Origin of the sequence: Paenibacillus woosongensis, from assembly GCF_009725165.1 — a bacterium.
In the GTDB taxonomy this organism is placed as follows: domain Bacteria; phylum Bacillota; class Bacilli; order Paenibacillales; family Paenibacillaceae; genus Fontibacillus; species Fontibacillus woosongensis.
Genome location: NZ_WNZW01000001.1, coordinates 863,476 through 978,818, shown reverse-complemented (window position 1 = coordinate 978,818; position 115,343 = coordinate 863,476). Strand labels below are relative to the sequence as shown.

Below are 115,343 nucleotides of genomic sequence, written 5' to 3'. Positions count from 1 at the left end.
GCAAAGTATCCAATGATGCAGACGGGCGAAATCTGTTTAAAGCTGAAGCGGTCTCTTATCTCGAGAGCCTGCAGGATATGGGTGCGATCCAAAACTTTGATTCTCAAAAAGATATTGAAGTGCTGCCGGGCAAGGATTCAGATTCCATTGGAATCAATCTTTGGATTCAAGCCGTGGATAGCGTCGAAAAAATTTATATTAGTGTAACTGTACGTTAAGGAGGAGTTCAACAATGGGAGTTTTTAATGTTAAAGATGCCATTAGCGGCAAGACTGCAAGAGCTTTTGTAACCATCAACGGAAGAGTGGAGGAATTACTCTACGGCAAGACTGGGGAGGCCACCGCCGAGAAAAACAAAGTGGATGTGCCTGTGCTCGGTAAAACGAATACGCCACAGCGTGCTGCTGGATGGAAAGGCACCGGCACGCTGACGGTCTATTATGTAACGTCCATGTTTAGAGAACTGATGATCAACTATATTAAAACAGGTGAGGATTTTTGGTTTGATCTGATGATGGTCAACGAGCAGCCGGGGAGCGCTGCGGGTAAACAAACCATCATTCTCAAAAACTGCAATGTCGATAGTCTGATCCTCTCCAAATTTGATGCCACCAGCGACGATATGCTGGAGGAGGAAATTCCGTTCACATTTGAGGATGTGGATATGCCGGATATGTTTAATACTATTCAATAAAAGAGAAAGAGGGAATAGATATGAGTTTGCAAGATTTTTTGAACGCTAACCCCATTGATGGTTTGACGGAAGAAGTGATCGTGTCCAAGCGGTTTAAGGATGCAGAGGGAAACCTGTTAAAGTTCAAGATCAAGGCCATGACCGGTCCTGATTTTGAGGAGCTTCGCAAACGTTCAACCACCATCCTTAAAAAGGGGAAGGTAGAGTTTAATGCGCAGGAGTTTAACACTACATCTGTCATCAATAATACGCTAGTACCTGACTTTAAAGATGCGGAGTCCATCAGCAAACTTGGTTGCACCACTCCTGAGCAATACGTAAATAAAGTGCTGTTGCCCGGTGAGATTGCCACGCTTGCCGAACACATCCAACGCCTGAGCGGTTTTGATGTTGGGATGGAGGATCTGGTGGAAGAGGCAAAAAACTAATCCGGGAGGGCGACAGTGAGGCAAATTATGCTTACTATGCCCTCCACAAATTTCATAAATGGCCCAGTGAGTTTTTAGCCCTTTCTAGAGAAGAGAGGGCTTTTGTTATGGCTTGCATTGACGAAAGGGTGGCAGCGGAAGATAAAGCGGCGAAAAAGATGAAGAGATAGTTATTTGCTTCGAAAGAAGGTGAAGTACAAAGTGGCAACAGTGCAAGCGGCTCTGAATTTGATTACCAATCATCAGAAGATGATTCAAATGACACAGGTAATCAACAACAATTATATTCAAATAAATAACACATTAAATCAGGTAAATATAAATATTGAAAAAGCCGACAAGGGCGTAAAGCAAACCGAGTCCTCAGCTAAAAAGCTCATTGGTGTTATATCCAAGGGGGTTAAACTTGCCCAACAACTAGGGGGTGTGATAGGTGAGGCCATGGCGGTGTCCGATGACATGGCTGCTACCAACGCCCGTTTAGCTTTTGTTAATGATGGTTTGCGCACCCAGGCTGGGTTACAACAACAGGTTTTAGATATAGCTAATAGAACAAGGATGAGTTATAGCGCAACTGCCGGGTTAGTCACCCAACTTGGAGTAGGCACGCAAGGTTTATTCAAGAACAACGATGATTTGCTTGATTTCACGGATAAATTTAACAAATCCCTGGTGATTAGCGGAGTTTCAGCAGCAGATGCTGAAAGTGCGATGCAACGTATGTCCCAAGCGTTGGGAGATGGGGTTGTGCAAGGCGATGAACTCCGCCAACTTTTAGATACCGCTCCGGGCATGATGCAGATACTATCAGCTGGGTTGGGAGTTTCCGGCGGACAATTGATGCAAATAGCAGCTAACGATGGACTTACAGCCGATCAATTCGTTATGGCGTTCCAGAATCAATCAGGACAGATTGACAAGATGTTTGAGGACATGCCGGTGACTTTTGGTGGTGCGATGACCGTGCTCGACAATATCATTAAGGGCTGGGTCGGGAGCTTAGGGGAAGCAGGGGGCCCTTTAAGCAGAATTACCGAACTGGTAGTTCTGTTAACCACTTACCTGCAGGCCGATGCCGTGACAAATTTTCTGGACGGATTAGCCATGGGCATATCTACGGTGGTATCGTGGATGATTGAGCTAGTCGAGTATGCAGCGCAAGTATATAGCTTCTTCTCTGAAAATTGGTCCATTCTCGGCCCAATTGTATGGGGATTGGCGGCAGCGATCGGGGGGTTAACCTTAGCGCTAAACTGGAGCACGATAGCTACATATGCAGCAGCGATAGCTACAAGGATTGCAGCCATAGCCCAGGCGCTATGGAATGCGATCATGAACGCTAATCCCATCGTTTTAATCATAACTTTGATTGCATCCTTAATTTTGGCGCTTTATAAACTGTGGACAACCAACGACGATTTTGTAGCTGGTGTTATGCGAGTGTGGAACTCTATTCTTAGTTTCTTTGATCAGTTTCCAGCGTATTTCTGGCAGTTGGTTGAATGGATGATGGTACCCTTTAAGGTTTGGTCGCAAACGCTCGGGAAATTGTTTGACCATGTAATCAATAACATCATCAATGGTATAAATGTCGTATTAAGCCTGATAGACAGGGTTACTGGGTCAACGTTTGCGTTGCAAGGGAAATTTAGCATGGAGGATATAGCTGGAAAGATTGCTGATTTCGCTGGCACTGAAAAAGACGAAGCCTATGCGAGAGCTGCGAAAAAGGCACAGGAACGAGAACAAAAGGTGTTGGATATGCTGGCGGACAGGGCTGCGAATAGAGCAAAACAACAAACTGATGTAGAAGCGAAGGGGGGACCCGGTGGATCGGACGGTTCCTTATTCGGTCAAACTGGTGTGCCTGCATCAACCATTGACAGTATTGACAAGGTAGATCAGGTGGGCAGTGTTGGAAGGGTTGAAGACACTGTGGACATCAGTAGTGAGGACCTCAAAACGATGCGTGAGCTGGCAGAAATGAAGTCCATCCAAAACTTTGTAACGCTAACACCAACGGTATCCGTCAGCACCGGCGATATTCATAACGGTACAGATTTGGATACGATCATATCGCAAATTGCAGTTACATTGGAGGAAGAAATAGCATCGAGTGCGTCAAGAATATACGCCTAAATTACAGTGGAGAAAGGGGGGATATCTGTGGATAAATACACTCTCACCCTATCATTCAACAATCGAGCAGAGGCGATTGAATTCCCGGTTCTTCCCGGTAAAATTGAAGTACAATCCAGCGGGGATAGTAAGACATACGAAATATCCCAGTTAGGCGAAATTAACATCATCAAGAATATGAAGCTGAAGGAAATAGCATTTGAAAGCTTCTTCCCGGCAAGTTGGTTCCCCGGGGTCAATGTAGAACGCAGAGCGATGTTCAAGCCGGCTTATTACATTGATAAAATTGAAGATTGGCGAAGTAAAAAACGCCCGGTTCGATTGGTGCTCACCGGTTCGAATTTGAATATCAATATGGCTGTAAGCATTGACAAGTTGAGTTGGAGCGAAGAGGCCGGCACTGTTGGGGACATACACTATCAAATCGCGTTTAAAGAATATCGTTTCTACGCCGCAAAGAAGGTCAAATTTGTACAGGATGCAACAGGCAAAGAGACGGCAATATCTGATAACCAGTCAGCGTCGCGCGCAGATACACGGGTACAGCCTGAGACTTATACCCTTGTCGCGGGGGACAACCTTTGGAAAGTGGCTAAACAATTTCTGGGTGATGGCAGTAAATATATGCAAATACAAACGCTGAATGGGATCAAAGACAGTGAATTAAAACGGCTGCCCATTGGTAAAGTCATTAAGCTGCCAAAGGAGGGGTAACATGCTGGAAGTAATAACCGACGATAAACAAGGCGGTGTATATGATATATCGGAGCTTGTCACGGATGCAACCTGGAAAACATCCAGGATCGGCAAGCCGGGAAGCCTAGATTTTACGATGATGCAAGATCGTAACTATATGATTCAAAACGGGGATATCGTCGCTGTGAAGTATGAGGATAAGCCCCTTTTTTATGGCTATGTATTTGGGGTCGGACGAAGCCAAGAAGAAACGCTCAAGATCAAGGCGTATGATCAGATTCGATACTTAACCGCTACAGATACCTACGTATTTAAAAACAAGACGGCAGCAGCGATTATCAAGCAAATTGCCAATGACTTTGAGTTGAAGTGGGGCCATATCACAGATACTAAATATGCAATTCCCAATTTGATCGAGGATGGTCAGAAGCTGATTGATATCATCGACAAAGCTTTGGCACTCACAACGGTCAACACGGGAAGCATATACGTGTTTTACGACGACTACGGTAATCTGGCGTTGCAAAATGTAAAGGATATGAAGCTGGATATAGCGATCGGGGACGAGAGTTTGATGACCGGGTTCAGCTTTGAAAAGAGCATTGACAGCGAAACGTATAACCAGTTCAAATTGGTGCGTGACAACAAGGACACCAAGAAGCGGGATGTGCATATCGCCCAGGATAGCGCCAATATGGCCAAATGGGGGAGACTACAGTATTACGAAAAAGTAGACGAGAACATGAATGATGCTCAAATTCGTCAGCTTCTCGACCAGCTGGTCAAACTTAAAAACCGCGAAACCAAAAGCTTAAAGGTGGATGCCCTTGGGAATCCGTCCGTTCGTGCTGGCTGTTATATCCATATAGAGATCGGGGAATTGGCGATCAACCAGCTTTACTTGGTTGAGGAGTGTTCTCACCGTTTCAGCGGCGAAGAATACACATTGCAAATTGAATTGAAGGTGATCGAATGAGTCTGGCCAATGCGATAAAGCAAATCACCATGAATCTGAACGAAGCAGAGCATCCTGTAGCGGTCATGTTTGGCACAGTGACCAAAGAACAACCCCTAGAAATCCTCGTCGATCAGCGTTTATTGCTGGATGAGGATTTTTTTGTTCTGACCGAACAATTGACTAGGTATGAAGTGGATCTGAAACACAGCCATCATATCAACGGTAGTCCAACCCAGGATGCGTTAACAGAAAAGATTGTTATTCGTGAGGGCCTGAAGGCGGGTGACGGTGTTTTACTGTTAAGAATGCAGGGGGGACAACAATATGTGGTGTTGGATAAGGTGGTGGGATCATGATACCGTTGGGCGGCAATTTAATGACGGCTGAGGTGGCCCTGGAAACGAGCCGGACATATGGCATAGATTTTCATAAAGGCCGGTGCACGGGCATGATTGACGGTTTGGATGCGGTCAGGCAAGCCGTGTATAAAATACTCCAAACCGACCGGTTCACACACCTTATCTATGATGCGAATTTCGGCAGCGAGTTATCAGGATTGCAGGGGCAAAGTCAGGGGTATGTGCGATCGGAAATAAATCGTCTTATAAAGGAAGCATTATTAGCGGACAACCGTATATCTGGGGTGGAAAACATGCAAATCACAATCACCGGAAATGAAGCGGTAGCCACGTTTACGGTAGTTTCTATCTTCGGGGATTTTAAGAGCGAGGTGACAATGAATGTATGAACAACAAACCTATGAACATATTTTGCAAAGAATGCTAGATAAGGTATCCCATAATGTCGATAAACGCCAGGGATCCATCATTTACGACGCTCTGGCTCCTGCTGCAGCGGAGCTGGCCCAGATGTATATGGAGCTGGACATAAACAACAACCTTGCATACGCCGATACGGCCACAGCAGAATATTTGGAACGGCGTACAGCCGAGTTCGGGATTCACCGTGAACCAGCAACGAAAGCAAGGCGGAAAGCTTTGTTCTATGGCTCCAATAACGTTCCTATCGATGTGCCTGCAGGTTCCAGGTTCTCGATCAACGATCTTGATTATGTTGCAGTCAGCAGGATCGCCACAGGCGAGTGGGTTGTAGAATGTGAGACGCCAGGGGTGGTCGGCAATCAGGAATATGGGGGAATGCTTCCCATTAATTATGTTACAGGCCTGGTTCGTGCTGAACTGACGGATGTACTCATTCCGGGAGAGGATGCAGAAAGTGATGAAGCCTTGCGGAAGCGGTACATGAATGCGATTAACGAGCAGCCTTTTGGCGGCAACATCGCGGATTACAAGAAAAAGATTAACGAAATTTCCGGTGTAGGCGGTGTTAAAGTATTTCCGGCATGGAATGGCGGGGGGACGGTGAAGGCAACAATTCTCGCAGCCGATTTCAGCCAGCCGTCTCAAACACTGATCGACGAGGTTCAAACGAGGATTGATCCAGAACAAAATCAAGGCCAGGGCCTGGGACTGGCGCCGATAGGTCACGAGGTAACAATCACGGGGGCCGAGGCGTGCGTAATGGATGTCGCAGTGTCATTGACACTAGCTCCTGAAGCAGTTTTGGGACAAGTACAAAGTGATGTTGAAGATGCGATAAGTGCTTATCTGTTATTCCTTCGGCAATCGTGGACCAATGACCCATCCCTGATCGTTCGCGTCGCGCACATCGAATCTCGCATTTTGACTGTGCAGGGTGTGGTTGATGTCACCCATACGATGCTGAATGGAGCGGCAGCGAATGTCGTACTGACCGATGAACAGATCCCAATCATGGGGACGGTGACGTTGAGTGAATAGGATCATGCAGTACCTCCCGGTCTTATACCATGATGTCGTGGATTTTGTGGAATTGACAGAGACGGAGTCGCAGGAATGGATCAGTGTCGAGAAGGCCATTAACCAATTGCTGGATGACCAGTTCGTAGTTAGTGCTTCGATGCAGGCGATTAAACGACGGGAAAAGATTCTAGGCATACAGGCCGACCCTGCCACAGAAACGCTAGAGTTCAGAAGAAAGCGGCTGATCAATCGGTATTCTACGAAACCGCCGTTTACAGTCCGGTATTTGCAGCGTCAGCTCGATTTTTTGGTGGGGGCCGGACTAACAATTGTCAGTGTCGATCCACAAGCCTTTATGTTAACCGTCACAACCAATCTTGATGATGCAGCCGTATTTAAAGAGGTTGAACATACGGTTAAAGTGTTAAAGCCAGCGAATATGATCTACCAGCAGCAGACCAGTTTAGGAGATGTCATCGGCTTGGAAGAGAGGATAACTGGCAAGGAAATCGATTGGAACTATAAACTAGGCGAGTGGAAGCTGGGAGGAAAACCATTTGCCGACTTCGGCCCGGAGGTGGTGATTAAGTGATGGTAAGCTCTTTTTTGAATGATGTGGCTCGATTTGTTGATGCGAATATTTCGAAGGTCGTGTTGAATGATACGGTCGAGATTACGAGCTTTAATGTAAAGGAAGTAACCGGTTCAACCGTGGGAATGCAGTATATCGTCCCGGCAACCGATGTGTCGCTAGTTACGAAAATTGAGCTTAAGGATGCGAATAACAACATTAAAACAACCAATAACGTTTATGTACCGATCACGACAGATACTCTTCTGCTGCATACGGTACAAGTTAAGGAGGTATAAGAATGGCGAAGACAGACTGGAGTTTGAACGACACGGTTCAGCCGCAGGATATGAATGCGATCGGGGAAGAGATCAATCAACTACGTCAAGATGTAGATCATATCGAAATCCCTCCGGCATCAGTAACGGAGGCGGGGATTGTGAAGCTGTCCAGTGCTACGAACAGCACTAGCGAGACTTTGGCAGCAACACCTAGAGCTGTAAAGTCGGCCTATGATGCGGCCACAGCAGCGCAAACTACGGCGAATGCGGCGAATACAGCTGCCGCAACTGCGCAATCGAGGGCTGATTCGGCTTTTCAGCTTGGCAATGAGCGGAAAGCGGAAGTGGTTGCCGCGCTTGTTGCCAAAGGGATTTCGGCATCCACGAGCGAGAGTTGGGATACGCTCATTACAAAACTCAACTCTATCGTAAAGGCGACCGGGAATGCAGTTGCAGCGGACGTATTGAGTGGCAAGACGTTTAGTAATGTTAGTGCTAATAATCTGACCGGGAGCATGCCTAATTGGGGCGCGGGTGGTACTGTAACGCCCGGGACGACGAATCAGACAAAAGCGGCGGGTTATTATAGTAGTCCAATTACGATTCTAGGTGAACCGAATTTGAAGTCGGAGTATATAAAAAACGGGATAAGTATGTTTGGGGTTGCTGGTTCATACACCATGCCGAATGCGGTGGTTGATTTAAACTATCCTATGCCAGAGTTGTACTACTATATGAGAGATATAACAGTACCGAGAATAGATGATAGGCTAATCTTAACTATTCCAGCGGGGGTTACTAAATTATCATTTTTGGCCAGTAGTCCATATCTTGGTTCAGATGAATTGATAAGCTCTACTTATGTTTATAGTGCGACCTCGAATAGCACCAAGGGTGCTGGAGATTTTTCACTCAGTTTAAAAGATCGTAATAATAACTACTGTACAATCTATAGGGTTAGCGACAACCGAGGGGCTTATATAACGCACTATATATATGCATTCGTTGTGGATTTAAAGAGAACATTAACTAGCTCTGTTGTTGCAAATGTGGAGCGGGAATTCCCCAGGTCACAAGCTATAAGTAGAATATCCATACCGGAAGGCTTCGACAACACTGGAGAGATGTCGCTCGTGTTCAAGAGTGATCTAAGATACAACCTTGGTGACGCTACCATAGGTATTACAAGAAGAGCTGCATTACGTGGAACTTTATTATACGCGTAAAATTCGAAGGGGGTTGAAGATGATTAGAATCTTTCAATCCAAAGACCGCGTTGAAGCAGTCGAATTTAAAGATTTGTCGTCAATCCATACGATCATATTACTAACAGGTATGGGGGTATCAGTTAATTTCTCGCCCGAAGGTGTGCTGAGGTCATTAACCTTAAAAGATGGGGCTCATGAGCTCGTGGCCATCCCGGGACAGTTTGTGTATAAGAATGATAAAGGGACTATCGGTATTTGCAACTATGAACACCTGGCTGAGAGGTATGAGGAAGTTATGGAAACTGAAATAGCAGAATAACTATAAGGAACGCCGTAAGGCGTACTATTTATGACGAAATTACCGGGATATGTTATCGCACTCAATTATAGTAGCGGAGCAATACACATCTTAACCAAGGAAAAGCCTGCGTCTACGGTTAATAGGGGAAAAATATAGAGCATGAGTAGTCGGCTATTGCTATAAGGGAAGAGGCCGTTTCAGGAAGCTTCCCTTTTTGTATGTTAAGTTATTCCAAAACCTAGGTTGATTTTTGAGTACATCTTGCATGTTGGTTCGTATATAGTATTAATCCGGTCGATTATTTCTGATCGATTCGGTTTACAATATAGGTAACACTGCATGTATTTTATCAAAAATAAGAGGTGTTTCTTTAATGTGGCATTTGAAATCGCAGGAAGAAGTGCTCAAGGAGCTGCAGGTCGATCCGGCTGTCGGGCTTTCTCATGAAGAAGTACGCGCGAGGCTGGAGCAGCACGGGCCGAACAGATTAAAGGGCAAGCCGAAAAAAAGCATGGTCGCTCTATTTTTGGCCCAGTTAAAGGATATGCTCATTTATGTGCTCTTGGGCGCAGCGATAGTTACGCTCATCGTAGGCGAATATGTGGATGCCATCATTATTCTTGCTGTCGTTCTGCTGAATGCGCTGATCGGTGTATTCCAGGAGCAAAAGGCGGAGAAAGCCATTGAAGCCCTGCAGCAAATGACCACGCCTAAATCACTCGTTCGCCGTCAAGGTGAGGTGAGGGAGATTAACTCGGAGGACATCGTACCCGGGGATATTGTCATACTGGATGCAGGTCGATACATACCGGCTGATCTTCGGCTGCTGGAAAGCGCCAATTTGCAGATTGAGGAATCCGCGTTGACCGGGGAGTCTGTCCCTTCCGACAAAGACGCCGAAGCACGTCTGGACGATCCCAAAATCACGGTTGGCGATATGTCCAATATGGCATTCATGTCCACCCTTGTAACCTATGGAAGGGGAGAAGGGATTGCCGTAGCGACCGGAATGAATACGGAAATGGGGAAAATCGCCACCATTCTCGATGAGGATACGCAAGGATTGACCCCGCTGCAGAAAAAATTAGAGGAGCTCGGCAAAACGCTGGGCTATATCGCCATCGGCATCTGCGTCTTGATTTTCGTGATCGGGCTGATTCAGAAACGCGATCTGTTCGAGCTATTCTTAACCGCGATCAGTCTAGCCGTAGCGGCGATCCCGGAAGGGCTTCCGGCCATCGTTGCGATCGTTCTCGCGCTGGGCGTGACCCGAATGTCGCGGATTCATGCGATCGTGAAGAAGCTGCCCGCCGTGGAGACACTGGGCTCCGTCAGTATCATTTGCTCGGATAAGACAGGTACCTTGACCCAGAATAAAATGACGGTTGTAAAATACTATACCGCTACGCCGCTGGGTGATGAACCTCCGGTGGAGCTGATTAAGACCTTCGTGCTCTGCTCCGACGCGACCCATGAGAACGGGGAAAGTACGGGCGACCCGACGGAAGTGGCCCTTGTCATTTATGGCGAGCAGAACAATATTATGAAAAAATCGCTGGAAGCGGAGTACAAGCGGGTCTCCGAGAAGCCATTCGACTCCGACCGCAAGCTCATGTCTACGCTAAACAAGACGAGACAGGGTTATCGTGTCCATACGAAAGGGGCCATCGACCAGCTGCTGAAGATCTCTACCTCGGCCGTTGTGGGCGGGGAGGTTGTTCCGCTGACCGAGGAGCTGAAGCAGCAATACTTGCAGGCGGCCGAAGGGATGTCGGACGATGCTTTGAGGGTTCTCGGTGCAGCCTATAGGGATACCGAGGAAATGCTGGAGCCTGAGCAGATGGAGCAGGATTTGACGATTCTGGGCTTTGTCGGCATGATCGATCCGCCAAGAGTCGAAGTGAAGGATTCCATTCACGAAGCGAAAATGGCGGGCATCACGCCGGTCATGATTACCGGCGACCATCGCAACACCGCCGTGGCGATCGCCAAAGAGCTCGGCATTGCCAGCTCGATCGAGCAGAGTATGACGGGTGCGGAAATCGATGAGCTCTCCGACGAGGCTTTTGCCCAGAAGATCAAGAATATCCGGGTATTTGCCCGTGTCTCGCCAGAGCACAAAGTTAAAATTGTCAAAGCATTTCAAGCGCAAGGCAATATCGTCTCAATGACCGGCGACGGGGTAAACGATGCGCCTTCTCTGAAGAACGCCGACATCGGCGTGGCGATGGGCATTACAGGAACCGACGTCTCCAAGGGCGCCAGCGACATGATATTGACCGACGACAATTTCACGACCATCGTGCACGCGATCCGGGAAGGGCGCAATATTTATGCGAACATCCGCAAGACGGTCACGTTTCTTCTGTCCTGTAATTTCGGCGAAGTTGTAGCGATTCTGGCCTCGATTCTGTTCTTCTGGCCATTGCCGCTCCTGGCGACCCAGATTCTCTGGATCAACCTGGTGACAGATACTTTGCCGGCGATCGCGCTTGGCGTCGATCCGGGCGAGAAGGATGTGATGAAGCGGAAGCCGCGGGATCCGAAGGAGAGCTTCTTTGCCGGCGGAGCGGCTTTCCGGGCGATTCTCGGCGGTCTTCTGATCGGTTCTCTAACTTTGGTCGCCTTCTACTTGGGGCTGCGAGAACATGGCTTCAGCATGACCTCGGCGAATATTTCCGATGAAGCGATGACGTATGCACGGACGATGGCTTTCGTTGTATTGGCCGCATCGCAGCTGTTCTACTCCTTTACGAAGCGGAGCGACACGAAGTCCATTTTCCAGGTCGGGCTGTTCTCCAACAAGCTTCTGGTCGGCGCGGTTATTGCCGGGCTGGCTCTGCAGTTTGCTTCGATCAGCATTCCGTTCCTGGCTGCGGCCTTCAAAGTGCATAACCTGTCCCTCGCCGATTGGGGCGTGGTCATTGGGCTGGCCTTGATTCCGCTCCTTATAAACGAGTTGATTAAGGTGTTCATGCGCCTCAGAACAGCAAAATAAATACATGGAGAAGTGGCTGTCCGACAAGTCCCTAAAATAAAAGTTAGACGGAAAACATCGCGTTTTCCGTCTAACTTTTTTACATATCTGCTATTGCCTTGGTGAGTTAGTTGGTTGTCGGCGGCTGGTTACCAGCTTGTATGCTGTATGGCTTGGATGGCTGGCTGGGCAGCTGAATATGTGTGCAAGCCTAAACGGACACAGGGGACGCTATTTGTGAATTAACGGGGAATCTTGAGAACCAACGGACCTATGTTCCGCTATAGCTTCTCAAAGCCTGTTTGTGACGGTCAATTTGGTCGAATAACGGAACCAGTGTCCGTAAGCATAGCGAAAGAGGGCCTATTTGCACGATTAGCGGATCTCCTGTCCGTTAGCGGGTTGACCAGTCCCGCGAGTTCAGCCAATTCCACCATTAGTCCAACAGTTCCATCGTTTCCAGGCAATCTCATCACTCCAATCAGTCCGATCACCCCCAATAATCTCATTACTTACATTAGTCCCATAATTCCTATTATTCTCATAATCCACATCGCCCCTATTGTTCCCATCAATCTCATCAATCCGATCCATCCCAACATTCCCACCCGTCCTCATCATTCCGCTCGATCCCAGCAATTCCCTCTCATGCTACACCGTAATCCAGAGGTCATATTCCGCAGCTTCTCGGCCATGGCGGACAGCTATCCGGCCGCAGCATCGGACCTCGCTCATGGCGCTGAGCTGGATGCTTTGTACTGATTTGCTCCGTACCGCCGGCGATTTCACTGGTCGAGACGGCGATATGACTCATCGCTGTCTCGATTTACGCGAGAAGATTCATTTGTGCGGAGATTCCCGAATCACCTTGACCGGTTTAATTCAAAGTGAATGGACGCTGAAAGCTTACTGAAAGAATTACATGTTTTGAAAATCAGCAAATAGCATTGCGAACTTCGGGTTTCCTGTGCTACTATAACGTTGTCACCGAAAACGTTACCGAAAAGGATTCCGATCCCATTTTCGGAAACGTTTCCGAAAACGCTATCATGTTTATTCCAAAGCGTTTTCATGACGAATGATACTCATTAAGGAAGAGGGGTCTAGACGATGAACAAGCTGAAGAAAATGCTGGGGATTATGCTTGTATTCACTCTGGTAACTGTACTGGCTGCAGCGTGCGGCAAGGGTGATAATTCGGCCGCCGGGGAGAATGGCGCCAAAGGCGAAGGAGCTTCTGGCGGAGCCAAGGAAATTTATTTCCTGAACTTCAAGCCGGAGATTGCGGAAGTATACGAGAAGATCGCGAAGGATTATGAAGCGGAAACAGGGGTTAAGGTCAAAGTTGTTACGGCAGCAAGCGGTACTTATGAAACAAAATTGAAATCGGAAATTTCCAAGAAGGATGCTCCGACGATTTTCCAAATCAACGGACCTGTTGGCTATCAAGCATGGAAGGATTACACACTGGACTTGAAAGATTCGAAGCTTTATAGCTACTTGTCCGATCCAAGCCTCGCGGTGACAAGTGAAGGCGGCGTATACGGCATCCCTTACGTCGTGGAAGGCTACGGCATTATTTATAATGATGCGATCATGCAGAAATACTTTGCACTGCCGGATAAAGCGGTCTCTATTTCGTCCGCGTCCGAAATCAACAACTTTAGTACTTTGAAAGCGGTTGTCGAGGACATGACGGCGAAGAAGGATCAGCTTGGCATCAAAGGCGTATTCGCATCTACTTCGCTTGGCGCTGGTGAGCAATGGAGATGGCAGACGCACTTGGCCAACCTGCCGCTGTACTATGAATTCAATGATAATACGGAGTTCGACAACACTGTGTTGGCCGGTCTGGCAGCGAATGAAGTACAGTTCAAATATGCGGACAACTTCAAGAATATCTTTGACCTGTATACGAACAATTCCGTGACGAAGGGGGCGCTGCTGGGAGGTAAGTCCGTAGCTGACTCTATGGCTGAATTTGCACTGGGACAAGCGGCGATGGTTCAGAACGGGAACTGGGCTTGGGGCCAAATCAACGAAGTAGGCGGCAACGTGGTTAAAGCGGAGGATATCAAATTCCTGCCGATCTACACCGGAGTTAGCGGCGAAGAGAAGCAAGGTCTGGCCATCGGTACAGAGAACTACCTTGCGATCAACAGCAAAGTGTCGCCTGAGAAGCAGCAGGCTTCGATCGATTTCCTGGAATGGCTGTTCACTAGTGATAAGGGAAAAGCTTATGTAACGCAGGAGCTGGGCTTTATCGCACCGTTCAATACGTTTAATGAAAACGAGAAGCCGGCTGACCCGCTGGCCAAAGAAGTGATGTCCTGGATGGAGAAGGATGTGACCTCTGTTCCTTGGACGTTCGCGGCGTTCCCGAGCGAGGAGTTCAAGAATCAGTTCGGAGATGCTTTGCTGCAATACGTTCAAGGCAACCAATCCTGGGATGAAGTTGTGAAGGTGTTCACGGAGAGCTGGGCAGCAGAAAAGGCAAAATAACGTCGGGTGTATGCGATGCCACTGGGTTACAAATAGAAGCCCAGTGGCATCAATCCCATTTCCATCCGATGATCGATAAGTGAACAGGCATTCCGTTATCATCATCATGTTGAATACTGAGATAGGAGAAGAAAACATGCAAAAGTCGATGAAAAAATATTTTGCCCTTTTTGCATTGCCTACGATCATCGCCTTTTCGGTAGCTTTTGTTCTGCCGTTCATATTAGGTGTATACCTCTCCTTCACGGAATTTACGACCGTGAACGATGCAAAGTGGGTAGGATTAAGCAATTACGTCAAAGCGTTCTCGAACCAGGACTTTTTGAATGCATTATGGTTTACGTTGAAATTTACTGTAGTTTCGGTACTGACGATCAATGTGTTCGCCTTCATTCTTGCTATGCTGCTCACCCGCGGAAAGAAAGGGACGAACCTGTTCCGCACGGTGTTCTTCATGCCGAATCTGATCGGCGGGATCGTGCTCGGTTACATCTGGCAGCTGATCATTAACGGCGTGCTGTATAATTTTGACCTTACCCTGACGTTTGACCCGAAATACGGCTTCTGGGGACTCGTCGTGCTGATGAACTGGCAGCTGATCGGTTATATGATGATTATTTACGTCGCGGGTATACAGAACGTGCCTAAAGATGTCATTGAGGTGGCGAAGATCGACGGCGCCTCCCGGTTTCAGGTACTGCGCAATGTGACGCTGCCGCTCGTTATGCCATCGATTACAATTTGTCTGTTCCTGACCTTGTCGAACTCTTTCAAGCTGTTTGACCAGAACCTGGCTCTCACAGCTGGCGCGCCGGCGAAGCAGACGGCGATGCTGGCATTGGATATTTACAACACCTTCTATGGTAAGACGGGTTGGGAAGGCGTAGGCCAGGCCAAAGCGGTCGTATTCTTCGTCCTGGTGGCCTTGATTGCGCTCGTTCAACTGCTGATTACTAGAAGGAAGGAGGTTGAGAGCTGATGCAAAAGACAAACAAAGGAGCAGATACGCTCATCTTTCTGATTTTGTTCCTATTGGCGGTTGCCTTCATTTCTCCGATCCTGATCGTATTAATGAACTCATTTAAAGGAAAGTTCTTTATTAGCGATACCCCGTTTTTGCTGCCCAATAGGGAGACGTTTTCCGGGCTCAGCAACTATACGAGCGGGATCGCCAAGACGGATTTCATATCGGCGTTTGGCATGTCGCTGTTCATCACCGTATTTTCCGTAGCCGTTATTGTCCTATTTACGTCCATGACCGCTTGGTATATTACGAGAGTCAAGACGAAATTCAATCAATTACTGTATTACATTTTTGTATTCTCCATGATCGTGCCGTTCCAGATGGTGATGTTTACAATGACGAAGACGGCCAACGTTCTGAACCTCGACAATCCGGTCGGCATCATTCTCATTTATCTCGGCTTTGGCTCGGGATTGTCCGTCTTCCTGTTCAGCGGGTTCGTGAAGTCGATCCCGATCGAAATCGAAGAAGCGGTTATGATTGACGGCTGCAACCCCGCACAGTCCTTCTTCAAGGTTGTGCTGCCGATCCTTAAGCCGATTGCGATCACGGTCGCCATTCTGAACGTCATGTGGGTATGGAACGACTACCTGCTCCCCGATCTCGTTATCGGAAGCGAGTACAAGACGATCCCGATTGCGATCCAGTACCTGAAAGGCGGATACGGCTCTATCGATATGGGCGCTATGATGGCCATGCTGGTGCTGGCGATCGTGCCGATCGTCATATTCTATCTGCTCTGTCAGAAGTATATTATAGAAGGCGTTGTTGCAGGGGCGGTCAAAGGCTGACGGCTGCTGTATTTTGGACGGAATCCGCCTTGTTTTCTGGAACTTTAACTGCTATTCTAATGAAATGTATCCAGTGTAGCGGTTTAGATTACGATGTAAGGGAAGAACAAATATGGCTTCTATTACAATTAAAGATATTGCCAAGATGTGCGGCGTCGGGGTAACTACGGTTTCCAGAGCGATCAACAACCACCCCGATATCAGTGAAGAGACCAAGGCGATGATCATGCAGGTCATCAAAGACAATCATTACGTGCCGAACAACAGCGCGAGAAATTTGAAGCGTTCGGTGTCCAAGACGATCGCGGTGCTGATCAAGGGGATCACCAACCCGTTCTTCAACCCGATGATTCAGGTGTTCGAGCGGGAAATTCAGCGGAAGAAATATTCCTTCATCCTGCAGCGCGTCGATGAGAAGCAGGATGAAATTGAAGTGGCGATCGAGCTGGAGAAGGAGAAGCGGCTGAAGGGTATCGTGTTCCTCGGCGGGTATTTCTCGCATTCCAAAGAGAAGCTGGATCAGTTAACCGTGCCGTTCGTGCTCAGTACGATCGGGATGACGGAAGAATTCGATCCTAACGATTACTCCTCCGTTTCGGTCGACGACGTCAAGGAGAGCTATAAAATCGTCGATTATTTATGCAATGAAGGACATCGCAAAATCGCGATCATTACCGCGCCAATGGATGACGTAAGTATTGGCAAGCTGAGATACGAAGGATACAAGAAAGCCTTGAAGCAGCACGGCATCGAATACAATGAGCGGCTGGTGCGCCCTATGCGGGAGGATATCGACAGCTACTCCATGGAGAACGGTTATGAGGTCACCAAGGAGCTGCTTCAGTCCGGTGAAGAGTTCACGGCGATTTACGCCGTATCCGACAGCCTCGCGATCGGGGCATGCAAAGCGATATTTGAAGCGGGCCTAAGCGTGCCTGAGGACTATTCTGTTGTAGGCTTTGACGGGCTGGATATTTCCTTCTATTATAATCCGTCGATCACGACCATCAAGCAGCCGACAGAGGAAATAGCGCAGGAGACGATTAAGATCTTATTTGATTTAATAGATAAAAAAATAACTCACGCCCATAAAACCTTCCCCGGCGAGCTGGTCATCCGGAATTCGACGAAACGTCTCAACTAGCGAAGCGGCTTGCTGCGCTAGCGGGCAGGCCTGTACAATCCGTGGAATGTTAAGAGCCCTGTCTCCCTTGCCAAGGGAGAACAGGGCTCTATGTATGAGGGCGAACGGTACATCGTCATCAGCTATTGGCCCGGAACAGCCTTTTATCGAAGAATAAAATCACGACGAATAGGGCGATGGCGAGCAGCAGGACACAGGCTGGCAGGATGAAGGCAAGCAATGTCGCCGTATTTTGCATTTTGTAGTAGACGAGCATGCCGAAGGGCATCAATCCGCCGCCGATGATGCTGCACCATACGTGCAGCTTGGCCGTTCTGACCATGCTGATCTCTTTGAAGATATAGTAGAACATGCCGTAGGCAAACAAGGTCAGCCAGCCGACGACGAGAATATGGGCATGAGCGGGAGTCAGCGTGTAATCATATCGCCCAGCCATATCCGCACCGATCAAAGCGCCGATAAGAGAATAAATTGCCGCAATGCGGATTAACCATTTGCTGTATTTTACCATAACACACTCCCCAAACTTGAATATAAGAACCCCCTCAGTATAAAACGGGAATATGAACTCTATATGAACAAATTGTGTCGATGCAATTAGGAGGAGTTATTCGTCAAGGGAGCCGAAGCATGCTACAATAGCGGGGAATGGAAAGGAGTGAGATAGCAATGGCATTGGAAGTTGATGTACAGGCCACCCCGAATCCGAACGCCGTGAAGATCAGTGCGAACGAGACGCTGTTCGAAGGCACGCGCAGCATATCCTTGAAGAGCGGTGAGGCGACGGATCATCCGCTGGCCAGCGCACTTCTGGGCATCGAAGGCGTGGATAATATTTTTGGATTGAGAGATTTCGTAACGATTACGAAGAAGCCGGAGGCGGACTGGGATCCGATTCTGGAACAAGCGGAAGAAGCGTTCAAGAAGATTTACGGATAACAAAATGTTGGTTTGCGATAAGTCTGCGGTAAGCGATTATACGGATTTATTTTAGGCAAAAATGCGATGACGCTGTAAAAGAAAAAGGCGGTTCCTCAGGGGACCGCCTTTTTGTCTGGCTGTGTGTCACAAATCCGGCTCCTTTGCCGTCCCATGGGAAACAACACAAAGGAGATGGGAAGATGAACGAATTAACATGCCTGGTCGTAGGCGGGGGTTACGCAGGAATAAATGCGATTCACTCTATCCAGCAAGCATCTCAAAAAGCTGGTGAGACAAGGAAGATACGAATTGTTCTGATCGATAAGGAGCCCTATCATTTGCGGAAGGTGCTGCTCTTTAAGCCTGCTGCCCATCAGGAGGAGATCACGATTCCTTTTGCGCGCATGTTTTCGGATATCCAGGTTATTAGGGGAAGTGTCGGAAGGATCGAGCATGACCAGAAGCAAGTTCGCTATCGGGATGGCGAAGGCAAGGAGCATACGCTTGCGTACGATATTGCCGTAGTTACGGTTGGCAGCATCGTAAGGCGGCCTAAACCTGAACAGGGGGGGATCGCTCTAACAGAGCTGGAGGCGGCTGCGGCAATACGTCAGCAATGGCAGGAGAATATGCGCCAGGCTGCAGAGGCGACCGATCCCGTGGAGAAGCAGCGGCTGCTGACGACGGTGGTGGCCGGGGCTGGCATTAGCGGAATCGAAACATCGGCCGAGCTGGCCTGGTTCATGCGCCAGGAAGCCGGGGCCCTGCATATCGATCCCGAGATGATCAAGGTGTATTTGATCAATGCGCAGGCGAGGCTGTTCCCGGAGGGACCTCTCAAAGTGGGGCGCAGGCTGGAACACAAGCTTTATGATTATGGCGTAACCGTGATGCATGAAGTCAAGGCGCTTCAGGAAAAGGGAGGAATGGTGTCTCTATCTAGCGGTGAGGTTATCCCGGCGGGGTTATGCGTGTGGACGCTAGGCTTGCTGCCGAATCCAGCACTAGGGGAGATGGGGCTGCCGCTTACGGCTGACGGGCAGGTTATCGTAGATGCAAGCTACCGGGTGCAAGGCATGCCGGGGATGTACAGCATTGGGGACTGCGCGAGAATCGTCGATCCGGCAACCGGCCGCGCTGACACCATGACATGCAAAGAAGGAGGCGCACAGGCGTCCAGATTGGGAGCGATTGTGCTGGCGGACTTGAACGGCCGCCCGGCTCCACAGCATAAGGGTTATATGGACGCGTACTGCTTCGGCTTGGGAGGGGAGCGGGGGATGGTCTGGACGCGGCAATGGGGGCTGGATATGATAATTACAGGCAGGCTGGGTTGGAGGATTCGCCAATATACTTGGGATATCGCAAGCCTGTTGAAGCAACCCCAGCGGAAACCGTGAAAGGACGATGCCAATGCATGAGCTTTATGAAAAATACAGAAGACTGCTGTTTACTCTCGCCTACCAGTTGACCGGTTCGGCAGCGGATGCGGAGGATGCGGTGCAGGAAGTATTCTTGAAGGTCTATGCCATGAATACCGACCATATCGAGGAGCCCAAAGCTTATTTATGCAAAATGGTGACGAATCGCTGCCTGGATTTACTGCGGTCGTCCCGGAAACGGCGCGAGCGGTATGTTGGACCCTGGCTGCCCGAGCCTGTGCCAACGCCGGAAGAGGATGCGCTGCAAACGCTGATGCGCAATGAGCTCCTGTCGTACGCTATGCTCGTTCTACTGGAGCGGTTGTCTGCAGCAGAACGGGCTGTCTTCGTGCTTCGAGAGGCGCTCGGCTTCGATTATTTTGAAATCGCCGGACTGCTGGACAAGAGCGAAGTGAATTGCCGGAAGCTCATGAGCAGGGCCCGGGGGAAAATGGGGGCTGACGCTGCCGGAATCACGGACAGTAGGGAAGCGGCAGGCCAGCGCTGGGTTCAGGCCTTCTTGCAGGCGCTGGAGCAGGGGAATATGGATGTATTGTTAGCGATGCTTACCGAAGATGTCGTCGTACTCTCCGATGGAGGAGGCAAAGTAGCGGCAGCAGTCCGCCCGATCACATCGCGGGATCATGTCAGCCGTTTCCTGCTTGGTTTAATGCAGCAACTAGCCCAGCAAGGTGATGTTCGTCTTGAGCTGGCTTCGATAAACGGAGATACCGGCGTCATTGTTCGCTCGTCAGGCAGCATAGATACGATTGTACTGCTGCAAGTTGAGGAAGGGGCAGCCCGGCGCATCTATTTTATTAGAAATCCGGATAAGTTAACGCATATATAGCATAACGGGTTGACTTTAAATTTTACTATATGGTATATAAAAGAAAGAATTAGCACTCTGCGAACTTGAGTGCTAACAAGGTGAAGGATCTAAGTAGCTAGAAGCAAAGGAACGAAAGGAGATTATTGTTCATGGCAAAGAAGCAGTTTCAGGCGGAATCCAAAAGATTGCTGGAAATGATGATTAACTCCATTTATACACAAAGAGAAATTTTTCTAAGAGAGCTCATCTCCAACGCCAGCGATGCGATCGATAAAATATACTACAAGGCGCTGACCGACGACAATCTCGTGTTCAACCGCGAGGATTACTTCATTAAAATTACGCCGGACAAAGAGAATCGCACGCTGACGATTTCCGATACCGGGATCGGCATGACTGAGGAAGAGCTGGAGAACAACCTCGGGATTATTGCGAAGAGCGGCTCTTTGGCGTTCAAGAAAGAGAATGAAGCGAAAGACGGCCACAATATCATTGGCCAATTCGGGGTTGGCTTCTACTCGGCATTTATGGTAGCTGACGTGGTGACCGTGATCAGCAAGCCGTTTGGCAGCGACCAAGCCTTCAAATGGGAGTCCGAAGGGGCGGACGGCTACACGATCGTTCCGTTCGACAAGGCGACGCCAGGCACCGATATTATTCTTAAAATCAAAGAGAACACGGAAGAGGATCAATATGATGAGTTCCTGGAAGAGTACCGTCTAAGAGCGATCATCAAGAAGTACTCCGACTTCATCCGTTATCCGATTAAGATGGACGTTAGCGGACAACGTCCTAAAGAAGGCACTGAGAACGAGTTCGAGGAATACAAGGAAGAGCAAACGATCAACAGCATGGTGCCGATTTGGCGGAAAAATAAAAACGAGCTGACCGCAGAGGACTACGAGAACTTCTACCACGAGAAGCGCTACGGCTTCGACAAACCGCTGAAACATATCCATATTAGCGCGGACGGCGCAGTCGTGTACAATGCGATCCTGTTCATTCCGGAGAACACTCCGTTTGATTACTACACGAAGGAGTACGAGAAAGGACTGGAGCTGTATTCCAACGGCGTGCTGATCATGGACAAATGCGGCGACCTCTTGCCGGATTACTTCGGCTTTGTCAAAGGGATGGTCGATTCCGAGGATCTGTCGCTCAACATTTCCAGGGAACTGCTGCAGCATGACCGTCAACTCACGCTGATCGCCCGCAACATCAAGAACAAGATTAAGGGGCAGCTCCAAAGCATGCTGAAGGATGAAAGAGAGCAGTACGAGAAGTTCTACAATTCCTTCGGCCGCCAATTGAAATTTGGCGTGTACAACGACTATGGCATGCACAAAGAGGATCTCCAGGATCTGCTTATGTTCTACTCCTCCAAAGAGAAGAAGCTGGTTACGCTGGATGAATACGTCTCAAGAATGCCTGAGGATCAGAAATATATTTATTATGCTTCCGGCGAATCGATCGAACGGATCGAGAAGCTGCCGCAGACGGAGGTTGTCGCCGATAAAGGCTATGAAATCCTGTACCTCACCGACGATATCGACGAGTTCGCACTCAAGACGATTCTGAACTACAAGGAGAAGGAATTCAAATCGGTATCGAGCGGCGATCTCGGCATCGAGCCGGACGAGAAGGATCAGGATACAGACGAGAGCAGCAACAAAGAGCTGTTTGAGGCGATGCAGGGCATTCTGGGCGGCAAAGTGAAGAGTGTTAAAGCCTCGAAGCGGCTGAAATCCCACCCGGTCTGCTTGTCGGCCGAGGGAGACCTATCGATCGAGATGGAGAAAATATTGAAGGCGATGCCGAGCGGCCAGGACGTTCAGGCCGATAAAGTGCTGGAAATCAACGTGAACCACGAGGTGTTCCAATCGCTTAAGGCGGCGCATGAGAACGATAAGGAGAAGCTGAGCCTGTATACCAACCTGCTGTACAACCAGGCGCTGCTGATCGAAGGCCTGCCTGTGCAGGATCCGGTGGAATTTACGAATGACATCTGCAAAATCATGGTGTAATCCCTGATTTTACAATTGGATCAGCTTTAAGTTAAAATGACGGAAGGAGCTTTTGTTCTAAGCTCCTTTCGTCATTTTTGTTGCCATGTTCAAGGATGCATGAGCTTATACAGGAAAGAGGTTGCTATCAGATGATTCATTACATTCGGTTGCGTTAATGAGAGGTACAGAAGGATAATCCCGGGTTTTTAAGAATGAAGATGCCTGGGCTTATTTAGCTGTGCCTTTTTTCATTAACTCAATACGAATGAATGAGGTGCGATAGCATGTTAATATTTCATACCATACCTGCCGGAACAGTCATTTGTCCGGTGTGCTCGGTTACGCTAGAGTTGCAGGACAATAGTCTGATTTGCAAAAGCCGTCATTGCTTTGATATCGCAAAGCAGGGGTACGTCAATTTCCTGCTGCAAGCTCCGAAGGAGAAATACGACAAGCGATTGTTTCAATCGCGTGCTCGAGTTAGCCAGGCTGGGGTGTTTCGGGGGCTGACCGACCGCCTGGGCGAGATTGTCCAGAACGAGCTGGAGCGGCGGCAGGCGAGGCAGCAGGTAGAGCTGGTACAACAAAAAATGGTGCGGCGCAGCCTGGGTCAGAGTCCAGGAGAAAGGCAACGTACCACCGCTGCGATATTGGATGCAGGCTGCGGAGAAGGCTCCCATCTATCAGCGTTGGTGCGCCAGCTGGCGGGAACGACAGAGGGCAGGCTTGTCGCCGCAGGGATAGATATTTCAAAAGCTGGCATCCAAATGGCAGCTAAGGCCAATCCCGGAATGCTGTGGGGAGTTGCCGATCTTGCGAAATGTCCTTTTGCCAACGACTCCTTCGATATTATCCTGAACATCTTGTCCCCGGCGAATTACTCCGAGTTTCACCGTATGCTTGCGGATGATGGCTTGGTAATGAAGGTGATCCCGGGCACGGAGTATTTACAGGAAATACGGCGGGCGCTGCACAGCGAGACGGGGCGGCGGACGTATTCCAATGACAGGACGATTGAGCTGTTTCGCCGTCATTTTGAGCTTGTGGACATGCAGCAGGTAAAATACGAGCTTCTAATAGAGCAGAAGGATCTGGCGGATTTGCTGCAGATGACTCCGCTGGCCTGGCAGGCCGGTGAGGAGCAGCTTCGCCTGATGCAGGCGAAGGATAAGCAGCCCGTCATAACCTTCGATTTTGTCATTTTGATAGGCAAGAAGATATATAATAGATGATCCAACAAGTGGGATGCAGGCAAGGAAGAAAAATGCTTCTGTAGAAATTGAAAGATGTCTGGTAGAAAGCTGCTTCGGAAGCATAGCATGTGATCGCCTTAAAGCTGCTTCGAGAGTTTAGGCATCCGGTCGCCTTTGTGATCGGATTCCTACCTTTTACGAACCTATATAATCCAAGAAAACGGGGGGCAACAGGATCGGGGAAGATTTTGCGGAACTTGCCTCCATCATTGTAGCAGCAGCACTTGTCCCGCATCCATTTCAATAGTTGTTTACATTTTTAAATGGATTTATAGCAGTTAGTTTCTGCGCTAAGGAAGCGAAAGCAGATTTAAATGTATTTCATGTCATTAAAAGAAGGAAGAAGGCTATTTTGGGCATGATTCTTGATTTTAGATGCATAAAATCCATCTACCCCTCTGAAACATTTGTTTAGAGCATAATTAGATACATGATTTCCATTCAGTTTACGATACAGCTTAGTGGACACGCAGCTTATATAAAATGAACTAATAAGTGGGATTGCAATGTTTCAACTTATAATAGTGATAATATAAACGGATCGATTTGAGATGAAAGGGAACCACAACCTTGGCAACAATGCAGGGCTGTGGTTCTTTTGCCAATATGGATTCTATGCCACTATAGGGATAGGAGAGATAAAGATGTATCAGGATTTCAAATTAGTGGAGGGCCGGCCGGCCTACGTTCAAGTAAAGGATTACTTGAAGCGCATGATCATGAAAAGTGTTCTCCAGCCGCATCAGAAGCTTCCTTCAACCCGGGAGCTCAGCGAACTGATGAGCGTGAGCCGCAATACGATTATTTCGGCTTACCTCGGACTGGAGGAAGAAGGCCTGGTCTACACCGTGAAGGGGAAAGGGAGCTACATTGCCCAGAACACGGCTAGCGCGGCAGCACCTTCATGGCGGCTGGACTGGCCGGAGCGCATGAATGAACAAGCTCGGATGGCCGAGGCAATGGATCTGATGAAGCACGGCATACGCGCGGAGCGGGGCACGATTTCTTTTACGAGCATTGCCCCGAACGAGAAGCTGTTTGATCTCGGCAACGTCAAGCGGGCGTTCCTTGACCGGATGGCGGTGGAAGGAGAAGTTCTCCTCAACTACGGTTATGCCAAAGGCTATAAACCGCTGATTGATCTGCTGAAGCAATATATGGAGCAAAAAGGCGTGGACCTTGCCGGGAAGGACTTGCTCATTACAAATGGCTTCACGGAGGGCCTGGATTTGGTGCTTTCATCTTTGACGAAGCGCAGCGGCGCCGTTATATGTGAAAATCCGACCCATCATACAGCGATTAAAAATTTGCGGCTGCATGGGTACGAAATCACTGGCATCGGCATGGAAAGGGACGGCATCGATTTGGAGCAGCTGGAGCAGACCCTGCGGCAGCAATCCTTCGATTGCGCTTATTTGGTGCCTTCCTACCATAATCCGACGGGAATTGTTATGTCCCCCGAGAAACGGCTTGAGCTCATGAAGCTGCTGACCCGCTATCAGGTCCCCGTTATCGAGGACGGGTTCAATGAGGAACTTCGCTACTCTGGCTCCCATGTGTCTCCGCTGATCGCAGCGGTTGGCCAGGGCAATGGGGTGATTTATCTGGGCAGCTTCTCCAAGGTGCTGTTTCCCGGTCTCCGGGTAGGCTGGGTTCTAGCGGATCAGGAACTGATCTACTATCTGGAAAGCCTGAAGCGGGCACGCAGCATCCATACATCAACACTGGATCAATCGATACTGTATCAATATCTGCTCAATGGCAATCTGGATAAATATTTGCGCAAAGCCAGGACGGAATACAAACGAAAATACGAATGGACGAAGCAGTGCTGCGAAGCGTATTTGCCATATAACCAGCTGACGGGAGACGGAGGACTGCATCTGTTCGTATCTTTCGGCGAAGGTGCGGATACGAGACAATTGCTGGAGATTTGCAAGCAGCGGGGCGTCATATTTACGCCGGGGGATATTTTCCATACGGATGGCACTGGGCGGCATACGATGCGGCTGGGCTTCTCCCGCGTAAGTGACGAGGATATCGAAGAGGGAATAAGGATCATTGGTGAAGCGGCCAGGGAGGTGTTCGCTCAGACGTGATCCCGCCTCAATCCTGTAGGTTATGATTGATTCCCGCAGCGGGAAGTAAATGAATGGGACGGGAGTGGGCTGAAATGAGAAATGACTGGATTAACCCGGTGGTACAGGAGATACCTCCATCTGGAATCAGGGCGTTTGTGGGTGCGGCGGATGAGCATGTCATATCCCTCGCCGTAGGCGAGCCGGATTTTGTAACGCCAAGACCTGTGGTCGAGGCTTGCATCGCAGCGCTGAATCGGGGGACGACGGGATACACCCCGAATGCTGGGCTTATGGAGCTTCGGGAGGAAATCGCCGGCTATCTGCAGGCAAGATTCGGTTTAAGCTACAGCCCGGCGCATGAAATGTTCGTGACCGTAGGCAGCAGTGAGGCGGTCGATCTGGCGCTTCGTACCATCCTGATGCCGGGGGATGAGGTGATCGTACCGACGCCAAGCTACATCGCATATACGCCAATCGCCCAGCTGCATGGAGGCAAGGTTGTAGAGGTGCAGACCTCGGCAGAGGAAGAGTTCAAGCTGCGTGCCCGGGATCTCCGGCGACATCTCACACCCCGTTCCAAGGTGTTAATATTGAATTATCCCAACAATCCGACTGGGGCCGTCATGACGAGAGAAGATTTGGTGCCGATCGCCGAGCTGGCCGTCGCCCATGATCTCATCGTCATCTCGGATGAAATTTATGCAGAGCTAAGCTATGGGCGGAGCCATGTCAGCATCGCCTCGCTGCCTGGCATGAAGGAACGCACGCTCGTGATCAGCGGTTTCTCGAAAGCCTTCGCCATGACAGGCTGGCGGGTCGGTTATGTATGCGGCCCTGACGAACTAATCGCAGCCATGCTGAAAATTCATCAATACACGGCGATGTGCGCGCCAGTGATGGGACAGGTGGCAGCGATCGCATCCTTGCGCAGCGGTATGCAGGAGATGGAGGGAATGATCCGCTCCTACAATCAGCGCAGGCAGTGGTTCGTCTCGGCACTGCGGGATATTGGCCTTCCATGTCACGCGCCGGCGGGAGCCTTCTATGTGTTCCCGTCAATCGCCGGCACCGGCCTGAGCTCGCAGGAGTTCGCGCAGCGCCTGCTGCAGGAGGCGGGAGTAGCCGCCGTGCCCGGCCAGGTGTTCGGGGCGGGCGGAGAAGGCTATATCCGCTGCTCCTATGCCACGGGCATGTCCCAGCTGCAGGAGGCCGTGGAGCGGATAGAGCGCTTCGTGAGGCTGCCGCTGCGGCAATCGTCGTAGAAGCTTGATATAGCTTAAATCTAGCGCTCGCCTTCCGGCGGGCGTTGTTTGTGCTGGTCATTTTTTTGCTGCTGGTTTGTTATGTTCTGTATGTAGATCCAGTTGAAAGGTGAATCAACGGAATAAACAGGAAACGGATATGACATTTATCATGTTCAAGTACTGACGGATATATCTGTCTCATCTAGGCCGTATTTTTTATAATTAGAATACATCAAAGATTTCGGCGTTCCAGTCGTTAGATTAATAAATGGCGCGTCAGGCCCGGGGAGGAAAATGAAAGATGAACAAATCCAACCGTCTGTCAGATTTGAAGAAAAACGTAGCTCCTTACGAGGAGATTGACATGAAATCAAGTGTCCGCCAACTGATTAATACATTGCTGCCCCTAGCACTTCTATGGTATGGCGCTTATTTAAGCCTTTCGGTATCCTATTGGCTGACCTTGCCGATCACCATCATTGCTGGCGGTTTTCTAGTCCGAACCTTCATAATATTTCATGACTGCTGCCACCAGTCCTTTTTCAAGAGCCGGCTGGCTAATGAAATACTAGGGACGATTACGGGTGTTCTCACGCTGTGTCCTTATCAGCAATGGAAAAATACCCACTCGATCCACCACGCAACGAGCAGCAATCTCGATAAGCGCGGAGTTGGAGATATGTGGCTCCTTACGATCGATGAGTACATGGCTGCCTCGGCCTGGACGAAATTCGTCTATCGGATGTATCGCAATCCGTTTATGATGCTTGTTATCGGACCGATCTATATATTCCTTGTGGCTTATCGGTTTAACCGTAAAGATGCGCGGAGAAAAGAAAGAATTAGCACTTACGTGACCAATGTGTCGCTAGTCGGCTTGTATGCGTTATTAATATGGGCGATCGGCTGGCAGGCCTTCGTGCTGGTACAGCTGCCGATCTTCTTCATATCAGGTATGCTGGGCATTTGGTTATTCTATGTTCAGCATCAGTTCGAGCATTCTTACTTTGAGCATGATGAAGAATGGGAATATGTGAACGCAGCGGTAGAAGGAAGCTCCTATTACAAGCTGCCGAAAATTTTGCAATGGATTACTGGCAACATCGGGTTCCATCATGTTCATCATTTGAGCCCGAAAGTGCCGAACTACAATCTGGAAAAGGCCCATGAGGCTACGCCGCCCTTGCAGAAAGCCACGACGATCACGATCCGAACGAGTCTTCAATCGCTGCGTTTCCGTCTGTGGGACGAACGGAGCAAGACGTTTGTTTCTTTTAAGGAGCTTAGGGAGGTTCGGCGCAAACCTACTGCTACTGCTGGTCACAAACCTAGTCCGTTACCAAGCGTTCAAGCGAAATAAAGAAGAACAAGCCCTTATTTTGGATAGTAATGGGCTTGTTCTTTGTTTATACTAACTGCATAATGGGGTATTGAAAAAAATGAATTATCTTAACAAAGGGTGGTGGGGAAAATGCAGAAATGGTATCAGATTTTTCAAAGAAATACCGGGTTGAGTCCATACATCTGGGTTGTTTTCTACATTTTGCCCTTTTACTTCATATTCCGATCCTCTGCGCCTTATCAGATTGTGTTGGGAAGCTTGCTGATCATCGCTTTTTTTGTTTGTTATGTACTGTCATTTGTGTCCAGGGGCTGGAAGGTATATTTCTGGACCAGCTTGCAGATCGCTAATTCAATTACGATGACGATGTTATTCGGCTATGTGTATTTCTCTTTGTTTCTGGCCTTCTTCATAGGAAATATCAAAAATAAGGTAGGCTTTATTACGTTGTATACAATTCACCTGGTTACAACGGTGGTGACGATAAATTGGGGATTTCTTACGAAAACCTCGTGGTTCATTACGCAGCTCCCATTCGTTCTTGTCAGCTTGATCGGCGTTATTCTGCTGCCCGTTACGACGTATAACCGCAATAAGAGCGATCGATTGCAAGGACAGTTGGAGGATGCCAACAAGCGGATTTCGGAGCTGGTGAAGCTGGAGGAGCGTCAGCGGATTGCTCGGGATTTGCACGATACGCTTGGCCAGAAGCTGTCTTTAATCGGTCTGAAAAGCGATCTTGCAGGCCGGCTGATTGCTGAGAATCCATCCCGGGCACAGGCCGAGATTGCTGATGTGCGCCAGACAGCTAGAGTAGCGTTGAAGGAAGTTCGAGAGTTGGTTACTCAGATGAGAGGAACGAGATTACAGGATGAGATATTCCGGATCAGGCAAATATTGAAGGCTGCTCAAATTGAATTCTCGCTGGAAGGGGATCCTGAGCAGCTGGACATTTCGTTGATGAATGAGAATGTGCTCAGCATGTGTCTTAAGGAAGCCGTAACGAACATCGTGAAGCATAGCAGCGCTACGGCCTGCTCTATTGTAATTAGACCGTCTCGCGGTGAATTAATCGTTACAATACAGGATAATGGCGTAGGCATAGCCGTCAACTCGTACTATTTCAAGGGAAATGGTCTGCGAGGGATGAAGGAACGCCTCGAATTTGTTAACGGGAGCATGGAAATTGCTTCAAATGGTGGGACGGTGCTGACGATAAAAGTTCCTAGTTCACTAAAACAACCCGTAGAGGAGGCATCGATATGATCCGAATTGTCATTGCCGAAGATCAGCGCATGCTGCTCGGAGCTCTTGCTTCAATCCTTGATTTGGAGGAAGATATGACGGTAGTCGGCAGGGCCAGCAATGGGGAAGATGCAGTCCGGCTAGTTCATCAGCATAAGCCGGACATTTGTATTATGGATATTGAAATGCCCGTGAAGAATGGTCTGGACGCGGCGGAAGAGCTGAAAGGCTCTGGCTGTAAAGTAATGATTCTGACGACCTTCGCTCGTTCGGGCTATTTTGAGCGGGCGATTAAAGCCGGGGCAAGCGGGTATTTGCTGAAAGACAGTCCCAGCGAGGAATTGGCAACTTCTATTCGCAGTATTATGGCGGGGCGCAGAATCTATGCATCAGAGCTTGTCGATGAGGCCTACGGGGAAGTGAACCCGTTAACCGAGCGGGAGAAAGAAGTACTGGGGCTTGTCGCTGACGGGAAAAATACCAAGGAAATTGCTAGCGAGCTGTTCATTACTACAGGGACGGTTCGCAACTATATTTCCGTCATCCTGGATAAGCTGGGAGTAAGCAATCGAATCGAGGCCATTACCCGTTTTAAAGAGAAGGGATGGTTTAAGTAGGATTCGGGGTACCCCCAATCGTAAGTCATCATAGAGAAGGAGATGTGTCAGCAAATGTCATTCGAAATTGAACGTAAATTTCTGCTTCAGGAGATACCCCAATCTTTAATCGAAGAAGGGCAGCTGCAACTGCAATCAGAGCATCGAATCGAGCAGACCTACCTGGCGCTTGCTGGCGATCAGGAACTGCGCGTGCGTAAAATCAAGGACTTGGCTACAGGCGAGGTTACATATACGCATACCTTTAAGAAGGGGCATGGTCTGCTTCGGGAGGAAGTAGAGTACGAAATTTCGGAAGGGATCTACGAACAGATTACAGGGATACACCAGGCAGTGCCCTTAACAAAGAACCGGGTAACGGCGAATTGGAATGGGCGAATCATTGAGGTCGACCTGTATGATCAAATTGATTTGATGGTGCTTGAGGTGGAATTTGCTTCTGAAGAGGAAGCGATCGGATTTACGCCGCCGGACTGGTTCGGTCCGGACATTAGCACGAATAAGGAATATAGCAATAAGAAAGTATGGAAGGAACTGCAGGAGCGCTCGAGTTGAACTTGTAGATTCGATGCCATCTTACTGTTTTTCACCCCGCGCGCGTTCTCAGCGCACGGGGTTCTCTGCATGGCGACGGTCGGTGACTGGATTGGGCTGGGGGAGGTTTTTTTTTTTTTGCGTCTCCGGGTTAGGTATGTTCCGGTAACAGCGAATGGGTAATAGATGGATTTTTGGTATTTAAAATATACATGTAGTCGTAAAGCACATAATTAACTGGATTTCGTGTCTTTAATAGCGAAGAAAGAAAGCGAATCTGATGAATCCAGCGTTTATAGATACTCGCTATCCACCTATTTTCTCGTTATTGTCTGATCAGAATAGAATAAATGCACGAAATCCAATTAACTTGGATAGTCAGAGTACCGAGCATTGAATCAAGCTATAGACAGCGCTGAAGGAGCATTGGCTCCCAATGACCGAGTAATAACTCCTGCAAAAAGTAATATTCGCTCGCTGGTTGAGTAAAGTTTCTCGCTGTTCGTGCCGTGATCATCCGTTTATGTTGATGATTCCTGCCCAGGATCAAGCCATTCATAAGCTTGTACATCATTAAACTGAGCTTCCGCCTCTTCCTCGGCCAAAGATTGAATTTCCTCGGCGCCGATGGTAAGGACTTCATACCCCTCTTCCGCATGTTTGCGAAGTGCCCGCTGCTTGATAAACTTTGGGCTGGCCTCGCCCATCTCTTCGTCATAGACGAGCAGAATGCCATCCGTTTTACGCAGAAGCAGCTCGTCCCTCGCTATGAACTGCCATTTGCCCTGGTAAGACTCTTTGCTTACCGCGGCATAGTGATCGATGCTTCGCAGCAGATGCTCGTAATATATTTTTTTATCATCGCTCCACTTTTCCTCTGGGTTACTAAATGCCGTAATAATGGAGCATTTCAGCTGCGGGTATTGCGATTTGAGCGAGACGGCGGCTTCGCAAGCCCAAAGATCGACGCCGTATTGTCCGGGAGTGATGACCCATTCCAACCCTTCCTCCAGAAGAGGGATCAGCTTGTTCCGGATCGCCTGCTGGATATAGGGGATTCCTTTATGCTTATTATTGAATATGCCAAGCTCATGAGCCCGATAACCGGTCACGAATAAGTTCTTCAATGTAGGACTCCTTCGTTCTAATTAAATTTTTTGATTATTTATAATCATAGAATAGCTTTCATGAGATAGCTACCTGACTGGAAGAAGTTTTACTATTGGTGCAATTTGATTATTATGTTTAGGGTACTTATCAAGAGCTGGAAATGTATACGGGAGAAGAAGGGGAGGCAGAGATTAAGCAATACATAACGAATGAAGGTATCTATATTTTAACGGATGATATTTGGGTTAGGATTCCTAGGGTGTGCAGGAAGGTTTGATTTCGAGAATGGAAGAATGGTTAGAAGCGCGGCTGGTAATTCGGAACATCCCCATGCGACGATCCCTCAATATATCTCGTAGCGCCTGAAGCGGCTCCACGCAAATAGACCTTTCTGGCTCTCAGAAAGGTCTAAGTTCTTATATTCTGATTGTTATTAACCGTGGATGGCAAGGATCGTAAAGGTCGTATAGAACAGTGTATAGAATGTACCTAATGCGACAATCCAGGCAAATATGTTGCTTTCGTTTTTATACTCTGTTTTTGGCTTTTGCATACGGATCAGCTCCTTGTGAATGCTGAATTCATAATTTGTGAACAATTTGTGTCACCCTTATTACATATTATTAAACATTTTGTGTCTAATTTCAAACACTTTTTTGATTAATCTTGACAAAAATTATTTGTATGCGAAATAACCACAGTCAATATAGCGTATTGGACTGTGGTTATTAGTTGCTGTTGCTTTATTTTGAAGTTATATAAGAAGGGCAGCCATGTCTTCTCCTAAGGCGCAAAGCCTTCCTCGCGCAAATATTCTTCTGCTTCCTCCCGGGTCTCGAAAACCATTTCAATGGTGGAGCCGGCGTAAACGTACCATAAGTCGTCCTCGGGCTTGAGCAGCAGGCTGGTTCCTTCCGGGTCATGCCAAAGCTCTTCGCTGGAGTTCTCGCCTGAAATTGCCGCTTGTATACCTAACCCGCTTGTATCACCACTTATTGCAGCGGCTCCTATGCCCGGTACTGGGGAGCCGGAATAACTTGTACTCAGCCCGGACAGTGAATCGATCGATTGCTGCACCAGTTGGCGAAGCTCGGGTTCCGTGAAGTCGCGAATGTTGACGAAACCTTTATCATTAACATCGGGCCGATCGAGCCGCCCGGCATAAATAAAGCCGTTGCCGTTCGGATGGAGGTGATAGCCGACCGTTTTTTTGTCATAGATGCTGCCTTCATAGTGGAAGTTGACGCGACCCAGCGATACGTCCCGGCGCTCAAGCTGGGGAAAAGATTCAAGAATGTGGATTTTCTGTTGGAACGTAAGCATGTACTGCCTCCCTAAAATTACATAAATTTCATTGTGCCGTGATTATATCATAATCCATGTGGCAAGTTATATGCGGAGCATGGTTGTATTGCAGAAAAAAGAACCGCCAAAAGACGGTTCTTCTAACACTGCCAAGAAATCAGTTAATATTTTACACACACAGGTCTGCTGTTCTGGTATTTGTTTATGCATCCGGGGACATGGGCTGCCCCTCGTCCTGCTTCTTCTTATAAAGCAATCTTGAGGTAGCTATTCCCGCAAGCCCCAAGGCGATAAATAATGCAGCCCTTACGCCGATCGATACCCATGGCAAATCAATAATAACGACTTTCAGCAAAATGACAAACAAGAAAATGACGCCTGCCAGTCTGACGCGGGAGCGGTTCGTGGTCAGCCCGAAAATAATCAGGCCGGCCGAATAGAGAATCCATGCGCCGGACAAGCTCAAATGCTGGACATCGCTGCTGAAAGATTTGCTTAATACATAGGCAATCTGGGTGAGGAAAATGAGACAAAGGGCTGCCTCAACCCAGTTGAAGACGTTCCAAAGAGAATGGATCCATTTAGGCTCCTGTTCATTTCTCACCATAAAATACGGAATCGGCATACTGATTACGAGCAAAAACCAGGCCAGCGTCTCGCTGGAGAAAAAGGCAGGCATAAAGCTGAATAAAATAAGCAATGCGCTAAACAAGTACAAGGTTAAGCCGACGATTTGCTGCAGCAGGCTTCTCAGCTTAATGCCAAGCGCTAAGGAGAGCATGCCCAAGACAAGCAGCACGCTGGCCTTGTAGTTGTTGCCTACACTGTCGACGATGAATACGACCCAGCCGTACGTAGCAATGGAAGCAAATAGCTGCGACATTTCTTTGTGCTTTAAGGACAGCACGGTGGTCACGCTGTACAGGATGGACAATAAAGCCATCAGAATGCTGAACGTGTACCCTTCCTCTCCAGAGTACAGTCCGATGATCCAAAGGGAGAGCAGGAAAAAGCCAATCGGCAGCAAAATCATTTGATCCAGCTTGTGCCGGTAGCGGCGGGCCACTGTAATTCCATATAATACGAAATGCTGTAATAATACGGCGATTAAAAAGAGATATTTGCTTTTATCATAAAGGCCTTGCACATACAAGATTAAGAGCGGTACATGCAGGACGGAAATGGCTACGATATAAGCGGCCCGGAAATTGAAACGGATTGATACGAGCATCATGGCGATAGAAAAAATCGCTTCGTATAACACGAACATCCACGGGTTAGCCGGAGACTTAACCAGAAACGGTATGAGGTATCCGGACAGCAAGGCAATGATGACCAGCGTTTGCGATCGATGATGAACCGCTATGAACACGCCAAAGGCGATGGACATGATGTACAGGACAAAGGCAATGCCGAGCGGGATCAAGTTATAGAGCATATGTGCGGCAAAAAGAGTGAGCACCAGCACGGCGTTCGCTCCGCCTAAAAGGACCTGCCCCAATGCCTCGCGCTGCTGGCGGACCTGCCTGTCTCCAAACCAGTACATGGCTGCGGCGAGGACGGCTCCTAGCAGGCAGCGCATCGGCTCATTTAAATATCCGGCGTTGACAGCGGCCATGAACAGCCATAGTACGCCGAGCAATAACACGACGATGAAAACCCGCGGCAGCCATACCCGTGAAATCGCGTATTCCCAATCCTGCGAGGAGCGGGATGTATTCGCAGGAGGCTTCACATATGGAGGCTGCTGGAATTCTGGCGGTTGGCCTGGATATGGCGCTCCCGCAGGAGGCGCCTGGTTCAGAAACTGTGCTTGTTGCTGCTGCTGGCTGTACTGTTGAGCATCAGGGGATGCCTCCTGACTCAAAGAGTGCCTCTGCTGATCGTAATGTTGCGGCTCCTGTTGATGGTACATTTGCTGATGATCGTGTTGTAAGTTCCGCTGTTGCCCCGCTGGTTGTTGCTCCTGATGCTGCTCGTGATGGTGTGGATACTGATGTTGATGTTGTTGCGAGCGATGTGGATCCCACCCTGGATAGTCAGTCTGCTGCTGGTTATGCCGCATGCCAACCAATGTGTCTTGATTTTTGACATGTTCTTGCTGGTAGTACTGTTGTTGGGACTGCTGCTCTAGTTGCGGGTCCGATTGCTGACGTTGGTCGTTTAGATACTGTTGCTGCTGCTGTTGCTGTTGATGCTGTTGTTGTTGTTGTTGTTGGTAATGCAAAAGCTCCTGCTGTGGATGCAGCTGTTGTTCGGAGCGTAAATGCTCCTGCTGCGTGTGCAGTTGTTGCTGCTGTGGGCCTTGCGGGTTCCATGGCGGCGGTCCGGACTGCTGACCCTGCCGCTGTGCCTGAGGGGATGAATCAAGGGCGGGATTCTGGCCTGCTTCCTTTTCTAGTACCGGGTTCAAAGGTTTTGATGCAAGTCCTTCGCCTAGTTTCAGCTCAGACAGTTGTTCGCTTATCCTTCTTAATTCTTCCTCCAGTTCTCTGATCTTTTTGTCTTTATCCAAGTTCGTATCACCTCTGCTTGTTTAAATGTTGAACACTCCGATTACGATACCTGATCAACCATTGACATTAACGGATGGCTGGCGATCCTTCAAGTCCATATTTTGGAAGTGAATACTTTATGTTTATAGAACCGATATCCTCGCAGGAATCTATCTAGGAGACAAGTAATTACAGGAACATTGTACGTACTTGCTCCTCATTCATTTATATCGTTTAACTTAATAATAATTGGATTTATAGCAGTTAGTTTCTGCGGCAAGAAGGGGATAACCGATTTACATGGATTTCATGTCATTAGAAGAAGGGAAATTGCCAACAATGGGCTGAATTCCTCATTTTAGGCGTAAAAATCCATCTAATTCTCAGAAATAGTTGTTTTACGCCTAATTAGGCGCATCATTTCCATTTAATGCACTGCATCTGGTGGTTATGCATCTCAATGCCGATTGCAAACCTAACATCCAAATTATGAATTTTACTGAGAATCCCTCTCCTAGATGCCATTTGTGTGGTAGTATATGTAGTTGAGCCCGAAATAGGAGAATTATCCGGTGGTATAATGATGGTATGAGGCAAAAGGAAATACAAAGGAAACAAGGAATTGAAAGAGGAGAACTGAACTTGGAAGATTATAATGAAATGCTTGAACAAATGAATATCCAGCATGCGATTATCGGGGAAGTGACGACAAGCCTGCCTGACATTCTTCAAGATTTGACGAAGGTCCGTTTGTCATCGCTTGCTTCGGCCTGCAATTTGCCTGGACGTTCCAAGATGAAAAAGCAAGAATTAATAGAAGCGCTAACAGCACACATGACTGATGCGGAGCATCTGCAATCCGCCCTGCTGATAGTCGGCGGCCTGGAATGGCAATTGTTCGAATCGCTTCTTCGTCAACCTGTTCTGCAGAACAATCTCATTCTAATTGAGCACTACTGGTATTTAATGAACCGTGGGCTAGTATTTACTTATTTCAGCGAGGGACAGCTTTATGTCGTTATGCCGGACGAGATTAGACAAGCCTATGCCAAGCTGGATCACGCGAAATTCCATCAACAACGGGCGAGTGTACAGCTCGTTCATGAGTATATATTAGCTATGACACACTTATACGGTGTGATTGAGCCGGACAAGGTCATTGAAATATACAATGCGCAGAACAGCGAACAGCTCGATCAGAAACGGTTCAAGGAGCTGCTTGGGGAGTTAACGAGCAGAGAACAGAATTATACGATGGAGGACGGCTTCATCGTCGACGGATATTTGTCTCTAGAGGATTCGCAAGGAGAGCTTAAAGAACTGCTAGCGGAAGTACAGGGCAAGCCTTATTTCATTCCGAAACGCGAAGAGCTGCTGAAATACGCCGATGAGGATTACTTCGAGATGACGCCGCAGCTGACGAAGCTGAGAGCATACGTCATGAAGGAAATTTCCCGGGATGCGGAAATGATCGACTATCTTATCGACGATATACAGTTAGCCTGCACGATGCAAGCGACTTCGGGAGAGCTGATCCATGAATTCGAGAGAAGAGGCTTGAAATTCCAAAGCATGGAGCAGGCGGATACGGTCATCGCTCTAATGAACGATGTGTACAACCATACAAGACTGTGGATCCACAGAGGTCATACACCTTCTGAGATGAACCGGATTTCCGGAAATGTGGAACTGAGAGCGGCACATCGCCAGCTAAGTCCATTGAACAAAAGCCAGGTGTCCGTCACAAAAATCGGCCGCAACGAACCATGTCCGTGCGGCAGCGGCTTCAAGTACAAAAAATGCTGCGGCAAATAAATGAAATGCCAAAAATTTGACAACACTTGTAAAGACAGATACAGTAATAGTGAAAATGAATAGGAAGTCCACTAGGGGAGCCGGCACCGGCTGAGACAAGATTGAAATCTTGGACCCTTTGAACCTGATCTAGTTCGTACTAGCGTAGGAAAGTGGAGTCGGAATCCGATGCCTGACACTTACTGCAGCTTGCTGCCCGTGTAAAGGTGGCGTTGAATGAGGCCGCTCCATTGATGGAGCGGCCTTTTTGGTATTTGTGCATGTGCGGCGTCTCCCTAATGGCTTCCTGATCATGTTCGCATTATATCCGGAGGTGGGGAACCATGAGTTTTACGCAGGAGCTTCGACAGAAGGCGGACGGTATCTTTCAGGCTATTTTTGAACACCCTTTTGTGAGAGGAATCGCTAACGGCGACTTGCGGAAGGAGCAGCTCATTCACTACGTCAAGCAGGATCATGAATATTTAACGGCGTATATGCGGATTTACGGCATTGCCATATCCAAATGCTCGAGCCGCGACGAGATCGAAATGTTTAATCAGCAAATCTCTTTTATTCTGAACAGTGAAGTTCATCCGCATAATAATTTCTGTGCGGTTGCCGGAGTCAGCTATGATGAAATGCAGGGTTATGCGCTCGCTCCGGGGGCACATCATTATATCCGGCACATGCTGAACGTAGCCCATGAAGGAAGCCTGGCTGAAATTATGGCGGTGCTGCTGCCGTGTCCGTGGACTTACCTGGAGATCGGCGAGAAGCTGATGAGAGAAGTGCAGCCGACCGAGGCCCATCCATTCTATGAGTGGATCCATTTCTATGCGACGCGGACGAATACGACCGCTAAGTTCTCCGAGCGTCTAGACAAGTGGGCGGAAATTACGACCGAACTTGAACGCAAAAAAATGACCGAGCACTATCTATTGAGCTGCCAGCTCGAGTATATGTTCTGGGATATGGCCTATAGCGTTCAGGATTGGCCGGTGTCGATGAATACGGCGGAATACGCATTATAAGTGAGGCGGATCATAATGAATGCACTGGAAAACGGTATAACAGCACTTCTTACAAAGGTTCAGAGAACCAAACCGCTTATTCATAATATGACCAACGTAGTAGTAACCAATTTTACAGCAAACGGGCTATATGCTCTTGGTGCATCTCCCGTTATGGCGTATGCGCCGGAAGAGGTGGCCGATATGGCGAAAATCGCCGGGGCGCTCGTGCTCAACATTGGCACGTTGACGAAGGAGCAGGTGGAGGCGATGATCATCGCCGGAAAATCGGCTAACGAGCATGACGTACCGGTGCTGCTTGACCCGGTTGGGGCCGGGGCAACGGCGTTCCGCACGGAATCGGCACTGCGGATTCTCCGCGAGGTAAAGGTCTCCCTCGTGCGGGGAAATGCGGCGGAGATCGCCAACCTTATTGGCGAGTCGCGCGAAATCAAAGGCGTTGACGCCGGAGATGGCGCCGACAATGAGAACGCCGGACTTGGGCTGCGGGCTTCACGGCAGCTGAATGCGATCGTAGCGATTACAGGCAAGGAGGATGTTATATCAGACGGGAGCCTGTGCCGGGTCGTTAGCGGCGGGGATGTGCTGCTGACCCAGGTGACGGGAGCAGGCTGTCTGCTGACATCGGTGCTGGGCGCTTTTGCCGCGGTGGAGAAGGATCTGCTGCTGGCGGGTACGGCAGGGCTGGCCTTTTACGGCGCGGCTGCCTCCCGGGCGGCTGAGCGCACATCTGAAATCGGCCCGGGCAGTTTCCAAGTCGCTTTTCTCGATGAGTTAGCCAAACTGCACCCTCACTCCCTCAAGGGACATGCTGCGGTTCGTGAATTTCAGGCCTCTGCCATAGGGGAGGCATTGATATGAGCATAGCCAGAGCACTTACGATCGCCGGTTCTGATAGCGGAGGCGGTGCGGGCATACAGGCCGATCTTAAGACATTCCAGGAGCTGGATGTTTTCGGCATGTCGGCCATTACGGCCATCACGGTGCAGAATACGCTGGGCGTTCAGGGCGTGTATCCGCTGCCGCCGCAAGCTGCTGCAGAGCAAATTGATGCCGTAAGCACCGATCTTGGCGTCGATGCCTTGAAGACGGGGATGCTGTTCAGCGCCGAGATCATTGAAGCGGTGGCTGGACGCATCAAGGAGCATGGCTGGCGTAATGTCGTCGTTGATCCGGTGATGATCGCCAAGGGCGGAGCAGATTTGCTGCTGCCGGAAGCCGTGCGAGCCTTGAAGGAGCAGCTGCTGCCGCTGGCGCTGATCGTCACGCCGAATATACCGGAAGCCGAGGCATTGTCCGGTATGACTATCCGCTCGATGGCGGATCGCCGTGAGGCAGCCAAGCGCATCTGCGCTTATGGCCCGGCAGTTGCTGTGATCAAGGGCGGACACGACGAAGGCGGCGAGCAGGTGGTGGACCTGATCTATGACGGCGCGTCTTGCACGGAGTTGAAGGGCCGGCGGATTCATACCGTTCATACGCACGGAACGGGCTGTACTTATTCCGCGGCGATAACAGCCGGACTGGCGAAGGGGTTGCCGGTGCTGGAGGCGGTGCAGATGGCCCGTGATTATATCCAGGCCGCGATCGAGGACAGCCTGGAGCTGGGGCAGGGGCATGGGCCGACGAATCACTGGGCATTTCGCCGCAGAACGGAGCAGGAGCGATGAGTGGCAGCAGCATCTCTCCTGAACAAATGCGCCGGTACTTGCGGATGTACCTGGTCATCGGCAGCCAGAACTGCCGGGAGGAGCCGCTGCGCGTTGTGGAGGAAGCGTTGAGCGGGGGCGCGACGATGATCCAGTTCCGCGAGAAGGGCCCGGGCGCGCTGACCGGGGAGGCCAGGCTTGCGCTCGCTCTCGAGCTGCAAGCGGCCTGTCGCCGCGCCGGGGTGCCATTCATCGTCAATGATGACGTGGAGCTAGCCGCCCGGATCGGGGCGGACGGCATCCACGTTGGTCAGGACGATGAATCCGCGGGAGCCGTTCGTGCACGGATCGGCAACCGCATCCTCGGCGTGTCCGCGCACACGGTGAAAGAAGCGCGGACAGCGCTTGTTCATGGCGCCGACTATATCGGCGTCGGCCCGGTCTACCCGACGATCTCCAAGGATGACGCACGCCCGGTGCAAGGGACGGGAATGATCCAGGACATGCGGGCGCAAGGGATCCAATTGCCGATCGTCGGTATTGGGGGCATTACCGCAGAGCGTGCCGCCGAGGTGATGCGTGCAGGCGCGGACGGCGTTGCTGTCATCTCCGCGGTTACGCAGGCGGCGAATGTGCGCGAAGCTGTCGGAGATCTGCTGGAGCAGGTCACTCGGGCAGCTGGACGATAACAGAACGGTGCGAATCCTAAAGCATCAAAGCAGGCCGCAGATTCATCATTGGGAATCTGCGGCCTTTTTGCCGTATGAAAAAGAAATTCAGTTATTTGGTCTCAGAAACAAAAATTGGAATTTTACGTCTAATTAAATACGAGTCATATTTTTCCGCTAATGCACATATAATGTATAAACAAATGCCCCTTTTTTCGGTACAAACTATGCCGCACTTTATAGGCTCTATAAAGACTAGAGAGATTGCGAGCAAGATGATAGGAAAGGAAGCGCCCGCCTGGAGCGATGCTTAAGGGGGATTGCTTCCCGAGCAGCAGCTTTATGAGTCTACTCCTGTTTCCGTTGCCAGTATTCCTCATTTCGTTTTCGTGTCCGCATGATCTGCAGCTTTGGCAGCATCGGCATGAGCTTCAAGGCTCTTGACCTGCTGGCTTAAGAGGTGGATCGTATCGTCCATTTTGTCCAGCTTTTCGCCCATCGTTTGCAGTAAGTATTTGATCAGGATAAAGCTCAGAGTAACGGGAAAACCGACGTTCGTGACCAGGGTAACCATATCAGCAACCTGCATCATCGCTCCCTCCTTTCTTCTAAATATCCTTTCACTATATAGAGAAAATAATCAGGGAGAATTACAACCAAGAATATAGAAATAAATGTTATAATTTCAATAAATAAGGCGATTTCTCAGTTGTTAATTTTCTAAGAATTTTTCCCTATAGGTAGAAGATGATTTTGAAAGGGGGAGGTAGCTTTGGAAGAACAACAAACCGTGTACGAGCAATATCGCAGAGAAGTGTATCGGATCGCCTGGCGGATTCAGTATCGAGCAAAGGTCGTGCGGAAGCGGGAGTGTTCATTTGGCGGAATGGAACCGGCCACAACCAGTTTCACCTCATCTTCTGATAACAAAATCGTCGTAAGACAGTTGATTAATGCCCTCCCGTCTGACACGGGCCGATCGATTATTTTCAAGATCTATATCCAAGACAAAACCGAGCAGGAGGTTGCCCGTGAGTTGAACATGAGTCAGCAAGGGGTGAACAAATGGAAGCGAAAGATGATCAAAGAATTGTCCCGGATGGTGAGTTCCTGAATCTGTTGAATAAAGCAAGGCAGAATGATAAGGAATCCACCTTGAAGCTCATCGAGCTCTATAAAGGGGATATTCTGCGGGTAAGTAAGTATATTCACACGTCGGAGGAAGATGCCGTTTCGGATATTATACTAGAGTTTTTGGAATTGATTAAGGAGCGGAAGGAGTAGGCAAATCCCTGTGCTTTCAGGGGTTTGCCTCTTTTTTTTATTTGCACTGGAGTTATATTTCGTAAAAAATGTTGCAGCAGCGGTTGTAATCGCCGGGCCGGATATTCCCTTATTATTGGGAACATTTCCGCTTAGAGGCGCTGCAAACCGGGTCCCGCAGCCTCCTTCCGCCACTGAGAGGGCGTCACGCCTTTGTATTGCTTGAACAGCTTGGTGAAATAATTCGGGTTGCCGCAGCCGATCTGTCCGGCGATTTCTGTAATGGTGAGATCGCTGCCGCTGAGCAGTCTCATGGCTTTGTTGATGCGAATAAAGTTGACGTATTCAATTAGCGTGGAGCCGGTCGTTTTTTTAAATATTTTACAAAAATGATACGGGTTGAGATTCATCATTGCCGCTGCCTTGGATACGGTGATCGGTTCGGCATAATGATCATCGATATGGAGCAGCAGCTGTTTGAAGCGATCCGTGTTACGAGTATGAGCCAGACTCGCCCGCCCTTGCTGATCGCCAGGCATGAAGCGGCGGGAGAGCAGGGTGAACAGCATATACAGCTGACTTTTGACCATGAGCTCGTATCCAGGCTGTTTGCTTTTGAATTCGCGGATGATCTCTTCCAGAACATGCTTGAAGCGCTGATTCTCCTCGTCTTGATGACTAAGCTTGATAGGAAACAGCAGACCTCCGTCCAGATAGGGCGCAATATAGAGCGCGTGCTTCGGGTCGGGGGTTTTGCCATGCCGGAGCAGTGCCGCGTTAAACACGATGGCATAGTATTCCAGTGGCCCTTCGTCAGCTGCGTAACCTGCATGCAGAGCTCCAGAGGGGACAAGGATGATATCACCAGGCAGTGCTTCATAGGGATTGCTGTCGATCAAGAAAAGGGCCTTTCCCTCAACCACCAGCAGAATCTCGAAATGGTCATGCCAATGCAAATAGAACGAAGGGGTGCCCTTCTGCTGCTGTTCCTGGCGAAGGCGAAATATATTAAAGGGATAGGATGGATCGTTAAAATACGTATGCTCCCGCAATTCCTGGGGATGCGTCATGTCAGGCACAGCTCCTCTAGCGCAATATAGAACCAAAAAAGCACAAGATTGTATAGAGATATATTCAGGGAAGCGCTATACAATGGGCTTATGCTTCACAATATACTCAATATAGGAGTGGTTGGCAAATGCAAAACGGCAATCATTTGTTACGTATAGGCACGCTGGTTGGCGGACAGGATGCGGTACGGGTCATTCCGCAAATTCTGCCGCATGGCTTCGAGTCATTCAGCCTCACCTTCTGGCAAACAACGGGCGGCATCAATTTGGCGGAGCTTGCCAAGCAGGTGCGGGGGATGATAGATGAGCACGGAGTAGTCATTTCCAGCATCGGGGTGTTCGGCAACCCGCTGACAGGAGAAGGGGATAATGCGGATACGCTGGCCAGCTGGGAGCGGGCGATCGATCATGCACACCTGTTCGGGGCGGATATCGTCAGCGGCTTTACCGGCCGTCTGACGGACCGTCCGATCGATGAGTCGCTGCCTCGTTTCAAGGAAGTATTCGGGGAGCTGGCGAAGCGCGCAGCGGACCGGGGCGTGCGGATCGCATTCGAGAACTGCGATATGGGCGGCACCTGGTGGAAGGGAGATTGGAACATCGCTCATAACCCGCAGGCCTGGGAGATGATGTTCAACGAGGTTCCGGCCGATAATCTCGGCCTTGAATGGGAGCCCTGCCATCAGATGGTCAGTCTGATCGATCCGATTCCGCAGCTGCGGAAGTGGGTGGACAAAGTATTCCATGTGCACGGCAAAGACGCGACGATCGCTTGGGATATCGTCAAGGAATACGGTATTCACGGACCGAAGGAATTTGTCTGGCACCGGACGCCGGGATTCGGCGACACGAACTGGACGGACATTATTACGATTTTACGTCAAGCCGGATATAAGGGCACGATCGATATTGAGGGCTGGCATGATCCGGTCTATCAGGGCGAGCTGGAAATGACCGGCCAGGTGCATGCGCTGAATTACTTGAAGCAGTGCCGCGGCGGAGCTTTTGTGCCAAACCCGGTTTAGGGGAGAGCTGATTGATCATCCAAGTTGGATTTAGCGACTGGATGTCTGGCAAAGGCTTGAAATGGATTTCGAAGCATACAAGTTGAATCATAGGTGGTGTGAACAATGAGCAAGCAGCATCGGATCGTGGTCGCCGGGTGCGGCGGAATGTCGAACGTGTGGATCAAGGAACTGCTGAAGCGGGACGATGCCCTCGTTGTCGGGCTGGTCGATGTACAGATTGGCCAGGCGGAGAAAATCCGGGACGCTTATGGGCTGGCGTGCGGCGTTTATAGCGGACTGATCGAGGCGATTGCCGATACAGGCGCGGATTTGGTCATCGACGTGACGATCCCGGACAGTCACTTCGAAATCAGCACGACAGCCATGAAGCAGGGCTGCCACGTCTTTGGCGAGAAGCCGATGGCCGCCACGATGGAGCAGGCCAGGAAAATTATAGAAATAGCGGATGCTACGGGCAGGTCGTTATCGGTCATGCAGAATCGCCGGTACGACGCCAATATCCGCGCGCTGCGCGAGCTGATATCCTCCGGCGCGATTGGCAGGTCCGGCATGATCAATGCGGACTTCTTCCTAGGGCCGCATTTCGGCGGGTTCCGCGATGTGATGGAGAGTCCGCTGATTCTGGACATGGCGATCCATACGTTTGACCAAGCCCGGTTCATTATCGGCGCCGACCCGGTATCGGTATACTGCCATGAGTTTAACCCTCCGGGCTCCTGGTACACGGGCAATGCCTCGGCCGTCTGCATTTATGAAATGTCGGACGGCTCGGTGTTCAGCTACCGGGGCTCGTGGTGCGCGGAAGGTGCTCCGACGTCCTGGGAGGCCGATTGGCGGATCATCGGCGAGAAAGGGACGGCGATTTGGGACGGAGTCCAGGCGCCTTATGCGGAGGTCGTGAGCGCCGGCGAACATGCGGAGAAGAAGTTCATGCGCGATACGGTGCGCGTAGAAGCGCCGCTGCGCTGGAACGGCAAGCCGGGGCATGAGGGCTGCCTGGACGAAATGTTCCTGGCCCTAGAGGAAGGCCGTCCGGCCGAGACCGACTGCCGCGATAACATCCACAGCATGGCCATGGTGCTCGGCGCGATCGAAAGCGCGAAGAGCGGACGGAAGGTTATGCTGGGGTAACTCGGTAAGCGGTTAGATGAAAAGGGTGGAAGGAGGGGGAGCGGTATGCTCCCCCTTTATTTTTTGTACAAGAATAAAGAAAAAACCGCCGAAAGCGGCGGCTCTGTTAATCGATGGGAATATCGACAACCACATTATATTCCTTCATGTAATGCATCCCTTTGATGCACAGGTACTCCGGCTTGGCCTGCGAATCGAACAGCAGGGTGCGTTCCTTCAGGATCGTTCCATCCTCCAGCTTGGTTGCGATCTGGCCGACGGTCGTACGTAAAGAAATGGTCTCGCCCTGCGTTTCAATCGAGACGCCGTCAAGCAGGACATCTTCCTCGGTCGCTACCGTGATTTCCACGCCTTGGGACGTGACGGATACTTTTTTCACCCATAGCTCCTTTCCTTCCAATGTGAAGGGCTCTTCGCCTGCCGACGAGAGGGGCAGCCTTTGATCTAACTGCTGGTAACCGGCGAATTCTTTCATAACGAGCTCCAGGGATTTTAAGGGCTTGGGCAGCGGATTGTAGCGCAGGTCAAACTTTCTGCCTCCGATAGAAGATCCATGCCCGCTTCCGGTCATCTCTACAGGCACTCCGTTGGCAATCAGCTCGATCCCGTCTAATGCTCCAGGGAGGCGGTCAAAGTTATCTACGTTTAACGAGCCTTCAATCATGGTCATCGTTGGCGTCGCGGTGATCGACTTGAAGTTTATCGTGCCTTTGTCTACTTGTGCCTTCTTGCTGATAGACTGTTTCACCTCGGTCTGCATCGCTTGGTTCGGATCATAGGCGAAAGAGAGGGTGTGGTCGATGAGCTGGTTGTTTTCCCCTGGTTCGAAATAATGCAGCGTCAGTTTTTTGGCAAAAGGGCTTACAGGCTCGAAGGTGATCGTTCCCCTCACCTCGGTCTGGTTTTCGTTAGGCTGCGATACGCCGCTCTCCAAATGGGAGTTCGTCAGGAAGCCGGTAATTTTTGATGGCTTGAACGGAGGGGCGCTCCAATCATCGATCCCTTTGGGGTTCGCCAGGGTGTAATACATGATCAATTGGTTGGCATCGGTCATGATGCCGTTGATCGTCAGCTCCGTCCCATCGCTTAAGGTCGCCTTCCTGTCCACAAGCTGTCCCATCCCTTGATCGTTCAGCTCCTGCAGCGTACTGCTGATCAGTTCGTCGAAGCCAAGCAGCTTCTTGCCATAAAAGGCAAAGGCATTATAGTTATAACCGAAAATAAAAATTAACAATATAGCGGCTGCCGCGGCCCTCCAGACCACAGAGATCCGTTTTGTTCTTGCTGGGGCAGCCCCGTCCAGGGCGCTTCGTAACCGGGCTTCCAGCTCCTCCGGTGCGGCGATGGTGTTCAGGCGCCGTTTCTCTTCTGTTAGCTGCTTCTCGATATTATCCATCTGTTTCACCTCCATAGAGCTCTCTCATTTTTTTTAAACCTTGAAAAATACGCGATTTCACCGTCCCCACCGGCACGCCCATCATATCCGCAATCGTCTGGTAATCGAGATCATGCCAATATTTTAATTGGATCGCTTCCTGCTGCTGTTCATTTAAATGGAGCAGCATTTGCCGGATATCCATTTGCTGATCACTGTGCCGATAAGGATCGTTAGGAAGGGTAAGGGCCAGGTCTTCTGTCAGCTTGCCGTTCATGGCCGCATCATCCAGCGGAACCAGCCTCTGCTGCTTGCGAAGCAGGGCTTTGCAGCTGTTGGCCAGAATGGTTCGGCTCCAGCTGTAGAAGGCTTCCTCCTTTTTGAGCTGGCCGATGTTCTCGTACAATCTGACGATCATATCCTCCATGGCATCCATCGCATCATGCGAATTTCCCATATAGGTCAGTGCGAGTCTGTAATAGTCGTCTTTCTCGGCCAGGATCAGTTGGAGGAGCGCTTCTTTGTTCCCTTTTTTTGCTTTTTTTACGTATCGAACCGCATTCATTGCTTCACCTCACTCCCCTATAAGAGTCACGACCCGGGGGAAAAGTTCATTTTACTGAGAATTTTTTGACTAATAAAATCTAAAATCTCCACAACCGTTCAAGGCTGTGGAGATTCATACTTTTGTAATTTTTCTATGGGGGATAATGTCACCTTGCTCAAGGCCGATTTGTTTTAGAGCGTCAGTCATTGTAATACCAAGACTGTTTCCCAATTTGGGTACTTTTCGTTCCATGTCACTCACCCAAACGATTATACTCTAAGCATGACCAAATTTGAATAACTCCAAAAAAAGTGACTCTTATCGTGAAAAAAATTTAAAGAGGCTTAATATGTTAAAGCAGAAATATTCGTTTTAACACCTATAAACGATGGTTTTAGGGTAATGAATATAATATGGAAATTTCAGAAGAAGGAGGAATTTCATGCTGCGGACAAAAATCATTTGCACGCTCGGACCCGCTTGTGACACGGTGGAGACTTTAAAGGAAATGATCCATGCGGGCATGACCGTGGCTCGTTTGAATATGGCGCATGGAGATCTTGAGGAGCACGCAGGCCGTATTCGGCGTCTGCGCGAGGCGGCCAGGGAGCTGAATGCGTATATCCCGGTCATGATGGATATTAAGGGACCGGAGGTGCGTATCGGCAAGCTGAAGGATGCATCCTGTCAATTGAAAGCCGGGGAGGAGCTGATCCTGACAACCGAGGAAATCGAAGGCGATGCGCGCCGGATTTCGGTCAACTATGCGGAGATGCCCTCGGTCGTCCGGAAGAATGACCGTATTCTGATCGATGACGGCCTGATTGAGCTGAGCGTCATGGATGTCGAAGGTACGGAAATTCGTTGTCTCATCAAAAGCGGAGGCCAGCTAAAGCCGCGAAAGGGCGTAAACCTGCCGGGAATTCATACGACTCTGCCGGGGGTGACGGAAAGGGATATCCGCCATATCGGCTTCGGACTGGAACAGGAGGTCGAGATGATCGCCGTCTCTTTTGTCCGCAAGGGCGATGATATTCGGGAAGTACGGCGGATTCTGGAGGAGCGCGGCGCCGGACATGTGCAGATTATCTCCAAGATCGAGAACGAGGAAGGCGTCATGGAGCTGGACGATATTATCGAGGCATCCGACGGCATTATGGTTGCCCGGGGCGATCTCGGCGTGGAGGTTCCCGTGGAGAACGTCCCGGGCATGCAGAAGGAAATGATCGACAAATGCAATTTGGCCGGCAAACCGGTTATCGTCGCGACGCATATGCTGGAGTCGATGCAGGTTAACCCGCGCCCGACACGCGCGGAGGTCAGCGACGTTTATAACGCAGTCATTCAAGGTGCGGACGTAGTTATGCTATCGGGAGAGTCTGCGGCGGGAAAATATCCGGTCCAGTCTGTACAGACGATGGCCAGAGTGGCTCGGCAGGCGGAGCTTATGATCGATTATCGGGAGCAATTCAACCGGAAAAGAGCGCAGCATGCCGCCGATATTACGGAGGTAATCAGCCAAGGCGCCGTAAGCGCGTCGCTGGAGCTGGATGCCGCAGCGGTCATTACTTCGACCGAGAGCGGCTTCACTGCCCGAATGGTATCGAAATACCGTCCCCAGGCGCCGATTCTGGCGATTACTTATGATCGGCATGTGCTGCCTGCGGTTTGTCTGCTTTCAGGCGTCTTTCCCCTCCTGGGGGAGCATGTGGCTACAGTGGATGAAATGTTCGCAACGGCCATTCAAAGGGCGTTGGGGACAGGTTATGTGAACCCGGGCGACACGGTCGTACTTTCCGCCGGTTTGCCGCTGGGGCAGGCAGGGACGACCAACCTGATTCAGATTCAGCAGGTCAAGGCTTAATGAAGCCTTCATTAAATCTGGAGGATGCATGGGGAAAGCTGGTTTTGGATCCAGCTTAAAAGGATTGACAGCCTCCTGCTTGTCGTGTAAGATGTGTCTTGGTTATTACGTTGTGGTTTGCTGCAGCTGCCAGACATAAGTGTGACAATTGCATCGCATAGATTATTTTTCGTATAACCTCGCTGAACTAACACCAAATCGGAGCGAGGGTTTCTACTGGAAGCCGTAACTTCCTAGCTACGAGAATGAGAACGGTATTGCCGATTCTTATTTCGCAGCTAGGATTTTTTGCGTTTCTGGGCTTATTTTGATATACGTTGGGGAGGATTTGCAAGGTAATGAAAATGAAATATCTATTGTCTGTATTAATTGGAGCGAGCAGCTATGGCATATTGTCGACGATTGTTGTACTCGCATATGGCCAAGGATATCAGCTTGGCGAAGTGGTGGGTACACAGTTGTTGACGGGATGCATCTTGGCGTGGCTGCTGGCCATGTATACGGCCTGGAAAGAACGCAGCAAGGGCAAGCGTCTGGGGGCAGCAGGTCCGGTAGCAGGTTCGGAGCAATCGGAAGCAACGGCGGCTCATTCGCCGAAGCTGACCTGGAAGCATAGATTGCTGCTGATGCTGGCTGGAATGCCTACTGCGATCACGGGACTGCTCTACTATCAATCGCTGCGCTATATTCCGGCTTCGCTGGCGATTGTTCTGCTGTTTCAATTTACTTGGATCAGTGTTTTAATTCAAGCGGTTAGCAAGCGGCAGCGCCCAAATGGAATCATGCTGTTTACATTGGTATTGCTGCTCGGAGGTACGCTGCTCGCTGCCGGACTTATGGAGCAGAAGGAGACAAGTTTCCCCGCGATTGGCATTGCGCTGGGACTATTATCGGCTGTCAGCTACACCTTGTTTATTCTATTTAGCGGTAAAGCGATGCCTTCGGTTCACCCGGCTTACCGCAGCGCTTGGATGATTACCGGCGGGCTGGTACTTGTGTTCATATTGTTTCCGCCGTATTTCTTGTTTAACGGCTTATTGTGGAGCCAACTGCTGTTATTTGGCTTCCTGCTTGGCCTGTTCGGAGCCTTTATCCCTCCGGTGCTATTCGCCGTCGGCGTGCCTCACATCGGCGAGGGAATGGCGGGCATACTCGGAGCTGCCGAACTTCCGGTGGCCGTGCTGCTCTCCTCGTTCGTTCTTCGCGAGCACGTGACAATGCTGCAATGGGGCGGTGTTATTGTCGTGCTGCTTGGGGTCATGCTGCCGGAACTCTATAAAATGAGAGCAAGAACCGCGAGGCGTTTAACCTAGTAGTTGTATATTTATGTCGGTATCGGCACACCTTCCTTAGATCGGTTGTTCGATTGGAGGAGGGTGTGTTTTTTGTTGTATACTTGTGCCAGAATTAACGGGAGGTGAGAGCAGCATGATCCAAGTAGCTGCGGCAATCATCGAGAATGAACAAGGGCAACTGCTGATCGCGCGCCGAAAAGAAGGGAAGTCCCAAGCGGGGCTGTGGGAATTTCCAGGCGGAAAGATCGAGGAAGGCGAGTCTGGTGAAGAATGCCTTCGCCGGGAACTCATGGAGGAAATGAGTATTGAGATTGAACCGTATGAATTTGTTGGCGTCAATGACCATTGGTATGGAGATGTGCATATCAGGCTGTTTGCCTGGAAGGCGACATATCAGGCCGGGACAATTACATTAGCCGATCATGATGAATACTGCTGGGTAGGGAAAAATGAGCTTGGCTCATTTGAGTTTGCTGAGGCGGATAAGGTGTTTGTCCAGAAGCTTGGTGCGGGAGGAAGCCAGATCTTTAATCCAGCAAAGCTATGAAATGAACTAGCTTCAAAAGGTAAAAAATACGTTAGAGGTCATGAATCGGATATGCGATCTCTCTTTCGCACGAATTCTCACCTCATGACGTTCTAACGTACGGAAATGATCTGCTGTTATCGCTTTATTTATCTCTGCTCACCATATAATGTAATAAGTGCTTAAGGAAAGCGTTGTTTCGCGGTATATCGTTTAATGCTTCCACGGCCCGGCAATAGTGCTCCCACATCGCCCTTCGGGCACCATCATGACCTAGAAGGGTTACAAAGGTCGAACTATTGTTTTCAATGTCCTGATTAACGGGCTTTCCCAATAAGCTGATTTCACCTTCCGAATCCAGCAAGTCATCCTTAATCTGGAAGGCGATGCCTGCATGGTAGGCATATTTCTTTAATGCTGCTATTTCCGTCTCATTGACTTGAGCCAGAATGGCAGGCATCACCAGGCAAGCTTCAAAGGCGATCCCTGTTTTGTAGAAGCATATCGTATTCAACTGCTCAAGGGTTAACAATTGTCCCCTGGCTTCTAAATCCATGGCCTGCCCCATGCAGATTTCGCCGGCCTTTTGGGATGAATATCGCATCAAGGCGAGTACGGCCGTGGCCTCAAAGCCGCTCAGGGAGGATTGCTCTTCAACGGCCTTCTGAATCAGATACAGCCCCGTCAGCTCCGCAGTGGCGCTATTATGAACCTGATGAAGAGTCGGGCGTCCCCGGCGGGTAGGCGCATTGTCCTGGGAGGGCAGATCGTCGAAAATCAAAGAGGCGGTATGCATATATTCCAATGATTTCAGCAGCGGCATAATCGCCGCCGGCTCCAGGCCATATTCATTGACCCCCATGACCCACGTTAAAATAGGCCGAAGGCGCTTGCCGTCGCCTTGAAGACTATAGTTCGCGGCATCAATTAGCGAATTTGTGACAGGCGGCATTTCTCCCGCTTTAGGAATCTGCAATTGTTGATTGATCTCGCGGCGGACAGAATGAATCGTATCGATGAAGCTATCCTTCTCTTTGCGGCTGGTTCTCAGTACGGTTATGATTTGATCTCGAAGCAGCTTGTCAAGGAAGTCCACATCGTCCGCTTGCTGAACCATACGTTGGACGAGCCGGTTAAATACCCGATTTCCCGAGGCAAAGATGCTCATGGTTTCGTTATACTTGGCTTCCCCAAGGCGATCCTTGAAGCGTTTTAATCCGTTGATGGCCCGATTCAGGATGATGTCCCGTGTTCTGGCATCAGAACGATACACGTCGTGGATCAAATAGGAAATGACCATCCAGTACAATTCATACGGATTCATCAGGTCCGGACGCTGCTTGCTATACTGCAAATAATAGGTGTAGGGCGTCACGGCTCCGGCCTTCATATCATCGAACATATCCGCAAAATCATCAGCGAGCTGGTTGTAGATCCCGTAGTAGAACGTCCGCTGCTCGAAGCCTTCATCCTCGGGTGCGCCAATAACCGAGCGGACAATCAATCGGGAAGAAGAGGATTTCAGAATAACAGGCAGGTACAGCTCCTCGTTGGTGTAGGCAGGATGGGACAGCTCCTTCACACGGTCCAGATCCTGAGCATGGAAAAATACATAGGCTTGCTCAAAAAACGTACTTATGGTTTCTGGCGACTGTGAGTTTTTAATATATTCAAAAGCTTCCCGAAGCTCTGAATATACATACTGGATGAAATCCCCGTTCTCGCCGTCCCACTCCCCGGAATCCGGAACAGAGCCGGTAAGCAGTGCAGTTCTAATCATGCGGGAATATTGTTCCTGCTCCTTGGTATTCAAAATTTCTGAATCAAGGAGATCGTCGATAAAAGGGTAGGTCAGGCCATAGGAGTAACCGAGGCGGATCGCTTCATCAAGCCGCTTCGAACGCTCGTCAGCTGATAGGCTGTCGTCCAGCTCATCCATGACATGGAGCACTACGCCGATGATGATTTTCATTAGTTTTCTCTGGGCATGCTCCGCATCCATTTCCTGAGGGATATGGGCGGATACGCTGTTTAGTTTATCAATTAGCCAGATAACGGCGTCTTCTATGTTCTCTTTCTGGGCCCATCGGTACAGCCCGGCCATACTCATAAATTCAGGCTGGTCTCCTCGTTTGGCACCGGTGTAGCGAAGCAGATATTTTTTAACGTCAGCTGACGTACGCTCTATGCGAGCCTGAGTATCTGGAGAATCCAGAGCTTTGCCCAGGTCACGCATGTAAATATAAGAAATGCTTCGATCAAGATAGCCGTCCAATTTGCCGGTGCGATTCAGCCAGCTGATATATTTATGATAGCCCAGCACATCGGGCGTCTTGCTGCCACGTAGAAGCCAGGAATGCCAGAAGCGAGGAACATGGCTTTTTTTCCACAGTTGAATATCAGTTGTCAGAGTTTGAACATACATATGATCCATAGCCCGCGTTTGCAGAGAGGCATAATACTGAACTGCCTTCTGCTCAGCCCTGTGATACCACGTATTGGCTTGGGTTGTAATTACCTCATTCATTGTTGGCTTCCCTCAATTTCTAGTTGTTTAGTGGACGGATGATGCTTACATCATATACGTGAAAGAAACTTATTGGTTACAACATCGGCCCATACACTTGGGTAAAATAGGCTGGGGTGACAGTGATGCAAATAAACAGGCTGCTTGAAATTGTTTATATTTTATTGGATAAAAAACAGGTAACCGCCAAGCAATTAGCCGAGCAGTTCGAAGTATCTCAGCGGACGATTTACCGCGATATAGATACATTGAGTGCAGCGGGAATCCCCGTATATACGAATAAAGGGAAGGGCGGAGGTATTCGTCTGCTTGATCAATTCGTGCTGGGCAAATCGATGCTGTCAGACAAGGAGCAGGTGGACATTCTCTCTTCACTTCAAGGCTTGAATGCCCTGAATGTTCCAGATGTCGAGCCCGTGCTGAGTAAGCTCGCAGCCATATTCAACAAAGAGTCTACGAGCTGGATTGATGTCGACTTCTCCCGGTGGGGCTCTGATGCTTCGGAGCAGGAGAAGTTCAACTTGTTGAAAACAGCGATTTTAAACAGAAATGTAGTGGCCTTTGATTATTATAGTTCCTATGGAGTCAAAACCGAGAGAATCGCAGAGCCTTTAAAGCTGATTTTTAAAGGGCAAGGTTGGTACATTTATGGATTTTGTAGGTTGAAAAATGACTTTAGAATGTTCAAGGTGACCCGGATCAAAACTCTGGCCTGCTCTCAAGAAACATTTATCAGAGAGAGGCCGGGGGAAGTCTGGGGTTATCCCTCGAATATGAATCATAGAACGGTAAAGCTTGTTTTAAAAATTGAGTCCAGCATGGCTTATAGGGTTTATGACGAATTTGACCAGAATGGTATAACTAAACATTCGGACGGAAGCTTTAAGGTAGAGGTTACTTATGTCGAGGATGAATGGGTGTACGGGTACATTTTGTCTTATGGTGCTGCTGCTGAGGTGATAGAACCGGAGCATGTCCGGAATATCATCAAGCGAAAGCTGGAGGAGAGTTTAAGAAAATATTCATGAGCTAGTTTCTATAATATGACATGCTGTTGTCTAATTAGGGCTGCTATACTGACCTCAAAATCAAATGAAACGAGGTATAGCCGATGAATTATGAAATAGTGCATGTAGAGGAAAAAACAGTCGCAGGACTCCAGATCAGAACCAGCAACAACGATCCTTTTATGAGCCGAAAGATAGGTGAGCTCTGGCAGCGGTTTTATCAGGATGGAATCTATCAAGCGATACCCGGCAAACGGAATGATAAAAGCATTGGCTTGTACACTCATTATGAGATGGATGTGAATGGCGCATATGACGTGATCGTATGCTGTGAAGTTCTAGGAGCGGGAGACTCTTATGGCAAACAAAGTTTAGAAGAGGCTGAGATTCAGATCGAAACGATCCCTGCGGGGAAGTATGCAAAATTTATTGTGCAAGGTCATATGCAGCGGGCGGTGGCTGAATTTTGGACGAAGCTGTGGTCTATGGAGCTGGATAGAAAATTCAGCTGCGATTTTGAAGAGTATCAAAGCGGTGGTGACATGGACAATGCAGAAATTCATATTTATATTGCACTGAATTGAATGTGGGGCGGGGACTTCGTCATGACATTAGGGAGGATGGTTTTTTGTACGTATAGTGTGGACGTTTCAGTAGTGAATGTCCATGCAAAAGTGGACACTAGGGAGATCATCATTTTCCCGGACGGCGTTGATATATTTCAGGTGTCCACTATTTGAAAGACATTTCGGTATGAAAAGTCCACTGGGACAACACATTTCTTTAGGAACTATAATTCGGAAAATTTGCCATGGACTTTATATACAGAGCCTCTAGCTTATCGTATTATTAACAATAATAAAGTTCATGGGAGGCCATCGCGAAAAGTGGATAATAAGTTCAGTTATGATCAATATTTGGTAAGACAAAAGATAATCTCCATACTGGGTGCCAGGTTCCATATTTATAATGCCAATCAAGAGCTCGTCATGTATTCCCAAATGAAGGCCTTTAAGCTCAAGGAGGATATCCGGCTGTACAGCGATGAGAGCATGAGCGAGGAATTGCTGACGATCAAGGCGCGTAATGTGATCGATTTCTCCGCGACCTACGATGTTCAGGATGCGCGTACGGGTGAGCATGTCGGAAGCCTGCGCAGAAAGGGATTTAAGTCTATTTTAAAAGATGAATGGATCATACTGAATGCGGGCGAGGCCGAGATTGGGCGGATCAAAGAGGATAGCAGGCTTTTGGCACTGCTGCGGCGGTTCCTCAGCAGCTTAATTCCGCAAACTTATAACGTAGAAATAAACGGCAGTATGGTGACGACTCTTAAGCAAAATTTCAATCCGTTTGTCACAAAAATCAATGTGGATTTCTCCAGCGATCCGTCTCATACGCTTGATCGCCGCCTTGGACTTGCTGCAAGCGTCTTGTTATGTGCAATTGACGGGAAGCAGTCGAGCTAAAGAAATACCGATTAATACGATGAAGAAGGGGCTTAAACAGCCCCTTCTTTTTTAATTTCACATCCATGATTTATTCAATAAAATTAATATAAATTAAACAAAATTAAAAAATAAACAAAAATATTGTTTACTTTTATTAAGTTTTTGGTTATTCTAGGAAACAAGGAGGGAGATAGATGGGTGAGAGGAATATTCCTTTATGGATTTTATCTTTGGATTCAGAAGATATCGAATTTATGCGTAAGTTCATTGTTAATTCTGGTTCCTTAAAGGATCTTGCAAAAGCGTACGAGGTTTCTTATCCTACTGTTCGCATCAGATTAGACAGACTAATTCAAAAAATTGAACTAGCTCAGAATGATGAATCACAACCTTTGGTTAATTTCGTTAAGAAACTTGCCATTGAGGAACGTATTACCTTAGAAGATGCACGACTTATTATCGAGAAATATAATGCAGAGAGGAAGGGGATATAGATGCCGGATTTAACGGTGTTTTTCATCATTGTTGGTATGTCGGCTGTTCAGTATTTTATGGCTAGCAGGAATAGTTTCATCCTCGGTGCCATCATGCCTCTAGTGTTCACTGCTGTGACAACATGGATGTTTACAACCAACAGAATTGAAAGTAAGACGGCGTATATTGTATTACTTCTAATAGGATTGATTATTTTGATAGAAGAGTGGGCAAGAGGCCGGAAATCTTTCCGTAAGCGTCAGCAGAAGGAAATGGAGATCATGATAACCAAAGATTTATGATTCATTTCCCCAGGGGAAAAATACATTTGACAATCGAAAATCAATTCACTATACTTTCTGTAAACTTATATGTGATTTACGATGATGGAACGAAGTAGCGGGCAGTCACTGCTTACCAGAAAGCCAGGGGTTGATGCGACCTGGCAGCATTACTGATCCCTTGCGAATTACACTCCGGAGTATCTTGGGTAATGCCAAGCGGGTTGGCTCACGATAGCGAGCTGAGAGTGGTATGATGGCAAAGCCGGTGACGGATGTTGAGTTCATCGTACAAATTGGGTGGTAACACGGTTAATTCAATCGTCCCTTTAGTCTGAAGCAGACTAAGGGACGTTTTTTATTTTATGGAGTATAGGGAGCTGAATATGTTGAATATTATCGATGAATTGGAATGGCGTGAAGCGATTAATCAGCAGACGGATGCGGAGGGGCTTCGCAAGCTGACTGAGGAGAAGGCGATCTCCTTGTATTGTGGGGTGGACCCGACGGGAGACAGCATGCATATCGGGCATTTGATTCCTTTTATCGTGCTGAAAAGATTTCAATTGGCAGGGCACAAACCTGTCATTCTCATTGGCGGCGCAACCGGAACGATCGGTGACCCAAGCGGCCGTCAGACCGAGCGCAGCCTGCAGACGATGGAGCAGGTGCAGGCTAACGTTGAGGCGCTGACTGCGCAAATGAAGAAGCTGTTCATGACCGACGGGGACAATGAGCTGAGACTGGTGAACAACTATGATTGGACGCATCAGTTGAACGTCATTGATTTTCTGCGGGATTATGGGAAGAATTTCAGCATCAATGCGATGCTGGCCAAAGATGTCGTAGCAAGCCGTTTGGATAGCGGAATTTCGTTCACGGAGTTCTCGTATCAAATTCTGCAGTCGATGGACTACCTGCATCTGTATCAGGAAGAGGATGTGCAGCTGCAAATCGGCGGCTCCGATCAATGGGGCAATATTACAAGCGGACTGGATCTCATTCGCAAAAAAGTAGGCCCGGAAGCGAAAGCCTTCGGCTTAACGATTCCGCTCATGCTGAAGGCCGATGGCACGAAATTTGGCAAAACGGCCGGCGGCGCGGTCTGGCTTGATCCGAAGAAAACGACGCCATACGAGTTCTACCAGTTCTGGGCAAATACCGATGACCGTGATGTCGTTAAATACCTGAAATACTTCACGTTCCTCGATAAAGAGGCGATTGAGGCTCTAGCTGAGAAGGTACAGACTGAGCCGCATAAACGCGAAGCGCAAATTACGCTGGCCGAGGAAATGACCCGGTTCGTACATGGCGAGGATGCGCTGGCGGAGGCTAAGCGAATTACCGCCGCTCTGTTCAGCGGGGATATTAAGTCTCTGACTGCTGATGAAATCGAACAAGGCTTCAAAGAAATGCCGACCTTCGAAGCAGCCAAAGAATCCAAGAATATTGTCGATTGGCTCGTTGACGTAGGGATCGAGCCATCGAAACGTCAAGCGCGCGAGGATATTACGAGCGGGGCCATCTCTTTGAACGGGGAGCGGGTCAATGAGCTGGAGTTCGAGATTACGGCCGATCTGGCGATCGAAGGCCGCTTCATCATCGTCCGCAAAGGGAAGAAGAAATACCATTTGGTGAAATTGGTTTAGGGGTACGAAACGAAAGGCACAGCAATCTCCTGCAGGAGGGTGCTGTGCTTTTTTCTTTGAACTGTTATAACAAGCTAGCCTATAATAGACTCATAATCTACTACCAAGGGGTGCCTATTATATGGATGATCTAATAAAGGAAATCATAAGTTTTAGAGATGAGAGGGACTGGGAGCAATTCCATAACCCTAAGGACTTAGCAATCTCTTTGGTATTAGAAGCGAGTGAGTTACTGGAGAATTTTCAATGGAAAAGTAGTGAGCAAGCGATAGATATTAACTTTAAACATATCCAAGATGAATTAGCCGATGTTCTGATCTATTCATTAATGCTTGCAAACGATTTAAAGATTGATGTTAAAGAAGCTATTCTAAGCAAATTGGAGAAAAATAAACAAAAGTATCCTGTGGAGAAGTTTAAAGGAACATCAAAAAAATACACAGAAATAGAGTGACGGGGTGAGACAGCTTTGATTATTTACGAAGCTACCAAGGAAGAATTCATGAATGATGTAACTGACGATAGTATATCTGTCAAAATTCATGAGTCTTATTTGCAGAAAATTGGTAAGGTTTCGCTTGGTGAGATTAATTCCTGGAATAATTCCATGAACTATATGTATAAGGTTCTAAATACTCCAACTATCCCTGATGATGTAGGAGTTGCCATTGAGTACAAGGTACCTACAACTTCGCGCAGGATAGATTTTATGTTGACGGGGTTGGACGAGAAGGATCAATATTCGGTGGTCATTGTGGAATTAAAACAATGGTCCACCATAAATAAAGTGGAAAGTTTAGATGGGCTCGTTGAGACGGTTATAAATAAAAGGCTAGGCAAGCATGCGCATCCATCGTATCAGGCTTATACATATGCTAGATTAATATCTGACTATAATGAATCGGTACAAAATGAATCGATATCGCTTTACCCCTGTGCTTATTTGCATAACTATATTAGGGAAGAAGATGACCCTCTAACGGATGTCATATATGAGAACTGGATATCAGAGGCTCCGGTATTTACAAAAGGTGATGCCCTTAAATTAAGGAGTTTTATTTCTACATATATTAAAAAATCTGATCGAAAAAGATCTTTATATCTGATTGACCACGGAAAAATTAAGCCATCTAAATCACTGCAGGATTCACTTCTTAAGATGTTAGAGGGTAATGAGGAATTTTTAATGATCGATGAACAGAAGGTGGCCTATGAAGTGGCTCTTCTTATGGCAAAAAAAGCACAAACTACTGACCGCAAACAAGTTTTAATTATAGAGGGAGGGCCCGGCACGGGAAAATCAGTGCTAGCCATTAATTTGTTGGTACGATTAACCGCTCAGGATATGGTCTGTCAATATGTAACCAAGAATAGTGCCCCCAGAGAGGTATACACTAAGAGACTCCAGCAAGGCTATAAGAAAACCGTGATTAATAACTTGTTTAAAAGTTCAGGAATATATTATGGGGCATTACCCAATGAAATTGATGTATTGATCGTTGATGAAGCTCATCGGTTAAATGAGAAGTCAGGTTTATTTAAGAATAAAGGTGAGAACCAGGTGATGGAGATCATTCGGGCGGCTAAATGTTCTATCTTTTTTATTGATGAGTATCAAAAAATTTCTATGCAGGACGTAGGCAGTAAAGAAGAAATCAAACGATTTTCACAATTATACAATGCTGAAATCGTAGAGATAGAACTAGAATCGCAATTTCGTTGTAATGGCTCGGATGGATATTTAGCCTGGTTGGATGATGTGCTGGAGCTTCGTGAGACAGCCAATGCAGACGGGTTCGATCTTCAATATGATTTCAAGATTTTTGATGATCCCAATGAACTGCGTGATGAAATTTTGGAAAAGAATCAAGTGAATAATAAAGCGAGGATGCTGGCCGGCTACTGCTGGGATTGGAAAAAGGATGGGAAAAGTAATCCGGAAATTCATGATATTTATATAGAGGAATATCAGTTTTCTGCGAGCTGGAATTTAAATAATACCCAAACATGGGCAATCGATCCTGAATCAGTAGAACAAGTTGGCTGTATTCACACCTCGCAAGGACTGGAGTTTGATTATGTGGGAGTTATTATCGGCGAAGATCTTAGATATATTGACGGAAAAATTGTAACAGATCCTTTCAAACGTGCAAAGACTGATAAATCCTTGTCAGGATTTAAAAGTTTGTATAAAAAGGACAAGGATGAGGCACTGCGAATAGCCGATCAAATTATAAAAAACACTTACCGTACACTCCTTACACGAGGGATGCAGGGATGCTATATTTACTGTGTTGATCCTTATCTAAAAGAATACTTTACTAAACGGCTATCACGTCAAAAAAGTATTATTTACCCGGTACCTAAGGAAAAATTATATGCCGTGGCTGAAGGAAGAGTTTCTTATCATGTTAATAGCAAAAGAGACGCGAATAATAATTAAGGACAGCGTAGATAAACGAAAAGACGCCGATTCTTCTTGGCGTCTCTGCGTAGTTAGATAAGCGTTTCGGAGGTGCCGCCGGATTTTAAATCATTCCAAGCCACATACAAGCTGAGCGAGGCGGCAATTAGAAACAAAACGGCGGAGATCAGCGCGATTTCATTTCTTCGGGTCGTTGAAATCGAACTGCCACCGCCACCGCTAATACTTCGTATTTTTACGGGTTTCGCATGCTTTCTTGCCGACTGCTTTACATGCTTTTTTATAGGGTTCACACGCTTCACACGCAGTCACTCCTTTGGAACGCAATGGCATACTCCAGAATATGTTGGCGTAGGAGTGATCGTTCCGGAAAGAAATGAAAATGGACAGTTAGTAGTTGCAAAAAGCCACAGTACCGAAAACGGTGACTATGGCTTTTTAATATGATTATAAGCCCGAAAGAAGCTTCATCTTGTCGAAAATAGGAAGATACGTCCAATGAATTATGATATGATATTTTGGATAGGTCTAAGGGTCTAAGGTGCCGGAGGGATTGAGGCAGAAGACCAGATTTGGACAAGAGAATTATCTTGCGGACGGTCTGACGAATAAAACAGGAGATATCATCGCGGGATAAGCAATACTACAGTTTAAAAGTGGAGGCCAAGATGAGAAAGATTAGTACGTTGTTGTTGGTGTTATGTCTCTTTTTATTCATAGAGGCATCAGTAAGTTATGCAGAAGGGAAGGAAACAGCCACGGTGAGCACTAGTAAAGTGGTCATCGATGGCGAGGTGGTGCACAGCTCCGGATTTAACATTCAGAATTACAGTTACTTTCGTTTGCGTGATTTGGCAAGTCATTTATCCGGATCGAATAGTCAATTCGATATTACCTGGAACAATGATCAGAATGCGATTGAATTAACTACAGGCAAGGCATATTCAGCCAATGAGTCATTCCGTACCCCGTACTACAGCTCTGGCAAGGTGTATGAGGCGAAGCTGTCTACGGCAAAGATTGTGATCGACGGGGAGCTTCAATCTATACAAGCTTATAATATTGAGGATAATACCTATTTTCAGCTAAGAGATTTGGCTAGCGCATTAAAATTTGATGTTTCGTTTGATTCAGCGACCAATAGTATTGTTGTAGAACCATACCTGCCTGAAAATGCGTATCAAGCGGCAGGTGCCAGCGCAGGGACAGACCATATTGTTCAGTCTTACTTCTCAAGATGGGGCGAGCCGATCCGCTCCCATTTGATACAAAATATCGATGGCACGTTCAGCAGTGTAACCGTAGATGAGGAGCAGGTTCGAATCGAGACATACAATAAGGACTATGAAGTAACTTCAAGTAAAAAGCTCCCTCTTGAATTGCCGCTCTATGGGGCCTTCTATAGTGGGGAGAAATACAATTATATTGCTTATGGCCAAGATAATAAGGAAGAGGACGACAGTAAGGAAGTAATTCGAGTCGTTCGCTATGATAAAAGCTTTAATCGAATCGACAGTGTCTCGGTTAAAGGCGGGGAGAGCTATACCATCCAGCCGTTTCGTTCCGCAACCCCCAGGATGGCTGAACATGGCGATGAACTCGTATTACATACGTCACGATTGAGATATACAGCCTCAGATGGTAAGAATCATCAGTCCCAGCTTACCTTAATTATTAATACGTCGAATATGAGCGTAACCAACTATATAGGGGAATTTCAAAAGAACCATGTCAGTCATTCCTTTGACCAGTTTGTAAAATACGATGGAAAAGAACATGTCCTGGTGGATCACGGCGATGCGTATCCCCGGTCGATCGTTCTTCATAAAGGGAATGGATCACAGTATAAAGAAGTAGATTTATTTCGTATTCCTGGAAGTATTGGTGCTAATATGACGGGAGTTTCTCTCGGGGGATTCGAGACTTCCTCTACCCATTATATAACTGCCTATAACAAGGCTGATCACTCTAAGGTGCAATCCTATACCAATTTCGAGATGGTCGGGCTAGATAAGGATGTTCGTGACATTATGCTTGCTGTAGTACCCCGTACCAGCTTGAACAGCGGTGAAGTTAATAATATAACTATAGCGAAATATACATCAGGTACGGATCATATTGGCTCCACTCCCAAGCTCGTAAAAATAGACGAGAATCGTTTCATAGTACTGTGGCAGGAATTTGACCGCGAGAATACGCCGCTGGATGTGAAGTATGTTGAAGTTAACGGGAAGGGTAATCCTGTTGGTGAAATCAACAGTATTCCTGGATTTGTACTATCCGAATGCGACCCGATCATCATGGACGACAAGCTGGTTTGGTTTGCGGATAAAAAAGGCAAGCGTATTTTCTACACGATTCCGCTATAAAATTGTCAAACAAAGGAGTTTTATGACACTTTATAGAATAATATGTATTAGCATACACATTTAATGATGTAGCTAATTTTATTATGACGGGAGAAGAAGGATGAACGGGAGTAAAAATGTTATGCCAGTGTTAGCTGCATTCATTGCTGCAATCATTGGCGGTGCCATTTGGGCACTGATTGTGGTTATTACGGAGTACGAGGTGGGAATTGTCGCCTGGGCGATTGGGGGACTGGCCGGTTTTGCGGTATCTATCTTCGCAAAGAGGATTACTCCGGTACACCAGATATTAGCTGTTATTGCGAGTTTGTTAGGTATCTTGCTTGGTAAGTACTTTGTGTACGGCTACTATGTAATTGGTGAGGTGGAAGGGATCCTGACGATGTTCCGCATGGATGTCATCCGCATGTTTCCAAATCTATTCTCAACAATGTTCAGCGGGATGGATATCATCTTTGTATTATTAGCCATAGTAACGGCCTGGCAGCTGCCAGCGAAATTGGCAAGTAACCGTGGTCATGCTGAGACAGAGGAACCTGTATCAGCAGAATAGTCAACAAGGTTATACATACTCATACATATAAACATACATTAGTGAGGGGTGCCCCGTAAGTCGGGGCATCCTTTTTTTCACCATAGCCCAATAAATTTGTTATCATAATAATGCTAACAAAATATAATAAATTGTAGAAATATTTTTACAATTAATGTATGATGAAAAGTGTAATTTCCATTTCTATTTACTTTTTTGCAGAAAGGAGGTTCGTAGTAACGCTAATTAAGTAAGCGCTTACCTTTTATCCAAACTATTGAATTGGAGGGTTTTATTTATGAGTAGAAAACGGTTGAAATCTTTTGCCACGATGCTTCTTGCTGTGACCGTCATCGCAGCTGCCGCCATTGTTCCTGGTGGGAAAGTATCCGCAGCAGCGACGCCTGTCAAAGGATTCTATGTAAGCGGTACCACGCTTTATGATGCCACGGACAAGCCATTTGTGATGCGAGGGGTCAACCATGCCCACACTTGGTACAAGAACGATTTAGCTGCTGCCATTCCGGCTATTGCCGCAACAGGCTCCAATACCGTAAGAATTGTACTGTCGGATGGGGGACAGTGGACAAGGGACGATGTCGCTTCCGTCGAGAACATCATCGCTTTATGTGATCAATACAATCTCATTACTATGCTTGAAGTACATGATGCGACAGGCTCGGATTCTGCCTCTACGCTGAATCGTGCCGTTGACTATTGGATCAGCATTAAAGATGCATTAATCGGAAAAGAGGATCGCGTGATCGTCAACATTGCCAATGAATGGTTTGGCTCCTGGAGCTCGGATGGCTGGGCAAGCGGTTATCAGGCGGCGATCCCGGCTCTCCGCAATGCAGGCATTAAGAACACGCTCGTTGTGGATGCGGCTGGCTGGGGACAATATCCGAACTCGATCTTTGAGAAAGGATTGGCTGTTGCTAGCACCGATCCGCTGAAAAATATGATCTTCTCTATCCATATGTACGAATATGCGGGCGGCGACGCCGCAACGGTAAAGAGCAACATTGACAATGCCTTGGCCCTGAATATTCCCGTCATCATTGGCGAATTTGGACATAAGCATTCCAGCGGCGATGTGGATGAGGCGACCATCCTGAGCTATACTCAGCAGAAAGGCGTTGGCTGGCTGGCCTGGTCCTGGTATGGCAACGGCGGAGGCGTCGAATATTTGGATCTGGCAACGGGCCCGGCGGGAAGCTTGACGGACTGGGGTAAAACCATAGTGAACAGTACCTACGGCACACTTGCTACATCTCAGCTTAGCGGAATTTATACAACGCCTGGTTATCAGCCGGTTCCGGATAACGGGAATCCTCCGGTGCCAACAGCACCGGCCGCTCCAACAGGCTTAACGGCTGCGGCAGGGAATGAACAAGCTGTATTGAGCTGGAACGCTTCCCCCGGGGCGACAAGCTATGCGGTTAAGAGAGCAGCAGTCAGCGGCGGGCCTTACATGACGATTGCCAGTAACGTTGCAGCTACCAGCTATACGGATACGGGATTGACGAACGGCAATACGTATTATTATGTGGTGAGCGCCGCGAATAACGTCGGAACAAGCTCCAATTCCACGCAGGCCAGCGTAACTCCGCAAGGTACGCCAGTACCTTCCAGCTCCCTCGTTTTACAGTACCGGGCGGGAGATACAAGCCCTAGCGATAATCAAATCAAACCGTATTTTAACATCAAAAATAACGGAACGAGCGCCGTCAATCTTAGCAGCCTGAAGCTTCGCTATTACTTTACGAAAGACGGCAATCAAACGATGAACGCCTGGATCGATTGGGCTCAGATGGGGTCAGCCAACATTCAAACAGCCTTCGGCAGCGTTTCTGGCACGAATGCAGACACCTACGTCGAGCTCAGCTTCACGGCCGCAGCAGGCTCCATTGCTCCCGGCGGGCAGACCGGAGACATTCAACTGCGGATGTCCAAATCCGACTGGTCCAACTTTAATGAGAACAACGACTACTCCTTCGATGCCGCCAAGACCTCATACACCGACTGGAACAAAGTAACATTATACAACAACGGGGTTCTGGCCTGGGGAATCGAGCCTTAATCCGGTAAATAGTAGGTATTATTTTCGGATATTCTAGAGGCTGCTGTACAAGGGGATCGGCTGCGGCCGATCCTTTTGTTTTTGGCGGCTTTTGTGATCAATGTTTAAACAAGTCATGTCCACTCAACTAATCATGTTTTTTTTCCCAGAAGCAACGAAAAGTAAAACAGGAATTTCAATAGTTCAACTTATGTAAATGGATTTATGGTAGTTAGTTTCTGCGGCAAGGAAGGGATTTTAGATTTAAATGGATTTCATGTCATTAAAAGAAGGGAGTTGGCCAATTATGGGATGATTTTTGATTTTTAGGTACATCAAATCCATCTAATCCCTTGAATCTTTCGTGTAGAGCGTAATTAGATAACATCATAATACCGAGCACCTAGCTGTATTCACCCCATTTTGAAAGCGTTTTAAAAAGTTGTTGTCAAAATAAAAAGGGCTTGCTATAATGGCGTTGAAAAGCTTTTCAAAAAAGGAAGTAGACGAAGATGAAACCTACAATTCGGGATGTTGCCAAGATGGCAGGCGTATCCATCAGCACGGTATCCCGTGTCATGAACGCCCCGGATACAGTGATTGAGAGTAAACGGAGGCGCGTGCTGGATGTGATCGAGGAACTCCAGTATCAGCCGAACTCATTTGCACGGGGCCTGATTTACAAGAAGTCATTTACGCTGGGCCTGCTGATCCCTGATATCGAGAACATTTACTATTCCGGCATCATTCGGGGAGTGCAGGATGCTTGCATCAAGCTTGGCTATAGTCTTATGATTTGCAATACGGACCGCGACAAGGATCGTCTGCTGTCCTACATCGATGCGTTTCATGAGAAACAGGTGGATGGCATCGTTTTTGCTAGTGACATTATTTTTCCAGAGTATTACGAGAAGCTGGCCGGAAGCCGAATCCCGTTTGTACTTGTCTCCTCCCACTCCTATGAATATGACATTCCGAGTGTGGAGATTGATGATAAGGCCGCGGCATATGATGCGGTCAAATACTTAATTGGGCTTGGCCACACTGACATCGGCATGATTGGCTTCAACCATGCGAACTCCATAGCTGGACCGCCACGTTTCGAAGGTTTTGTGCAAGCGCTTACAGAGTGTGGAATGGAACATAACATGGAGAAGGTCAAGTATGCGAATCACCGTTTTGAGCATGCGTATGAGGCGGCCGGCGAATTGTTTGCGGAGCACCCGGGCATTACCGCGGTTTTCTGCGTAGCCGACGAGTTCGCTATGGGTACGATATCATATTTGAACGATCGGAACATCAGCGTTCCGGAGCAAGTATCCGTTATAGGCTTCGATAACCTGCGGGTAGCAAGCATGTATATTCCAAAGCTGACGACGATTGCGCAGCCGATCTACGAGTTGGGTTATCGCGCGGCAGAGAAGGTGCATGAACTGGTCACGACGGGAAGCATCGACATTTTACGAGAAAAAATGGCCCATCGGCTCATTGTGCGGGATTCCTGCCGAGAAAAGTAAGTTTTACTTATTTTTCTGTCGATTCTGAAAAGCTTTTCAGAATCGGGAAATCGTAAAAATTTGAATGGGGAATCAGCAAAATGTAAACGTATGCGACCTTGTAGATCATGATATGCTTAGCCTAAGAAACGAAGATTGAAGCTCTTTAAGGGGGTGATCCTGGAGAAGAATGATCCGTTTAGCGGGCAAAAAGCGAGGAAGAAGCAAGAATGCAAGACCCTGCAACTAGGGACGCAAGGTTTACTAAACTAAAGGGGATGTTCATAAGATGAAGAACGCTGTAGGACGAAAAATGTCATTGCTTCTCGTACTATTGCTGTCATTTACGATGGTGCTGAGCGCCTGTGGCGGGGGCGGCAATACGCCGAAAAATGAGCCGCCAGCGAATACAGGAGGCAACAGCCAGGGAGCAGCAAATGAAGGCAGCGGCAACGAGAATCTGTCGCCTCTGGAGCTTGCGCTGAAGGGCGAATACAAAGGAACGAAAGTAACGATGTTCGGTCCGTTCGTAGATGCTGACCAAGTGAAATTCGAAAGCAGCATTAAAGAATTCGAGGAGAAAACCGGGATCGACATTCAATATGAAGGCTCCAAAGAATTCGAAGCGACGATTAATATCCGAGTAGACGGCGGAAATGCTCCGGACATCGCTGACTTCCCGCAGCCGGGTCTGCTGGCTTCTATCGCAAAAACGGGGAAAGTCATCGACTTGACCAACATTCTTGACCAGGACAAATTAAAAGCGAACTACAACCAAAGCTGGCTCGACATGGGGACGATGGAGGGCAAAGACGGTAAAATTCTCGCCGGGATCTGGAACCGCAGTAACGTGAAGAGCTTGGTATGGTATCCGAAGAAGCAGTTCGAAGAAGCAGGATACAAAATTCCTGAGACATGGGACGAAATGATGGCCTTGACCGAGCAAATCGCCAAAGACGGCGACCCTGCTTGGAGTATCGGTATCGAGTCCGGTGCAGCCACGGGCTGGACAGCTACGGATTGGGTGGAGGACATCATGCTCCGCACTACAACTCCAGAGAATTACGACAAATGGGTAAACGGCGAGCTTCCGTTCACATCTCCTGAAGTGAAGCGTGCTGTAGAAATTATGTCTGACATTTGGATGAATAAAGATTATGTATATGGCGGCACGAAATCGATCGTAACTACGGCATTTGGTGATGCTCCGGCTCCAATGTTTACGGATCCTCCAAAAGCCTGGTTCCACCGCCAAGGCAACTTCATCACCAGCTTCTTCCCGGAAACGGTTAAAGTCGATGAAGACTACGACTGGTTCTACCTGCCATCTATTGATGAAGAATACGGCAAGCCAGTACTTGTAGCAGGCGACATTTACGCGATGTTCAACGATCGTCCAGAGGTTCGCGCGGTCATGGAATTCTTCACGACGGGCGAATCCATCAAAACTTGGGTTCAATCTGGCGGTGTTATCGCGCCAATGAACGACGCATCTCTCGACTGGTACAGCTCCGAATCCGACCGCCGCATGGCGAAGCTCGTACAGGATGCATCCACGCTCCGCTTCGACGGGTCTGACTTAATGCCTGGTAAAGTTGGCGCAGGTACGTTCTGGAAGGGGATGACCGACTACGTGAGCGGTACGGCTTCCTTGGATGACGCATTGAAGCAAATTCAGTCCGGCTGGGATAACTAATCTGCAATTATCGTCATTTTTCACACCTTGTTAACTGGTAAAGAGGAGCACTGTGGTTCGCTTGCTAGCTGCTCCTCTTTTCTTGTCTAATCAACTTTTGATCACGAAGTAATTCAGGGTTTACGAAGACAGTTTTGCTCCGCAAAACAAAGCGCATGCTTACGAAGACAGTTTTGCTCCGCAAAACTTATAGGAGGAGCTATTATGAGTGCACAAGCAAAACCAAGAATTAGCATGAAAGCCGTGCTCTTTTCCTTGCTTGTACTATTGGCCAATATCGCCGTACACGGTTCCATATTTTTGTTTTTCCGCGACTCGACACTTAACCCGCTGCTGACGGCTGTATTTGCCGTGCTATGGGGAGTCGTCGGCGTCTACCTCATCTATTACACGTTTAACTGGGCAGTGGAGCAGTACCCGGAGCAAGTTCGCCGGAAAGTCCTGCCGTTCATCTTCGTCGGCCCGGCAACCCTTGTCCTGGGATGGCTGCTTATTCTGCCGGCATTGCGGACGCTATATCTAAGTTTCTTCAACGCTTCCTCGGATAAGTTCGTCGGTCTGGCCAACTATGCGGCCATATTTACAGACCGCCTGCTCGCGACGGCGCTGCGCAACAACCTGCTATGGGTGTTCGTCGGGACGCTGGCTTGCGTAAGCCTGGGTCTGCTGATTGCGATTCTGGCTGACCGCAGCAGCTACGAGAGGATCGCTAAGTCGATCATCTTCATGCCGATGGCGATTTCCTTTGTGGCCGCCGGCGTTATTTGGAAGTTCGTTTACTACTATCAGCCTGGCGATGAACAAATTGGGATACTGAACGCAATTGTTACATTTTTTGGCGGTGAGCCGCAGGCCTGGACAAGTATGCTCCAGCCATGGAATAACTTTTTTCTGATTATCATCCTGATTTGGATGCAGACGGGATTTGCGATGGTTATTTTCTCCGCTGCAATCAAGGGCGTCCCCGAGGATATTCTGGAGGCGGCGCGTGTGGACGGCGCGGGAGAAGTCAAGATTTTCTTCGGCATTATGATTCCATATATCTCTACGACGATTTTGACGGTCACTACGACCATTATTGTATTCACTTTGAAAATATTTGACGTCGTCATGGTGATGACGGGAGGTCAATACGATACAGAGGTTGTTGCGACGCAGTTCTACCGGCAGTTTTTCATGTACCGCAACTTCGGTTACGGCTCCACGCTGGCTATCGTGCTGCTGATCGCGGTCTTGCCTGTAATCATTATCAATTTGCGCCAGTTCCGCAAGCAGGGGGGATTCTAAATGGTCGGCCGTAAAAAGAGAAAAGGAAACAAGACCGTAGTCAACGTTGTGCTCGGCATCATCTGCTTCATCTGGCTGCTCCCGACGCTGGGACTATTTATCTCCTCGTTCAGGCCTGCGGCGGATATTCTGCAGACCGGCTGGTGGAAGGTGTTCCCACACCAGGAATGGAAGGCCGGGGAAACGTTGCAGTTGTCTAAGGACGTCGATTTGCGCGAGCCGATCGAGGTCAATGGCACAACCTACACGGATGACCAGCTGAAGGCTGGCGTTACTGAGGGCGACAAACGCCTCATATGGGAGAATCGCAGAGCCCGAACGATCAATATGCAGGAGCGCGGCTGGGAAGTGAAGCCCGATTTTACGCTGGACAACTATAAGAACGTTCTGTCCGGGAAGGAATACAAGCTGAAGCTCGGGGACGGCAGCGAAACTGTGCAAAAAGGAACCGGCCTGTCTCAGGCCTTCTGGAACACGCTGACGATAGCAGTGCCGGCGACCATCATTCCGGTACTGATCGCTTCGTTCGCGGCATACGCCTTTGCTTGGCTGCGATTCCCGGGCCGCAAGACGCTATTTGTCATCATCATCGCCATGCTCGTCATTCCAATTCAGGTCGCGCTTATTCCGATCCTGAAGGATTACACGGCGCTTGGCCTAAATGGCAGCTACCTGGGCATTTGGCTGGCGCATACCGCGTTTGGTCTGCCGCTCGTGACGTACTTCATGTATAACTTCATCAGCCAGCTGCCTAAAGATTTGTTCGAGTCGGCGTTTATTGACGGCGCTAGCCATTTTACGATTTTCAGCCGGTTGATTCTGCCGCTGTCCGTACCAGCCCTGGCTTCAATTGCTATCTTCCAGTTCCTATGGGTCTGGAACGATTACCTCGTATCGCTGATTTTCATCGGCAACCAGCCAAACGTACAGGTCATGTCCATGAAGATTGCCGACCTCGTTGGCTCGCGGGGCAATGACTGGCATTTGCTGACCTCGGCTGCATTCATTTCGATGCTGATGCCGCTGACGATTTTCTTCCTGCTGCAGAAATATTTCGTCAAAGGGCTTATGGGCGGATCGGTCAAGGGTTAACAATGGGCTGCAATCAACAAGAGAATGATTACGGAATTGGAGGGGCCTGGCAGAGATGAAAATGAAGCCATACGAGCATCCGAAGGCGCTATATCCTTATGAGGAATGGTACGTTACTGAACAGTCCTATGATGAAGAGAACAATCAAAGAAATGAGAGCATATTCGCTTTAGGCAACGGATATATCGGCATGCGCGGCAATTTTGAGGAAGGGTATTACGGCAAGACGGGAAAATCGGTTGTCGGCAATTACTTAAACGGCTTCTATGATTCCGAGCCGATTATATACCCCGAGGGGGCTTACGGGTACCCGTCACGCAACCAGTCCATGCTCAATGTTCCGAACGCACAGTGGATCGAGTTGAGAGTCGAGGGGCATCCGTTTCATTTCCACTCCGGCAAGGTGCATAGCTCCAAACGGCAATTGAATATGCAGAAGGGAATCTTGCAGCGCGAGGTTGAATGGGAGTCACCGGCGGGTCACCGCGTCTTGATCCGGATTCAGCGGATGGTCGCTTTGCAGCACAAGCATTTGGCTGCGATTCAATATGAGGTGACCGCGCTGAATTTTGAAGGCAGCGTCGCGCTGATTTCCGGGGTGGACGGCAAAATCGCCGAGCCGGAAGCAACCGACGATCCCCGCCTTGGCGGAGCGCGCGCTGAGCCGAATTTGCTGCTCGAAGAGACCGGGCATGAGAGAGCGATGTTATGGATGAGGCATCGTACCCGTTATACGAAATTTGCCCTGCTCACCGCGATCAGCCATCGCATCGAAGCCCCTTGGGGATACGAAATGTCGGTGCAGCAGAACGAGCTGCGGATGTCAGCGAAATATAAGCTGCAGCTGAAAGGCGGAGAGACCGCGCGGCTGACCAAATACATCTCGTATCATACGACCCGGGATTATGCCGAGGAGGAGCTGGTCCGCCGCAGCATTGAAGTGCTGCGGCAGGCGAGCGACAGCGGCTTTGATCTGCTGGCTGAAGAGCAGCGCGCTTACCTGGAGCGATTCTGGCAGCGGGCCGACGTGGAGATCAACGGCGATGTGGCGCTGCAGCAGGGGATTCGCTTCAATGCCTTTGCCCTGCTGCAGTCGGCTGGCCGCGACGGCGTTACGAACATTGGGGCCAAGGGCCTTACCGGCGAGGGCTATGAAGGCCACTATTTTTGGGATACGGAAATGTATATTTTGCCATTCTTCACGTATACACAGCCGGAAATCGGCAGATCCTTGCTGGAGTTTCGTTATAACACGCTGGATAAAGCGCGGGAGCGGGCAGCCGTCATGTCGCAAAAGGGGGCGCTCTATCCTTGGCGCACCATCGATGGCGCTGAGAACTCGGCCTATTTCCCGGCGGGCACGGCCCAGGCGCATATCAATGCGGATATTGCTTATGGGATGAAGCAGTATGTGCAGGCGACCGGGGATATCGAATTCCTAGTTGCCAAAGGAGCCGAAATTCTGTTCGAGACATCCCGTTTCTGGGCGGACCTTGGCCATTACAATCCGGCGCGCGGCGGGGCCTTCTGCATCGATGCCGTAACCGGACCGGACGAATATACGGCGATCGTCAACAACAATGCGTACACGAACCTGATGGTACAGGAACAGCTGATCTACGCTTATGAGACAGCGGCGTTTTTGCGGGAGCAGTATGCGCAGGATTACGATCGGCTGTGCCGGAAGCTCGGGCTGACGGAGGAAGAAATCGAAGGATGGCTGAACGCGGCGGAGAAGATGTTTATTCCGTTCGATGAAGAACTGGGCATTTATGCGCAGGACGATACATTTTTAACGAAGAAAAAATGGGATTTCGAGAATACTCCGGCAGATAAATATCCGCTGCTGCTGCATTATCACCCGCTGGTGATTTACCGCCATCAGGTGCTGAAGCAGGCCGATCTAGTACTCGCGATGTTCCTGCTCGGAGACCGGTTCTCCCTGGCGGATAAAATCCGCAACTTCAATTATTACGAGCCGCTGACAACACACGACTCCTCGCTGTCCACATGCATTCATAGCATTATTTCCGCGGAAATCGGGGATTTGGCAAGCGCGTATTCCTATTTCGACCGCACGGTGCGCATGGATCTCGACGATGTGAACCGCAATGCGAAGGATGGCCTGCATACCGCGGCCATGGCGGGTTCCTGGATGTCGATCGTAAACGGCTTTGGCGGCATGCGCGCGTATGATGGAGTGCTCAGCTTTGATCCGAAGCTGCCGGCGCAGTGGGACAGTTATCGCTTTAAGGTAATGAACCATGGCCAACGGATTGATATTTTTGTCGATCAGGAGGGTGTCGTATATACCCTTCTGGAGAGCGATAGCACAGAGGGCTTGGAGATTAGGCATAAAGGAGATACATTGAGCCTGCTGCCTGGAGAACCCGTGAGGATACCATTTGTGAAAAAGCTGGAGGCTGTCATCTTCGACCTCGACGGTGTGGTTACTGATACGGCAGAGTACCATTATCTGGCCTGGAAGGACCTGGCCGAGGAGCTAGGACTTCCGTTCGACCGCGCCAAAAACGAACGCCTGAAGGGCGTCAGCCGGATGGAGTCACTGGAAATCGTGCTCGAGGACAGTGAGCGGAGCTATACCGCCGAAGAGAAGGCGGAGCTGGCGAAGCGGAAGAACGACAGCTATAAGCGGATGATCGAGCATATTACGCCTGCCGATTTGCTGCCGGGCATCCGCGACCTGCTCGTCAATCTGCAAGAGCAGGGGATCGCGGTTGGGTTGGCGTCGGCCAGCCACAATGCGCCGTTCATCTTAGAGCGGCTAGGCGCCAGCTCCTGGTTCCAGGCGGTGGCTGACCCTGGCAGCGCCCGCAAAGGCAAGCCGGATCCGGAAATATTTCTGTTGGCCGCAGAAATGCTTGGCGCAGATCCGGCGAACTGCATCGGCGTGGAGGATGCCGAGGCAGGCATTGCCGCTATCCGGGCCGCCGGGATGAAGGCCGTCGGCATCGGCAGCGCCGCCCAGCTCGGCGCCGCCGACCTGCTGCTTGCCTCGACGGCCGAGCTGAGCCTGGACAAGCTGCAGCAGCTGATGGCTTAGTCCGGCTGCTGCCGGGCTAGGGCTGTTCTGGCTCGGTAACATACACAGCCCCGCTCCTTTCCCGCTTGCAGGGAGAAGGAGCGGGGCTTTTTTTGCATTGTGCGCCTGCAGGCTGTGGGAGCTTATACCTCGCATACCTAATGCAGCAACACCATCGCCACATACTCCGCACTTACGCTGCTTGTTCACACACGTTCACAAGTTACACAGGCAGCACGTAGCACACTTGGCCCATCGCACGTTTGGTACATCGCACACGCGGTACATCACACACGCGGTACATCACACACGCGGTACATCGCACGCTCGGCCCATCGCACGCTCGGCCCATCGCGCCTCTCGGCACCTCCACGGCTGTAAGATGCCGTCAACGGACCCTGTTTCCGCTATTTGTCCCAAATCAGCAAATTTCACAGGCTATCGGACCCTAGTTCCGCTAATCCATCATTACAGCAGCAAAAATGCGTTAAAATGTTCAAATAGCTGATCCTGTGTCCGTAAGCACACGAATCTGCCTCTTTTTCTACAAATAAGGTCTCCTATGTCCGCAAGGACTGTGACAGCAGATACTCACAATTCCTGAGGGCATGCTGCTGAATTTTTATACTTCAGGCAGTTACAACACAGCAGCTGACAAAGTGAAACAGGGGTTACGGAGAACGGTTTATTGCATTTCTTGCAAATCTATTATATGTTGAAAATCAATACATACAATCATGAGGTGACATAATCCATGCCAACAATCTATGACTTCAACGTGCTTAAGACGAATGGAGAGCGGTTCCCATTGTATAAACTGGAGGGCCGGCCGGTCCTGATCATGAATACGGCAAGCAAATGCAAATTTACGCCCCAGTTTGACGATGTGCAGAAGGTTTACGAGCAATTTCACGCCGAAGGGCTGGAGATCATCGGTTTTCCATGCAATCAGTTTGGGGAACAGGAGCCAGGTACAAATGAAGAAGCGGAGTCCTTCTGCCAGATCAATTATGGCGTAAAATTTCCGATTTTTGCGAAGGTGGAGGTTAATGGGGAGGAGGCGCATCCTTTGTTCGATTATTTGAAGAAGGCGGCCCCGTTCCAAGGTTTTGATGAAAGTGATATCAACGCGAAGCTGCTGAAGCTGATGGTGTCTGACAAAGCGCCGGAATGGCTGGTAGGCGATGCGATCAAATGGAACTTTACCAAATTCCTGATCGATCAGCAGGGCCGGGTCGTGCGCCGTTTTGAGCCGACGGACTCTGTCGATGTTGTCCAATCGAGTATCCAGGAATTGCTGCAATTGGCTTAATGTCAAATCCGAATCCAAATTGAAGTAAAGTCCAAACCGGACATGAAGCCGAACTTGAAGTCCCCATCTCATGAATGAGACGGGGACTTTTAATTTCTTCAATTGCAGTCTCTATGTAGCGATAAAAGGGGTTTTGTGAATGTATTTGGCCTCTGCCGCCTGGCGGACGATAAAGCTCGCGATGTCCTGATTGGAAATTTTGAGGCCGGGCATATCGGTGAGATTTTCCTTGATGCCGCCGCTTTCCGCGCCTTCGACGACGAACGGCAGCCGGATCAGCGTCCATTCGATATTGCAGTATTGTTGAATGATGGCCGCTTCCTTCTGTTTGTCCTTGATCAGCGCAGGGAAAAAGACTCTGAACAGCAGCGCACCGATTTTGTTCATGAATCGCTTCCGGTCCCCTTCCAAAGTAAGGGAGCCACCGGTAACACCGATATATCGGCTGATTTCGAGCTCGTTCATGACTTCGAGAACCATGCCGGTTACGGAGCTATAAAGCGGTACATCTCCCGGCGGCTGGCCAAAAGCGTTCACCACGACATGACAATCCTGGAGCAGCTGTCCTATATGATCTCTATTTTCTGCACTGCCCTGCAAGATTTCGATTCTGCCGTCTTGGCTGTCCAATTTTTGCGGATTTCTTACGAGCATTCGCACCTGATAACCCTTCCGCAGCGCGGCTGCAGCAATATAACGCCCGACTTTTCCGGTTCCGCCGATGATGGCTATTTTGTGGTTGTTTGTCATAAATACGCCCCTATTCACGTTCTCATTATAAAAATATCAAACTCTAGCTCCGTAATCCAATTCTAATCCAGAATATATTTCATTCCGATGACAGGCCCTGTACCACCTGGGTTCCGGTGTCGACGAAAGGAGGAACATACTCGCCCTGGGCAGCCCGCAGCAGATGCTCAATGAGCAGGCGCCCCCATTCCTGTTCGTGATGAGAAATGACGGAGGTGATCTGTCCGTTGCGGATCGCTTCCTTCATTTCCGGGGTCATGTTGAAAGAGAGTGCAAACCGGTTCAAGCCTTTGGCCTTCCAGACGAGCACGGACGCCGAACTGGAGATTAGATCGATCGACACTAACGAATCGAAATGCGGGTGATCGTCGATCATTTGTTCCAAATCGGATAAGGCTTTGTCACTGTTTCCACCATGATAGCGGATTTCAAGCACTTGGATATTCGTATGATCCTGCAAATACCGGAGCAAGCCTTCGAGACGCTCCTGATTCACTTTCATGCTCTGCACGCCGGATTCAATGAGAAGCATACCTTTGTTGTTGTGCAGCTGCCGGATGACTTGGCCCATTTGCTCCCCGGCCTTGATGTTATCCGTACCGATCAAAGAAAGCCGACGGCTTCCCGGCGAGTCCGACTCGAAGCAAATGACAGGAATCCCGGCCTCAACCGCCCTGTCGATTACCGGAGCAAGGGCAGACGCATCGATTGGAGCAATGGCGATGGCATCGACCTTTTGCTGAATCATTGTCTCCATCATGTGGATCTGCTGGTCGGCACTGAAGCTTTCCGGCGCTTTCACGATAAGCCGTATGGAATGAGGAGCTGCCGCCTCCTCTGCTAAACGGGTAATCTCCTCATAGAACAGATGCGCAACCGGATATATGATGCCGAAGGTATAACGCGGCGCTTCATCTTCGCTCGCAGCAGCAACTTTGATGGACGGTGACTTAACATCCGTGGTCGCGGCAGATTGGCAGCCTTCAAAGATCAAGCAGCCAAACAGCATTACTGCTGCTGGAAGGACCTGGCTATAAAGAAATTGTCTGGCTGCTCTCATCTGCTGCTCCTTCTGCCCGGTGCAACGCTGCAGGAAGTATTCCCTTCCTGCGGAATTGCGTCGTGGTCATCCCGGTAGTTCGCTTAAATAGATTAGAAAAATAATGCGGATCGCTATAACCTACCTGAAAGGCGATTTCATACGTTTTGGCCTGCGTGGAGTGCAGCAGCTCCATCGCTTTGCGAATCCGGGTCTGGGTCAGGAATTCGATGAACGTCTGTCCCGTTTCCTGGCTGAATATTTTACTGAGATGGCTCGGGCTTACATTCACGTAATCAGCCGCATCCTGTAGAGAAATATGGTCCTTGTCATAGTTGGCTTGAATGTACGCCTTGACCTGGACGAGCAGGTGGGCGTAGCGGTCGGAGGAGCGGGTACGCCAGAGCCAGAACTGCTCAGCCAGCCGGGTCAGATAAGCGCACGCATCCTCCCAGTCTCGGATTGACTCAATGTTGCTCTGAAACGGCCGAAGGAAGCTGTCAGGAGACTCGGGCTGGCGGTACAGCTCCTCCGCTGTGCGAATGACTTCCAGTGTGACGTCGTTGAGAATGTAGTAGCCGATCAATGAGGTGTTCCAGTCAATAGGCTGCAACACCGCTGCAAAATCCCTGATGAAGCTTGGCGTTTCCGTGGGAGAGCCGACCTTTAGAAATCCGATGAAGGCCTGCCGGTCCAAAAAAATGTTTCTGTGTAAGGAACTGCGGGTGGCCTCCCATAAATTTCGGCGGTTCTGCCGGGACAGCCGCTGCCAGTGCATATCCTCCTCCGCCTCCAGACAAGAGAGATGAACGCCCTGCAGCCGATCCTGAATCGAGCCGATACCCACTGCCATGACACAGCTGCGGGCATGTTCGGCCGCGCTCTCTTGCAGCCTTCGGAACGGCTCGATCCGCTCATTCAGGGTATTGACCGTGTCGCCTTTGACAATCCATCCGGTCTTTGTCCGGCTCTGACGGAAGGGGAGAGCTGTGTCCTCCTCCGAGGCACTGATTTGCTGGATTAGCCGTTTATCCACCGTGCACAGCTCAGCAGCCTGCCCGAGCAGGAGCCTAGCATCAAGCGCCTCCGGCGTATCCTCCTTGGCTCCCGTCTCATGACCTTCAATTGCACGGTTTTTGGCACTGGTCATTTCACCTGCGGCCTGTTGTTCCGGCACGTGTGCGCCTGCCAGATCATCGGCTTCGCGCAGATCCATCACCACGACCGCATAATAACGGGCGACCAGGGGCACCTCGAGCTGGGATGCGGCATGCAGCGCCTCCGGTGTTGTGAGGAAGCCGCTGCATAGATCGTCCAGCAGCTTTGCCCGGGATTGCACCCTGCCCATGCTCTCGTTCCGCCGGAGACGTTCAAGCTGTGCCTGCTCGCTGCGTTCCTTATCGATCTTTCGGCTGACACTCTGCAGCAGGCTGGTTAAATCCGCAGAGCTAATCGGCTTCAGGCAGTATTCTTCGATCCCGATGCTGAGGGCGCTCCGGGCGTACTCGAACTCGCCATGTCCGCTCAGAATGATGATTTTGATATCCGGCATACGCTGGCGGACGAGAGTGCACAGCTCCAAGCCGTTCATGAAAGGCATTTTGATGTCGGTGATCAGAATGTCCGGATGAAGCTCCTCGATCAGCGGCAGCGCGACCTCGCCGTCGGAGGCATCACCGCAATAGAGAAAGCCTTCCTGCTCCCAATGGACACAGTCCCGGATCGTCTCACGGATCAGAATTTCGTCATCGACTAGAAATACCTTCTTCATTGCTTAATCACGTCCTCTCATCGGAATTCGCATCGTTACGGTCGTACCTTCTCCTTCACTGCTGTCGACCTGAACGCCGTACTGCTGTCCGTAATACAGCCGGATTCGCTGCTGTACGTTATGCAGTCCAAAGCCGCCGGAGACCTCCTCGCCGGTTTCGTCCGGAAGCCGTTGATGCGCCAAATTGGCGCGCAGCTGTTCAAGCTTGTACGCGTTCATTCCGCAGCCGTTATCCTGGACCCGGAGCTCCATCTCCCCACCGTCTGCGGGACGGGCGCTAATCCGAATGAGGCCCTTGCCCCGCTTGTTCTTGATTCCGTGGTAAAGCGCGTTTTCCACGATAGGCTGAAGCAGCATTTTCAAGGTCGGAGCGCTGAGAAGATGCGGCTCTGCCGCGATCTCGTATTCGAGAATATCGCGATAACGCATTTGTTGAATAATCAGGTAACTGTGCACATGCTCGATTTCCTTCTCCAGACTGATCCAGTCCTTACCTTTGCTCAGACTGATCCGGAACAAACGGGAGAGCGACTCGACTAGACGGATCACCTTATCGGTCTTGCCGGCCTCAGCCATCCAAAGAATCGAATCCAGCGTGTTATACAGAAAATGTGGATTGATTTGCGCCTGCAGCGCCCGGAGCTCGGCCTTTTTCATTTCTTCCTGCTCCCGGATATTCTGCTCGAGCAGTGTCTTGATTTTGCTTAGCATAATGTTGAAGCTTTGGCCGAGATCGGCGATTTCGTCATTGCCTGTAGGAGCGACCTTCGATTCCAGGAAGCCGGAAGCAGCCAGCCGCATTTTATTTTTCAACAATTGGAGCGGTCTAGTGAGTCTGGATGAGATGAAAAAATGAAGCGAAACCGCAAACACGATGCTCAAGACGACGCTAATGATGATCAGCTGCCGGATGGAATTCGCTTCGGACACGATCTCCTGGAGCGGCACTTGCCCGATGATTTTCCAGCCGGTGGCCTTGGAAGCCGAGGTAAAGATAAATTTAGGGCTGCCTCGAGATGTATCTACGTAGCTCGTCATGGAGCCGGCCGCTAGGCTCGTTAAATTGTCCTGCGCGGGGAGCTGGATTTCCCGGCTTGAACGCGCGGGGGTAAAGATCGGCCTCCCGTTCTGATCAATGACGTAGAAGAATCCCGTCTCGCCGATGGTGACATTGTCGCAAAACCGCTTGACGACGGCATCGTCCAGATCGATCACAATGAAGCCGATGACTTCGTGCGTAATCCGCTGCTTCACGGCAGCCATGATGGAAATGGCATGCGGCTCGGCGAAGCCGTCCAGCCGGTCCAGCGGATTGGCATCCGGCGGCGGAACATAGAGCACGGTATCCGGATGATGCAGCAAAAAAGTAAAGTGGGGGTTGCGCAGCGGATTTTTGTCCAGCTGGAAGACACCGCGACGCTCGCTAATTCCCCGGCCGTACAAATTGATCATCGAGATATTGAGAACGCTTTCATATTTGTAGGTTTGCCGATATGAATCCATCAATTTAAGCACTTCTTTGGCATCTTCATAGGTATCGTTCTGAGAGAAGAGGAAGTGCAGTACCCGCGGATGCTTGCCTAGCTCCAGCAGCTTGCCCGTATCCGTAAACAGCATCTCCAAATCCTGAGCCAGCTGCTCAGCAATTAACACGGCGCCAGCCTTACTGTTCTCGTACACCGTATTATACGATTTCTGGTAAGAGATCAGTCCGATGGCGATTAACGGAATGACGGTCAGGAGTACGAACATGGCTAGCAGCTTTGCCCGCAGGCTTGAGGAAAACGAGTGGATCAGCTTCATCGGAAGTCGGACCCTTTCCTTATAAATAATGTAAATTAAATTATGAATGATCCCCTATAAAAACGCAATCGATAATAAAAAATTGAACCATCTTCACAAGAAAACAAACAAAAAGCGGGCCGGCCGCAATAATGCAAAAAAAATCGCATCAAGCCGCGATGAAACTCCATATCCTCCTGTTTTGGAAGCGTTTTATAATCGGGTCACGCCATCCAAATTGGTGATTAGCAAAAGGGGAGGATACAAAATGAAGATATTCAGGAAATCAGGAATTATACTTGCGGCTTCGCTGATGCTGCTCATGTCCGCGGCATGCGGCAGCAGCGGAAGTCCTGGCGGCAATGGCGGCGGGGATGCCCAGCAGCCAGCGGCAAGCCAGTCCGGTCAAGATCCGGCGGTGAACAAGGAGAATGCCAGCGACCGGAAAATTACGCTGGGCTTCTCACAGGTCGGAGCAGAGAGCGGATGGAGGACGGCCAATACGAAATCGATCCAGGATGCGGCGAAGGATGCTGGAATCGAGCTCAAGTTCTCCGATGCGCAGCAGAAGCAGGAGAACCAGATTAAAGCGATCCGCAACTTCATTCAGCAAAAGGTAGATGTGATCGCCTTCTCCCCGGTCGTTGAGTCGGGCTGGGATACCGTATTAAAGGAAGCGAAGGATGCTGGCATCCCGGTGATTCTGACGGACCGTGCGGTGGATTCCAAAGATACGTCTCTATATGAGACATTTATCGGTTCCGATTTCGTCGAGGAAGGGCGCAGCGCAGGCAAATGGCTGGTCGAACAATACAAGGATACCGAGGAAGAGATCAACATCGTAGAGCTGCAGGGTACAACGGGTTCGGCACCGGCCATCGACCGGCAGAAAGGCTTTGCCGAGGAGATTGCCTTCAATCCGAAGCTGAAGGTGATCGCTTCCCAGACGGGTGATTTCACGCGGGCCAAAGGGAAGGAAGTCATGCAGGCGTTCCTGAAGGCGCATAAGAAGATCGACGTGCTGTACGCACATAATGACGATATGGGATTGGGTGCAATTCAGGCGATTGAGGCCGCGGGCCTGAAGCCCGGCGAAGACATCATCATCATTACCGTTGATGGCGTCAAGGACGGATTCGTCGCGGCGAGCGAAGGCAAAATCAATTTTATCGTCGAGTGCAATCCGCTGCTCGGCCCGCAATTGATGGATGCGGTACGCGATGTGGTAGACGGCAAGGATGTGGCTAAACGGATCGTTACGGTAGAAGGTGTATTCACCTCGGAGGATGCGAAGCGAGAGCTGCCGAACCGCCAGTACTGACGGGGGCCAAGGGAAAATAGCGCTCCGGACGACTGGCCTGGCCATGCGTCCGGAGCTGCTTACTATGGAAGGGAGAGGACTGTACAAATGATAGAGAACGAACCTATTTTACAAATAACTGGCATCCATAAGCAGTTCCCCGGCGTCAAGGCGTTGTCTGGCGTGAACTTCCGGCTATTCCCGGGTGAAGTTCATGCGCTCATGGGCGAAAATGGCGCAGGCAAGTCGACGCTGATCAAGGTGCTCACGGGGGTTTACACGGCCGATGCGGGCAGCGTTGTAATGAACGGCCGGACGATTGCGGTTCACAACCCGCAGGAGGCCCAGCACGCCGGTATCAGCACGGTGTATCAGGAAGTAAATCTATGTCCTAATCTGTCGGTTGCCGAGAACATTTATATCGGCAATGAGCCTCGCAGCCTGGGGCGCATCCGCTGGAAGGAAATGAACCGGAATGCGGAGCGGCTCCTGCAGGACAGATTGCATTTGCAAATAGATGTCACGCGAACACTTCAGTCCTACTCGGTAGCGGTTCAGCAATTAATAGCGATCGCCCGAGCCTTAAGCGTCTCGGCCCAGGTGCTTATTCTGGATGAGCCGACCTCAAGCCTCGATCAAAGTGAGGTTGCCCAGCTGTTCAAGATTATGCGCAAATTGAAAAGCGAAGGGTTGGCGATTTTGTTCGTAACGCATTTTCTGGACCAGGTGTATGAAATTTCAGATCGAATAACCATTCTCCGTAATGGAGAATTTGTTGGGGAATACATGGCGCAGGACCTTCCCCGCATAGAGCTGGTATCGAAAATGATTGGCAAGGAGCTTTCACTGCTCGAACAGCTGCCCAAGCAGCCGGGAGAGGGGGCGGAGCGGTGCGCCGGGATCCTGCTGGAGGCGAGCCGCCTTGGCAAGCGGGGTTCGATTGAACCATTTGATATTCGCATTCATAAAGGCGAGATTGTAGGCATTGCAGGACTGCTCGGCTCGGGGCGCACGGAGCTCGCCAGGCTGCTGTTCGGTGCGGATCGCGCCGATGAGGGTCAGGTTCGGCTAGGCGGTTTTAGCGGAATAATTGCCAGCCCGCGGCAAGCCATAGACCTGGGGATCGCTTTTTGCTCGGAGAATCGAAAGGCGGAGGGCATTATCGACGATCTGACCGTGAGGGAAAATATTATCCTTGCCCTTCAGGCGACGAAGGGCTGGTTCCGCACGATACCCCGCAAGCGCCAGGATGAAATCGCCGAAGAGTATATCCGCCTATTGAACATCAATCCGCCCGCACCCGAGCAGCTTATCCGCCACTTAAGCGGGGGCAATCAGCAGAAGGTGCTGCTGGCGCGCTGGCTGCTCACTGAGCCTGGCCTGTTGATTCTGGATGAACCGACAAGGGGCATCGACGTCGGGGCCAAAGCGGAAATACAGAAGCTCGTTGTCACTTTGGCGGAGAAGGGAATGTCCGTCCTGTTCATTTCCTCCGAGCTGGAGGAAGTGCTGCGGGTGAGCGACCGCGTGGCCATTATGCGGGATCGCCGCAAGGTGCAGGAAGTGCAGGGTGGAGCAGCAAGACAGTCGCAAGTTATGCAGGCGATTGCAGGGGGGGAGCCGAGATGATCAAGCATCGTTTGTTTTGGCCGTTATGCGTGTTAGCCGGTTTGCTGCTATTTAATCTCATTTATTCGCCGGATTTCTTCTCCATCAAAATGAGGGACGGCCATCTGTACGGCAGCCTCATCGATATCCTCAACTTCGGCTCGCCGCTGATTCTGGTAGCTATAGGGATGACATTAGTGATTGCGACGAGCGGCATTGACCTGTCGGTCGGCTCGGTCGTGGCCATTACCGGAGCCATGGCCTGCCTCAGCATAAGCCGCAGCGCCGACCAGAACGCACTTATAACGGTACTGATTGCCATCCTGGCTGCTCTTCTATTATCTGCGCTGCTTGGGCTGTGGAACGGCTTGCTTGTGGCAGGCTTTGGCATTCAGCCGATCATTGCGACGCTCATTCTGATGGTCGCCGGCCGGGGGATCGCCCAGCTGATCACGAACGGGCAGATCATCACCGTACTCAGCCCGAAATATCAATATATCGGTGCTGGTTCATTGTTCACCCTGCCCTTTTCGATCTTTATCGTGGCCGTCATGTTTGCGGCCGCATCACTACTGACGCGGAAGACGGCGCTAGGCCTGTTCATCGAATCGGTCGGCTGCAAGCCGACGGCGAGCCGTCTGGCGGGCATCCGCTCAAGGACGGTCATGCTTGCCGTCTATATGTTCTGCGGCCTGTGCGCGGGGATGGCCGGGCTTATTCTAAGCTCCAATGTATCCAGCGCCGACGGAAATAATGCCGGACTGTGGTATGAGCTGGATGCCATCCTGGCCGTCGTCATCGGCGGGACTTCGCTGAACGGCGGCCGGTTCTATCTAACGGGGACGCTGATTGGCGCGCTGATCATCCAGACCTTGACGACCACGATTTATATGGTGGGCGTTCCGCCGGAAATTACGCTTGTCGTCAAAGCGGTCGTCGTGCTTGCCGTCTGCCTGGTCCAATCGGATAAATTCCGGGGGCTGCTCCGCGGACGCGGTGGGCGCGGCAAAGCCGGCAATTATCCGGCGAACCGGGAGGTGAACCCCCATGCTTAAGCGCCAATATGTTCCGCTGCTTGTGACGGTTGGCCTGTTTATCCTGCTCTTTGCTGCAGGATCGTTCAGGTATACCGGCTTTTTCTCCCTCCAGGTGCTGATGAATTTACTTATCGACAATTCGTTCCTGCTGATCGCTGCTGTCGGCATGACCTTTGTTATCGTGTCGGGGGGGATCGACCTGTCTGTCGGCTCGATGATTGCTCTGACGACGATGATTTCGGCAAGTCTTCTGCAGCAGGGCTGGCCGCCGTATATAGTCATCCCGCTCGTGCTGTCGCTCGGCATCCTGTTCGGAACCACACTGGGGGCGATGATCCATTATTTCAACATCCAGCCGTTTATCGCCACGCTGGCGGGAATGTTTCTGGCCAGAGGGCTGTGCTATGTGATCAGCATCAATACGATTACGATCGATAATGCCTTCTACACCACGATGGCTCAGACAAAAATCAGGCTGCCGGGGAACACCTTCGTTTCAATCAGCGTCATTATCGCATTGCTGGTCGTTGCGCTTGGCATTTACATGGCCCACTATACGAGGTTCGGCCGCAATACGTATGCGGTCGGCGGCAATGAACAATCAGCTCTGCTGATGGGTCTGCCGGTGGCCCGGACTAAAATCATGGTGTACGGCTTCAGCGGCTTGTGCTCTTCGCTGGCCGGCGTCGTGTTCACCTTCTATATGCTCTCCGGATACGGCCTGCATGCGAGCGGCATGGAGCTCGACGTCATCGCGGCGGTTGTTATTGGCGGCACGCTGCTCACGGGGGGCGTAGGTTTTGTCGTCGGCACTTTTTTTGGCGTGATGATTCAGGGTGTCATTCAGACGATCATCAGCTTTGAAGGAACGCTGAGCTCGTGGTGGACCAGAATCGTCATCGGCGTGCTCCTGCTTCTGTTCATTCTGCTGCAAAAGCTGCTCGGGGAGCGGCGTCTGGCAGAGCGAAGCTGAGGGGCGAGGCTGTCAATTTGAAGGATATTCAAGGGGAATGCATCTTGTCCTTGGATATCCTCTTTTGCCTGTAAATGGACGAAAAACATGTTAGACTTGCAAAATAAGGAGATATAAGGCGATAAGGGGGACTGAGCGGTGAAAAAGGATCGCAAGGATTCGAAGCCTCTCGCTATGCGGCTGCTGAAGCTCATCTTGGCAGTCTGCCTGGTGGTGCTTCCGTTGGGCTGCGGTACGGTTCGCATGGGGAATGAGGATACGGCCGGTTCGAATAGGCATGAGAGTAGGATCGGCGAAGCCGGAAGGTCTGCAGGAGGCATGACACCAGAGGACGAGGCTATTCCAAGAGGCGGCGCCGTGCCTGATGAAGGCCTGTCATTAGACGGAAGACTTTCGTCTGCCGGAATCATGCCGTCTCATAGAGAGGGTCAGTCTGGAGGCACAGTCATGCCTTCCCGCCCGATTGTACTTGGCTTCTCGCAGCTTGGCTCGGAGAGCGACTGGCGCAACGCCAACAGCCAGTCTGTGAAGGAGGCGGCGAAGGAAGCGGGCATCACGCTGATCTTCGACAATGCCGAGCAGTCGCAGCGCAAGCAGTTTGAGGCGATCCGCAGCTTCATCCGGCAGAAGGTCGATGTCATCGCTATCGCTCCGGTCGTCCAATCTGGCTGGGAGGGCATTTTGGACGAAATCCAGGAGGCGGGCATTCCAGTCATCATCGTTGACCGGACGGTGGACACAGCCGACGCCTCGCAATACGTGACATTGATCGGGTCGGATTTTTATGAGGAAGGGCAAAAGGCCGGGAAGTATGTGCTGGACAAAATGGCGGCCTCAACCGGTCCGATAGGGATCGTGGAGCTGAAGGGAACAGAGGGCTCGACGCCCTCGATCGACAGGGGCAGGGGATTCCATGATACAATTACGGGTACCGATAAGTTTGTATTTCTAGGAAGTGAATATGCTGATTTCACTCACGAGCAGGGCAAGGACAGGATGCGTTCGCTGCTCCATCAACTGGGCGGCGATATCGACGTTTTATTTTCGCATAATGATGATATGGCTCTTGGAGCGATCGAGGCGATGGAGGAATACGGCCTGCAGCCGGGGAAGGATATCGTTATCGTGTCCGTGGATGGCACGCGCAAGGCGCTCGAGCAGCTGATCAAGGGCAAAATCAACTGTGTGGTCGAATGCAACCCGCTGCTCGGACCAAATCTGATGCAGGCGGTGAATGAAATCATGGAAGGACGTACCCTGCCCAAGCGGATCGTTACCCCGGAGAGCGTGTTTACGGAAGTGACGGCGGAGCGGGAGATCAGCAGCCGCAAGTATTAGCTAGCTAGGGTGAGAATGAAAGCAAATAAAGCCGTGTGAAAGCGATGGCGCGACAACGACGCAAGAGAACGAAACAGGGAAGCCTGAGCAGTAAATAGAAGGCAACGGTGGTAATAGGGAGCCGAGCACGAATAGGAAGCAGGAGCATGTCGTTGGACGGTGTTTGAAGGAGAGAGTAGAAATGGGGAATCGCGAACTGTACAGAATACTCGTTGTGGATGATGAAATACTGGTGCGGCAGGGCATCAAGCATATACTGGACTGGGAGCAGGACGGCTTTCAGATCGTTGGCGAGGCATCGAACGGCAAGGAAGCGCTGGAGCTGATCGAGACGCTGCGCCCGCAAATCGTATTGACTGATATCGTGATGCCGGTCATGGACGGTGAGGAGCTGACCCGGCTCATCAAGCACAACTGGCCGGAGATCGAAGTTATTGTGCTGAGCAGCTTCAGCGAATTCGACTATGTGCGCTCGACCTTCCAGAGCGGGGTCTCCGATTATATTCTTAAGCCGCACTTGGAGACGGGAATGCTCCTCGAGGTGCTTCGCAAAACAGCGGAAAAGGTGCCCGCTTCAAGCGGAGTTGTGCGTCAGAACTCAGATTCGGCATCGGTATCCATGCAGCAAAAGCAAACGCTGGAGAAGCTGCTTGCAGGATATGAATTAGAGCTGGATCGCGAACAGGTGGAGGAATGGTTCCCTTACCCTTATTTCTATGTACTGGGGAGCAGCGGGAATTCATCCGTTCCGGATGAATTGAAAGCGCTATTTCCGCGAATGACTGCGGCAAAACTGCCATGCGGTCCGATTGCCGGGCATCCCGGGCTTTGCGTGTACGTATTGAATGTCGACGAAGAGGGACGTGAGGCGCTGCCGACCAAGCTCAAGAGGCTGTATCCTGCTTCCCTGTCAGAGGCAGGGGAGCTGTTATGGGTGCTCAGCGATCCCTTTCCCCTATTGGATCAGCTCGGCGGGATTTACAGGGAAGTCTGGCTAAAGCTGCTGCAGTATCGCTTCTTCCTGCCGCTGGATGCTGTGCTGATGCCAGGCCAGCTGCCGGAGCCGGAAGAGGTGAAAGAGTTTCCGCTTCAGGCCTTCATGGAACAGGTTCGCAGGCTGCAATTGGAGGAAGGGTTCGATGAGCTGGAGCGTTATATTGCCTGGCATACCAAGGCCTATACGGCGGAGGTGTTTGAGTTTAAGTCATTGATCGGAAATATTCTGTTTAACGTCATACATATGCTTGGCAGCCTGAACCTGGATGTTAGGGCGCTGGATGAAGCCCAATATGCCTACTTCAAAGCCATTGACGAGGCGCAGCATGTCAGCGGCATTACTTCGCTGCTCGAGGAGTTCCGCCGGCAGACGAAGGATTGCGTGCAGGCCGCCCAGCAAGCGCTGCAGGAGGGCAACCCCAATATGAAACTGCTGCTCGATTACATCGATAAGCATTATGCGGAGCCGATTAGCCTTACAGAGATGGCGCAGCATTTCCATTTCAATCCGTCTTACCTATCCAGCTTTTTTGCGGCGCACCATCATGAAGGCTTCAAGGAGCACCTCAACCGGGTGCGGATCGACAAGGCAACTGATTTGCTCCGCAAGCGGGATATTCCGATCTCGGAAATCAGCAGCAGGGTGGGATATGGCGATCACAGTTATTTTTGCAAAGTGTTTAAGAAGAGCACAGGGCTGTCCCCGACCCAATACCGGAGACAATATGCCGAACGAGTGGTGAAGGAATGATGATGAGGGCACGGTTTGAGCGGCTGAAATTTCATGGATTATTTATTAAATTGTTCGCCGTTATGGTTATTTGCATTGTGACGATTACGGTGTCCGTCGTATGGACGAATCTGCGCATGACGGAGCAGCTGTTTCTGGAAACGTTCAGCATCACGAATTCCAAAGTCATTGATCAGATTCATAACAATTTCGAAGCGTTCCACTACTCGATCGTGCTGGCGGCGAATCAAGCGCAGCAGAGCGGGACGCTCAAGACCTTTCTGACTGAGGCCGAAGCGCCCCAATCTATACGTGTGATGAATTCCTATTACAACATGACCCAGCAGATGAAACGGGTTCAGTCCATGGTGGATGCCTATTCCGTCGGGGTGGCGATCGTTGGAAAGAACGGGCGAAGCTATTCGGGGAACGTCAATTTGGCTAAGCCTTCAGCTCTTGAACTGCAGCGGAGCGAACTCACGGCCAAAGCGCAGGCGAACCCGGACAAGCTGATGTATCAATTGTACCGCGACGCGTCTGGGCGGCAGTTCATCGTGACAACCAAGGTGCTGATGGAACGGACGACGGGCCAGGAATATGGCATGCTGTACATCGTCATTGACGAGAATGATTTCAAACCCTTCTATACCAGCTTTACAAGCGAAGGGAACGATGTCGTCATTATGGACAAGAACGGGACAGTGATGACGAGTAATATTCCGGATCTTACCGGGCGGAGGAGCGTCGAGCTGCTGTCCTATGCTGAAGAGATCGAAGAACAGGGCTTGGTTGTGAAAAAAGTGACTCTTATGGCCAAAGACCAGCTCATGCTGGCTCAGTATTTGCCTTCCTATGACTTCTACCTCGTCAACATGATCGACCAGCAGATGGTGCTCGGCCAAATGGTCAATACGCGAAGCGTCGTCCTCATTTGTCTGGCGATCGTGCTGGTTGCCCTGGTCGTGGTTTTTCTGATCTCCCGCAAAATGACTCGCTCACTCACCCTGCTGGCCCGCCAAATGTCGAAGGTGACCCGGCGGAATTTCCATAACTATGTCAACGTCTCGGGCGGCTACGAAATACGCGAGCTGGGTCGGGCCTATAACTATATGCTCGACGAGATCCATGAATATGTCGACAAGCTCGTGGAGACACAAAAGGGGCAGCGGAAGGCGGAGCTTGCCGCTTTGCAGCAGCAGATCAACCCTCATTTTCTGTACAATACGTTAGCTTCGGTCAAATTTCTCGTTCAGCAGGACAGCAAGGACAAGGCGGTGGAGACGATCCATGCGCTTATTTCGCTGCTGCAAAATACGATCAGCAACGTCAGCGAGACGATTACCGTGGAGCAGGAGCTGGCGAATCTGAGAGCCTATGTATTCATTAACCATATCCGCTATGGGGAGCGGATTCGGGTGAACTATTACGTTGCGCCGGATTGCGCACATTACCAGGTGCCGAAGCTGATGATCCAGCCGTTTATGGAAAATGCCTTTTTCCATGCCTTCAATGTGAAGGGGGAAGGCGTGATCCATGTGCTGGTAGCAAAAGAGGGATCCAAATTGGTCTGCGAGGTGGCCGACAACGGCGATGGCATGGATATGGCGGCGTTTGAGCTCGAGCACGGGACGGCGGGCAGAGCCGGGCGGCCGGCTTACGAGGCTGCTGATGCAGGGGCGGTTGAGGTAGTGGCAGGTAGTGCTCGGGCTGGTGCAGGTGCAGGCAGTGCTTGGGCTAGTGTAGATGCTGGCAGTGCCCAGGCTGGTACAGAGGCAGGCGGTGCTCGGGCCGGTGCAGGTGCAGGCAATGCCCAGGATGGTGCAAAATTCAGAGGCTCGCGCAAACTGTTCTCAGGTATTGGCGTGGCCAACGTCAATGACCGGATCCGGCTGCTTTACGGCGAGGAGTACGGTGTGACAATTACAAGCAGGCTCGGCGAGGGCACACGCGTACGGATGACGCTGCCGCTCATTGTAGCAAATTAAATTCAATTACAAATTGCCTTATATTTTGGTCTTCATCGAATGCTAAAATGCCATATCCTAATGCCTGTACCAAGCTGTTATTATTCTAAATGGAATTCATGTAACTAAAATCGCCCTAAGCGAATGTTCCAGGGGATTACATGGATTTTACGCACTTAAAACCAAAAATCCAGCCATCATTGGCAATTTCCCCACTTCTAACGACATACAATCCATCAAAAACTATTTTTATCTCCTTGCCGCAGAAACTAACTACGATAAATCCATTTATTCTTGGAGCTGAACAATTTAAAACGGATGTGGGGCAGCTTAGAAGAAGCCAAAAAAATTACCAGAATCCAAAGAAAAAACATACGCCATTTGAAAGCGTATTCACCCAAACGATAAAATCACAAATTCCAATAAAGGAATTGCTAACGCTGCCTTCTGGCCCGTGCTACGATAAATTCAGACCCTGTGGTAAGCGTTTACAAATTAAAAACCAGCAGGGGCAGGAGAACTCATTTACGATCAAAGGGGCTGAAACGATGAAGAAGGTACTAGCTTTATTCCTGAGCTGCATGGTGCTTCTGGCAGGCTGCTCATCCGGCGGAGGCGGCCAAGAGCCGGCGGCAAGCGGAGGCAATAGCGGCGGCGATTCCGGCAGCAAGGCGGAGGAAATTACCATTTGGGCCTGGGACCCGGCGTTCAATATTGCCGCGCTGAACATTGCAAAGGAAGCGTACAGCAAGAAAAATCCCGACGCCAAAATCAACATCGTAGAATTCGCGCAAGCGGATATCATTCAGAAGCTGAACACGGGGCTGAACTCCGGGACGACGAAAGGGCTGCCGAACATCGTGCTGATTGAGGACTACCGGGCGCAGGGCTTCCTGCAATCCTACCCAGACGCGTTCTATGATCTCAGCGGCAAGGTGCGCTCCGAGGATTTCGCGGATTACAAAATCGGGCCGACCAGCTTGAACGGCAAGCAATACGGCGTACCGTTCGATTCCGGAGTCACGGGCATGTATGTCCGCAAAGACTATATTGAGCAGGCGGGATACACGCTGGACGATTTGAAGAATATCGATTGGAAGAAATATATCGAGATCGGAAAGGCCGTTAAGGAGAAAATCGGCAAGGACATCATTACGCTTGACCCGAACGATCTGGGAATCATCCGCATGATGATTCAATCCGCAGGATCATGGTATTTGGCCGAGGACGGCAAGACGCCTGACCTAGCGGACAATGCGGCGCTGAAAGAAGCGTTCGAGCTGTACAAGGAAATGATGGAGTCGAACGTCGTGAAGGTGAACGCGGACTGGAGCCAGTTCATTGCCAATATCAATAATGGAGATGTGGCTACCGTGCCGACGGGCAACTGGATTACGCCATCGGTCAAAGCGGAAGCCTCCCAGGCCGGGCAATGGGCAATCCTGCCGATCCCTAAGCTCCCGCAAACGCCGAACTCCGTGCACGCAACGAATTTAGGGGGAAGCTCCTGGTACGTCATGAACATACCAGGCGCAGAGACGGCTGCGAATTTCCTTGCCGAGACCTTCGGATCGGACGTGGAGATGTACCAGAATCTGCTGACGAACGTCGGCGCGATTGGCACACTGAAGGCGGCCGCTACCGGCGAAGCCTATGCCAAGCCGGATGAATTCTTCGGCGGGCAGCAGATCGTTAATGATTTTGCGGCCTGGACGGCCGAGATTCCAAAGGTGAACTACGGCATTTCCACTTATGCGATTGAGGATATCCTGATCGTCGAAATGCAGAATTACTTGAACGGCAAAGGCATCGACCAGGCGTTAAGCGATGCGCAGGCACAGGCAGAAGCTCAGGTTAAATAAAGCGGCGGGATATCCGCCCGTTTCATAACAATTACCCAGAACCCCTGGGCGCTGAGCTGCATCCAGACATGTTGAGGCGAAGCGTCCCGGGGTTATTTTTCGGGCAGAAAGGGGCTCTTGCTAACGATGAAAGCGGACAGAACAGGCCTTAGTATCCGCGCTAAAAGCAATCTAACCGGGTGGAGCTTCATCCTGATTGCCGTGGTCATGATCGCGGCCTTCTATTTCTATCCGATGGTTCAAGCGCTGATCCTGTCGTTCAAGACCGGAACGGGGAGCAATTTGACTTATACGGGAGGCTCCAACTATGTAAGGCTGCTATCCGACAAAACATTTCTGACGTCCTTATCGAACACGTTCATTTACTTGCTCATTCAGGTTCCGGTTATGATCCTTCTCGCGTTGTTTATTTCGGTGCTGTTGAACGACAGCAAGCTGAAATTCCGCGGTTTTTTCCGGACGGCGATCTTTCTGCCGTGCGTTACCTCGCTTGTCGCTTATTCCGTTGTGTTCAAATATTTGTTTGCAGCAGACGGGCTGGTGAATTCGCTCCTGTTGAAGCTGTCCGTCATCCAGGGGCCGATTCAGTGGATCACCGATCCATTCTGGGCGAAGATTACGATCATTATTGCGATTACCTGGCGCTGGACTGGATACAACATGATCTTTTACTTATCAGCGCTGCAAAATATCGACAGCTCTATCTATGAAGCTGCGCGGATCGATGGGGCCTCGTCATTCAAGCAATTTACGAAAATCACGGCTCCGATGCTGAAGCCGATCATTTTATTCACCTCAATTACCTCCACGATTGGTACGCTGCAGCTCTTTGACGAAGTCATGAACATTACGAAGGGCGGGCCCGGCAACGCGACGCTCTCGATTTCGCAGTATATTTACAATCTGTCCTTCAAGTACACGGCGGACTTCGGATATGCGGCAACCGTATCGTACTCCATCGTGGTCATCATTGTTCTGTTGTCTATCCTTCAATTTAAAGTGGCAGGTGATAAAAAATGAGCAATCTGAAGCGCGTGTTCACCTACGCTTTTCTCGGCGGAGCAGCGTTCGTCTCGATTTTCCCCTTTCTGTGGATGGTTGTGAGCGCCACCAACAAGTCGGTTGATGTCACCAAGGGCCGCCTGCTGCCCGGCAGTCATTTGCTGGATAATTTCCGGAAGCTTGCCGAATCGACCGATCTATGGACGTCATTATGGAATTCTGCGAAAATATCTGTGCTTACGACGATTTTGGCGATTGTCATCGCGTCGCTGGCCGGGTACGGCTTTGAAATTTACCGCAGCCGGGCGAAGGATATCGTCTTCAGCGTCCTGCTGCTATCGATGATGATTCCGTTTGCAGCACTGATGATCCCGCTCTACCGGATGTTCGCCAACATTTCCGGCAGCCTCCCGGCGATTGGCATCGATACGATGGCTTCGGTCATGCTGCCGACGATTACAACAGCGTTTCTGATTTTCTTCTTCCGGCAGAATTCGAAAATGTTTCCTAAGGATATGGTGGAAGCCGGACGCATTGACGGGCTGAGCGAGCTGGGGATATTTTTCAAAATATTCATGCCTACGATGAAAACGACCTATGCCGCCGCAGGCATCATTACATTCATGTCGAGCTGGAACAATTATTTGTGGCCGCTCATCGTGCTGCAATCGCCGGGGCAGAAGACGATCCCGCTGCTCATCTCCAATCTGGGGTCGGGTTATTCGCCGGACTACGGCCTCATTATGCTGGCAATTGTCATCGCCACGCTGCCGACGGCGCTGGTATTTTTCCTGATGCAGAAGCATTTTGTGGCAGGCATGATGGGTTCGGTGAAGTAGATGAGTCACCATGACGAGCTGCCGCCCGCGCGCCATAACGTGTCACCATCGCAAGGCTGGCAGAGGGAGTCAGCGGCGATGACAGCCAGGGCGCCCCGGTAGAGTAAAGCTATATATGCAGCTATACTTGTTGTAGAGAAACCGCTTGGGGATCCGGGCGGTTTCTTCGATAAGATGTTAGTACTGCTCTACGCCAGTATGGATCTGGGAATGCGAAGAACTTGTTCTGATGAAGGGGCATGATGCCAATCGCTCCGACCAGGTCGTCCAATAGACATCAGGGAGGCAAGCTGCATGCAAAGATTATATCAATTGAGTGAAATTAAACAGATGATTCAGGAGTACCCATTAGTGCTGCTTCTAATCAAGACGAGTCAATGCGGCGTATGTGAATCGATTCAGGCGAAGGCGGCCGGGTTATTGGAATCCCATACGAAGGCAAGGGGAATCTACGTATTCATGGAGGATGCCCCCGTCACGGCAGCGGAGTACTTGGCGTTGTCTGCACCGACATTGCTGCTCTTTTTTCAAGGAAAGGAAGTATACCGTGAATCCCGCTTTGTCCGCTTTGAGGAGCTGGAGCAGGTGCTGCGAAGGTATGAAGGGGCTTTAGAGGAGATGTGAATACGCTGAGTGCTGAGTAAAAGGGAGAGGGCAACTTAATTGCTTTCTGAGCGTCTAAGAGTTAGACAGGTTTTGGTAAAAGGAGGAAGAATCCCGATGAAAATTCGCGGCATCATGGTTGTTTGCACAGCTATTCTGTTGACACAGCTTTTAGCAGATGCGCCAACTTCAGCGAACGTGGAGGGGAGCGGCAATTCTCCAGCGGATCAAATCCAGGCTCAGAAAGCGTCCTCCGGTCATGTCCAAGCGGGGGAGCAGCTTGTGCTCAAGCAGGCCGCCCCCTATTTTGCCGATCCGCTGTCCGGGAGGGAGCGGGTTGATAGCTTCAAGGTGAACTATTTTGGTCAGCCAGGGGAGGCGTTCGCCGTGGAAGCCAGGTCGGGCGAAATGTTTACGCTGCAGGACTATTCCCGGGGGAAGCTATGGGTTCCCGTCTGGTATACGACAGAGGCTTCAAGCCGAGTAGTAAATACCGCACCGGTATATATAAGCCTGCGTGCAAAAACGAAGCTGTCATTGACACCTGGCAGTTCGGTTCGGTGGAGCGCCAGCACTCTTGGAAACGGGGAAGAACGCCCGATATCGGTTGCCAGGTGGGACGATTGGTATGGCATTGCCGCAAGCCCGGCACATTGGCATGAGGACGATATTATGAACCGGCCAATTGTGCTGTGGGTTCATGAGAGCCAGGTCACGGAGCAAAAGGAGATATCCGAGGGTTTAATGGAGCCAAGCTCGTCCGTTTCTATTACAGCGGTTCGAGATATCGCCGACTTGCTGCTCCATAAAGGAGCCTCAGCTGAGGATGCAGCCAGGCTTCTGGGTCAGCCCGCTGTGAAGGAGCATTCGGGGAATGTTGAACTCGCGGGGCGTACGTACCTGCTGGGCGAGAGCTGGAGATTTGTGCGTCCAGAAGGGCAATTCATCGCTTACTTCTCCCCAGCGGGCCGACTTGAGACAGGCAAGTGGATATGGCCGGCAGGCGATAAGCCAATGAGCGGGCTGTTTGCTGGTGATGACTATCCGTTTACCCATCATTTTATGGCGGGCCCGCTCCCGGCGACATTGAAAATGCCTTACGTATGGCGGAATCAGGGAGATTTGCAATACGCTTACTTAACCGGGGCTAGTGATGACGTCCTTGTAGTTCAAGGGGATGATGGACGTTTCAGCGGGATGCATGATGATTCAAATGTATATGGCATTGATCGGTTAACAGGAGAGAAGCTGTGGCAAATCGATGCCGGATACGGCAGGCTCCTCACGATGATGGGGAATGCGGATGATTCGGTCACCGTCTATACATCGTTCAGCCCGGAGAAGAAAGCGTATGAGGACAGGGTGCGCCACATTCGGCTTGCCGATGGGAAAGTACTGTGGGAATTAAGGCCGGAGGGCGGTGAAGAAGGAAGGTTTCTGGAAATCAGCGGGGCCAAGAATTCCGTCATTATATATGACCGGCCGGACATGGGCAGGGAAACAGGCCATTTAGCCGTGCTGGACAGGACGACTGGGAAGCAGAAATGGGAAATTGCCATCCAAGGCGATTATCGGGTGCTGAACTCCGGGGCGGACGATCCGTATATACTTATCCAAGCAGGCCAGCTTCTGCAAGCCAGGGAGACGGAAACAGGCACAGTAGTCTGGACCCTTCAGGCGGATACGATAACCGGCGAAGACCCGCATTTATATCCGTATTATGCCGGCGGTCCGAGAATCGATCCTTTTGCGCCTGAGAACAGCTTAAGAAGATGGATCCTCCATGGAGATCAGTGGCTGCTGGTCGATCTGGAGACGGGAAGTGAGGCAGCGCGGTATCCGGCAAAGACGGGAGAACGCTTTGAGGTGCTGAATGAGCGGTACCTTCTTATCCAGCGTCAACTGCCTGCAAAAGCCGCGTCAGCAGATTCCTCTGCTGAGAGCTATGAATCGGTATTATATGATGCGGCCGCTGGCAAGAAGCTCTGGACTGTGCCGGGGCAAGCGTCGAAAGGCATCATCGAAGGGGAGCATATGTATCTGGTTCTGGACGGCGTTCCGGTAAAAGCAGCGCTGCAGACAGGACGCATTGTATGGAAGCTTCCTGTCACCGCCAGTCAGAATTACTCCCTCATGACCCCGGGCAGCTATGTGCTGCTGGATGAATACGTCCTGCTCGCCTATGGCTACGACCTGCTTGCGATCGGCAAGAAGGATGGGCATATCGCAGGACGCATACAGAACATTTGGATGGGATACGCTGAATTAAGAGAACAAATCTCCCGCAGCGGCCTGCTGAATATAACGGGAGATGAAATATACGCTGGATCCGCCAACGGCGCTGTTACCCGGCTGAGCGTAAGGAAGCTGGAACATAGATTAAAGGAACTAGACAAATAGTCGTGTACCAAGACGATTCCCCAAGTATCTGGCAATAGTTGATAGCAATAATACAAGTAGGGCTTATAGGCCGATCGAAGGATTTCGATGGGTCTTTTTGTCGTGGTTGTACTGAAACTCCCTTGATGATCTCAGGAATTGCCTGGAAATTGGGGACTTCGACACATTCAAGAAAAATGTAGAATCATGTATTATTGTGTAGAACTAAATACATAGAATATGTTAGGGAAAGGAAGATGACACTTGAAAATGAAGTCCAAAAAGACGGTAATGATCGGGACAGCGCTTGTTCTATTGTTGACTTTTTCTGCCGGGGTGTCTGCGGCTTCCACGCTGGAGCGCATTCAGGCTAACTTGAACCACGGCATTTCGTTTTTGTTGAACGGACAGGCATGGACGGCTAAAGATGCAAACGGGGCGAAGGCTGTTCCAATCAGTTATAAGGGGACGACTTATGTACCGCTGCGCGCTGTGGCTGAGGCTACAGGGGCGGACGTTCGCTTCGATGCTGCCAAACAGCAAATTTCGATTACGACGGGACCGGTTGCCGAAACTCCGGGCAAGGGAGAACGCAGCCCTTTTAGCGTAGATAACGTATCTCATTTCAAATGGAGCTACTATACAAGCGGCATTACTCGGAACAAGGCTGATTTGCAGTTCGGAGAGACGCAATACGAAGCTGCGTTTATGGTTACGGGCGTGAATAGTGCCGGACAAGGCGTTGCTTTTAAAGTCAAGGACGGCACGAAAAAAGTCGGTGTACTGGTTGGCTTCAAAACGCCGAAGTCTGATAAGGAATACTCTGGAAGTTATACGATTGCCGATAAGGATGGACAAGCCTTTGCAACCGGTAAAATCGAGAACGGCACCGTAGTTGAAAACGTCCTGGTGCTGCCTAGTAACACTACCGAGCTGTACGTTAAATTTATCGGACCAGCCGGACAAGATTCCACGGGCTACGTCATCTGGGACGAAAGCTGGCTGGAGAATTAAATGCAATTATTTCTATGTAAATAATCTACTTTCAAGCCGAAAGATAACCGCTTGTATGCGGCCGTCTTTCGGCTTTTTGCATGGTTATTGCTATGTTGTTGATTAGTATATTTGTTAAAATTAGTGACACAGTGACATTAATCACGTATAATCATGAGAAGATATAGAGTATAACAGGTGTTTGAAATTAGTGGTACAATTTCAAGGTGGTTAAAGGGGGACAATCGAATGATATCCCTGCAGGAGGTTAGCAAGAGCTATGGCCAGCAGCGAAATGACCGATTAGCTGCGGTTCAGGAAGTAACACTCACGGTTGAGGAAGGAACGATTCATGGCATCATCGGACCTAGCGGTGCAGGAAAATCCACGCTGCTGCGGCTGATGAATATGCTGGAAGCTCCGGATGCAGGGAGGGTCATCATTGCAGGCCAGGACTGGACCGTTTTAAGTGAAAGCGAGCTGCGCCGGGCGAGAAGATCCATCGGCATGATTTTTCAGCAATTCAACTTGCTTCAGAATCGTACGGTTAGCGGCAACGTCTCCGTTCCCCTGGAGCTGGCTGGGCTGCCGAGGAAGGAGCGGGCTGAACGGGTTCGCGAGTGCCTGCGGTTTGTCGGGTTATCGGACAAGGCGGAGGAATACCCGGCGGCGCTTAGCGGAGGGCAAAAGCAGCGGGTAGCGATAGCCCGCGCACTGGCCAATCACCCGAAGGTACTGCTCTGCGACGAGCCGACCTCCTCCCTCGATCCGAATACGACGAATGATATCCTTGGCGTCTTGAGGCATGTGAACGAGACCTTGGGCGTCACGATCATTATCGTCACGCACGAGATGGAAGTGGTAGCGCAGCTATGCCAACGGGTCTCCGTTATGGAGGACGGCCGATTGACGGACAGCTTTGCACTGCAGCCTCAGAACCGTGCTTCTGCGATCCTGTCACCGAAATCGTACAGGGAACAGCTGTTGGGTACGGAGGAGCTTAGCGATGTTTGATATTTCTGTCATGCTGGACAGTATGGTTCAATACGAGGCTGAAATCAGGAAGGCGATCGGCGAGACCTTCTTCATGGTGGGAATATCGGTTGCCGCTGCCATCGTCTGCGGCCTGCCTGTTGGCACTCTGCTGTTCCTGTGCCGTAAAGGCCAGATCTACGAGAACCGTTTCTGGTCATGGCTGCTTAACGGCTTCGTCAATATCATCCGCTCCTTCCCTTTTCTGCTGCTGGTCGTCTTCATGATTCCGCTCACCCGGATCATTGTGGGTACAGCAATCGGTACGGTGGCGGCCTCGATACCTTTGTCGGTAGTGGCGATTGCGCTCTATGCCCGGCAGGTGGAGCAGGCGCTGCTCGATGTGCCGCGCGGCGTGATCGAAGCGGCGCGTTCGATGGGTGCGTCGAAGCTGGAGATGATCGTCAAATTTCTGTACGTGGAGGCTCGATCAGGCCTCGTGCTGGGATTAACTACGTCGACGATCAGCTACATTTCCTATTCAACCGTCGTGGGGATCGTCGGAGGCGGCGGGATTGGCGATTTTGCCATTCGCTACGGATATCAGCGTTTTGAAACGGAACTGATGACCGGGGTGATCCTATTGATGATCGTGCTGGTACAGGGAATTCAATATGCAGGCACGACGATTTCGAAGTTGCTGGATAAGCGGTCATAGCTGTAAGAATTATAATTTTTTACATTATACTTAGAGAAATATTCGGAGGGAAACATACGATGAAAAAATGGATGCTCATGCTCTCATTACTAGTGGTCGTTGTGGCCGGCTGCGGTAAACAAGCGGCCAACGGCCCAGCAAATAAGGAGGCTTCTCCAGCGGAATCGCCGCAGCAGCAGGAGGAGGTCACGCTTAAAGTGGCAACGCTTATTCCGCCGATGACCGAGATCCTCGAACTCGTTCAGCCGCTGCTGAAGGAGGAAGGTGTTAATTTGGAGCTTGTTGTATTGTCGGACAATATCCAGCCGAACGATGCGCTGGCGAATAAGGAAGTAGACGTCAACTTCTTTCAGCACGTCCCGTATATGGAGCAGTACAACCAGAACAAGAATGCTAACCTGGTAGCTGTACAACCAATCTATCACGCTGTATACGGCGCTTATTCGAAGCGTTATAAATCGATGGAGGAGCTGCCGGAGGGCGCGGTGATCGCCATCGCTAACGACCCGTCCAACATTGGACGTTCGCTGGATATGCTGGATAAAGCCGGCATTATCAAGCTGAAGGAAGGCGTCGGCATTGAAGCGACGCAAGCAGACATTATCGAAAATGAGAAGAACTATAAGTTTGAGGAAGTGGATTTGCTTATGCTGGCGCGGATGCTGGACGATGCGGATCTCGTGCTCATGACGCCGGCTTATGCGAGCCCGCTCGGTTTGACGCCGAAGAAGGATGCGCTATTGACCGAGACGGCGGAATCCGATTTCGCGATTACACTAGTAGCCCGCGAGGATAACAAGGACTCCGAAGCGGTGCAGAAGCTGGCCAAGGCCATGTCCGGTCCTGAGGTGAAGCAGTTCCTGCAAGACAATTACGATGAAATCGCCATTCCTGCTTTCGAATGATTCCAATGAACTTTAAACAAAAATCCGGGATTTCCCCATGCGGGAGGCCCCGGATTTTTGTTTCTAACAATACAGGTGATCCACAGGCAGCCCTAGATTTCGGAGAAGATGAGGACGTCATGTATCAAAAATATACCGGCCGTTACCGTTGACAGCTCCGGCGTGGTCACGAAGGCTAAGAAGCCGGATGGTGAAGAGAAAACTTTGTTGATTGCCGTTTTGGTGTGAGGCTTGGGATCTGGTTAGGCATGTGATTGCGAAAATAATACCTAATGAGTAAAGAAAAGGAGCATTCTATATTAACTGAATGCTCCTGATCTACTAAGGCCAATATGGATTGTATTGAACGTAACCTCTATAGGTCACATAATGGTACCCTGAACCATCGTTATTAATAACGGTGAGGGAAGGATTAACCAGTTGTAGTGTTCCTGTAAACCTACCAGCTGGAAAGTAAGTAATGTGGTAGTAACTAAGTGATGGAAAACTAGAATCTTTCTCTCCCTTTGCAAAATTAATAGTTCTAGAAACTTCTACATATTTTGGAGAGGTATCATAGAAGTCATTAGCCTTATTTGCTGCACTGGCTGTTGATGCTGGCAATACTGAAGTAATAGCAATTAAAAATGTCAAGAAGAGAGTGATAAAAGATATTCTTTTTAAACTAAAATTCATAGATTAACACCTCCTTTTTAATTAATATATACATTTGTGGAAAATAAATCAATTGAATTTTAAGTATAATATGTAAATATAGAAATTAAAGGTATTTAATTGAATAAAGATAATATACAAGCATGATTTCTTTGATGCGAGACTTCGAGGATCCCTTTTAATGATTCCTCAGGAGAGTAGATTAATGTCATAGCGTTATTCGACCCGGCGCAGACGCAAATCCTTCGTAAACCATTGACGGTAGCTGAGCGCGCTGAGCAGGATGCTAGTAATGGCGGCGGAGCTGGTAAAGGCAAACACGATCAGAATTTGATAGCGGACCGCTTCGACGGGATCGGCTCCGGCGATAATCATGCCGGTCATCATGCCCGGCAGCTGGACGAGCCCTACGGTTTTCATTCCATCGATCGTCGGGATCATACTCGATTTCACGGAGCGTATCATGACATCCTGAACCGATCTCCGAGCGGATGCACCCAGGGAGAGCAGCGTTTCGATTTCGCCGCGCGAAGCAAGGATATCGCGTTTGAACTGGTTCAGGAACAATCCGGCTACCACCATGGCGTTGCCAATGGTCATGCCGCTGATCGGAATGATGTATTGGGGTGTAGGCTCTATAATGTCCAGTCCCAGCAAGAGGCCCATCATGAGCAATTCCGTGGCTGTAATGGCGATGGCTACTCTCCACCAGATTCCTGCCAGCCCTTTGCCCCGCTTGGCGGCATTGCTGGCAGCGACGGTAATCATGAATATGACGATAGCGATGATGAATAACGGATGATTGCTGTTAAATACAAACTGAAGCACATAGCCGACGAGCAGCAGCTGCGCAGCGGCACGGATCGTTCCGATGGCGATATCCTTCTCCAGATCAAGCTTCTGCCATACGGAGATCAGCATCGTGACCATGACGAAAATGATCGTAAAGCTGAGTGCTAAGAGAGACATAATTCACCCCTGTCTAGCGGCTGATTCAGGAATTTGCGGGCAAGACCTGTCTCGGGCTGCTCAAAAAACTGCTTCGTAGGCGTCTTTTCCAGCAGGGTGTGATCCCCCATAAACCAGACATAATCGCTGATCCGGGCAGCCTGCTCCAGTTGATGCGTCACCCAGATCATGGCGGTGCCTTCCTGGCGATGCCACTGTTGGAGCAGTTCCTCTACCCTTATGGCGTTGCTCTGATCCAGCGAAGCTGTGATTTCGTCGAGCAATAGTATTTTTGGCCGCAGCAGCAGCGACCGGATCAGGGCGATGCGCTGCTTCTCCCCGCCGGATAAATCGGCTGCATTTTTGCTGAGGTCGATCATCTCAAGGCCTGCTTGTGCAAGCAGCTTGCCCACAAGCGGAGCGTCGTAAGGAATGCGGTGCAATTGATGCACCGTCCGCAAATTATCCTCGACGCTGCCGGGCAGCATGACGGCCTGCTGGGCAACATAGCAGACGGCTTTACGCCATTCTATAGGATCGATTTGCGTGGAGGATATGCCCTCCAGGCGGATATCGCCTTCATCGGCTATATCCAGCAGGGATAAAATTCGCAGCAAGGTGCTTTTGCCTTGCCCTGACATGCCCAGAAGGGCAACGCGGTCGTGGCGGGCTACCGCTGCGCTGACATTGCTAAATAGAAGAGTCCCGGGCGAGTCCGCATGGCTCTTCTTCAAATGTTCCAATTCAAGCAGAGTAGGCAAGATGGTGGGCACCTCTTTTTACAGGATATTTATATAGTACATTTTAACAAATCTTTGGAATAAAAAGTGGATTACACAACGTATGAAATAATGTTATAATACTTGAAAGTGAAATGAATTTACATGAAACATATCATGGATGGTTTCAAGTGTGACTTCCTTCACTGGAATAAGTATTAATTTGTAGTATTCTAAATTCAAGGCAACAAACAGAGCTTGATAATAACAAAAATAAAATTTGAATATGGATCTTCGGGGTAAGGTGAAATTCCTGACCGGCGGTGATAGTCCGTTCCTTGAACGGCCTTCAGCCCGCGACTCCCTGTCTGAATGAGGCAGGGACTGATCTGGTGAAAATCCAGGGCCGACGGTAAAGTCCGGATGGGAGAAGATCAAGGGTAAGCATGCTGCGGATTTGTCATGTCCAGGCAAGCTTATTTGATCAGCCCCCGTGTAGGTCGACGATGTCGATGACGGGGGTTTTCTGCGTATAAGACTCCGTATTCAAGGTAAGGAGACTGCAAGATGGAAAACGCAACTGTAGGAGTCAAAATCAAACCTTCGCTGCCGCTGCAGGCCGCCCGCCCGAAAAGCGGGTTCTGGCTAGTCGTCCTCGGAGCTGCCCTTTGGGGGGCCGATCCGCTATTTCGGATCATTTTGCTTAAGTCGCTCACATCGGCGCAAATCGTGCTGCTGGAGCATATTATCATCGCCTTGATTGCTATTCCGGTCATGTGGAAGAATCGCCAGGAGCTGCGAGGAATGGGCTGGAGGCAGGCCGGAGCCCTGCTCTTCATTTCCTGGGGCGGATCGGCCATAGCCACCATCCTGTTCACGATGGGACTCGTTCATGGCAATCCCAATGCCGTTCTGCTTCTGCAGAAGCTCCAGCCGCTGTTTGCGATCGTCCTGGCAAGAATGCTGCTGAAGGAACGGCTGCCGCGTCATTTCTCTTGGCTGATTATTCTGGCACTGGCCGGCACCTATCTGCTGACCTTCGGCTTTACTCTGCCGATCGGGCACTGGAGCGAAATCGTACAGGTCGGCAGCCTGCTGTCGCTTGGCGCGGCGGCGCTGTGGGGCGGTTCTACAGTAATGGGCCGTCTGATGGTGGGCCAAATGAAATACGAGACGGTAACCTCGCTTCGCTTCGTGCTAGCACTGCCGCTTTTGTTCGCGATTACCTGGAACGAAGGGGCAGCTTGGAACATACCTACTGAGGCTGGCGCTTTTGCGGCCGTATCCTTGAACTTGCTCGGTCAAGCGCTGCTGCCAGGCTTGCTCAGCCTGCTCGTCTATTATAAAGGGCTGACTACGACCAAGGCCTCGGTCGCCACACTTGCGGAGCTAAGTTTCCCGATGGTCGGAGTACTGATCAACTGGATTGCCTTTCAGGAGATGGTCACGGCCGCTCAGGCCTTCGGTTTTATGCTGATCTGGGCTACGCTGTTCGTAATTTCCCGTCAGTCACAGGCAGCGCCTGATGCGGCACTTAAGTCTTCATAATTCATGTAGATATGATAACAACGTGTACGTATTTGCCACATATTTATTTGTTGGGTTCAACTTAAGCTTTCAGATCGATCATCATCGTTGTCTTTCTTTGGAAGGCAGGTGGTGATCGTTTTTTTTGGCTGCGCACCACGGAGAAATGACCGCAAAATTTCGAGCAGCTCGGTCATATTCACCAGTGAGATGGCAATAAAGTATAACAAGGCCAGCGGATCCATCTTCCTCACAAGAAGAAGCCTGCTGGTTTTTTGCATTTATGGCTCAACCAGCTAATTTACATAAAGCGCTACTTTTAAAGCGTTAACGATAACATTTGTTCTATATGATGGGGGCGATAATAATCATCATACAGGGAGGGAATTCATGTTGCGTAATATGGGCAGGAGGATTGTATATTTACTGCTGGCGTTTCAACTTCTTGCCGGCTCACTGTTTACAGGGGCTGCGGCTTATGCCGAAGATGGTAACGCAGCACTTGATCATTTGGAGCAGCTTGAGGCGGAAGAAATTGGCGCTGGCGGGCCGCAGGCTGGCGAACTCCAAACCGATGCCGGACAAGCCGGTCATAGACAAACAGCGGATGCATATTCCGTAACGCAAAATGTATACGCTGCAGCGGACTCTTACGATTTTACAGACAAGCTCTACATTCGCAAAATCGGTTCATACCGGGTCGGCTCCACCAACAAGGACGGCGGCGTGGCCGAGATCGTAAAATACAATAAAGGGAACGGGAGGTTCTACCTCGTTAACGGTTCCTCCAATCCGCCAAGCCTCGATATCATCAAGCTGGCCGGCGGTGCTTTAACGAAGGAGAAGACGATTCAAGTGAAGGAGCTGGCGGAGAAGGACGGCTTCCAATACGGCGACTTGACCAGCGTCGATGTACATGCGGAAACGAAGCGCATAGCTGTAGCAGTACAGGAAGCGGATGCTGCCAAAGCGGGCAAAATACTCGTCCTGGATGAGGAAGGGAATTTGCTGACGACTTATGCGGCCGGCGTGCAGCCGGACATGCTTCTGTTTACACCGGACGGACGCTATATACTGACGGCGGACGAAGGAGAACCGCGGCTTGCCGGGATCGATCCGGAAGGCAGCGTTACCATCGTCGATACGCTGACCGGAGAAGTGACGCATGTTAAATTCGATGATCCTGCGGTGATCGACGATTCGGTGCATATCCGTGGAGCTTCCGGCGCAGACGGCAGCATCACCGGTCTGGGGAATAAGGCCGATGCCTTGTTCGATTTGGAACCGGAGTATATTGCCCTTTCGTCAGATGGAGAGACTGCTTATGTGTCGCTGCAAGAGAATAACGCGATCGCTGAGATCAATATCGCCGCGAAAACGGTAACAGCCGTGCGCGGGTTAGGTGTGAAAGACTTAAACGACCCGGCCAATTCGTTTGACTTGGTGAAGGACGGGGCGATCAAGCTGGAGAATGTTCCATTCTTCGGCCAATATATGCCGGATGGAATAGCTGCCTATGATTTTGGCGGCCAGACCTATCTGTTCACGGCCAATGAAGGGGATGTCACCGAATGGCCGGGCCGGGTGAACGGTACAACGCTTGGCAAGCTGCGAACCCGGCTGAACCCCGGCTCTGCGGCAGCGCAGTTTCTAGAGGGCAAGGGAACGGTTTACGATAAAGTCGAGGTCGCAGGAGATATGGGGAACGACGAGGTTTATTTGTACGGGGGACGTTCATTCTCCATATGGAATGCTGCGGACATGCGGCTTGTGTATGATAGCGGCAGTGATTTTGAGCAAATTACTGCCCAGCGTCTGCCGGATTATTTCAATGTGAGCAACAGCAAGGCAGAGAAGGATGACCGCAGCGGCAAAAAAGGCCCTGAGCCCGAATACGTCTCGATTGGCCGGGTCGGCGATAAAGTGTTTGCTTTTATCGGGCTGGAGCGGATCGGCGGCGTGATGACTTATGACGTGACTGACCCAGCGGCGCCGGAATTCGTCAATTATACGAATACGCGTGATTTCGGCGCGGGCCTGGATACCGATACGGGGCCGGAGGGACTGGAATTCATTCCTGCGCCAGACAGCCCGACGGGGCGCCCGCTGCTGCTCGTTGCAAACGAGGTTGGAGGCACCGTGACTGTCCTGGAGCTGGAGGTTACCAAGGTAACCTTGAATAAGACGGACTTGCGCCTTAATCTGGGCGGTGCCGGGGAGAAGCTGACGGCTGCGGTGGACGCCGTCGGCGTTGGCCAAATCGGTGTGAAATGGACATCCTCCAATCCCGGTATCGCGGCGGTAAATGGGGATGGTCTCGTTACACCTGTATCTGCCGGGAGTGCGGAGGTTACGGCAATCAGCGACGACGGCTATGGCATGGCTATTGCAAAAGTAACAGTGAGTGAGGCTGTCCCGGCGGACTGGAAGCTGACGGTGATGCATACCAATGATACGCATGCCCATTTAGCCGATGTCGCAAGACGCGGAACCCTTATCAGGGAAATCCGCGAGGAGACGGCCGGAAACAGCCTGTTGGTCGATGCAGGGGATGTGTTCTCGGGGGATCTTTATTTTACCAAGTGGCTGGGGCTGGCCGATCTGGCGTTCATGAATCAGCTGCAATATGACGCAATGACCTTCGGCAATCACGAGTTTGACCGGGGAACAGCCGTGCTTGCCGAATTTGTGAGCCAGGCACAGTTCCCGCTGGTAAGCTCGAACATTGATTTCAGCAAGGATAATCATATGGCGCCATGGATTAGATCGCCTAAGACGATGAGGGCTGGCGCTTCTCAAGCGGCAGGGGATGCTGGCGTGTATCCGTATGTCGTGTTTGACGTCAACGGCAAGCGTGTTGGTGTGATGGGCCTGACCACAGAAGATACCAAGGAAACATCGAGTCCCGGAAAAAATGTTGCATTTCTTCCCGCTGCAGAGGCTGCAGCCGAGACGGTAAAGGCGATGGAGCAGGAAGGCATTCAGATCATTATCGCCTTGTCCCATCTAGGCTATAGCCGGGATAAGCAGCTCGCTGGCGCAGTGGACGGGATCGACCTGATTGTCGGCGGCCATACCCATACGAAGCTGGATGAGCCGGAAATCATCTTGAATTCGGATGGCGGCGCGCCGACGGTAATCGTGCAGGCCAATGAATGGGGGAAATATTTGGGCCGCGTCGATCTTTATTTTGACCTTAACGGCGTCGTGCTGACGGAGGCGGGCCAAACGTCCGGAAGGCTTATTCCCGTAGACAGCCAGGTAGAGGAAGATCGCGAGCTGAAAGCGATGCTGGAGCCATATAACGCTGAACTGGACGCGCTCAAAAAGCAGGTGATCGGAATTGCCGGCGTTGTTCTCGACGGGGAGCGCGAGCATGTGCGCTCCAGAGAGACGAATCTGGGGAACCTCATTGCCGACGGCATGCTGGCGAAAGCGAAGGCTCTCAAAAATGCGGATATTGCCCTGACCAATGGCGGGGGAATCCGCGCTTCCATTGACGAAGGCGAAATTACGATGGGCGAGCTGCGTACGGTGATGCCGTTTGGCAACACGCTGTATATTTTGGATGTGACCGGCAAACAGCTTAAGGATGGACTGGAGAATGGCGTAAGCGGCGCCAAGCTTGCCGATCTGCCGGGTAAATTTCCGCAGGTCGCCGGCATGAAGTTCAAGTGGGATTCGAAAGCTCCGGCTGGCAGCAAAGTGTATGATATCCAGATTCAAAATGGTGAGCGGTACATTCCGCTGAATGAGTCTGCGATTTACCGCTTGGCAACCAACAGCTTCGTGGCCAACGGGGGAGACGGTTATGCTTCCTTTGCCGAGGCGGTTGCGCTTGGCGCGTACCATGAGGATCTCGGGTATCCCGACTATGAGATCTTTATGGAGCATGTGGAGCAGCAGGGAGGGACGGTCCATCCCCGGGTAGAAGGGCGTATTGTTGAACAAGCGAAGCCGGAGAGCAAACCTGGAAATGGCAGCGGGTCTGGCAATGCTGGCGGCGGCAATGCTGGTGGGGGCAGCAACGCCGCCGGCGGGAGCCAAGGAAATGGCAAGAATGAGCCGGGTAAGGAACACGGCGCCAGCGGAAACGGCAGTCAGGGAGCGAATATGCTGTCTGGCGATCAGCTGCAGCGGACAAAAGAAATCGCAGCGGACGGCACGGAAATGATTCGGATTACCGCGCAGCTGTCTGACGTTGAAGCTGCTTTGGCAGCCGCCGAGCAAGGGAACCGTGAGATCATTATTCAGGCGGAGGAGAAGGACGTTGCCGGATCAAGTTCCGCTTTGCACGCAATGAAGGTGTCGCTTCAGGCAAAGGCGCTGGCATCAGCATCCTCTAGAGACAAGAACCTCGTCATGGTCATCCGTACCGCATCAGCAAGTTATCGTCTTCCGCTGCATGTGCTGGGTTTACAGCAGCTAGAGGGCGGTAATGGCACGCTGGATTTGCAGGAGGCTTCGATCAATGTCATTTTGGCACCCGTCACAGGAGAGAAGCTGCAGCAGATTAACGGTAAAGCCGCGGATCTGGGGGCCGGAGTCGTACCCGGTACGGTCTTTGATTTTAAAGTGACCTTATCCGGGAAAGACGAGGAACGGGAGATCAGTTATTTCGGGTTAACCTATGTCAGCCGAACGATCGGCATTCCCGATCATTTTGCCGATAAGCTATTAACGGCGGTTCAATATGATGAAACGACTGGTGAATTGCTCTTCGTGCCTGCGGTGAAAATACGCACAAATGAAGGAACTGCCCTTGAAATCAAACGCCCCGGCAACAGCATCTATGCTGTGCTGGAATACCGCAAAACGTTTGCGGATATCCATGGGCATTGGGCTGAGCAGGCGATCGAGGCCTTGACTTCGCGAATGATCGCCAAAGGAACGGATGATTCCACATTTGCTCCGGGGCAAGCAGTGAGCAAAGGCGAATTTGCAGCTCTGCTGATGCGGAGCCTGGGATTGGCCTCAGTTACAGTAATCGGGGATAGCCGATTTGCTGATGTCGGCCCAAATACGCCGCATGCCGCGGAGATCGGCTCTGCTGCCCAGTATGGGATCGTAACCGGCGATGAATCCGGCCATTTCAATCCGGATCAAGAGCTAAACCGCGCCGAAATGGCTGTAATGGTCGCCCATGCCCTCCGCCTTGTGGACGGCAGCGATGGAAGCAATATACCGGGCTCTTTGGCGGTATTTAAGGATCAACACGCGATTCCTGCCTGGGCGATCCCCGGCGCTGCCTATCTGGCGGACCGTGGTATGGTGAAGGGCGATCCGCAGGGAAATTTCGATGCTCAAGGAAAGGTAACCCGCGCCCAAGCTGCAGTGATCTTGCTGAAATTGCTCCGAGAGCTTGGATTTGTGGATGAGGCATAAGGAACGGAACCAAGTGGGGAGGTAGCACATAGGATTGGACCACCAGAGGACGCCGGCAGGCGTCCTTTTGGCTTGTTTTCTTGGTCGCTGAAGCTTGTTTAGCAAGTGTGGCAGCATAAGGTCGAGGGTTCGTTTACGTGGACGATCCGACCACGCACGCCAAAGGAGGCTATTCGCTCGTAAGCTTGTTAGCCCCGGAAGTCGGTCATCCGGTCAGCCCGGTATCCTGAGTTGAGTCTAACGACTCCCATCCACGTTATTTGTACCAATTTGCGCTTATTTTACATCTAACGGTTGTCAGCGACGCTATTTTACGGTTTATCTACTGTTTAGAGTAATAAAGACTGAAATAGCGTTCCCTGGTTTCGTTAGATTCTGACAGAGGCTATTTTCGGAAAAATAGTGATCGTGAGAATCGTTAAAACCAACCACAGTACTCGTTCTATGTCACATTCTCGATCCAGTCGCGACTTAGTTATGGTCTATGTTAGTTTCAGTCTCATGTCCTGGTCTCGTGTGGGTCTTGTATCTTGGTCTCGTATCTTGGTCTCGTGTGGGTCTTGTATCTTGGTCTCGTGTTTGGGTCTCACGTTTTGTCTCGCGTTTCAGCCTCGGGCCACGTTCTCACGACCCGGCGCTGCGGGTGTCGTGGTTCATCACTTTCGATCAGCAGCAATCGTTACTCACTAGAAGACGAAGGTGCTTTCTTGTTATTGACAAGATTAGAGCGAATGGTTACCTTAAATAGAAATGATCGTAAAGAACTGGAAAAATGCATGGGCTATAGGAGGATACATGTCTTGAACAAATGGATGGCAATCTTAATAGCAGGTCTCATGGCGGCGGTCGCTTCGGGCTGCACAGTGGATTCAAACCCAGAGGCGGTTAATACGTCGACAGTTAGTGATAGCAAAAACAACAAAGGCTCGAATTCGAATACCACCGCTTCGAATCAAAATTTGCCGAAGGCGGAGGAGCTTATACAACGGATGAACGAGGCTGGAAAGGAACTCATGAGCTTCTCGACCGAAGTGGATGTATACCAGACTATTGTAAACAGGGTTTCGAATACGGCTTCCACCGAACAAATTATTGATTCGTTAACGAAAAGCGATATCATTAAAGAACCGTTTCAGACCCATTCAAGCACCCAGACGAAAATGCATACCGAGGACATGTCCATGGTTATGGAGCAGTATGTCACGAAAGATGCCATTTATATGAAATTAGGGAATGACTGGATGAAGATGAATGAAGAGATGAGGAGCAAAGCGATGCCAGGCATGGTGGAGGCAGGCTATCCCTGGCGGCAGCTAGAGCCGTACCGCTCCGTGGAGGATGCACTGGAAGTTAGCGAAGAGGGAGGACACTATGTTATCCGAGCGAAGCTAAATGACAGCCAGCTGTTAAAATTCACCGAAAGCTATAGAAATCAAACGAATTATCGTGGCGAGCCGCTAACGGATAACTACACCGATATAAAAATTAGGAAGGCCAACATTGTGTATACTGTCCGCAAAGACACTTATTACCCGGTTGAAGTCAGCTTATCTACGGATATGGACGTAACGATGTCAGGCAACACATTTTCCATAAAAAGCGAAAGCCGGAGCAAGTACTCCAATTATAATGAAATCCAGGAAATCAACATACCGCAGGAAGTACTGGCGGCCCAATAAATGAGAAAGCACCCCGGAAAGGGGTGCTTTTCTGTCTGAAGGTAAATAAGATTTGCAAAGGTATATTAAGAAGTAACCTAACTATTCGAAATTTCCCGGGCTGATTCGCGTACAAGTGGATTGGCAGGTGAGAGGGTTGGAGCTGCCGCGAAAATCCACCTCCGCACCACGAAATACAGCACTTCGACCAGCACGATGGCACCAACAATATCCAGGAGAACATGCTGCTTCACGAACACCGTGGAAGCCGTAATCGTCCAGGACGCAACAATAATTGTCCATTTGGATACAGCGGACCATTTGCATTCAGCCAGCCCTTTGAGCATCAAATAACTGGTCAGAACATGTATGCTTGGAAAACAGTTATACGGCCCATCGGTCCGGTAAATGAAATCGACCAGCCAGTAGGTCAGCCCCGTTTCGGTAATTTCCGGACGCCCTACGGTCGTCTGGTAGAAATAGAAAGTGATGTAACTGGCGATGAGTCCCAGGCAAAGTGTGAGCAGCGTGCGATAGTACGTTGTTTTATTTTTAATGAAATAAGCGAAGAGCATGGCCAAAATAAAAGGGTACCACAAAATATATGGAATAATAAAAGCAGATATGAAAGGGATATGGTCATCCCAAGAAATCATCAGGCTTCTCACCGTCGTATTGCCGTGGTTCAATACTCCATAAAAAATATTAAGTACCGGAATGGCCAAAATCCATAATAGCGGCTTGTAGTCCGCAAGCTTTCTCTTCAATCCATTCGACCCCTTATCCCCATTTTCTGTATATATGTTACTCCATAGGTATAGCAGATGTGCAGGAAGATTGCCACCTAGAAAATGTCATATTTTGCTGACAAAGTTTTAATATATATAACCTCAACTGGTTCCTTAGAACTAAAAAGGGGGAGTTTTTAATTTATGGGTAAAATTCCCTAATTGAAAAACCGAAATTAATGTAATACGGATTATGTTTAGAAAGGTAGTTGGGGGGAAGATGGATGGATAATGTAGTTACATATAATCATATTGAAGTAATGCCTTATAATCTTATTCGATTACAAGATATTAAAATCGTAAAAAAAGTTAATGATCATGCACGATTAAGTTTTACGGGAATCATAGAGGAAGAGAGGAAAGACCACTACATAAAGGCTTCTGATGATGAAACACAAGTGAAAGTTTTTATTACTGATAATGCCGGTAAAAGAGAGCCTATATTCCGTGGTATTGCTTTGGATGTTGAAGTGAAAATAGTGAATGGTATTCATTACATCACAGTGGAGGCTGTTTCTCATACGTATCAACTCGATGTAAAACGTCGTAGCAGGTCATTTCAAAATCCAAAATTAACTTATAAAGAACTTATTCAGTCCATCGTATCACAATATGACAAGGCAGATACTATGGATGTGGTAACCAGCGGAAAAGAAATCGGAACGTTTATTATGCAATATGACGAGACGGATTGGCAATTTCTCAAGCGGTTGGCATCTCATTTCTACTCACCTTTAATACCAGCCATTGGATATGGTGTTCCTAAGTTTTATTTTGGCATGCCAATGGGACTCAGCAAGGGTGAAATCCCAGCGAGCAATTATAAGGTTACAAAACGGGTTGCCGATTATCAAACAGCTTCAGATAACAGAATCCCCGGCATACAAGAATATGATTTCATCCAATATGAGGTGGAGTCAATGAAGGTACTAGAGCCTGGATATGAAGTTGTCTTTAAGGGGAAAACACTGCTTGTGTCTGAAGCAGTAATGGAAATGATAAACGGCGTATTAAGGAATTATTATAAATTATCCCCACGAAGCGGCTTGAGACCAATTAAAATGTACAATCATTCCATCATTGGTGCTTCTATTCAAGGAAGAGTCCTCAGTGTTTATAGGGATAAGGTTCGCGTTCAGCTTCAAATGGATGACCAGCAGGATCCTAGCTCAGATTTCTGGTTCCCTTATTCAACGATTTACGCATCCGAAGATAACACGGGCTGGTATTGTATGCCGGAGAAGAATGATAGTGTTCGAATTTACTTTCCAAGCTGCAAGGAAGAAGAAGGGTATGCAATGAGCTCGATTAAGAGACAGGTCCCTAAATCTGAGGCAAGTAAATCGACAGCACAATCATCCACGAGCAGTTCTTCAGCAACTGTTCCTTCAGCAGCTAAAGAATCATCTAATTCTGAAGAAGATGTCATGTTCGATCCTGCGACCAAAACACTTTATACGAAATACGGGAAAAAGATCAAACTGGCACCTGATCATATTGAGATTTCTTCCCAGGATATGTCGATCATACTCCACGATCGGAGTGGCATCCACATTGTAAGCAGTAAGAACATTAATATTAATGCTGCAGATCAAATTTCGTTAAGGTCAAATAAAGATATTAATCTCACTGCAGATAAAATTGAACTGTCTGGAAACGGGAACAGTATTACATTGGATGATAAGACGATTTTCTCTGGGACGGAAATTAAAATGAATTGAATGGAGGATCCGTTTTGGATAAGCAAGAGGCTTTGTCTCATTTTTATAAGGAGTACTTCATTCCTGCATTGGCAGAATCTATCGAAGATGTGGCAACGAAATTTAACCAATATCGAACTGAGCTTGCTCTGCATGTGGAAAATTCATTTCGGGAAATTTGCTTGCTTGTTAATACTATGCAATCTAAACAGGAGAAAGATCCGATTGCTTATATCCATTACTCTTTAATGAGAACCTCTATTTTGGAAGAAAACTATTTGTATAGGGTAGAAGCATATTCGAATAAATGGTATTTGGATGAGCAGGCATGCATGAGTGTATATGACGCCTCATGGGCTTATCAATCTATATCTATGATGAAAGAGCAATTGGTAGCGGAGCAAAGAAAATACATGGGTCTTCTAAATCCTGCCGATGTTGAGAATATGATTCAGAGTGCTTTGAAATATTTTCACCAATTTGTAGTTTCACTAATTAAATCTGTGGTGTCCCAACTTGTTCAATTGCAGGAAT

The 115,343-nt window shown here is 49.8% G+C and carries 99 protein-coding genes and 3 riboswitches (2 of these 102 only partly in view); of the genes, 80 read left to right on the top strand and 19 right to left on the bottom strand.

All coding sequences use genetic code 11. The features are described 5' to 3' along the window. The 18 genes from GNP95_RS04635 to GNP95_RS04545 form a co-directional block, all read left to right on the top strand. Nucleotides 1–218: the 3' end of a phage tail sheath family protein gene (locus GNP95_RS04635; RefSeq protein WP_155609676.1), read on the top strand. It extends 1,108 nt beyond the left edge of the window; only the last 218 of its 1,326 coding nucleotides appear in the window; its start codon lies off the left edge, out of view; the stop codon is at nt 216–218. Nucleotides 219–232: 14 nt separating this feature from the next. Next, entirely contained in the window at nt 233–694 is a 462-nt protein-coding gene (locus GNP95_RS04630) for a phage tail tube protein (RefSeq protein WP_155609675.1), read from the top strand. Between the two features lie 20 nt (nt 695–714). Then, nucleotides 715–1,122: a phage tail assembly chaperone gene (locus GNP95_RS04625; protein ID WP_155609674.1), complete on the top strand. Its 408-nt coding sequence runs from the start codon at nt 715–717 to the stop codon at nt 1,120–1,122. Nucleotides 1,123–1,311: 189 nt separating this feature from the next. Next, a complete protein-coding gene (locus GNP95_RS04620; protein ID WP_196427060.1) occupies nt 1,312–3,261 on the top strand; it encodes a tape measure protein in 1,950 nt (649 codons plus the stop codon). Between the two features lie 27 nt (nt 3,262–3,288). Further along, nucleotides 3,289–3,975, top strand: a complete 687-nt coding sequence (locus GNP95_RS26540) for a LysM peptidoglycan-binding domain-containing protein (RefSeq protein ID WP_330163263.1) — start codon at nt 3,289–3,291, stop codon at nt 3,973–3,975. Between the two features lies 1 nt (nt 3,976). Further along, a complete protein-coding gene (locus tag GNP95_RS04610) occupies nt 3,977–4,933 on the top strand; it encodes an XkdQ/YqbQ family protein (protein ID WP_155609672.1) in 957 nt (318 codons plus the stop codon). Then, complete coding sequence (locus GNP95_RS04605) at nt 4,930–5,271, top strand: DUF2577 domain-containing protein (protein ID WP_155609671.1); 342 nt, start codon at nt 4,930–4,932, stop codon at nt 5,269–5,271. Before GNP95_RS04610 ends, GNP95_RS04605 begins: the two co-directional genes overlap by 4 nt. Further along, the gene (locus tag GNP95_RS04600; RefSeq protein WP_155609670.1) at nt 5,268–5,663 is read left to right on the top strand and encodes a DUF2634 domain-containing protein; all 396 of its coding nucleotides are present in this window, start codon (nt 5,268–5,270) and stop codon (nt 5,661–5,663) included. The genes GNP95_RS04605 and GNP95_RS04600 overlap by 4 nt, the downstream gene beginning before the upstream one ends. Beyond that, nucleotides 5,656–6,735: a baseplate J/gp47 family protein gene (locus GNP95_RS04595; RefSeq protein WP_155609669.1), complete on the top strand. Its 1,080-nt coding sequence runs from the start codon at nt 5,656–5,658 to the stop codon at nt 6,733–6,735. Before GNP95_RS04600 ends, GNP95_RS04595 begins: the two co-directional genes overlap by 8 nt. Then, nucleotides 6,728–7,309 carry a putative phage tail protein gene (locus tag GNP95_RS04590; RefSeq protein ID WP_330163262.1) on the top strand — a complete coding sequence of 194 codons (582 nt, stop codon included), beginning with the start codon at nt 6,728–6,730 and terminating at the stop codon, nt 7,307–7,309. Before GNP95_RS04595 ends, GNP95_RS04590 begins: the two co-directional genes overlap by 8 nt. After that, nucleotides 7,309–7,587 carry a ketopantoate hydroxymethyltransferase gene (locus GNP95_RS04585; protein WP_155609668.1) on the top strand — a complete coding sequence of 93 codons (279 nt, stop codon included), beginning with the start codon at nt 7,309–7,311 and terminating at the stop codon, nt 7,585–7,587. The genes GNP95_RS04590 and GNP95_RS04585 overlap by 1 nt, the downstream gene beginning before the upstream one ends. A gap of 2 nt (nt 7,588–7,589) precedes the next feature. Next, nucleotides 7,590–8,795, top strand: a complete 1,206-nt coding sequence (locus GNP95_RS26045; RefSeq protein WP_155609667.1) for a phage tail protein — start codon at nt 7,590–7,592, stop codon at nt 8,793–8,795. Nucleotides 8,796–8,814: 19 nt separating this feature from the next. Beyond that, on the top strand, nt 8,815–9,096 hold the full coding sequence (locus GNP95_RS04575) for a hypothetical protein (RefSeq protein WP_155609666.1): 282 nt from the start codon (nt 8,815–8,817) through the stop codon (nt 9,094–9,096). Between the two features lie 355 nt (nt 9,097–9,451). After that, complete coding sequence (locus GNP95_RS04570) at nt 9,452–12,076, top strand: cation-translocating P-type ATPase (protein ID WP_155609665.1); 2,625 nt, start codon at nt 9,452–9,454, stop codon at nt 12,074–12,076. Between the two features lie 1,089 nt (nt 12,077–13,165). Beyond that, entirely contained in the window at nt 13,166–14,557 is a 1,392-nt protein-coding gene (locus GNP95_RS04560; protein WP_155609663.1) for an ABC transporter substrate-binding protein, read from the top strand. Nucleotides 14,558–14,693: 136 nt separating this feature from the next. Next, nucleotides 14,694–15,536 carry a carbohydrate ABC transporter permease gene (locus tag GNP95_RS04555; RefSeq protein ID WP_155609662.1) on the top strand — a complete coding sequence of 281 codons (843 nt, stop codon included), beginning with the start codon at nt 14,694–14,696 and terminating at the stop codon, nt 15,534–15,536. Further along, the gene (locus GNP95_RS04550) at nt 15,536–16,372 is read left to right on the top strand and encodes a carbohydrate ABC transporter permease (RefSeq protein ID WP_155609661.1); all 837 of its coding nucleotides are present in this window, start codon (nt 15,536–15,538) and stop codon (nt 16,370–16,372) included. The genes GNP95_RS04555 and GNP95_RS04550 overlap by 1 nt, the downstream gene beginning before the upstream one ends. A gap of 112 nt (nt 16,373–16,484) precedes the next feature. Continuing rightward, a complete protein-coding gene (locus GNP95_RS04545; protein ID WP_155609660.1) occupies nt 16,485–17,516 on the top strand; it encodes a LacI family DNA-binding transcriptional regulator in 1,032 nt (343 codons plus the stop codon). Nucleotides 17,517–17,634: 118 nt separating this feature from the next. Here the strand turns inward: GNP95_RS04545 and GNP95_RS04540 are convergent, their stop codons facing one another. Further along, complete coding sequence (locus tag GNP95_RS04540) at nt 17,635–18,027, bottom strand: hypothetical protein (protein ID WP_155609659.1); 393 nt, start codon at nt 18,025–18,027, stop codon at nt 17,635–17,637. A gap of 158 nt (nt 18,028–18,185) precedes the next feature. Between GNP95_RS04540 and GNP95_RS04535 the strand changes: the two genes are divergently transcribed. The 11 genes from GNP95_RS04535 (at nt 18,186) to GNP95_RS04485 (ending at nt 31,033) form a co-directional block, all read left to right on the top strand. After that, the gene (locus GNP95_RS04535) at nt 18,186–18,455 is read left to right on the top strand and encodes a NifU N-terminal domain-containing protein (protein ID WP_155609658.1); all 270 of its coding nucleotides are present in this window, start codon (nt 18,186–18,188) and stop codon (nt 18,453–18,455) included. A gap of 182 nt (nt 18,456–18,637) precedes the next feature. Beyond that, nucleotides 18,638–19,837: an NAD(P)/FAD-dependent oxidoreductase gene (locus tag GNP95_RS04530; RefSeq protein WP_155609657.1), complete on the top strand. Its 1,200-nt coding sequence runs from the start codon at nt 18,638–18,640 to the stop codon at nt 19,835–19,837. Between the two features lie 13 nt (nt 19,838–19,850). Further along, on the top strand, nt 19,851–20,708 hold the full coding sequence (locus GNP95_RS04525) for an RNA polymerase sigma-70 factor (protein WP_155609656.1): 858 nt from the start codon (nt 19,851–19,853) through the stop codon (nt 20,706–20,708). 131 nt (nt 20,709–20,839) lie between these two features. Further along, complete coding sequence (gene htpG / locus GNP95_RS04520) at nt 20,840–22,714, top strand: molecular chaperone HtpG (protein WP_155609655.1); 1,875 nt, start codon at nt 20,840–20,842, stop codon at nt 22,712–22,714. 266 nt (nt 22,715–22,980) lie between these two features. Then, nucleotides 22,981–23,928, top strand: a complete 948-nt coding sequence (locus GNP95_RS04515) for a putative RNA methyltransferase (protein WP_196427059.1) — start codon at nt 22,981–22,983, stop codon at nt 23,926–23,928. Nucleotides 23,929–24,593: 665 nt separating this feature from the next. Then, a complete protein-coding gene (locus tag GNP95_RS04510) occupies nt 24,594–26,048 on the top strand; it encodes an aminotransferase-like domain-containing protein (RefSeq protein ID WP_155609653.1) in 1,455 nt (484 codons plus the stop codon). 74 nt (nt 26,049–26,122) lie between these two features. Next, nucleotides 26,123–27,292 (top strand): aminotransferase class I/II-fold pyridoxal phosphate-dependent enzyme, encoded by a 1,170-nt coding sequence (locus GNP95_RS04505; protein WP_155609652.1) that lies wholly within the window; start codon nt 26,123–26,125, stop codon nt 27,290–27,292. 283 nt (nt 27,293–27,575) lie between these two features. Further along, nucleotides 27,576–28,634: a Delta(5) desaturase DesA gene (desA, locus tag GNP95_RS04500; RefSeq protein WP_155609651.1), complete on the top strand. Its 1,059-nt coding sequence runs from the start codon at nt 27,576–27,578 to the stop codon at nt 28,632–28,634. A gap of 111 nt (nt 28,635–28,745) precedes the next feature. Then, on the top strand, nt 28,746–29,882 hold the full coding sequence (locus GNP95_RS04495; RefSeq protein WP_155609650.1) for a sensor histidine kinase: 1,137 nt from the start codon (nt 28,746–28,748) through the stop codon (nt 29,880–29,882). Next, nucleotides 29,879–30,478, top strand: a complete 600-nt coding sequence (locus GNP95_RS04490) for a response regulator transcription factor (protein WP_155609649.1) — start codon at nt 29,879–29,881, stop codon at nt 30,476–30,478. The genes GNP95_RS04495 and GNP95_RS04490 overlap by 4 nt, the downstream gene beginning before the upstream one ends. A gap of 54 nt (nt 30,479–30,532) precedes the next feature. Then, nucleotides 30,533–31,033 (top strand): CYTH domain-containing protein, encoded by a 501-nt coding sequence (locus GNP95_RS04485; protein WP_155609648.1) that lies wholly within the window; start codon nt 30,533–30,535, stop codon nt 31,031–31,033. Nucleotides 31,034–31,533: 500 nt separating this feature from the next. Here GNP95_RS04485 and GNP95_RS04480 read toward each other — a convergent pair whose 3' ends face one another. Then, nucleotides 31,534–32,139, bottom strand: coding sequence for an SLOG family protein (locus GNP95_RS04480; RefSeq protein WP_155609647.1), 606 nt, complete (start codon nt 32,137–32,139; stop codon nt 31,534–31,536). Nucleotides 32,140–32,276: 137 nt separating this feature from the next. On the opposite strand from GNP95_RS04480, the gene GNP95_RS26680 reads away from it, so the two are divergent. After that, on the top strand, nt 32,277–32,399 hold the full coding sequence (locus GNP95_RS26680) for a DUF6612 family protein (RefSeq protein ID WP_413773730.1): 123 nt from the start codon (nt 32,277–32,279) through the stop codon (nt 32,397–32,399). A gap of 506 nt (nt 32,400–32,905) precedes the next feature. Here GNP95_RS26680 and GNP95_RS04475 read toward each other — a convergent pair. Both GNP95_RS04475 and GNP95_RS04470 read right to left on the bottom strand, forming a co-directional pair. After that, complete coding sequence (locus GNP95_RS04475; protein ID WP_155609646.1) at nt 32,906–33,445, bottom strand: hypothetical protein; 540 nt, start codon at nt 33,443–33,445, stop codon at nt 32,906–32,908. A 184-nt stretch (nt 33,446–33,629) separates the two neighbouring features. Beyond that, on the bottom strand, nt 33,630–35,942 hold the full coding sequence (locus GNP95_RS04470; protein WP_155609645.1) for a DUF2339 domain-containing protein: 2,313 nt from the start codon (nt 35,940–35,942) through the stop codon (nt 33,630–33,632). Nucleotides 35,943–36,564: 622 nt separating this feature from the next. On the opposite strand from GNP95_RS04470, the gene GNP95_RS04465 reads away from it, so the two are divergent. The 5 genes from GNP95_RS04465 to thiE all read left to right on the top strand — a co-directional run bounded on the left by GNP95_RS04465 (nt 36,565) and on the right by thiE (nt 41,088). Further along, nucleotides 36,565–37,737: an SEC-C metal-binding domain-containing protein gene (locus GNP95_RS04465; protein ID WP_196427058.1), complete on the top strand. Its 1,173-nt coding sequence runs from the start codon at nt 36,565–36,567 to the stop codon at nt 37,735–37,737. Nucleotides 37,738–37,800: 63 nt separating this feature from the next. Continuing rightward, nucleotides 37,801–37,905, top strand: a riboswitch (TPP riboswitch). Between the two features lie 155 nt (nt 37,906–38,060). Continuing rightward, on the top strand, nt 38,061–38,750 hold the full coding sequence (tenA, locus tag GNP95_RS04460) for a thiaminase II (protein ID WP_155609644.1): 690 nt from the start codon (nt 38,061–38,063) through the stop codon (nt 38,748–38,750). A gap of 15 nt (nt 38,751–38,765) precedes the next feature. After that, a complete protein-coding gene (thiM, locus tag GNP95_RS04455; RefSeq protein WP_155609643.1) occupies nt 38,766–39,611 on the top strand; it encodes a hydroxyethylthiazole kinase in 846 nt (281 codons plus the stop codon). Beyond that, on the top strand, nt 39,608–40,420 hold the full coding sequence (thiD, locus tag GNP95_RS04450) for a bifunctional hydroxymethylpyrimidine kinase/phosphomethylpyrimidine kinase (protein ID WP_155609642.1): 813 nt from the start codon (nt 39,608–39,610) through the stop codon (nt 40,418–40,420). Before thiM ends, thiD begins: the two co-directional genes overlap by 4 nt. After that, nucleotides 40,417–41,088: a thiamine phosphate synthase gene (gene thiE, locus GNP95_RS04445; RefSeq protein ID WP_155609641.1), complete on the top strand. Its 672-nt coding sequence runs from the start codon at nt 40,417–40,419 to the stop codon at nt 41,086–41,088. Before thiD ends, thiE begins: the two co-directional genes overlap by 4 nt. A gap of 355 nt (nt 41,089–41,443) precedes the next feature. On the opposite strand, the gene GNP95_RS04440 is transcribed toward thiE, so the two are convergent. Then, the gene (locus GNP95_RS04440) at nt 41,444–41,659 is read right to left on the bottom strand and encodes a hypothetical protein (RefSeq protein WP_306422056.1); all 216 of its coding nucleotides are present in this window, start codon (nt 41,657–41,659) and stop codon (nt 41,444–41,446) included. A gap of 180 nt (nt 41,660–41,839) precedes the next feature. On the opposite strand from GNP95_RS04440, the gene GNP95_RS04435 reads away from it, so the two are divergent. Then, nucleotides 41,840–42,181 (top strand): DUF1492 domain-containing protein, encoded by a 342-nt coding sequence (locus GNP95_RS04435; RefSeq protein ID WP_155609639.1) that lies wholly within the window; start codon nt 41,840–41,842, stop codon nt 42,179–42,181. Beyond that, entirely contained in the window at nt 42,133–42,351 is a 219-nt protein-coding gene (locus GNP95_RS04430; protein WP_155609638.1) for a hypothetical protein, read from the top strand. The genes GNP95_RS04435 and GNP95_RS04430 overlap by 49 nt, the downstream gene beginning before the upstream one ends. Nucleotides 42,352–42,482: 131 nt before the next feature. Here GNP95_RS04430 and GNP95_RS04425 read toward each other — a convergent pair whose 3' ends face one another. After that, complete coding sequence (locus GNP95_RS04425) at nt 42,483–43,400, bottom strand: AraC family transcriptional regulator (RefSeq protein ID WP_155609637.1); 918 nt, start codon at nt 43,398–43,400, stop codon at nt 42,483–42,485. Between the two features lie 128 nt (nt 43,401–43,528). Between GNP95_RS04425 and GNP95_RS04420 the strand changes: the two genes are divergently transcribed. Next, a complete protein-coding gene (locus tag GNP95_RS04420) occupies nt 43,529–44,425 on the top strand; it encodes a sugar phosphate isomerase/epimerase family protein (RefSeq protein ID WP_155609636.1) in 897 nt (298 codons plus the stop codon). Between the two features lie 105 nt (nt 44,426–44,530). Continuing rightward, a complete protein-coding gene (locus tag GNP95_RS04415) occupies nt 44,531–45,559 on the top strand; it encodes a Gfo/Idh/MocA family protein (protein ID WP_155609635.1) in 1,029 nt (342 codons plus the stop codon). 106 nt (nt 45,560–45,665) lie between these two features. On the opposite strand, the gene GNP95_RS04410 is transcribed toward GNP95_RS04415, so the two are convergent. After that, the gene (locus tag GNP95_RS04410; RefSeq protein WP_155609634.1) at nt 45,666–46,955 is read right to left on the bottom strand and encodes a DUF4179 domain-containing protein; all 1,290 of its coding nucleotides are present in this window, start codon (nt 46,953–46,955) and stop codon (nt 45,666–45,668) included. Continuing rightward, the gene (locus GNP95_RS04405) at nt 46,948–47,499 is read right to left on the bottom strand and encodes a sigma-70 family RNA polymerase sigma factor (protein ID WP_155609633.1); all 552 of its coding nucleotides are present in this window, start codon (nt 47,497–47,499) and stop codon (nt 46,948–46,950) included. Before GNP95_RS04405 ends, GNP95_RS04410 begins: the two co-directional genes overlap by 8 nt. Nucleotides 47,500–47,923: 424 nt before the next feature. Between GNP95_RS04405 and pyk the strand changes: the two genes are divergently transcribed. The 3 genes from pyk (at nt 47,924) to mutT (ending at nt 51,187) form a co-directional block, all read left to right on the top strand. Next, nucleotides 47,924–49,345: a pyruvate kinase gene (gene pyk, locus GNP95_RS04395; RefSeq protein ID WP_155609632.1), complete on the top strand. Its 1,422-nt coding sequence runs from the start codon at nt 47,924–47,926 to the stop codon at nt 49,343–49,345. Between the two features lie 149 nt (nt 49,346–49,494). Then, nucleotides 49,495–49,605, top strand: a riboswitch (purine riboswitch). Between the two features lie 84 nt (nt 49,606–49,689). Continuing rightward, nucleotides 49,690–50,658 carry an EamA family transporter gene (locus GNP95_RS04390; protein ID WP_413773729.1) on the top strand — a complete coding sequence of 323 codons (969 nt, stop codon included), beginning with the start codon at nt 49,690–49,692 and terminating at the stop codon, nt 50,656–50,658. A 115-nt stretch (nt 50,659–50,773) separates the two neighbouring features. Then, complete coding sequence (gene mutT / locus GNP95_RS04385; protein ID WP_155609630.1) at nt 50,774–51,187, top strand: 8-oxo-dGTP diphosphatase MutT; 414 nt, start codon at nt 50,774–50,776, stop codon at nt 51,185–51,187. A gap of 124 nt (nt 51,188–51,311) precedes the next feature. Here the strand turns inward: mutT and GNP95_RS04380 are convergent, their stop codons facing one another. After that, the gene (locus GNP95_RS04380; RefSeq protein WP_155609629.1) at nt 51,312–53,693 is read right to left on the bottom strand and encodes a polyprenyl synthetase family protein; all 2,382 of its coding nucleotides are present in this window, start codon (nt 53,691–53,693) and stop codon (nt 51,312–51,314) included. A 125-nt stretch (nt 53,694–53,818) separates the two neighbouring features. On the opposite strand from GNP95_RS04380, the gene GNP95_RS04375 reads away from it, so the two are divergent. The 8 genes from GNP95_RS04375 (at nt 53,819) to GNP95_RS04340 (ending at nt 60,998) form a co-directional block, all read left to right on the top strand. Beyond that, nucleotides 53,819–54,721 (top strand): helix-turn-helix transcriptional regulator, encoded by a 903-nt coding sequence (locus GNP95_RS04375; RefSeq protein ID WP_155609628.1) that lies wholly within the window; start codon nt 53,819–53,821, stop codon nt 54,719–54,721. 83 nt (nt 54,722–54,804) lie between these two features. Further along, a complete protein-coding gene (locus GNP95_RS04370) occupies nt 54,805–55,284 on the top strand; it encodes a GyrI-like domain-containing protein (protein ID WP_155609627.1) in 480 nt (159 codons plus the stop codon). A gap of 303 nt (nt 55,285–55,587) precedes the next feature. After that, the gene (locus tag GNP95_RS04365) at nt 55,588–56,169 is read left to right on the top strand and encodes a hypothetical protein (RefSeq protein WP_330163261.1); all 582 of its coding nucleotides are present in this window, start codon (nt 55,588–55,590) and stop codon (nt 56,167–56,169) included. Nucleotides 56,170–56,345: 176 nt separating this feature from the next. Next, nucleotides 56,346–56,645 carry a DUF2089 family protein gene (locus GNP95_RS04360; RefSeq protein WP_155609626.1) on the top strand — a complete coding sequence of 100 codons (300 nt, stop codon included), beginning with the start codon at nt 56,346–56,348 and terminating at the stop codon, nt 56,643–56,645. Beyond that, nucleotides 56,646–56,927, top strand: a complete 282-nt coding sequence (locus tag GNP95_RS04355; RefSeq protein ID WP_155609625.1) for a hypothetical protein — start codon at nt 56,646–56,648, stop codon at nt 56,925–56,927. A 368-nt stretch (nt 56,928–57,295) separates the two neighbouring features. Next, on the top strand, nt 57,296–58,555 hold the full coding sequence (tyrS, locus tag GNP95_RS04350; protein WP_155609624.1) for a tyrosine--tRNA ligase: 1,260 nt from the start codon (nt 57,296–57,298) through the stop codon (nt 58,553–58,555). 121 nt (nt 58,556–58,676) lie between these two features. Continuing rightward, complete coding sequence (locus tag GNP95_RS04345; RefSeq protein ID WP_155609623.1) at nt 58,677–59,009, top strand: nucleotide pyrophosphohydrolase; 333 nt, start codon at nt 58,677–58,679, stop codon at nt 59,007–59,009. Nucleotides 59,010–59,057: 48 nt separating this feature from the next. Next, nucleotides 59,058–60,998: a DUF2075 domain-containing protein gene (locus GNP95_RS04340; protein WP_230873652.1), complete on the top strand. Its 1,941-nt coding sequence runs from the start codon at nt 59,058–59,060 to the stop codon at nt 60,996–60,998. 53 nt (nt 60,999–61,051) lie between these two features. Here the strand turns inward: GNP95_RS04340 and GNP95_RS04335 are convergent, their stop codons facing one another. Further along, a complete protein-coding gene (locus GNP95_RS04335) occupies nt 61,052–61,282 on the bottom strand; it encodes a hypothetical protein (protein ID WP_155609621.1) in 231 nt (76 codons plus the stop codon). Between the two features lie 366 nt (nt 61,283–61,648). On the opposite strand from GNP95_RS04335, the gene GNP95_RS04330 reads away from it, so the two are divergent. From GNP95_RS04330 to GNP95_RS04290, 9 genes are all read left to right on the top strand, one after another. Beyond that, nucleotides 61,649–63,349, top strand: a complete 1,701-nt coding sequence (locus GNP95_RS04330; RefSeq protein ID WP_155609620.1) for a hypothetical protein — start codon at nt 61,649–61,651, stop codon at nt 63,347–63,349. 100 nt (nt 63,350–63,449) lie between these two features. Continuing rightward, the gene (locus GNP95_RS04325; protein ID WP_155609619.1) at nt 63,450–63,902 is read left to right on the top strand and encodes a hypothetical protein; all 453 of its coding nucleotides are present in this window, start codon (nt 63,450–63,452) and stop codon (nt 63,900–63,902) included. Between the two features lie 277 nt (nt 63,903–64,179). Further along, nucleotides 64,180–65,964 (top strand): cellulase family glycosylhydrolase, encoded by a 1,785-nt coding sequence (locus GNP95_RS04320; RefSeq protein ID WP_230873651.1) that lies wholly within the window; start codon nt 64,180–64,182, stop codon nt 65,962–65,964. 491 nt (nt 65,965–66,455) lie between these two features. After that, complete coding sequence (locus GNP95_RS04315) at nt 66,456–67,460, top strand: LacI family DNA-binding transcriptional regulator (RefSeq protein WP_155609618.1); 1,005 nt, start codon at nt 66,456–66,458, stop codon at nt 67,458–67,460. Between the two features lie 268 nt (nt 67,461–67,728). Further along, nucleotides 67,729–69,135 carry an ABC transporter substrate-binding protein gene (locus GNP95_RS04310; RefSeq protein ID WP_155609617.1) on the top strand — a complete coding sequence of 469 codons (1,407 nt, stop codon included), beginning with the start codon at nt 67,729–67,731 and terminating at the stop codon, nt 69,133–69,135. Nucleotides 69,136–69,339: 204 nt separating this feature from the next. Beyond that, nucleotides 69,340–70,422, top strand: a complete 1,083-nt coding sequence (locus tag GNP95_RS04305) for a carbohydrate ABC transporter permease (RefSeq protein ID WP_155609616.1) — start codon at nt 69,340–69,342, stop codon at nt 70,420–70,422. After that, on the top strand, nt 70,423–71,514 hold the full coding sequence (locus tag GNP95_RS04300; RefSeq protein ID WP_155609615.1) for a carbohydrate ABC transporter permease: 1,092 nt from the start codon (nt 70,423–70,425) through the stop codon (nt 71,512–71,514). It abuts the gene before it with no gap. Between the two features lie 55 nt (nt 71,515–71,569). Then, the gene (pgmB, locus tag GNP95_RS04295) at nt 71,570–74,578 is read left to right on the top strand and encodes a beta-phosphoglucomutase (protein ID WP_155609614.1); all 3,009 of its coding nucleotides are present in this window, start codon (nt 71,570–71,572) and stop codon (nt 74,576–74,578) included. Between the two features lie 733 nt (nt 74,579–75,311). Continuing rightward, nucleotides 75,312–75,869 carry a glutathione peroxidase gene (locus GNP95_RS04290; RefSeq protein ID WP_155609613.1) on the top strand — a complete coding sequence of 186 codons (558 nt, stop codon included), beginning with the start codon at nt 75,312–75,314 and terminating at the stop codon, nt 75,867–75,869. Nucleotides 75,870–75,980: 111 nt separating this feature from the next. Here GNP95_RS04290 and GNP95_RS04285 read toward each other — a convergent pair whose 3' ends face one another. The 4 genes from GNP95_RS04285 to GNP95_RS04270 all read right to left on the bottom strand — a co-directional run bounded on the left by GNP95_RS04285 (nt 75,981) and on the right by GNP95_RS04270 (nt 81,232). After that, nucleotides 75,981–76,619, bottom strand: coding sequence for an NAD(P)H-binding protein (locus GNP95_RS04285; protein ID WP_155609612.1), 639 nt, complete (start codon nt 76,617–76,619; stop codon nt 75,981–75,983). 79 nt (nt 76,620–76,698) lie between these two features. Next, nucleotides 76,699–77,679 (bottom strand): sugar ABC transporter substrate-binding protein, encoded by a 981-nt coding sequence (locus GNP95_RS04280; RefSeq protein WP_155609611.1) that lies wholly within the window; start codon nt 77,677–77,679, stop codon nt 76,699–76,701. After that, on the bottom strand, nt 77,651–79,429 hold the full coding sequence (locus GNP95_RS04275) for a response regulator (RefSeq protein WP_155609610.1): 1,779 nt from the start codon (nt 79,427–79,429) through the stop codon (nt 77,651–77,653). Before GNP95_RS04275 ends, GNP95_RS04280 begins: the two co-directional genes overlap by 29 nt. A 3-nt stretch (nt 79,430–79,432) precedes the next feature. After that, the gene (locus tag GNP95_RS04270; RefSeq protein ID WP_155609609.1) at nt 79,433–81,232 is read right to left on the bottom strand and encodes a cache domain-containing sensor histidine kinase; all 1,800 of its coding nucleotides are present in this window, start codon (nt 81,230–81,232) and stop codon (nt 79,433–79,435) included. 247 nt (nt 81,233–81,479) lie between these two features. Between GNP95_RS04270 and GNP95_RS04265 the strand changes: the two genes are divergently transcribed. From GNP95_RS04265 to GNP95_RS04190, 16 genes are all read left to right on the top strand, one after another. Then, the gene (locus GNP95_RS04265; protein ID WP_155609608.1) at nt 81,480–82,532 is read left to right on the top strand and encodes an ABC transporter substrate-binding protein; all 1,053 of its coding nucleotides are present in this window, start codon (nt 81,480–81,482) and stop codon (nt 82,530–82,532) included. Between the two features lie 87 nt (nt 82,533–82,619). Further along, on the top strand, nt 82,620–84,140 hold the full coding sequence (locus GNP95_RS04260) for a sugar ABC transporter ATP-binding protein (RefSeq protein ID WP_155609607.1): 1,521 nt from the start codon (nt 82,620–82,622) through the stop codon (nt 84,138–84,140). Further along, nucleotides 84,137–85,174, top strand: a complete 1,038-nt coding sequence (locus tag GNP95_RS04255; RefSeq protein WP_155609606.1) for an ABC transporter permease — start codon at nt 84,137–84,139, stop codon at nt 85,172–85,174. Before GNP95_RS04260 ends, GNP95_RS04255 begins: the two co-directional genes overlap by 4 nt. Then, a complete protein-coding gene (gene yjfF, locus GNP95_RS04250; protein WP_155609605.1) occupies nt 85,167–86,129 on the top strand; it encodes a galactofuranose ABC transporter, permease protein YjfF in 963 nt (320 codons plus the stop codon). The genes GNP95_RS04255 and yjfF overlap by 8 nt, the downstream gene beginning before the upstream one ends. A 138-nt stretch (nt 86,130–86,267) precedes the next feature. Further along, entirely contained in the window at nt 86,268–87,467 is a 1,200-nt protein-coding gene (locus tag GNP95_RS04245) for an ABC transporter substrate-binding protein (RefSeq protein WP_330163260.1), read from the top strand. A gap of 181 nt (nt 87,468–87,648) precedes the next feature. After that, nucleotides 87,649–89,214 carry a response regulator transcription factor gene (locus tag GNP95_RS04240; protein WP_155609604.1) on the top strand — a complete coding sequence of 522 codons (1,566 nt, stop codon included), beginning with the start codon at nt 87,649–87,651 and terminating at the stop codon, nt 89,212–89,214. Continuing rightward, on the top strand, nt 89,214–91,178 hold the full coding sequence (locus GNP95_RS04235) for a cache domain-containing sensor histidine kinase (protein ID WP_155609603.1): 1,965 nt from the start codon (nt 89,214–89,216) through the stop codon (nt 91,176–91,178). The genes GNP95_RS04240 and GNP95_RS04235 overlap by 1 nt, the downstream gene beginning before the upstream one ends. Before the next feature lie 527 nt (nt 91,179–91,705). Then, a complete protein-coding gene (locus tag GNP95_RS04230; protein WP_155609602.1) occupies nt 91,706–93,019 on the top strand; it encodes an ABC transporter substrate-binding protein in 1,314 nt (437 codons plus the stop codon). Nucleotides 93,020–93,145: 126 nt separating this feature from the next. Further along, nucleotides 93,146–94,039: a carbohydrate ABC transporter permease gene (locus GNP95_RS04225; RefSeq protein ID WP_155609601.1), complete on the top strand. Its 894-nt coding sequence runs from the start codon at nt 93,146–93,148 to the stop codon at nt 94,037–94,039. Continuing rightward, a complete protein-coding gene (locus GNP95_RS04220; protein ID WP_155609600.1) occupies nt 94,036–94,860 on the top strand; it encodes a carbohydrate ABC transporter permease in 825 nt (274 codons plus the stop codon). Before GNP95_RS04225 ends, GNP95_RS04220 begins: the two co-directional genes overlap by 4 nt. A gap of 294 nt (nt 94,861–95,154) precedes the next feature. Further along, a complete protein-coding gene (locus GNP95_RS04215; protein WP_155609599.1) occupies nt 95,155–95,484 on the top strand; it encodes a thioredoxin family protein in 330 nt (109 codons plus the stop codon). A 96-nt stretch (nt 95,485–95,580) separates the two neighbouring features. Beyond that, a complete protein-coding gene (locus GNP95_RS04210; protein WP_155609598.1) occupies nt 95,581–97,863 on the top strand; it encodes an outer membrane protein assembly factor BamB family protein in 2,283 nt (760 codons plus the stop codon). Nucleotides 97,864–98,112: 249 nt separating this feature from the next. After that, the gene (locus GNP95_RS04205) at nt 98,113–98,856 is read left to right on the top strand and encodes a stalk domain-containing protein (RefSeq protein ID WP_230873649.1); all 744 of its coding nucleotides are present in this window, start codon (nt 98,113–98,115) and stop codon (nt 98,854–98,856) included. A 228-nt stretch (nt 98,857–99,084) separates the two neighbouring features. Beyond that, the gene (locus GNP95_RS04200) at nt 99,085–99,849 is read left to right on the top strand and encodes a methionine ABC transporter ATP-binding protein (RefSeq protein ID WP_155609597.1); all 765 of its coding nucleotides are present in this window, start codon (nt 99,085–99,087) and stop codon (nt 99,847–99,849) included. After that, complete coding sequence (locus tag GNP95_RS04195) at nt 99,842–100,525, top strand: methionine ABC transporter permease (protein WP_155609596.1); 684 nt, start codon at nt 99,842–99,844, stop codon at nt 100,523–100,525. The genes GNP95_RS04200 and GNP95_RS04195 overlap by 8 nt, the downstream gene beginning before the upstream one ends. 59 nt (nt 100,526–100,584) lie before the next feature. Next, nucleotides 100,585–101,430, top strand: a complete 846-nt coding sequence (locus GNP95_RS04190; protein WP_155609595.1) for a MetQ/NlpA family ABC transporter substrate-binding protein — start codon at nt 100,585–100,587, stop codon at nt 101,428–101,430. Nucleotides 101,431–101,751: 321 nt separating this feature from the next. Here the strand turns inward: GNP95_RS04190 and GNP95_RS04185 are convergent, their stop codons facing one another. The 3 genes from GNP95_RS04185 to GNP95_RS04175 form a co-directional block, all read right to left on the bottom strand. Further along, nucleotides 101,752–102,105: a hypothetical protein gene (locus GNP95_RS04185; RefSeq protein WP_155609594.1), complete on the bottom strand. Its 354-nt coding sequence runs from the start codon at nt 102,103–102,105 to the stop codon at nt 101,752–101,754. Between the two features lie 195 nt (nt 102,106–102,300). Next, nucleotides 102,301–103,053 carry an ABC transporter permease gene (locus GNP95_RS04180; RefSeq protein ID WP_155609593.1) on the bottom strand — a complete coding sequence of 251 codons (753 nt, stop codon included), beginning with the start codon at nt 103,051–103,053 and terminating at the stop codon, nt 102,301–102,303. After that, nucleotides 103,041–103,793, bottom strand: coding sequence for an ABC transporter ATP-binding protein (locus GNP95_RS04175; protein ID WP_155609592.1), 753 nt, complete (start codon nt 103,791–103,793; stop codon nt 103,041–103,043). Before GNP95_RS04175 ends, GNP95_RS04180 begins: the two co-directional genes overlap by 13 nt. A gap of 244 nt (nt 103,794–104,037) precedes the next feature. Next, nucleotides 104,038–104,190: riboswitch (FMN riboswitch) on the top strand. A 128-nt stretch (nt 104,191–104,318) separates the two neighbouring features. Here GNP95_RS04175 and GNP95_RS04170 point away from each other — a divergent pair. Continuing rightward, nucleotides 104,319–105,299 carry a DMT family transporter gene (locus GNP95_RS04170; protein WP_155609591.1) on the top strand — a complete coding sequence of 327 codons (981 nt, stop codon included), beginning with the start codon at nt 104,319–104,321 and terminating at the stop codon, nt 105,297–105,299. A 56-nt stretch (nt 105,300–105,355) separates the two neighbouring features. On the opposite strand, the gene GNP95_RS04165 is transcribed toward GNP95_RS04170, so the two are convergent. Further along, nucleotides 105,356–105,559, bottom strand: a complete 204-nt coding sequence (locus GNP95_RS04165) for a hypothetical protein (RefSeq protein WP_155609590.1) — start codon at nt 105,557–105,559, stop codon at nt 105,356–105,358. Between the two features lie 109 nt (nt 105,560–105,668). Here GNP95_RS04165 and GNP95_RS04160 point away from each other — a divergent pair, with 109 nt between their 5' ends. Continuing rightward, on the top strand, nt 105,669–110,663 hold the full coding sequence (locus GNP95_RS04160; RefSeq protein ID WP_155609589.1) for a choice-of-anchor I family protein: 4,995 nt from the start codon (nt 105,669–105,671) through the stop codon (nt 110,661–110,663). Between the two features lie 800 nt (nt 110,664–111,463). Continuing rightward, nucleotides 111,464–112,342, top strand: a complete 879-nt coding sequence (locus tag GNP95_RS04155; protein ID WP_155609588.1) for a DUF6612 family protein — start codon at nt 111,464–111,466, stop codon at nt 112,340–112,342. Between the two features lie 77 nt (nt 112,343–112,419). Here GNP95_RS04155 and GNP95_RS04150 read toward each other — a convergent pair whose 3' ends face one another. After that, on the bottom strand, nt 112,420–113,088 hold the full coding sequence (locus GNP95_RS04150) for a phosphatase PAP2 family protein (RefSeq protein ID WP_155609587.1): 669 nt from the start codon (nt 113,086–113,088) through the stop codon (nt 112,420–112,422). Nucleotides 113,089–113,333: 245 nt separating this feature from the next. On the opposite strand from GNP95_RS04150, the gene GNP95_RS04145 reads away from it, so the two are divergent. Both GNP95_RS04145 and GNP95_RS04140 read left to right on the top strand, forming a co-directional pair. Beyond that, nucleotides 113,334–114,830 carry a contractile injection system protein, VgrG/Pvc8 family gene (locus tag GNP95_RS04145; protein ID WP_155609586.1) on the top strand — a complete coding sequence of 499 codons (1,497 nt, stop codon included), beginning with the start codon at nt 113,334–113,336 and terminating at the stop codon, nt 114,828–114,830. Nucleotides 114,831–114,844: 14 nt separating this feature from the next. Continuing rightward, a protein-coding gene (locus GNP95_RS04140; RefSeq protein WP_155609585.1) for a pentapeptide repeat-containing protein crosses the window boundary here: on the top strand, nt 114,845–115,343 show its 5' portion. The gene runs 602 nt beyond the window's last position; 499 of the gene's 1,101 nt are visible here — the first part of the coding sequence; it begins with the start codon at nt 114,845–114,847; the stop codon falls past the right edge of the window.

Bases quoted from the DNA above. Each gene is read 5' to 3' on its own strand.
- GNP95_RS04275 (WP_155609610.1), bottom strand. From the start codon at position 79,429: ATGAAGAAGGTATTTCTAGTCGATGACGAAATTCTGATCCGTGAGACG.
- GNP95_RS04190 (WP_155609595.1), top strand. From the start codon at position 100,585: ATGAAAAAATGGATGCTCATGCTCTCATTACTAGTGGTCGTTGTGGCC.
- GNP95_RS04425 (WP_155609637.1), bottom strand. From the start codon at position 43,400: ATGACGCATCCCCAGGAATTGCGGGAGCATACGTATTTTAACGATCCA.
- thiM (WP_155609643.1), top strand. From the start codon at position 38,766: ATGAATGCACTGGAAAACGGTATAACAGCACTTCTTACAAAGGTTCAG.
- GNP95_RS04180 (WP_155609593.1), bottom strand. From the start codon at position 103,053: ATGTCTCTCTTAGCACTCAGCTTTACGATCATTTTCGTCATGGTCACG.
- GNP95_RS04200 (WP_155609597.1), top strand. From the start codon at position 99,085: ATGATATCCCTGCAGGAGGTTAGCAAGAGCTATGGCCAGCAGCGAAAT.
- GNP95_RS04285 (WP_155609612.1), bottom strand. From the start codon at position 76,619: ATGACAAACAACCACAAAATAGCCATCATCGGCGGAACCGGAAAAGTC.
- GNP95_RS04355 (WP_155609625.1), top strand. From the start codon at position 56,646: ATGCCGGATTTAACGGTGTTTTTCATCATTGTTGGTATGTCGGCTGTT.
- GNP95_RS04530 (WP_155609657.1), top strand. From the start codon at position 18,638: ATGAACGAATTAACATGCCTGGTCGTAGGCGGGGGTTACGCAGGAATA.
- GNP95_RS04260 (WP_155609607.1), top strand. From the start codon at position 82,620: ATGATAGAGAACGAACCTATTTTACAAATAACTGGCATCCATAAGCAG.
- GNP95_RS04310 (WP_155609617.1), top strand. From the start codon at position 67,729: ATGAAGAACGCTGTAGGACGAAAAATGTCATTGCTTCTCGTACTATTG.
- GNP95_RS04145 (WP_155609586.1), top strand. From the start codon at position 113,334: ATGGATAATGTAGTTACATATAATCATATTGAAGTAATGCCTTATAAT.
- mutT (WP_155609630.1), top strand. From the start codon at position 50,774: ATGATCCAAGTAGCTGCGGCAATCATCGAGAATGAACAAGGGCAACTG.
- GNP95_RS04495 (WP_155609650.1), top strand. From the start codon at position 28,746: ATGCAGAAATGGTATCAGATTTTTCAAAGAAATACCGGGTTGAGTCCA.
- GNP95_RS04300 (WP_155609615.1), top strand. From the start codon at position 70,423: ATGGTCGGCCGTAAAAAGAGAAAAGGAAACAAGACCGTAGTCAACGTT.
- GNP95_RS04600 (WP_155609670.1), top strand. From the start codon at position 5,268: ATGATACCGTTGGGCGGCAATTTAATGACGGCTGAGGTGGCCCTGGAA.
- GNP95_RS04255 (WP_155609606.1), top strand. From the start codon at position 84,137: ATGATCAAGCATCGTTTGTTTTGGCCGTTATGCGTGTTAGCCGGTTTG.
- htpG (WP_155609655.1), top strand. From the start codon at position 20,840: ATGGCAAAGAAGCAGTTTCAGGCGGAATCCAAAAGATTGCTGGAAATG.
- GNP95_RS04595 (WP_155609669.1), top strand. From the start codon at position 5,656: ATGTATGAACAACAAACCTATGAACATATTTTGCAAAGAATGCTAGAT.
- GNP95_RS04505 (WP_155609652.1), top strand. From the start codon at position 26,123: ATGAGAAATGACTGGATTAACCCGGTGGTACAGGAGATACCTCCATCT.
- yjfF (WP_155609605.1), top strand. From the start codon at position 85,167: ATGCTTAAGCGCCAATATGTTCCGCTGCTTGTGACGGTTGGCCTGTTT.
- GNP95_RS04240 (WP_155609604.1), top strand. From the start codon at position 87,649: ATGGGGAATCGCGAACTGTACAGAATACTCGTTGTGGATGATGAAATA.
- GNP95_RS04570 (WP_155609665.1), top strand. From the start codon at position 9,452: ATGTGGCATTTGAAATCGCAGGAAGAAGTGCTCAAGGAGCTGCAGGTC.
- GNP95_RS04195 (WP_155609596.1), top strand. From the start codon at position 99,842: ATGTTTGATATTTCTGTCATGCTGGACAGTATGGTTCAATACGAGGCT.
- GNP95_RS04265 (WP_155609608.1), top strand. From the start codon at position 81,480: ATGAAGATATTCAGGAAATCAGGAATTATACTTGCGGCTTCGCTGATG.
- GNP95_RS04205 (WP_230873649.1), top strand. From the start codon at position 98,113: ATGAAGTCCAAAAAGACGGTAATGATCGGGACAGCGCTTGTTCTATTG.
- GNP95_RS04380 (WP_155609629.1), bottom strand. From the start codon at position 53,693: ATGAATGAGGTAATTACAACCCAAGCCAATACGTGGTATCACAGGGCT.
- GNP95_RS04610 (WP_155609672.1), top strand. From the start codon at position 3,977: ATGCTGGAAGTAATAACCGACGATAAACAAGGCGGTGTATATGATATA.
- GNP95_RS04575 (WP_155609666.1), top strand. From the start codon at position 8,815: ATGATTAGAATCTTTCAATCCAAAGACCGCGTTGAAGCAGTCGAATTT.
- GNP95_RS04555 (WP_155609662.1), top strand. From the start codon at position 14,694: ATGCAAAAGTCGATGAAAAAATATTTTGCCCTTTTTGCATTGCCTACG.
- GNP95_RS04210 (WP_155609598.1), top strand. From the start codon at position 95,581: ATGAAAATTCGCGGCATCATGGTTGTTTGCACAGCTATTCTGTTGACA.
- GNP95_RS04280 (WP_155609611.1), bottom strand. From the start codon at position 77,679: ATGAGAGCAGCCAGACAATTTCTTTATAGCCAGGTCCTTCCAGCAGCA.
- GNP95_RS04170 (WP_155609591.1), top strand. From the start codon at position 104,319: ATGGAAAACGCAACTGTAGGAGTCAAAATCAAACCTTCGCTGCCGCTG.
- GNP95_RS04405 (WP_155609633.1), bottom strand. From the start codon at position 47,499: ATGAATGCGGTTCGATACGTAAAAAAAGCAAAAAAAGGGAACAAAGAA.
- pgmB (WP_155609614.1), top strand. From the start codon at position 71,570: ATGAAAATGAAGCCATACGAGCATCCGAAGGCGCTATATCCTTATGAG.
- GNP95_RS04410 (WP_155609634.1), bottom strand. From the start codon at position 46,955: ATGGATAATATCGAGAAGCAGCTAACAGAAGAGAAACGGCGCCTGAAC.
- tenA (WP_155609644.1), top strand. From the start codon at position 38,061: ATGAGTTTTACGCAGGAGCTTCGACAGAAGGCGGACGGTATCTTTCAG.
- GNP95_RS04185 (WP_155609594.1), bottom strand. From the start codon at position 102,105: ATGAATTTTAGTTTAAAAAGAATATCTTTTATCACTCTCTTCTTGACA.
- GNP95_RS04550 (WP_155609661.1), top strand. From the start codon at position 15,536: ATGCAAAAGACAAACAAAGGAGCAGATACGCTCATCTTTCTGATTTTG.
- GNP95_RS04290 (WP_155609613.1), top strand. From the start codon at position 75,312: ATGCCAACAATCTATGACTTCAACGTGCTTAAGACGAATGGAGAGCGG.
- GNP95_RS04630 (WP_155609675.1), top strand. From the start codon at position 233: ATGGGAGTTTTTAATGTTAAAGATGCCATTAGCGGCAAGACTGCAAGA.
- GNP95_RS04415 (WP_155609635.1), top strand. From the start codon at position 44,531: ATGAGCAAGCAGCATCGGATCGTGGTCGCCGGGTGCGGCGGAATGTCG.
- GNP95_RS04490 (WP_155609649.1), top strand. From the start codon at position 29,879: ATGATCCGAATTGTCATTGCCGAAGATCAGCGCATGCTGCTCGGAGCT.
- GNP95_RS04485 (WP_155609648.1), top strand. From the start codon at position 30,533: ATGTCATTCGAAATTGAACGTAAATTTCTGCTTCAGGAGATACCCCAA.
- thiE (WP_155609641.1), top strand. From the start codon at position 40,417: ATGAGTGGCAGCAGCATCTCTCCTGAACAAATGCGCCGGTACTTGCGG.
- GNP95_RS04440 (WP_306422056.1), bottom strand. From the start codon at position 41,659: ATGATGCAGGTTGCTGATATGGTTACCCTGGTCACGAACGTCGGTTTT.
- GNP95_RS04605 (WP_155609671.1), top strand. From the start codon at position 4,930: ATGAGTCTGGCCAATGCGATAAAGCAAATCACCATGAATCTGAACGAA.
- GNP95_RS04525 (WP_155609656.1), top strand. From the start codon at position 19,851: ATGCATGAGCTTTATGAAAAATACAGAAGACTGCTGTTTACTCTCGCC.
- GNP95_RS04340 (WP_230873652.1), top strand. From the start codon at position 59,058: ATGAATGATGTAACTGACGATAGTATATCTGTCAAAATTCATGAGTCT.
- GNP95_RS04420 (WP_155609636.1), top strand. From the start codon at position 43,529: ATGCAAAACGGCAATCATTTGTTACGTATAGGCACGCTGGTTGGCGGA.
- GNP95_RS04165 (WP_155609590.1), bottom strand. From the start codon at position 105,559: ATGCAAAAAACCAGCAGGCTTCTTCTTGTGAGGAAGATGGATCCGCTG.
- GNP95_RS04560 (WP_155609663.1), top strand. From the start codon at position 13,166: ATGAACAAGCTGAAGAAAATGCTGGGGATTATGCTTGTATTCACTCTG.
- GNP95_RS04305 (WP_155609616.1), top strand. From the start codon at position 69,340: ATGAGTGCACAAGCAAAACCAAGAATTAGCATGAAAGCCGTGCTCTTT.
- GNP95_RS04220 (WP_155609600.1), top strand. From the start codon at position 94,036: ATGAGCAATCTGAAGCGCGTGTTCACCTACGCTTTTCTCGGCGGAGCA.
- GNP95_RS04515 (WP_196427059.1), top strand. From the start codon at position 22,981: ATGTTAATATTTCATACCATACCTGCCGGAACAGTCATTTGTCCGGTG.
- GNP95_RS04535 (WP_155609658.1), top strand. From the start codon at position 18,186: ATGGCATTGGAAGTTGATGTACAGGCCACCCCGAATCCGAACGCCGTG.
- GNP95_RS04325 (WP_155609619.1), top strand. From the start codon at position 63,450: ATGAACGGGAGTAAAAATGTTATGCCAGTGTTAGCTGCATTCATTGCT.
- GNP95_RS04270 (WP_155609609.1), bottom strand. From the start codon at position 81,232: ATGAAGCTGATCCACTCGTTTTCCTCAAGCCTGCGGGCAAAGCTGCTA.
- GNP95_RS04390 (WP_413773729.1), top strand. From the start codon at position 49,690: ATGAAATATCTATTGTCTGTATTAATTGGAGCGAGCAGCTATGGCATA.
- pyk (WP_155609632.1), top strand. From the start codon at position 47,924: ATGCTGCGGACAAAAATCATTTGCACGCTCGGACCCGCTTGTGACACG.
- thiD (WP_155609642.1), top strand. From the start codon at position 39,608: ATGAGCATAGCCAGAGCACTTACGATCGCCGGTTCTGATAGCGGAGGC.
- desA (WP_155609651.1), top strand. From the start codon at position 27,576: ATGAACAAATCCAACCGTCTGTCAGATTTGAAGAAAAACGTAGCTCCT.
- GNP95_RS04375 (WP_155609628.1), top strand. From the start codon at position 53,819: ATGCAAATAAACAGGCTGCTTGAAATTGTTTATATTTTATTGGATAAA.
- GNP95_RS04315 (WP_155609618.1), top strand. From the start codon at position 66,456: ATGAAACCTACAATTCGGGATGTTGCCAAGATGGCAGGCGTATCCATC.
- GNP95_RS04160 (WP_155609589.1), top strand. From the start codon at position 105,669: ATGTTGCGTAATATGGGCAGGAGGATTGTATATTTACTGCTGGCGTTT.
- GNP95_RS04235 (WP_155609603.1), top strand. From the start codon at position 89,214: ATGATGAGGGCACGGTTTGAGCGGCTGAAATTTCATGGATTATTTATT.
- GNP95_RS04225 (WP_155609601.1), top strand. From the start codon at position 93,146: ATGAAAGCGGACAGAACAGGCCTTAGTATCCGCGCTAAAAGCAATCTA.
- GNP95_RS04320 (WP_230873651.1), top strand. From the start codon at position 64,180: ATGAGTAGAAAACGGTTGAAATCTTTTGCCACGATGCTTCTTGCTGTG.
- GNP95_RS04475 (WP_155609646.1), bottom strand. From the start codon at position 33,445: ATGCTTACGTTCCAACAGAAAATCCACATTCTTGAATCTTTTCCCCAG.
- GNP95_RS04370 (WP_155609627.1), top strand. From the start codon at position 54,805: ATGAATTATGAAATAGTGCATGTAGAGGAAAAAACAGTCGCAGGACTC.
- GNP95_RS04585 (WP_155609668.1), top strand. From the start codon at position 7,309: ATGGTAAGCTCTTTTTTGAATGATGTGGCTCGATTTGTTGATGCGAAT.
- GNP95_RS04540 (WP_155609659.1), bottom strand. From the start codon at position 18,027: ATGGTAAAATACAGCAAATGGTTAATCCGCATTGCGGCAATTTATTCT.
- GNP95_RS04345 (WP_155609623.1), top strand. From the start codon at position 58,677: ATGGATGATCTAATAAAGGAAATCATAAGTTTTAGAGATGAGAGGGAC.
- GNP95_RS04215 (WP_155609599.1), top strand. From the start codon at position 95,155: ATGCAAAGATTATATCAATTGAGTGAAATTAAACAGATGATTCAGGAG.
- GNP95_RS04625 (WP_155609674.1), top strand. From the start codon at position 715: ATGAGTTTGCAAGATTTTTTGAACGCTAACCCCATTGATGGTTTGACG.
- GNP95_RS04360 (WP_155609626.1), top strand. From the start codon at position 56,346: ATGGGTGAGAGGAATATTCCTTTATGGATTTTATCTTTGGATTCAGAA.
- GNP95_RS04510 (WP_155609653.1), top strand. From the start codon at position 24,594: ATGTATCAGGATTTCAAATTAGTGGAGGGCCGGCCGGCCTACGTTCAA.
- GNP95_RS04545 (WP_155609660.1), top strand. From the start codon at position 16,485: ATGGCTTCTATTACAATTAAAGATATTGCCAAGATGTGCGGCGTCGGG.
- GNP95_RS04430 (WP_155609638.1), top strand. From the start codon at position 42,133: ATGGAAGCGAAAGATGATCAAAGAATTGTCCCGGATGGTGAGTTCCTG.
- GNP95_RS04330 (WP_155609620.1), top strand. From the start codon at position 61,649: ATGAGAAAGATTAGTACGTTGTTGTTGGTGTTATGTCTCTTTTTATTC.
- GNP95_RS04230 (WP_155609602.1), top strand. From the start codon at position 91,706: ATGAAGAAGGTACTAGCTTTATTCCTGAGCTGCATGGTGCTTCTGGCA.
- GNP95_RS26045 (WP_155609667.1), top strand. From the start codon at position 7,590: ATGGCGAAGACAGACTGGAGTTTGAACGACACGGTTCAGCCGCAGGAT.